The sequence below is a fragment of the Streptomyces zhaozhouensis genome, assembly GCF_900230195.1.
In the GTDB taxonomy this organism is placed as follows: Bacteria; Actinomycetota; Actinomycetes; order Streptomycetales; family Streptomycetaceae; genus Streptomyces; species Streptomyces zhaozhouensis.
In genome coordinates this window covers 57,672-168,313 of the sequence record NZ_OCNE01000013.1, presented here as the reverse complement: position 1 = coordinate 168,313, position 110,642 = coordinate 57,672, and the positions used below count along the sequence as shown (strand labels likewise).

Annotated in this window: 110 protein-coding genes and 1 pseudogene (2 of these 111 cut by a window edge); 61 read left to right on the top strand and 50 right to left on the bottom strand. The window is 75.0% G+C overall.

The window, feature by feature from the left end:
- Positions 1 to 950, bottom strand: the 5' portion of a protein-coding gene (locus CRP51_RS18845) for an Rv2578c family radical SAM protein (protein WP_097232471.1). The gene continues 94 nt to the left of window position 1, outside the view; 950 of the gene's 1,044 nt are visible here — the first part of the coding sequence; it begins with the start codon at positions 948 to 950; its stop codon lies beyond the left edge, outside the window.
- Between the two features lie 217 nt (positions 951 to 1,167).
- Between CRP51_RS18845 and CRP51_RS18840 the strand changes: the two genes are divergently transcribed.
- Entirely contained in the window at positions 1,168 to 1,911 is a 744-nt protein-coding gene (locus tag CRP51_RS18840; protein WP_097232470.1) for a class I SAM-dependent methyltransferase, read from the top strand.
- Positions 1,912 to 1,947: 36 nt separating this feature from the next.
- Here CRP51_RS18840 and CRP51_RS18835 read toward each other — a convergent pair whose 3' ends face one another.
- A complete protein-coding gene (locus tag CRP51_RS18835) occupies positions 1,948 to 2,556 on the bottom strand; it encodes a TetR/AcrR family transcriptional regulator (RefSeq protein ID WP_212615936.1) in 609 nt (202 codons plus the stop codon).
- 91 nt (positions 2,557 to 2,647) lie between these two features.
- Between CRP51_RS18835 and CRP51_RS18830 the strand changes: the two genes are divergently transcribed.
- Entirely contained in the window at positions 2,648 to 3,397 is a 750-nt protein-coding gene (locus CRP51_RS18830) for an SDR family oxidoreductase (protein ID WP_097232416.1), read from the top strand.
- Positions 3,398 to 3,549: 152 nt separating this feature from the next.
- On the top strand, positions 3,550 to 4,173 hold the full coding sequence (locus CRP51_RS18825) for an NAD(P)H-dependent oxidoreductase (RefSeq protein WP_097232415.1): 624 nt from the start codon (positions 3,550 to 3,552) through the stop codon (positions 4,171 to 4,173).
- 68 nt (positions 4,174 to 4,241) lie between these two features.
- Here the strand turns inward: CRP51_RS18825 and CRP51_RS18820 are convergent, their stop codons facing one another.
- A complete protein-coding gene (locus CRP51_RS18820; protein WP_170970603.1) occupies positions 4,242 to 5,252 on the bottom strand; it encodes an alpha/beta fold hydrolase in 1,011 nt (336 codons plus the stop codon).
- Between the two features lie 270 nt (positions 5,253 to 5,522).
- On the opposite strand from CRP51_RS18820, the gene CRP51_RS18815 reads away from it, so the two are divergent.
- On the top strand, positions 5,523 to 6,764 hold the full coding sequence (locus tag CRP51_RS18815; protein ID WP_097232414.1) for a serine hydrolase domain-containing protein: 1,242 nt from the start codon (positions 5,523 to 5,525) through the stop codon (positions 6,762 to 6,764).
- A 160-nt stretch (positions 6,765 to 6,924) separates the two neighbouring features.
- Here the strand turns inward: CRP51_RS18815 and CRP51_RS18810 are convergent, their stop codons facing one another.
- The gene (locus CRP51_RS18810) at positions 6,925 to 8,070 is read right to left on the bottom strand and encodes a glutathione-independent formaldehyde dehydrogenase (RefSeq protein WP_097232413.1); all 1,146 of its coding nucleotides are present in this window, start codon (positions 8,068 to 8,070) and stop codon (positions 6,925 to 6,927) included.
- A 165-nt stretch (positions 8,071 to 8,235) separates the two neighbouring features.
- On the opposite strand from CRP51_RS18810, the gene CRP51_RS18805 reads away from it, so the two are divergent.
- The 7 genes from CRP51_RS18805 to CRP51_RS18775 all read left to right on the top strand — a co-directional run bounded on the left by CRP51_RS18805 (position 8,236) and on the right by CRP51_RS18775 (position 14,366).
- Positions 8,236 to 8,991: a TetR family transcriptional regulator gene (locus tag CRP51_RS18805; RefSeq protein ID WP_097232412.1), complete on the top strand. Its 756-nt coding sequence runs from the start codon at positions 8,236 to 8,238 to the stop codon at positions 8,989 to 8,991.
- 102 nt (positions 8,992 to 9,093) lie between these two features.
- The gene (locus CRP51_RS18800; protein ID WP_097232411.1) at positions 9,094 to 10,062 is read left to right on the top strand and encodes an HpcH/HpaI aldolase/citrate lyase family protein; all 969 of its coding nucleotides are present in this window, start codon (positions 9,094 to 9,096) and stop codon (positions 10,060 to 10,062) included.
- A 665-nt stretch (positions 10,063 to 10,727) separates the two neighbouring features.
- On the top strand, positions 10,728 to 11,375 hold the full coding sequence (locus tag CRP51_RS18795; protein ID WP_097232410.1) for a phosphatidylserine decarboxylase: 648 nt from the start codon (positions 10,728 to 10,730) through the stop codon (positions 11,373 to 11,375).
- Positions 11,362 to 12,219, top strand: a complete 858-nt coding sequence (locus tag CRP51_RS18790) for a CDP-alcohol phosphatidyltransferase family protein (protein ID WP_439333191.1) — start codon at positions 11,362 to 11,364, stop codon at positions 12,217 to 12,219. Before CRP51_RS18795 ends, CRP51_RS18790 begins: the two co-directional genes overlap by 14 nt.
- Positions 12,220 to 12,307: 88 nt before the next feature.
- Entirely contained in the window at positions 12,308 to 12,955 is a 648-nt protein-coding gene (locus CRP51_RS18785; RefSeq protein WP_097232409.1) for an MBL fold metallo-hydrolase, read from the top strand.
- Positions 12,956 to 13,009: 54 nt separating this feature from the next.
- On the top strand, positions 13,010 to 13,798 hold the full coding sequence (locus CRP51_RS18780) for an exodeoxyribonuclease III (RefSeq protein WP_097232408.1): 789 nt from the start codon (positions 13,010 to 13,012) through the stop codon (positions 13,796 to 13,798).
- A 145-nt stretch (positions 13,799 to 13,943) separates the two neighbouring features.
- Positions 13,944 to 14,366, top strand: coding sequence for a DUF6278 family protein (locus CRP51_RS18775; protein WP_097232407.1), 423 nt, complete (start codon positions 13,944 to 13,946; stop codon positions 14,364 to 14,366).
- Positions 14,367 to 14,396: 30 nt separating this feature from the next.
- Here CRP51_RS18775 and CRP51_RS18770 read toward each other — a convergent pair whose 3' ends face one another.
- The 3 genes from CRP51_RS18770 to CRP51_RS18760 form a co-directional block, all read right to left on the bottom strand.
- Positions 14,397 to 15,161: a GntR family transcriptional regulator gene (locus tag CRP51_RS18770; protein WP_097232406.1), complete on the bottom strand. Its 765-nt coding sequence runs from the start codon at positions 15,159 to 15,161 to the stop codon at positions 14,397 to 14,399.
- Positions 15,162 to 15,222: 61 nt separating this feature from the next.
- A complete protein-coding gene (locus tag CRP51_RS18765) occupies positions 15,223 to 15,963 on the bottom strand; it encodes a hypothetical protein (protein WP_097232405.1) in 741 nt (246 codons plus the stop codon).
- Between the two features lie 150 nt (positions 15,964 to 16,113).
- The gene (locus CRP51_RS18760) at positions 16,114 to 17,112 is read right to left on the bottom strand and encodes a helix-turn-helix transcriptional regulator (RefSeq protein ID WP_500691300.1); all 999 of its coding nucleotides are present in this window, start codon (positions 17,110 to 17,112) and stop codon (positions 16,114 to 16,116) included.
- Positions 17,113 to 17,217: 105 nt separating this feature from the next.
- Here CRP51_RS18760 and CRP51_RS18755 point away from each other — a divergent pair, with 105 nt between their 5' ends.
- Together CRP51_RS18755 and CRP51_RS18750 are read left to right on the top strand one after the other, a co-directional pair.
- Positions 17,218 to 17,679, top strand: coding sequence for a DUF3224 domain-containing protein (locus CRP51_RS18755; RefSeq protein ID WP_097232403.1), 462 nt, complete (start codon positions 17,218 to 17,220; stop codon positions 17,677 to 17,679).
- 105 nt (positions 17,680 to 17,784) lie between these two features.
- Positions 17,785 to 18,291 (top strand): general stress protein, encoded by a 507-nt coding sequence (locus CRP51_RS18750; protein ID WP_245880670.1) that lies wholly within the window; start codon positions 17,785 to 17,787, stop codon positions 18,289 to 18,291.
- 19 nt (positions 18,292 to 18,310) lie between these two features.
- Here the strand turns inward: CRP51_RS18750 and CRP51_RS18745 are convergent, their stop codons facing one another.
- From CRP51_RS18745 to CRP51_RS18735, 3 genes are all read right to left on the bottom strand, one after another.
- Positions 18,311 to 19,081, bottom strand: a complete 771-nt coding sequence (locus tag CRP51_RS18745; protein ID WP_245880669.1) for a class I SAM-dependent methyltransferase — start codon at positions 19,079 to 19,081, stop codon at positions 18,311 to 18,313.
- Positions 19,082 to 19,173: 92 nt separating this feature from the next.
- A complete protein-coding gene (locus tag CRP51_RS18740; protein WP_097232400.1) occupies positions 19,174 to 19,953 on the bottom strand; it encodes an SDR family NAD(P)-dependent oxidoreductase in 780 nt (259 codons plus the stop codon).
- Complete coding sequence (locus CRP51_RS18735; protein ID WP_097232399.1) at positions 19,950 to 21,251, bottom strand: enolase C-terminal domain-like protein; 1,302 nt, start codon at positions 21,249 to 21,251, stop codon at positions 19,950 to 19,952. Before CRP51_RS18735 ends, CRP51_RS18740 begins: the two co-directional genes overlap by 4 nt.
- Positions 21,252 to 21,505: 254 nt before the next feature.
- Here CRP51_RS18735 and CRP51_RS18730 point away from each other — a divergent pair, with 254 nt between their 5' ends.
- Genes CRP51_RS18730 through CRP51_RS18720 form a run of 3 tightly spaced genes read left to right on the top strand, consistent with a single transcriptional unit; the run spans position 21,506 to position 24,134 of the window.
- A complete protein-coding gene (locus CRP51_RS18730; RefSeq protein ID WP_097232398.1) occupies positions 21,506 to 22,282 on the top strand; it encodes a FadR/GntR family transcriptional regulator in 777 nt (258 codons plus the stop codon).
- 38 nt (positions 22,283 to 22,320) lie between these two features.
- A complete protein-coding gene (locus CRP51_RS18725) occupies positions 22,321 to 23,271 on the top strand; it encodes an aldo/keto reductase (RefSeq protein ID WP_097232466.1) in 951 nt (316 codons plus the stop codon).
- Complete coding sequence (locus tag CRP51_RS18720) at positions 23,268 to 24,134, top strand: amidohydrolase family protein (RefSeq protein WP_245880668.1); 867 nt, start codon at positions 23,268 to 23,270, stop codon at positions 24,132 to 24,134. The genes CRP51_RS18725 and CRP51_RS18720 overlap by 4 nt, the downstream gene beginning before the upstream one ends.
- A gap of 317 nt (positions 24,135 to 24,451) precedes the next feature.
- On the opposite strand, the gene CRP51_RS18715 is transcribed toward CRP51_RS18720, so the two are convergent.
- Complete coding sequence (locus tag CRP51_RS18715; protein WP_097232397.1) at positions 24,452 to 25,123, bottom strand: AAA family ATPase; 672 nt, start codon at positions 25,121 to 25,123, stop codon at positions 24,452 to 24,454.
- A gap of 213 nt (positions 25,124 to 25,336) precedes the next feature.
- The gene (locus CRP51_RS18710; RefSeq protein ID WP_342749068.1) at positions 25,337 to 26,191 is read right to left on the bottom strand and encodes a hydrolase; all 855 of its coding nucleotides are present in this window, start codon (positions 26,189 to 26,191) and stop codon (positions 25,337 to 25,339) included.
- Between the two features lie 277 nt (positions 26,192 to 26,468).
- Between CRP51_RS18710 and CRP51_RS18705 the strand changes: the two genes are divergently transcribed.
- Positions 26,469 to 27,323 carry an arylamine N-acetyltransferase family protein gene (locus tag CRP51_RS18705; RefSeq protein WP_097232396.1) on the top strand — a complete coding sequence of 285 codons (855 nt, stop codon included), beginning with the start codon at positions 26,469 to 26,471 and terminating at the stop codon, positions 27,321 to 27,323.
- A gap of 45 nt (positions 27,324 to 27,368) precedes the next feature.
- On the opposite strand, the gene CRP51_RS18700 is transcribed toward CRP51_RS18705, so the two are convergent.
- Positions 27,369 to 27,890: a DinB family protein gene (locus CRP51_RS18700; RefSeq protein WP_097232395.1), complete on the bottom strand. Its 522-nt coding sequence runs from the start codon at positions 27,888 to 27,890 to the stop codon at positions 27,369 to 27,371.
- A gap of 128 nt (positions 27,891 to 28,018) precedes the next feature.
- Here CRP51_RS18700 and CRP51_RS18695 point away from each other — a divergent pair, with 128 nt between their 5' ends.
- The 5 genes from CRP51_RS18695 to CRP51_RS18675 all read left to right on the top strand — a co-directional run bounded on the left by CRP51_RS18695 (position 28,019) and on the right by CRP51_RS18675 (position 35,186).
- Positions 28,019 to 29,839, top strand: a complete 1,821-nt coding sequence (locus CRP51_RS18695) for a gamma-glutamyltransferase family protein (protein ID WP_097232394.1) — start codon at positions 28,019 to 28,021, stop codon at positions 29,837 to 29,839.
- Positions 29,840 to 29,958: 119 nt separating this feature from the next.
- Entirely contained in the window at positions 29,959 to 31,260 is a 1,302-nt protein-coding gene (locus CRP51_RS18690; RefSeq protein WP_141514624.1) for a hypothetical protein, read from the top strand.
- A 74-nt stretch (positions 31,261 to 31,334) separates the two neighbouring features.
- Positions 31,335 to 32,189 carry an inositol monophosphatase family protein gene (locus tag CRP51_RS18685; protein WP_097232463.1) on the top strand — a complete coding sequence of 285 codons (855 nt, stop codon included), beginning with the start codon at positions 31,335 to 31,337 and terminating at the stop codon, positions 32,187 to 32,189.
- Between the two features lie 300 nt (positions 32,190 to 32,489).
- Positions 32,490 to 33,914, top strand: coding sequence for a phytoene desaturase family protein (locus tag CRP51_RS18680; RefSeq protein ID WP_097232392.1), 1,425 nt, complete (start codon positions 32,490 to 32,492; stop codon positions 33,912 to 33,914).
- 132 nt (positions 33,915 to 34,046) lie between these two features.
- On the top strand, positions 34,047 to 35,186 hold the full coding sequence (locus CRP51_RS18675) for a glycerate kinase (protein WP_170970602.1): 1,140 nt from the start codon (positions 34,047 to 34,049) through the stop codon (positions 35,184 to 35,186).
- A gap of 377 nt (positions 35,187 to 35,563) precedes the next feature.
- Here CRP51_RS18675 and CRP51_RS18670 read toward each other — a convergent pair whose 3' ends face one another.
- The 3 genes from CRP51_RS18670 to CRP51_RS18660 are packed head-to-tail and all read right to left on the bottom strand — an operon-like array spanning position 35,564 to position 37,925.
- Positions 35,564 to 36,205, bottom strand: coding sequence for a GNAT family N-acetyltransferase (locus tag CRP51_RS18670; RefSeq protein ID WP_097232391.1), 642 nt, complete (start codon positions 36,203 to 36,205; stop codon positions 35,564 to 35,566).
- Positions 36,202 to 36,780 carry a hypothetical protein gene (locus CRP51_RS18665; protein ID WP_097232390.1) on the bottom strand — a complete coding sequence of 193 codons (579 nt, stop codon included), beginning with the start codon at positions 36,778 to 36,780 and terminating at the stop codon, positions 36,202 to 36,204. Before CRP51_RS18665 ends, CRP51_RS18670 begins: the two co-directional genes overlap by 4 nt.
- Positions 36,777 to 37,925, bottom strand: a complete 1,149-nt coding sequence (locus tag CRP51_RS18660; RefSeq protein ID WP_097232389.1) for an ROK family glucokinase — start codon at positions 37,923 to 37,925, stop codon at positions 36,777 to 36,779. Before CRP51_RS18660 ends, CRP51_RS18665 begins: the two co-directional genes overlap by 4 nt.
- Positions 37,926 to 38,294: 369 nt before the next feature.
- Here CRP51_RS18660 and CRP51_RS18655 point away from each other — a divergent pair, with 369 nt between their 5' ends.
- A complete protein-coding gene (locus CRP51_RS18655; protein ID WP_097232388.1) occupies positions 38,295 to 39,314 on the top strand; it encodes a LacI family DNA-binding transcriptional regulator in 1,020 nt (339 codons plus the stop codon).
- Positions 39,315 to 39,416: 102 nt separating this feature from the next.
- On the opposite strand, the gene CRP51_RS18650 is transcribed toward CRP51_RS18655, so the two are convergent.
- The 3 genes from CRP51_RS18650 to allB form a co-directional block, all read right to left on the bottom strand.
- Positions 39,417 to 39,872, bottom strand: a complete 456-nt coding sequence (locus CRP51_RS18650) for a ribonuclease domain-containing protein (protein ID WP_097232387.1) — start codon at positions 39,870 to 39,872, stop codon at positions 39,417 to 39,419.
- Between the two features lie 132 nt (positions 39,873 to 40,004).
- A complete protein-coding gene (gene alc, locus CRP51_RS18645; RefSeq protein ID WP_170970601.1) occupies positions 40,005 to 41,204 on the bottom strand; it encodes an allantoicase in 1,200 nt (399 codons plus the stop codon).
- 5 nt (positions 41,205 to 41,209) lie between these two features.
- Positions 41,210 to 42,562, bottom strand: coding sequence for an allantoinase AllB (allB, locus tag CRP51_RS18640; RefSeq protein ID WP_245880667.1), 1,353 nt, complete (start codon positions 42,560 to 42,562; stop codon positions 41,210 to 41,212).
- Between the two features lie 157 nt (positions 42,563 to 42,719).
- On the opposite strand from allB, the gene CRP51_RS18635 reads away from it, so the two are divergent.
- Complete coding sequence (locus CRP51_RS18635; RefSeq protein WP_281259680.1) at positions 42,720 to 43,511, top strand: IclR family transcriptional regulator; 792 nt, start codon at positions 42,720 to 42,722, stop codon at positions 43,509 to 43,511.
- A 34-nt stretch (positions 43,512 to 43,545) separates the two neighbouring features.
- Here CRP51_RS18635 and CRP51_RS18630 read toward each other — a convergent pair whose 3' ends face one another.
- Positions 43,546 to 43,866 (bottom strand): ArsR/SmtB family transcription factor, encoded by a 321-nt coding sequence (locus CRP51_RS18630; protein WP_097232384.1) that lies wholly within the window; start codon positions 43,864 to 43,866, stop codon positions 43,546 to 43,548.
- Between the two features lie 56 nt (positions 43,867 to 43,922).
- Between CRP51_RS18630 and CRP51_RS18625 the strand changes: the two genes are divergently transcribed.
- From CRP51_RS18625 to aceB, 3 genes are all read left to right on the top strand, one after another.
- Positions 43,923 to 44,702, top strand: coding sequence for an SDR family NAD(P)-dependent oxidoreductase (locus CRP51_RS18625; RefSeq protein WP_097232383.1), 780 nt, complete (start codon positions 43,923 to 43,925; stop codon positions 44,700 to 44,702).
- Between the two features lie 10 nt (positions 44,703 to 44,712).
- A complete protein-coding gene (locus CRP51_RS18620; RefSeq protein WP_245880666.1) occupies positions 44,713 to 45,324 on the top strand; it encodes a nucleotidyltransferase family protein in 612 nt (203 codons plus the stop codon).
- Between the two features lie 70 nt (positions 45,325 to 45,394).
- Positions 45,395 to 46,990: a malate synthase A gene (gene aceB, locus CRP51_RS18615; RefSeq protein WP_097232381.1), complete on the top strand. Its 1,596-nt coding sequence runs from the start codon at positions 45,395 to 45,397 to the stop codon at positions 46,988 to 46,990.
- 25 nt (positions 46,991 to 47,015) lie between these two features.
- On the opposite strand, the gene CRP51_RS18610 is transcribed toward aceB, so the two are convergent.
- Entirely contained in the window at positions 47,016 to 47,798 is a 783-nt protein-coding gene (locus CRP51_RS18610) for a class I SAM-dependent methyltransferase (RefSeq protein ID WP_097232380.1), read from the bottom strand.
- Between the two features lie 107 nt (positions 47,799 to 47,905).
- Between CRP51_RS18610 and CRP51_RS18605 the strand changes: the two genes are divergently transcribed.
- The gene (locus tag CRP51_RS18605; protein ID WP_097232460.1) at positions 47,906 to 48,376 is read left to right on the top strand and encodes an Lrp/AsnC family transcriptional regulator; all 471 of its coding nucleotides are present in this window, start codon (positions 47,906 to 47,908) and stop codon (positions 48,374 to 48,376) included.
- Between the two features lie 38 nt (positions 48,377 to 48,414).
- Here CRP51_RS18605 and CRP51_RS18600 read toward each other — a convergent pair whose 3' ends face one another.
- From CRP51_RS18600 to CRP51_RS18570, 7 genes are all read right to left on the bottom strand, one after another.
- Positions 48,415 to 49,683, bottom strand: coding sequence for a sulfite oxidase (locus tag CRP51_RS18600; protein ID WP_097232379.1), 1,269 nt, complete (start codon positions 49,681 to 49,683; stop codon positions 48,415 to 48,417).
- Between the two features lie 69 nt (positions 49,684 to 49,752).
- On the bottom strand, positions 49,753 to 51,168 hold the full coding sequence (locus CRP51_RS18595) for an 8-oxoguanine deaminase (RefSeq protein WP_281259679.1): 1,416 nt from the start codon (positions 51,166 to 51,168) through the stop codon (positions 49,753 to 49,755).
- A gap of 113 nt (positions 51,169 to 51,281) precedes the next feature.
- Positions 51,282 to 52,172, bottom strand: coding sequence for a factor-independent urate hydroxylase (gene pucL, locus CRP51_RS18590; protein WP_097232378.1), 891 nt, complete (start codon positions 52,170 to 52,172; stop codon positions 51,282 to 51,284).
- A 5-nt stretch (positions 52,173 to 52,177) separates the two neighbouring features.
- On the bottom strand, positions 52,178 to 53,029 hold the full coding sequence (gene uraD / locus CRP51_RS18585) for a 2-oxo-4-hydroxy-4-carboxy-5-ureidoimidazoline decarboxylase (RefSeq protein ID WP_097232377.1): 852 nt from the start codon (positions 53,027 to 53,029) through the stop codon (positions 52,178 to 52,180).
- 86 nt (positions 53,030 to 53,115) lie between these two features.
- On the bottom strand, positions 53,116 to 53,484 hold the full coding sequence (locus CRP51_RS18580; RefSeq protein WP_097232458.1) for a helix-turn-helix domain-containing protein: 369 nt from the start codon (positions 53,482 to 53,484) through the stop codon (positions 53,116 to 53,118).
- 74 nt (positions 53,485 to 53,558) lie between these two features.
- Positions 53,559 to 53,873 carry a YkoF family thiamine-binding protein gene (locus CRP51_RS18575; RefSeq protein WP_097232376.1) on the bottom strand — a complete coding sequence of 105 codons (315 nt, stop codon included), beginning with the start codon at positions 53,871 to 53,873 and terminating at the stop codon, positions 53,559 to 53,561.
- Between the two features lie 226 nt (positions 53,874 to 54,099).
- Positions 54,100 to 54,480 carry a DUF5955 family protein gene (locus CRP51_RS18570; protein WP_342749067.1) on the bottom strand — a complete coding sequence of 127 codons (381 nt, stop codon included), beginning with the start codon at positions 54,478 to 54,480 and terminating at the stop codon, positions 54,100 to 54,102.
- 278 nt (positions 54,481 to 54,758) lie between these two features.
- Between CRP51_RS18570 and CRP51_RS18565 the strand changes: the two genes are divergently transcribed.
- Positions 54,759 to 55,733, top strand: coding sequence for a hypothetical protein (locus tag CRP51_RS18565; protein ID WP_097232374.1), 975 nt, complete (start codon positions 54,759 to 54,761; stop codon positions 55,731 to 55,733).
- Here CRP51_RS18565 and CRP51_RS18560 read toward each other — a convergent pair.
- Genes CRP51_RS18560 through CRP51_RS18545 form a run of 4 tightly spaced genes read right to left on the bottom strand, consistent with a single transcriptional unit; the run spans position 55,701 to position 60,679 of the window.
- Positions 55,701 to 56,840: an XdhC family protein gene (locus tag CRP51_RS18560; RefSeq protein WP_097232373.1), complete on the bottom strand. Its 1,140-nt coding sequence runs from the start codon at positions 56,838 to 56,840 to the stop codon at positions 55,701 to 55,703. The genes CRP51_RS18565 and CRP51_RS18560 overlap by 33 nt on opposite strands.
- A 55-nt stretch (positions 56,841 to 56,895) precedes the next feature.
- On the bottom strand, positions 56,896 to 59,301 hold the full coding sequence (pucD, locus tag CRP51_RS18555) for a xanthine dehydrogenase subunit D (protein WP_097232372.1): 2,406 nt from the start codon (positions 59,299 to 59,301) through the stop codon (positions 56,896 to 56,898).
- Between the two features lie 2 nt (positions 59,302 to 59,303).
- Complete coding sequence (locus tag CRP51_RS18550) at positions 59,304 to 59,801, bottom strand: (2Fe-2S)-binding protein (RefSeq protein ID WP_097232371.1); 498 nt, start codon at positions 59,799 to 59,801, stop codon at positions 59,304 to 59,306.
- On the bottom strand, positions 59,798 to 60,679 hold the full coding sequence (locus CRP51_RS18545) for an FAD binding domain-containing protein (RefSeq protein WP_097232370.1): 882 nt from the start codon (positions 60,677 to 60,679) through the stop codon (positions 59,798 to 59,800). The genes CRP51_RS18550 and CRP51_RS18545 overlap by 4 nt, the downstream gene beginning before the upstream one ends.
- Positions 60,680 to 60,889: 210 nt before the next feature.
- Between CRP51_RS18545 and CRP51_RS18540 the strand changes: the two genes are divergently transcribed.
- Both CRP51_RS18540 and CRP51_RS18535 read left to right on the top strand, forming a co-directional pair.
- On the top strand, positions 60,890 to 62,527 hold the full coding sequence (locus CRP51_RS18540; RefSeq protein ID WP_097232369.1) for a PucR family transcriptional regulator: 1,638 nt from the start codon (positions 60,890 to 60,892) through the stop codon (positions 62,525 to 62,527).
- A gap of 219 nt (positions 62,528 to 62,746) precedes the next feature.
- Entirely contained in the window at positions 62,747 to 63,571 is an 825-nt protein-coding gene (locus tag CRP51_RS18535) for a hypothetical protein (protein ID WP_245880665.1), read from the top strand.
- 37 nt (positions 63,572 to 63,608) lie between these two features.
- Here CRP51_RS18535 and CRP51_RS18530 read toward each other — a convergent pair whose 3' ends face one another.
- Positions 63,609 to 64,346 carry a GntR family transcriptional regulator gene (locus CRP51_RS18530; RefSeq protein WP_097232368.1) on the bottom strand — a complete coding sequence of 246 codons (738 nt, stop codon included), beginning with the start codon at positions 64,344 to 64,346 and terminating at the stop codon, positions 63,609 to 63,611.
- Between the two features lie 146 nt (positions 64,347 to 64,492).
- Between CRP51_RS18530 and CRP51_RS18525 the strand changes: the two genes are divergently transcribed.
- Positions 64,493 to 65,317, top strand: coding sequence for a (2Fe-2S)-binding protein (locus CRP51_RS18525; protein WP_097232367.1), 825 nt, complete (start codon positions 64,493 to 64,495; stop codon positions 65,315 to 65,317).
- A gap of 237 nt (positions 65,318 to 65,554) precedes the next feature.
- Entirely contained in the window at positions 65,555 to 66,553 is a 999-nt protein-coding gene (locus tag CRP51_RS18520) for a DUF2637 domain-containing protein (RefSeq protein ID WP_097232366.1), read from the top strand.
- A 91-nt stretch (positions 66,554 to 66,644) separates the two neighbouring features.
- Here CRP51_RS18520 and CRP51_RS18515 read toward each other — a convergent pair whose 3' ends face one another.
- From CRP51_RS18515 to CRP51_RS18505, 3 genes are all read right to left on the bottom strand, one after another.
- On the bottom strand, positions 66,645 to 67,127 hold the full coding sequence (locus tag CRP51_RS18515) for a methylated-DNA--[protein]-cysteine S-methyltransferase (protein WP_097232365.1): 483 nt from the start codon (positions 67,125 to 67,127) through the stop codon (positions 66,645 to 66,647).
- Between the two features lie 74 nt (positions 67,128 to 67,201).
- Positions 67,202 to 68,722 carry an AlkA N-terminal domain-containing protein gene (locus tag CRP51_RS18510; RefSeq protein ID WP_097232364.1) on the bottom strand — a complete coding sequence of 507 codons (1,521 nt, stop codon included), beginning with the start codon at positions 68,720 to 68,722 and terminating at the stop codon, positions 67,202 to 67,204.
- 78 nt (positions 68,723 to 68,800) lie between these two features.
- Positions 68,801 to 69,268, bottom strand: coding sequence for a PPOX class F420-dependent oxidoreductase (locus CRP51_RS18505; protein ID WP_097232363.1), 468 nt, complete (start codon positions 69,266 to 69,268; stop codon positions 68,801 to 68,803).
- A gap of 203 nt (positions 69,269 to 69,471) precedes the next feature.
- Between CRP51_RS18505 and CRP51_RS30005 the strand changes: the two genes are divergently transcribed.
- Entirely contained in the window at positions 69,472 to 69,600 is a 129-nt protein-coding gene (locus CRP51_RS30005) for an LPFR motif small protein (RefSeq protein ID WP_281259678.1), read from the top strand.
- A 13-nt stretch (positions 69,601 to 69,613) separates the two neighbouring features.
- Here CRP51_RS30005 and CRP51_RS18500 read toward each other — a convergent pair whose 3' ends face one another.
- A complete protein-coding gene (locus CRP51_RS18500) occupies positions 69,614 to 70,528 on the bottom strand; it encodes a Sco1979 family transcriptional regulator (RefSeq protein WP_245880664.1) in 915 nt (304 codons plus the stop codon).
- Positions 70,529 to 70,647: 119 nt separating this feature from the next.
- On the opposite strand from CRP51_RS18500, the gene CRP51_RS18495 reads away from it, so the two are divergent.
- From CRP51_RS18495 to CRP51_RS18435, 14 genes are all read left to right on the top strand, one after another.
- Complete coding sequence (locus CRP51_RS18495; protein WP_097232362.1) at positions 70,648 to 72,300, top strand: acyl-CoA dehydrogenase family protein; 1,653 nt, start codon at positions 70,648 to 70,650, stop codon at positions 72,298 to 72,300.
- Between the two features lie 156 nt (positions 72,301 to 72,456).
- Positions 72,457 to 73,077, top strand: a complete 621-nt coding sequence (locus CRP51_RS18490; protein ID WP_097232361.1) for a hypothetical protein — start codon at positions 72,457 to 72,459, stop codon at positions 73,075 to 73,077.
- Positions 73,077 to 73,643, top strand: a complete 567-nt coding sequence (locus CRP51_RS18485) for a hypothetical protein (protein WP_097232360.1) — start codon at positions 73,077 to 73,079, stop codon at positions 73,641 to 73,643. The genes CRP51_RS18490 and CRP51_RS18485 overlap by 1 nt, the downstream gene beginning before the upstream one ends.
- Positions 73,644 to 73,811: 168 nt before the next feature.
- Complete coding sequence (locus CRP51_RS30200; protein WP_369333354.1) at positions 73,812 to 73,892, top strand: putative leader peptide; 81 nt, start codon at positions 73,812 to 73,814, stop codon at positions 73,890 to 73,892.
- 166 nt (positions 73,893 to 74,058) lie between these two features.
- The gene (locus CRP51_RS18480; protein WP_097232359.1) at positions 74,059 to 75,753 is read left to right on the top strand and encodes a nitrite/sulfite reductase; all 1,695 of its coding nucleotides are present in this window, start codon (positions 74,059 to 74,061) and stop codon (positions 75,751 to 75,753) included.
- A complete protein-coding gene (locus tag CRP51_RS18475; protein ID WP_097232358.1) occupies positions 75,750 to 75,938 on the top strand; it encodes a hypothetical protein in 189 nt (62 codons plus the stop codon). The genes CRP51_RS18480 and CRP51_RS18475 overlap by 4 nt, the downstream gene beginning before the upstream one ends.
- Positions 75,939 to 75,948: 10 nt before the next feature.
- Positions 75,949 to 76,680 (top strand): phosphoadenylyl-sulfate reductase, encoded by a 732-nt coding sequence (locus CRP51_RS18470; RefSeq protein ID WP_097232357.1) that lies wholly within the window; start codon positions 75,949 to 75,951, stop codon positions 76,678 to 76,680.
- A gap of 58 nt (positions 76,681 to 76,738) precedes the next feature.
- A complete protein-coding gene (gene cysC, locus CRP51_RS18465; protein WP_097232356.1) occupies positions 76,739 to 77,284 on the top strand; it encodes an adenylyl-sulfate kinase in 546 nt (181 codons plus the stop codon).
- Between the two features lie 77 nt (positions 77,285 to 77,361).
- Positions 77,362 to 78,297 (top strand): sulfate adenylyltransferase subunit CysD, encoded by a 936-nt coding sequence (gene cysD, locus CRP51_RS18460; protein WP_097232355.1) that lies wholly within the window; start codon positions 77,362 to 77,364, stop codon positions 78,295 to 78,297.
- Positions 78,297 to 79,655, top strand: a complete 1,359-nt coding sequence (locus tag CRP51_RS18455) for a sulfate adenylyltransferase subunit 1 (RefSeq protein WP_097232354.1) — start codon at positions 78,297 to 78,299, stop codon at positions 79,653 to 79,655. Before cysD ends, CRP51_RS18455 begins: the two co-directional genes overlap by 1 nt.
- Before the next feature lie 204 nt (positions 79,656 to 79,859).
- Entirely contained in the window at positions 79,860 to 80,975 is a 1,116-nt protein-coding gene (locus CRP51_RS18450; RefSeq protein WP_097232353.1) for an aliphatic sulfonate ABC transporter substrate-binding protein, read from the top strand.
- A gap of 67 nt (positions 80,976 to 81,042) precedes the next feature.
- Positions 81,043 to 81,840: an ABC transporter ATP-binding protein gene (locus CRP51_RS18445; protein WP_097232352.1), complete on the top strand. Its 798-nt coding sequence runs from the start codon at positions 81,043 to 81,045 to the stop codon at positions 81,838 to 81,840.
- Positions 81,827 to 82,780, top strand: a complete 954-nt coding sequence (locus CRP51_RS18440; RefSeq protein ID WP_097232351.1) for an ABC transporter permease — start codon at positions 81,827 to 81,829, stop codon at positions 82,778 to 82,780. Before CRP51_RS18445 ends, CRP51_RS18440 begins: the two co-directional genes overlap by 14 nt.
- Positions 82,777 to 83,559: a sirohydrochlorin chelatase gene (locus tag CRP51_RS18435; RefSeq protein ID WP_097232350.1), complete on the top strand. Its 783-nt coding sequence runs from the start codon at positions 82,777 to 82,779 to the stop codon at positions 83,557 to 83,559. Before CRP51_RS18440 ends, CRP51_RS18435 begins: the two co-directional genes overlap by 4 nt.
- A 60-nt stretch (positions 83,560 to 83,619) precedes the next feature.
- Here the strand turns inward: CRP51_RS18435 and CRP51_RS18430 are convergent, their stop codons facing one another.
- The 3 genes from CRP51_RS18430 to CRP51_RS30195 form a co-directional block, all read right to left on the bottom strand.
- Complete coding sequence (locus CRP51_RS18430; protein WP_439333187.1) at positions 83,620 to 84,270, bottom strand: winged helix-turn-helix domain-containing protein; 651 nt, start codon at positions 84,268 to 84,270, stop codon at positions 83,620 to 83,622.
- Positions 84,218 to 85,138: a TauD/TfdA dioxygenase family protein gene (locus tag CRP51_RS18425; RefSeq protein ID WP_097232348.1), complete on the bottom strand. Its 921-nt coding sequence runs from the start codon at positions 85,136 to 85,138 to the stop codon at positions 84,218 to 84,220. Before CRP51_RS18425 ends, CRP51_RS18430 begins: the two co-directional genes overlap by 53 nt.
- A gap of 299 nt (positions 85,139 to 85,437) precedes the next feature.
- On the bottom strand, positions 85,438 to 85,521 hold the full coding sequence (locus CRP51_RS30195; protein ID WP_369333353.1) for a putative leader peptide: 84 nt from the start codon (positions 85,519 to 85,521) through the stop codon (positions 85,438 to 85,440).
- Positions 85,522 to 85,980: 459 nt separating this feature from the next.
- Between CRP51_RS30195 and CRP51_RS18420 the strand changes: the two genes are divergently transcribed.
- Both CRP51_RS18420 and CRP51_RS18415 read left to right on the top strand, forming a co-directional pair.
- Entirely contained in the window at positions 85,981 to 86,487 is a 507-nt protein-coding gene (locus tag CRP51_RS18420; RefSeq protein WP_097232347.1) for a cysteine dioxygenase, read from the top strand.
- A 13-nt stretch (positions 86,488 to 86,500) separates the two neighbouring features.
- On the top strand, positions 86,501 to 86,986 hold the full coding sequence (locus CRP51_RS18415) for a rhodanese-like domain-containing protein (protein ID WP_097232346.1): 486 nt from the start codon (positions 86,501 to 86,503) through the stop codon (positions 86,984 to 86,986).
- A 53-nt stretch (positions 86,987 to 87,039) separates the two neighbouring features.
- On the opposite strand, the gene CRP51_RS18410 is transcribed toward CRP51_RS18415, so the two are convergent.
- Entirely contained in the window at positions 87,040 to 88,023 is a 984-nt protein-coding gene (locus CRP51_RS18410) for an NAD-dependent epimerase/dehydratase family protein (protein WP_097232345.1), read from the bottom strand.
- A gap of 154 nt (positions 88,024 to 88,177) precedes the next feature.
- Between CRP51_RS18410 and CRP51_RS18405 the strand changes: the two genes are divergently transcribed.
- Positions 88,178 to 88,726 carry a GNAT family N-acetyltransferase gene (locus CRP51_RS18405; protein ID WP_245880663.1) on the top strand — a complete coding sequence of 183 codons (549 nt, stop codon included), beginning with the start codon at positions 88,178 to 88,180 and terminating at the stop codon, positions 88,724 to 88,726.
- Between the two features lie 349 nt (positions 88,727 to 89,075).
- Here the strand turns inward: CRP51_RS18405 and CRP51_RS18400 are convergent, their stop codons facing one another.
- Positions 89,076 to 90,299 (bottom strand): DUF5919 domain-containing protein, encoded by a 1,224-nt coding sequence (locus CRP51_RS18400; protein WP_097232343.1) that lies wholly within the window; start codon positions 90,297 to 90,299, stop codon positions 89,076 to 89,078.
- 123 nt (positions 90,300 to 90,422) lie between these two features.
- Between CRP51_RS18400 and treY the strand changes: the two genes are divergently transcribed.
- Positions 90,423 to 92,840 (top strand): malto-oligosyltrehalose synthase, encoded by a 2,418-nt coding sequence (gene treY, locus CRP51_RS18395; protein ID WP_097232342.1) that lies wholly within the window; start codon positions 90,423 to 90,425, stop codon positions 92,838 to 92,840.
- A gap of 289 nt (positions 92,841 to 93,129) precedes the next feature.
- Positions 93,130 to 94,029, top strand: coding sequence for a lytic polysaccharide monooxygenase auxiliary activity family 9 protein (locus CRP51_RS18390; protein ID WP_097232341.1), 900 nt, complete (start codon positions 93,130 to 93,132; stop codon positions 94,027 to 94,029).
- Positions 94,030 to 94,179: 150 nt separating this feature from the next.
- On the opposite strand, the gene CRP51_RS18385 is transcribed toward CRP51_RS18390, so the two are convergent.
- Positions 94,180 to 94,746, bottom strand: coding sequence for an FHA domain-containing protein (locus tag CRP51_RS18385; protein ID WP_097232340.1), 567 nt, complete (start codon positions 94,744 to 94,746; stop codon positions 94,180 to 94,182).
- A gap of 231 nt (positions 94,747 to 94,977) precedes the next feature.
- On the opposite strand from CRP51_RS18385, the gene CRP51_RS18380 reads away from it, so the two are divergent.
- Together CRP51_RS18380 and treZ are read left to right on the top strand one after the other, a co-directional pair.
- Positions 94,978 to 95,913 (top strand): GNAT family N-acetyltransferase, encoded by a 936-nt coding sequence (locus CRP51_RS18380; RefSeq protein ID WP_097232339.1) that lies wholly within the window; start codon positions 94,978 to 94,980, stop codon positions 95,911 to 95,913.
- A gap of 62 nt (positions 95,914 to 95,975) precedes the next feature.
- Positions 95,976 to 97,724, top strand: coding sequence for a malto-oligosyltrehalose trehalohydrolase (gene treZ / locus CRP51_RS18375; protein ID WP_097232338.1), 1,749 nt, complete (start codon positions 95,976 to 95,978; stop codon positions 97,722 to 97,724).
- A 61-nt stretch (positions 97,725 to 97,785) separates the two neighbouring features.
- On the opposite strand, the gene msrB is transcribed toward treZ, so the two are convergent.
- From msrB to CRP51_RS18355, 4 genes are all read right to left on the bottom strand, one after another.
- Entirely contained in the window at positions 97,786 to 98,193 is a 408-nt protein-coding gene (gene msrB, locus CRP51_RS18370) for a peptide-methionine (R)-S-oxide reductase MsrB (RefSeq protein WP_097232337.1), read from the bottom strand.
- Between the two features lie 49 nt (positions 98,194 to 98,242).
- On the bottom strand, positions 98,243 to 99,637 hold the full coding sequence (gene murC / locus CRP51_RS18365; protein ID WP_097232336.1) for a UDP-N-acetylmuramate--L-alanine ligase: 1,395 nt from the start codon (positions 99,635 to 99,637) through the stop codon (positions 98,243 to 98,245).
- A gap of 111 nt (positions 99,638 to 99,748) precedes the next feature.
- Positions 99,749 to 100,216, bottom strand: coding sequence for an indole-3-glycerol phosphate synthase (locus tag CRP51_RS18360; protein ID WP_097232335.1), 468 nt, complete (start codon positions 100,214 to 100,216; stop codon positions 99,749 to 99,751).
- A gap of 136 nt (positions 100,217 to 100,352) precedes the next feature.
- Positions 100,353 to 101,192, bottom strand: coding sequence for a dihydrofolate reductase family protein (locus tag CRP51_RS18355; RefSeq protein WP_097232334.1), 840 nt, complete (start codon positions 101,190 to 101,192; stop codon positions 100,353 to 100,355).
- 66 nt (positions 101,193 to 101,258) lie between these two features.
- On the opposite strand from CRP51_RS18355, the gene zapE reads away from it, so the two are divergent.
- The 3 genes and pseudogenes from zapE (at position 101,259) to CRP51_RS18340 (ending at position 104,768) form a co-directional block, all read left to right on the top strand.
- Positions 101,259 to 102,338, top strand: coding sequence for a cell division protein ZapE (gene zapE, locus CRP51_RS18350; RefSeq protein WP_281259677.1), 1,080 nt, complete (start codon positions 101,259 to 101,261; stop codon positions 102,336 to 102,338).
- Positions 102,339 to 102,563: 225 nt separating this feature from the next.
- Positions 102,564 to 103,857 (top strand): annotated as a pseudogene (locus CRP51_RS18345) (MbnB/TglH/ChrH family RiPP precursor modification enzyme).
- A complete protein-coding gene (locus tag CRP51_RS18340) occupies positions 103,857 to 104,768 on the top strand; it encodes a TIGR04222 domain-containing membrane protein (RefSeq protein WP_245880675.1) in 912 nt (303 codons plus the stop codon). The pseudogene CRP51_RS18345 and the gene CRP51_RS18340 overlap by 1 nt, the downstream one beginning before the upstream one ends.
- A 20-nt stretch (positions 104,769 to 104,788) precedes the next feature.
- Here CRP51_RS18340 and hemQ read toward each other — a convergent pair whose 3' ends face one another.
- From hemQ to hemE, 3 genes are all read right to left on the bottom strand, one after another.
- Entirely contained in the window at positions 104,789 to 105,499 is a 711-nt protein-coding gene (gene hemQ / locus CRP51_RS18335; RefSeq protein WP_097232332.1) for a hydrogen peroxide-dependent heme synthase, read from the bottom strand.
- Positions 105,500 to 105,504: 5 nt separating this feature from the next.
- Positions 105,505 to 106,908, bottom strand: coding sequence for a protoporphyrinogen oxidase (gene hemG / locus CRP51_RS18330; RefSeq protein ID WP_097232331.1), 1,404 nt, complete (start codon positions 106,906 to 106,908; stop codon positions 105,505 to 105,507).
- Positions 106,909 to 106,983: 75 nt separating this feature from the next.
- A complete protein-coding gene (hemE, locus tag CRP51_RS18325) occupies positions 106,984 to 108,036 on the bottom strand; it encodes a uroporphyrinogen decarboxylase (RefSeq protein ID WP_097232330.1) in 1,053 nt (350 codons plus the stop codon).
- A 69-nt stretch (positions 108,037 to 108,105) separates the two neighbouring features.
- Between hemE and CRP51_RS18320 the strand changes: the two genes are divergently transcribed.
- The 3 genes from CRP51_RS18320 to CRP51_RS18310 form a co-directional block, all read left to right on the top strand.
- Positions 108,106 to 108,738, top strand: a complete 633-nt coding sequence (locus tag CRP51_RS18320; RefSeq protein WP_439333186.1) for a DUF3000 domain-containing protein — start codon at positions 108,106 to 108,108, stop codon at positions 108,736 to 108,738.
- A gap of 189 nt (positions 108,739 to 108,927) precedes the next feature.
- Positions 108,928 to 109,587, top strand: coding sequence for a response regulator transcription factor (locus CRP51_RS18315; RefSeq protein WP_097232328.1), 660 nt, complete (start codon positions 108,928 to 108,930; stop codon positions 109,585 to 109,587).
- Positions 109,588 to 109,674: 87 nt separating this feature from the next.
- Positions 109,675 to 110,642, top strand: the 5' portion of a protein-coding gene (locus CRP51_RS18310) for an HRDC domain-containing protein (RefSeq protein WP_097232327.1). Its footprint extends 292 nt past the window's final position; only the first 968 of its 1,260 coding nucleotides appear in the window; the start codon lies at positions 109,675 to 109,677; its stop codon lies beyond the right edge, outside the window.

The following is a 110,642-nucleotide window of genomic DNA, read 5'->3' as shown; positions in this document are numbered from 1 at the left end:
GCGCGGGCCGGACCGATGCCGTACTCGGCGGCCAGTTCGTGCACCTGGCCGGTGATCCGCCGCTGGTACCAGCGCGGGGCGTAGGCGCCGCCCGCGTAGAGCACCTCGTACCGCCGCACCAGCCCCGGGTGGCGTTCGGCCAGCCAGGCCATGAACCACTCGCGCGCGCCCGGCCGCAGATGGAGCGCCAGCGGTGTCACCGAGGTGGCGCCGGCCGCCGCGATCGCCCGTACGGTGGCGCGCAGTTGGGCGGGCGAGTCGGCGAGGTACGGCAGCACCGGGGCCATCAGCACCGAGCACGGGACGCCGTGCTCGGTGAGGGTGCGGACGACGTCCAGCCGGCGCTCCGGCGCCGGGGTGCCCGGCTCGACCGTCCGCCACAGCTCGGCGTCGACCAGGCCGACCGAGACGGAGATCCCCACATCCGTGACGGAGGCGGCCTCCCGCAGCAGTTGGAGGTCGCGCAGGATCAGCGTGCCCTTGGTGAGGATGGAGAACGGGTTGGCGTGGTCCCGCAGCGCCTCGATGATCCCCGGCATCAGCCGGTACCGGCCCTCGGCCCTCTGGTACGTGTCGACGTTGGTGCCCATCGCGACGTGTTCGCCGCGCCAGCGCGGCGCCGCCAGCTCCCGGCGCAGCAGCTCGGGAGCGTTCACCTTGACCACGATCTGGGAGTCGAAGCCGGCGCCGGTGTCCAGGTCGAGATAGCTGTGGGTCTTGCGCGCGAAGCAGTAGACGCAGGCGTGGGTGCAGCCCCGGTAGGGATTGACCGTGTAGGTGAAGGGCATCCGGGAGGCCCCGGGGACCCGGTTGATGATCGACCTCGCCCGCACCTCGTGAAAGGTCACCCCGCGGAACTCGGGGGTGTCTATCGTCCGGCTGACCACGTCCGTCCCGAAGAGCGCGGACGGCGCGGACGGCGTTCCCTCGCCCAGTTGGTTCCAGCGCATGGTGGCCTCCTCGCCGCGTTCGTACGAATAGAACACCGGTTCGAATGCGGCGTTGTCAAGCCCGCTTTTGCGGGAGATGTCCGACCCGGGGCCCAACTCCCCCGGCCGGCCGCCGCGTTGGGCTCGCGTCCTCGCGCGGACGCCCGGCGCCCCGGGTCGTCGAAATGCGTCGACGACGGCCCCGGCTTCCGGGATCCTTGGCACCATGCGCGACGACATCCCGCAGGACGAGATCTGGAACGACGACGCCGCCCGGCGCTACGACACCCCCGGCACGGGCATGTTCGCGCCCGAGGTGCTGGGGCCCACGGTCGAGCGGCTGGCCGCCCTGGCGGAGGGCGGACGGGCGTTGGAGTTCGCCGTCGGCACCGGCAGGGTGGCCGTGCCGCTCGCGGAGCGCGGCGTACCGGTCACCGGGATCGAGCTGTCCCGGCCGATGGTGCGGCGGCTGCGCGAGAAGGTCGACGAGGAGACCGTCCCGGTGGTGGTCGGCGACATGGCGACGGCCACGGCGCCCGGCACCTTCCGACTGGTCTATCTGGTCTTCAACACCATCTCCAACCTGCTGGAGCAGTCCGCGCAGGTCGAGTGCTTCCGCAACGCCGCCCGCCACCTGGCGCCCGGCGGGCGGTTCGTCATCGAGCTGGGGGTGCCCGACCTGCGGAAGCTGCCGCCGGGCCAGGACGGCGTGGTCTGGAGCACCCGCGACGACTACCTGGCCCTCGACTCCTACGACGTGCTGCGCCAGCGGCTGGTCTCCCACCACGTCCGCGTCGACGACGGGGGCGGCGCCCGGGTCTTCCGCAGCCAGCACCGCTACGCCTGGCCGGCCGAGCTGGACCTGATGGCCCAACTCGCCGGCTTCGCCCTGGAGTCACGCCACGCCGACTGGGAGGGCGCCGAGTTCACCGCCGACTCGCCCTCGCACGTCTCGGTCTACCGGCTCCCCGAGGCGGGCTGACCCCGGCCGGGGGCACGCCCCGGCGCGCGGCCGCGGTCAGTCGCGCGGCCAGCCGCCCAGGGCGGCGTCCGCCACCCGTCGCAGCTCCTCGCGGGTGGCGCCGGCGGCCGCCTGGACCGCGATGCCGTTCGCCACCGTCAGGAGGTAGTGGGCGAGCGCGTCCGGGTCGGTGCCGGCCGGCAGGTCACCCTCGTCGACGGCGCGCTGGAAGCGGTCCCGGAAGTCCGCCCGGTTGCGGTCCCCCCACGCGGCGAGCGCCTCGGCGGCGCGCGGCCCGAGGTGGTTGGCGACGAGGGACGCCCGCACGCCCAGGCAGCCGGTCGGACAGTCGTCCCGGGTGGCGGCCAGGACGGAGGCCGCGAGATAGACGGCGGCCACCTCCCGGGCGGTGGGCTCCTCCCGGGCCCGGAGGCCGTGGGAGGCCCGGCTCTCCGCGTAGCGCTCCACGGCCTGCCGGAACAGGTCCTCCTTGTTGCCGAAGGCCGCGTACAGGCTCGTCTTGGTGATGCCCATGGCGCGGGCCAGGTCGCTGAGGCTGACCCCGTCGTAGCCACGCTCCCAGAAGGTGAGCATGGCCCGCTCCAGGGCCTCCTCGGTGTCGAACCCGCGCGGCCGACCGATCGGCGCCTTCCCCGTCGCTTCCACGCCCCCACCCTACCCTTCCGTTCCGACCGGAACAGAAGTGCTAGAGTTGTGTTCCGTTCCGACCGGAACAGAATACGGGAGGGGTCACACCATGGGAACGCTCGAAGGCAGGACGGCCGTCGTCACGGGCGGCGGCACGCGGGGCATCGGCCGGGCGACGGCGGCGCGGCTGGTGGCCGAGGGGGCGCACGTGTTCATCACCGGCCGGCGGGAGGCCGAGCTCAAGGAGGCGGTGGAGACCATCGGCCCCTCGGTCACCGCGGTGCCGGGCGACATCACCGACCCGGCCGACCTGGACCGGCTCTACGAGGCGGTCAGCGCGCGCGGCCGGGGCCTGGACGTGCTGTTCGCCAACGCGGCCACCGCGTCGTTCGCGACACTGGAGCAGGTCACCGTCGAGGAGCTGGACCGCGTCTTCGCGGTGAACGTCAAGGGCACGCTGCTGACCGTGCAAAAGGCGCTGCCGCTCCTCAACGACGGCGCCTCGGTCATCCTGAACGCCTCCACGGCCGCCGACCGCGGCGCGCCGGCGTTCGGCGTGTACGCGGCGTCCAAGGCCGCCGTCCGCTCCTTCGCGCGGACCTGGGCCAACGAGCTCACCGGCCGGGGCATCCGCGTCAACGCCATCTCACCGGGGCCGATCGACACCTCCGGCGTCACCGAACTCGTCGGCGAGGAGAACGCGGCCGCCTACAAGGCGCAGATGGGGTCCGAGCTCCCGATCGGCAGGGTCGGGGACCCGGAGGAGGCCGCCGCCGCGGTGGCCTTCCTCGCCTCCCGGGACAGCGCTTTCGTCCTCGGCGCCAACCTGTACGTCGACGGCGGCGCCAACCAGATCTGAGGCGCGCGCGACCCCGCACCTCCCCCGCCCCGCGCGGCGCGCGGGGCGGGGGAGGGCGTCGCGCCACCGGAAGGGGCCGGCCGGACGCGCGCGAAGGCATCGCGGTCGCACACCCATGGGAGTGCGCGCCCTTCTCGTGTTCCGTGGTCCCCATGACGCACGCGACCGACCACGACGCGCGGACCCTGCTGGTCACCGCGCACCCGGACCCCGCCTCCCTGACCCACCACGTGGCGGAACGCCTCGCCTCCGCCCTGGCCCCCGGGCCCGTCGAGGTGGCGGACCTGTACCGGGAGGGGTTCGACCCCAGGTACACCCCCGAGGACCGCCTCGCCTACCGGGAGGGCGGCCACCCCGCCGACGTCGCCCGCGAGCACCGCCGGCTGGAGGGCGCCAGCCATCTGGTCCTGGTCTTTCCGGTGTACTGGTGGTCCATGCCGGCGCTGCTCAAGGGATGGATCGACCGGGTCTTCGTCAACGGCTGGGCCTTCGCCTACACGACCAAGGCGGGGCCGCGCCCGATGCTCCAGCGGCTCACCACACATCTGGTGCCCATCGCCGGCGCCGACTCCGGCGCCTGGGAGCGCCACGGCTACGAACGGGCGCTGCGGACGCAGATCGAGCACGGGCTCGTCGACTACGTCGGGAGCCGCCGTGGCGCCACCGCGTTCGTCCACGACTCCGAGCAGCCGTCCTCCGAGGCCACGGAGGAGAGTGTCGCGCGCGCCGTGCGGGCGGTCGGCGAAGCGGTGCGGGCCGGCGCACCACCGGCGTGACGCGTCAGGGGCGGCCCGTCCCGCGTGCGTGACGCGTCAGGGACGGTCCGTCCCCCGTGCGTGACGCGTCAGGGGCGGCCCGTCCCCCACCCCGCGGTCACGTCGGCCAGCCATCCGCGCAGCAGCTCGTTGACCTCCTCCGGCCGCTCCTGCTGCACCCAGTGGCCGCAGCCGTCCAGCAGGTGCCTGCCCGTCAGCGCGGGCAGGGTCTGCTCGAACGCGTCGACGGCCTCCGCCAGCCAGCGCAGCGAGGCGTCCTCGGCGCCCGCGACGAAGAGCGTCGGCTGGCGCAGGGGTTCGCCCTCCCAGGCGGCCAGGTCCTCCCAGTCGCGGTCCATGTTCCGGTAGCGGGCGAGCGCGCCGAAGAAGCCGGTCCTCTCGAACTCGCCGGCGTAGACGTCCAGTTCCTCCTCGGCGAGCCAGGAGGGAAGCGGCCCCCCGGTGAAGCGCGCGCGCATCTCGCCGCCGCGCGGCACGAAGTACGGGCCCGGCCCTTCCGCCGGGGCCCGGCCGCCGGAGAGCGAGGTGTAGAACCCGGCGAGCCACCCCCGCACGTCCCGCTCGATCTCCGCCTCCGCCACCCCGGGGCGCTGGAGGTAGGGCACGTAGAACTCGTCCTCCCCCGGCATCGCGGCGAAGACCCGCGAGGGCCGGGGCCCGCCCGGCGGGGTGTAGGGGACGCCGAGCAGCGCCACCGCGGGGAAGACCTCGGGCCGCAGCAGTCCCGCCTGGCCGGCGAGCGTCGCCCCCCAGTCGTGTCCCACCAGGACGGCCCGCCGTTCGCCCAACTCCCTGACCAGCCGCACGGTCTCGCCGACCAGCGCGACCGCCCGGTAGGCGTCGGCGGACGCCGGCCGCGAGGAGCGGCCGTACCCCCTCGCGTCCACGGCGACGGCCCGGTAGCCGGCGGCGGCGAGCGCCGGCAGCTGGTGGCGCCAGGAGTACCAGGACTCGGGGAAGCCGTGCAGCAGCAGGACCAGCGGCCCCTCCCCCTGCTCCACCAGATGCACCCGCCCGCCCGGCAGCTCCAGCAGGCGGCGCCGCGCGGCGGCGGGGGAGGTCACGGAACGGGGCGCCATGGCGGCCTCCTGGGTCGGTTCGCGGAGACGGTCGCCCCGAGCATCGCCCCGCGCCGCACCGCCGCCCAAGCGACGTTGCCGAAGCGGCAACCCGCCCCACCCGGACGCGCCGACGGGTCCCACCAGCACCACGGACGGGGGGTTAACACCACCTGGGAGAGGCGGGCGGACCGCATGGTTCGCCGCCCCGCGTCTTCTTAACGTGGTGTCACACGGAAGGGCGGGGCCCGGGAGGGCGCCGCACGGCACGGACAGAAGAGGAATGGACTCATGGCGCGGTTCGGCGGACGGATGACCAAGGCGTGGGCGCTCACCGCGGGGGCGGGCGTGCTGGCCACGGGCGCGGCCATGGTGGTCGCGCCGCAGGGATCGGCGTTCGGACTGCCCCGCGGCGGCGCGGAGGCCGGCGCGGAGTCCCCGCTGCAGCGGGACGCGGAGGCCGTGGTGGAGACGGGGGCGACCGGGCTGACGGTGGAGGTCGGCGCCGCCGACGGCCGGACCGAGCGGGCGCGTGCCGGGGTGGCCGAACTGGGCGGCGAGCAGCCGGTGCCGTGGTCCCCGTACTACCGGATAGGCAGCGACACCAAGACCTTCGTCTCCACGGTGCTGCTCCAACTCGTCGACGAGGGGAAGGTCTCGCTCTCCGACACCGTGGAGCGGTGGCTGCCCGGCGTCGTGACCGGCGAGGGCAACGACGGCTCGCGGATCACGGTGGAGAACCTGCTGCGCCAGACCAGCGGACTGGCCAACTACACCGACGTGGTCTTCAGCGACCCGGAGGCGCTGACGCCCGAGGGCCACCACGAGGGCCGCTTCGCGCAGATGACCGCCGAGGAGATGGTCGCCCTCGCGATGACCCAGCCGCCCGGCTGGCTGCCGGACGCGGAGGACCCGGCCGGCGAGACCCGGTGGGCGTACTCCAACACCAACTACGTGCTCGCCGGCATGATCATCGAGCAGGTCACCGGGCACTCCTGGGAGCAGGAGGCGCACGACCGGATCATCGCCCCGCTCGGCCTGGAGCGCACGCTCTCCCCCGGCAGCTCCGCCTACGTGCCGCAGCCGACCGCCCACGCGTACGTCCAGTTCCCCGGGCAGGAGGAGCTGACCGACACCACCCTGGGGACGGACGCCGGCGCCGACGGCGCGCTGATCAGCACGCCGGACGACATGAACACCTTCCTGCGGGCGCTGATGGACGGCACCCTGCTGTCGGAGGAACGGCTCGCCGACATGCGGCGCACCGTTCCGGCGCCGGAGTTCGGGGACGGCGCCGAGTACGGGCTCGGCCTGGCCTGGGCCCCGCGGTGCGGCGAGGACGAGGCGGGCCTGTGGTTCCACGGCGGGACGTCGTTCGGCACGGCGTCCGAGGGCGCGGTCACCGAGGACGGTGCGACGGCGGCCAGCTCGGCGATCTTCACGGTGCGCTTCGGCGACCCCGAGCGGAACGCCGCCCAGAGCGAGGCGGCCCGCGAGATGGTGGACAACGCCCTCTGCTCCGACGGGCGTTGACCCACCGAGCCGGAGCGCGCGAGCGCCCCGCCCCGGGGCTGACCGGCCCGGGGCGGGGCCGAGGTGCGGCACGGGCGGCGACGGCCCACGGAAGGGGTGGGGAGCCGTGGTCGCCCGCGCCGGTTCTGGGGGCGGTGGAGCCCGTTGGGCCGCCACCGGTTCAGGCCGCGGCCAGGTCCGGCTTCAGCAGCACCTTGGTCCAGCCCGGGTCCCGGTTGTCGAAGTGGCGGTAGGCGTCGGGCGCCTCGGCCAGGGGCAGCCGGTGGGAGACGACGAAGCTGGGCTGGGCCCGGCCGGCGATGATCATGTCCCGCAGCTGCCGGTTGTAGCGCTTGACGTCCGCCTGGCCGGTGCCCATGCGCAGGCCCTTCTCGAAGAACCCGCCCATCCGGAAGAGCAGTTCGCCCTTCTTCGCGCTCTCGGTCGGCCCGCCGGGGTCTGCGGGGAGATAGAGCCCCACGACGCCCAGCGCGCCGGTCGCGCGCACCGCGTCGACCAGGGTGTTGAGCACGAGCGCCGGCTGCTCCTCGCCCTCCCGCGCGGTGGCCTGGTAGCCGACCGCGTCGATGCCCTTGTCGGTGCCCTCGCCGCCGTTGAGCTCCTTGATCTGCTCGGCCGCGTCGCCCTGCGAGAAGTCGACGGGGATCGCGCCCGCCCGCTCGGCCAGCGCCAGCCGGTCGGGCTGCCGGTCGACGACGAACACCTTCGAGGCGCCGCGCAGTTGCGCCGAGTAGGCGGCCATCAGGCCGACCGGCCCCGCGCCGAAGACGCAGACCGTCTCGCCCGGACTGACGTCGGCCAGCTCCGTGGCGTGGTAGCCGGTGGGGAAGATGTCGGCCAGCAGCGCGAAGTCGTCCTCGAACTGCTCGCCGGGCGGCAGCTTCAGACAGTTGAAGTCGGCGAACGGCACCCGCAGGTACTCGGCCTGCCCGCCCCGGTAGGGGCCCATCGAGACATAGCCGTACGCGCCGCCGGCGAAGCCCTCGTTGACCGTGAGGCAGAAGCCCGTGTCACCGGCCAGGCAGTTGCGGCAGAAGCCGCACCCCACGTTGAACGGGAGGACCACCCGGTCCCCCTTCCTTATCCGCGCGACGCCGGGGCCGACCTCCTCGACCACGCCCATGTTCTCGTGACCGAACACGATGCCCGGCTCGGCGCCGGTGCGGCCCTCGTACATGTGCAGATCCGACCCGCAGATCGCGGCCGTGGTGATCCGCACGACCACGTCGTTCGGGTCCTCGATCCGCGCGTCCGGGACGTCCTCGACCGTCACGGAGTAGGGCTCCTGGTACACGACCGCCTTCACAGCAACCTCCCGAACACGCGCGGTTACGCCCTTTTTGATGCGTTATGTTCCACGGTAGTGCGCCCCGCCCCGCGCGGCGACCCGAGCGCGGGGCGACGGCCGGCCACGCCGTTCACCGGCCGGTGTCCGAGCACGGCGCACGGGGGATGGAGTACGTTCCCTTGCATGTCTCGCACGGTGAAGTCCGCTCGCAGCCAGCACTCCACGCAGCGGCGGAAGGTGCGTGGCGACCTCGCGTCGGCCGCGCTGGAGCTGTTCGCCACCAAGGGGTACGAGGCGACCACGGTCGACGAGATCGCCGCGACGGCCGGGGTCGCGCGGCGGACCTTCTTCCGGCACTTCCGCTCGAAGGAAGAGGCGATCTTCCCCGACCACGACGACACGCTGGAGCGGGTCGAGGCCGTGCTGCGCGGCGCGCCGGCGCAGGAGAACCCGATCGACACGGTCTGCCGCGGGATCAAGGAGGTGATGCGGATGTACGCCGCCTCCCCCTCCCTCTCGGTGGCCCGCTACCGCCTGACCCGCGAGGTGCCGGCGCTGCGCGAACGGGAGATCGCCTCCGTCTCCCGGTACGAACGCCTCTTCACCCGCTACCTGTTGGCCCGCTACGACGACCACTCCCACCTGGGCGACGAGCCGCTGCTCGCCGAGGTCGCCGCCTCGGCCGTGGTCACCGCGCACAACCACGTGCTGCGCCGCTGGCTGCGCAGCGACGGACAGGGGGACGTGGAGAGCGCGTTGGACCACGCCTTCACCATCGTGCGCCGCGCCTTCGGCGACCTGCCGTCGGCGGCCGGGCAGCGCCCGCCCGCCGCGCGGGCGACCACGGACGGGGAGGTGCTGGTCACGGTCGCCAGGACGGACGCGCCGCTGCCCGAGGTGATGCGCGCCATCGAACGGGCGCTGGACCAGCGGGGTTGAGGCGGCCCCGCGCCGACGGGACGCGCGCGGAGGCGTCGTAGGGTCAACGGCGCGGGCCCCGCCCGTCCTTCCCGTTCGCGCCGCTCGCCGGAGGAAGCCCCGATGACCGACACCACCGCGCCCGCCCCCCGACCGCGCCGCTCCTGCCTGGCGGTGCCTGGCAGCAACCCGCGCTTTCTGGAGAAGGCGCAGGGCCTCCCCGCCGACATGGTCTTCCTCGACCTGGAGGACGCCTGCGCCCCCGCGGCCAAGGAGGGGGCGCGCGCGTTGGTGGTGAAGGCGCTCAACGAGGGCGACTGGGGGGCGCGCACCCGCGTCGTGCGCGTCAACGACTGGACCACGCACTGGACCTACCGCGACGTGATCACCGTGGTGGAGGGCGCGGGCGACCGGCTGGACTGCCTGCTGCTGCCCAAGACGCAGAGCGCGGAGCAGGTGGTGGCGCTCGACCTGCTGCTCACCCAGATCGAGCGGACGGTGGGCCTGCCGGTCGGCCGGATCGGCATCGAGGCCCAGCTGGAGAACGCCGGGGGGCTGCTGAACGTCGAGGCGATCGCCGCCGCCTCGCCCCGACTGGAGACGCTGGTGCTCGGCCCTGCCGACATGATGGCGTCCCTGGCGATGCGCACCCTGGTCGTCGGCGAGCAGCCGCCCGGATACCCGGCCGACGCCTACCACCACATCATGATGCGCATCCTGCTCGCGGCCCGCGCCCACGGCCTCCAGGCGATCGACGGCCCCTACCTCCAGGTCCGCGACCCGGAGGGCTTCCGCGAGGCGGCCCGCCGCTCGGCGGCGCTCGGCTACGACGGGAAGTGGGTGCTGCACCCGGACCAGATCGCGCTGGCCAACGAGGTCTACGCGCCCTCGCAGGCGGACTACGACCACGCGGAGCTGATCCTGGACGCCTACGCCCACGCGACCTCCGCCGCCGGCGGGGCGCGGGGCGCGGTGATGCTGGGCGAGGAGATGATCGACGAGGCCAGCCGCAAGATGGCGCTCGTGGTCGCCGGGGCGGGCCGGGCGGCCGGGCTGCGGCGCACCTCGGTCTTCACGCCCCCTGAGGCGTAGCCCGCCGGCGGTGGCCGCGCCCCGGGACCGGGCGGTCACCGTCGCATTCCGGCCATTTCGGCGGCCTCGGGGACCGCACCACGCCGAAGCCCGGGATTTTTACCAGATGATGAGGGAAGCGCGCGGCGGGCCGGGGTCACCCTCCCCACGGGATCGCCACGTCAGACCCCTTCACACACCCGTCGCGCCCCCTCGCCGCCCCCCGGGGGCGCGACCCCGGCGGAGCCCACGCCCCCTGCCCCCGCACCGCGCGCCGCCCGCCGCCGCACCCGCCCCGCCTGCGCAAAGCCGCAGCGCACGGCGACGCAGAGCGATCCGCGCGTGACCGAAACCCATGGGTCCCGGGCGCGGCTTCCCGCGGCGCGCCCCGCCCTCTCCCCCGCGCCTCGCGCCGGAGAAGCGCGTGACCAAGCCCACACGGGATGTCACTCGCGGTGGCCCCTCGGTGAAGAAAGCACCGGAAAAGCAAAGACGATCTTGACCTGAAGCCCCGGGAAGGCCGCGCGGATTATCCCTTTCATCCGCCCGTACGACGGCGCCCCGCGGCCACCGCGCAGCCCCGATGAGCCCGCTGGCTTGCCGAGTTACCGCCGTGGGCCTATAGCATCGGAGGTAAGCCGCTTCGCTTCTGACGGGTGCGGCACTCTCCGCTACGAAGGTCTCTCATGCCTCTCCGCTCTTCCTCTCTGCCCAGCGGCCGGGTACGTCTGGCCCGAGGTGCGTCGGCCTGGCTGCTCCCCACGGTCGCCACCGCGGCCGTAAGCCTCGTCAAGGCGCGCGGCTCCGCCCGTTGGGCGACCGTCGCCGTGCCGACCACCGCGCTGGCCGCCGGAATGCTGTGGTTCTTCCGCGACCCGGAAAGGGAGATCGGCCAGGGCCGGGTGATCTGCCCCGCCGACGGGGTGGTGCAGAGCATCACCGACTGGCCGGACGGCAGGACGCGGGTGGCGATCTTCATGAGCCCGTTGAACGTGCACGTCAACCGCGCGCCGGTCGCCGGCACCGTGGCCTCCGTGCAGCACATCCCCGGCGGCTACGTCCCCGCGTTCGACAAGGAGAGCGACAACAACGAGCGCGTCGTCTGGCGTTTCGACAGCGAGCTCGGCGACCTGGAGATGGTGCAGATCGCCGGAGCCGTGGCCCGCCGGATCGTGCCGTACGTGCCCCAGGGTTGCAAGGTCGAGCAGGGCGAGCGGGTCGGGCTGATCCGTTTCGGCTCCCGCGTCGACGTCTACCTGCCCGAGGGCATCGAGCCGGCCGTCGAGGTCGGTCAACGCACGACGGCGGGAGTGACACGTCTTGACCGTGATTGACCGCAAGTTCACCCGACGCTGGGCCGGCGCCGAGGAGGACGTCGACGACGACGATGACACGATGTCGTTGTCGATGCGGCTGTCGATAGCGGACACCCTGACCCTGCTCAACGCCACCTGCGGGTTTCTCGCCGTCTACTTCACCACCACCGGCGTGCTGATCCCGCACCTGACCAACAGCGGCGACGCCGGGGTGGTGCGCAACAACGCGGCGACCGCCGTGCTGCTGATGCTGCTGGCGTCGGTCTTCGACCTCTGCGACGGGCTGGTGGCGCGGAAGCTGCGCTCCTCGCCCATGGGCGCGGAGCTCGACAACCTGTCGGACCTGATCAGTTTCGGTCTGGCCCCGGCCTACTTCGTGCTGGTCTGGGGCATGGTGGTCGGCGACGTCCACGAACCGCTCTCCGCACTGGCCGCGACGGTGGTGCTGCTGGCCGTGGTGCTGCGGCTGGCCCGATTCTCCTGTGTGACGATGCCGGACGGCGTCTTCCAGGGGATGCCGAGCCCCTTCGGCGCGCTCACGGTCGTCTCCATCGTCCTGCTCGAACTGCCCTTCACCCCGACGCTGCTGGCGATCGGCGGCGTCGCGTGGCTGATGGTGAGCCGGGTCGAGTACCCCAAGCCGCGCGGCACGCTCGCCGTCGCGATGCTCTCGTGGATCGTGTTGAGCATGGCGCTCCTCACCGCCTGGGCCTTCGACGCGCCCGGCGGGCTGCTGATGCTCCAGACCGCCTGCTCGCTCCAGCTGGTGCTGGGCGCGGTGATCCCGCTCTTCGCCATGTGCCGCCGGGTCTTCGCCTTCCGCGACAACCGTCGCGAGGCCCGCGCCGGCGCCCAGTCCTGACACCGCCCGGCGGGGCCCGCCACACTCTTCGCTGACAGCCGTCGGGGACTCCCCGGCGGCTGTCAGTGCTCCCGTGCACAATGGCGGCATGGAGCTGACCAAGAAGGGCCACGCGTGTGTGCGGCTCACCGAGGACGGGCGCACCCTGGTCATCGACCCCGGCGCGTTCAGCGAGCCGGACGCGGCGGTGGGCGCCGACGCGCTGTTGATCACCCACGAGCACCCCGACCACTTCGACGAGGGCCGGCTGCGCACCGCGCTGGAGGCCGACCCGGGGCTGCTGGTGCACGCGCCGCGCGCCGTCGCCGAGCGGCTGGACGGCGCCTTCCCCGGGCGGGTGCGCGTGGTGGGTCGGGGAGACGTCCTGGAGATCGCCGGCTTCTCGGTCGAGGTCCACGGCGAGCTGCACGCGGTGATCCACCCCGACCTCCCGCGGGTGGCCAACGTCGGCTTCCTGGTGGACGGCGCGGTCTTCCACCCCGGGGACGCGTTCACCGTCCCCGGCCGGCCCGTGGAGACGCTGCTGCTGCCGCTGGCCGCCCCTTGGAGCAAGTTCTCCGAGGTCGTCGACTACGTCCGTGAGCTGGCCCCGCGCCGCGCCTTCGCCGTGCACGACGGGCTGCTCTCCGACGTCGGCCTCACCGTCTACGGGCGGAACATGGGCCCCCAGGGCCCCGGCGTCGGCTCCACCGAGTACGCCAGGCTGGCGCCGGGCGAGTCCGTCACCCTCGCCTGACCCCGCCCCCCCTCGCGATCCCCGAGCGACCACCGAATCCCCGAGAGAGCCGTCATGCGCATCGCCACCTGGAACGTCAACTCGATCACCGTGCGGCTGGAGCGGCTGCTCGCCTGGCTGGAGCGGAGCCAGACCGACGTGCTCTGCCTCCAGGAGCTGAAGTGCGACGCCGCCGCCTTCCCGGCCGAGCCGCTGCGCGCCGCGGGCTACGAGGCCGCGGTCCACGCCGACGGCCGGTGGAACGGCGTGGCCGTCCTCTCCCGGGTCGGGCTGACCGACGTCACGCGCGGCCTCACCGGCGGCCCGGCGTTCAACGGCTCGGCCGAGCCCCGCGCGGTCGCGGCCACCTGCGGCGGGGTGCGCGTCTGGTCGGTCTACGTGCCGAACGGACGCGAGGTGGGGCACGAGCACTTCGCCTACAAGCTGGCCTGGTTCTCGGCCCTGCGCGAGACCGTCGCCCGGGACGCGGCGGGCCGCACGCCGTTCGCGGTGCTCGGCGACTTCAACGTGGCGCCGACGGACCACGACGTCTACGACATCGCGCGGTTCGAGGGCGCCACCCACGTGACCGAGGCGGAGCGCACCGCGCTGACGGAGCTGCGCGGCACGGGGCTGACGGACGTGGTGCCGCGGCCGTTGAAGTACGACCGCCCGTTCACGTACTGGGACTACCGGCAGCTGTGCTTCCCGAAGAACCGGGGGATGCGGATCGACCTGGTCTACGGCAACGCGCCGTTCACCGCCGCCGTCTCGGACGCGTATGTGGACCGGGAGGAGCGCAAGGGCAAGGGCGCCTCCGACCACGCGCCGGTGGTCGTGGACCTCGCCCTGGAGGCGGACTGAGCCTCTCCCGGGGCGCGGCCGGGTGGTCGCCGCCGCCGGCCCGCCCCGCCAAGTGGCCCCGCGTCGAGCGGAGTTTGTGAACGGAGGGTGGCGCGAACCGCGCGCCGAGGCCACCGTTCGGTGTCCGGAGTGCGACCCTTGGGACATGAACATCCCTTTCCTGGACAACTGGCGCAGGCGGACGACGACCGTGACCGACGCCTGGTCGGACACCGAAGGGGTGGCCGCGTTGCTCGCCGAGTGCGAGCTGCTGCGGGACCGGGCGCAGCGGGCGGGGCTCGTCCTGGCCGACACCCCGGTCTCCCTTGAGGCGTTGGACCAGCTGAAGCCCCGATGGCGGGACGACCCCGAGGAGTTGCCGTGGCTGGGCAACGACGCCGGCCTCTACCTCGGCACGGTGATCGTGCGCTGCGTGCCCGGCGCCCGCTGGGGCCCGGGGCCCGACGGCCGGCCCGTGGTCGTGATGGCCTCGGGCCGCCGGGTCGACGTGACGGCGGTGGGCCGGGAGTGGGCGGAGGCGGGCGCACCGGAGCTGTCGCAGGTCTTCGCCGAGGTGGCCGAGACCTGACGGGCCGGGACGGGAGTGGTCCCGGCGGCCTCAGCCGCCGAACGGGATGACGTACTCCAGCCGCCATCGGTCCCCCGGGACGACCGTGTCGGAGGTCTCGACGGCACGGTCGTCCGCGTCGTAGTGGGTGCGCTCCACCGCCGTGACGCACTGCCCCGGGGAGCAGCCGAGCGCCTCGGCCTCGGCACCCGTGGCCGGCCGGGAGCCGACCACCTCCCGCGCCCGCACCACCCGCACCCCGATGGCGGCGAACCTGCCCCGCACCCCGCGCCTGGCGTACGGGCCGCGCTCCGGGTAGGCCACGTCGGTGTTCTCGGTGAGGGCCAACGGCTCCCAGCTGGTGGCGAGTTGCAGCGGGCGGCGATCCGCCAGGTACTCGTACTGGGTACACATCACCCGCTCGCCCTGGGCGACGCCGAGCCGCTCGGCGATGCCGGGCGGGGCGACCGTGGCCGTGGAGACGGCCTCCCAGGTGATCTCCGGCTGGTCGGCCCACTCGCCGACCAGCGCGGTCACCCCGGCGGCCAGCGGCGAGTCCACGGTGTCGGTGGACCGCAGCAGCGCGCCGATGGGCGCCCGGTCGCTGACGAAGACCCCGCGCCCGAACTGACCGGTGGCGTACCCCGCCGCCTTGAGGACCCGGACCGCGCGGTCCACCGTCTGGTCGCTGGCCCCGTAGGTACGCTTCAGCTCGGCCCGGGAGGGGATGCGGGCCCCCACCCGGAGTGCCCCCTCGTCGATCTGGCGACGCAGATCGTCCGCGATGCGCTGGTACATCGGCCGGCTGTCGCCCATCCAGGAACTCCCTTTCCACGGAGGCGTCCGTCCCCGCCCGCACAGGCTACGTCACACCGCGTCAGAGTTCCTTACTGGTGGTGAGCTTCGATGGCCGACTGGTGGCCGCCTTGGTGACATCGGCGACCGTTTCCACCACATCCGCGCCGTATGCCTGGGAGTTGGCGACCTTGAGCAGCAGGCAGAAGGTGCCGGAGGTGCCGTGCTTCCGCGCCAGCCGCACATGGTGCCGGGCGAGATGGCGGGTGGCCGCCTGGTGGGTGACGGCGCGCTGGCCGCAGACGAGGAAGACCGGGCGCTCCCCCTCCCCGGCGGTGAGCCGGGCCAGCAGGACGTACTCGGTGACGCCGGGCTCCAACCGGTAGCGCTCGCTGCCGATGTGCAGCGCCCCGCGGTCGGGCCCCTCCCCCTCGGTGTCCACCAGCACGCCGGGGAGCAGGCTCGCGAGATGCGCGGCCGTGCGCCGGTTGGCGACCGGTCCGCCGAGGCAGAACTCCGTGCGTTCCCCCAGGCTCTGCTGCGCACCCTCCCCCGAGACCAGCTGGGCCGTGGCACCGGAGTCCCTGACCACGGCGGACAGTTCCATCAGGGCCAGCACGTCGCCACGGGAGACCGCGCCGTCGGCCGTGGCGTCGAGGCCGACGACCAGCAGGCACTCGGAGTTGTCGGGGAGCCCGAAGAAGTTCTGTCGCCGGCGCCGGGCGCGGGCGGCCAGCCGGCCGCGCAGCGCCGCACCCAGCGCGAGGGCGACCAACGCGGTGCCGGTCACCGCGGCCACGAACAGAAACGCTTCGTCATCCATGGCCGGGAATCTACCGGCGCACGGTGAACGACACGAGCCCCTTCGTGCGGCAACGCACGGGGGCATACGCGGGAACGCCGGGCGCTCGTCGCGCGGTTCGCGCCGGTTTGGCGCACTGTCGCACCGACGGGTTCCGGCCAGATCACGGGGTCAGCCGTCCGCCGTCTCCCGCGCGTACCGACGAGCCAGCCCGTGAACGGCCTCCGCGACGGCGGCGCGCAGCTCGGGCGGCCCGAGCACCTCGGCGTCCTCGCCCAGTCGCAGCAGGTCGCCGACCGCGATCGCCCGGGACTCCACGGGCAGTTCCACGACGCGCCAGCCCAGCCCGTCCTCGGGTCCCGCCGCCGCCACGGCCTCGACGCCGGCGGCGCCGAAGAACATGGGGAGCAACCGGGCCGCACGCGGCGAGATCCGCAGCCGCGCCACCCCGTGGAAGCGGTGGGCCGCCAGGCGTCGGGTGAACTCCTCCCAGTGCGCGGCGAGTTCGAAGCCCTCCGGGCGCTCGAAGCGCTCGTCCCCCAGCCGCACCCCGGTGAAGCGCGCCACCCGGTAGCCGCGCACCTGCCGTTCCTCCTCCCCGGGACGGCGGCGCAGGGCCATCAGGTACCAGATCCCGCCCTTGAGGACCAGGCCGAGCGGCCACAGCTCCCGTTCCCCCTCCCGGCGCCAGCCCCGGTAGTGGGCGCGGGCCGGCAACTGCTCCCAGACGGCGCGGGCGAGGGTGGCCAGTTGGGGCACGGGCTCGCTCTCCCGGAACCAGCCGGGGGCGTCGAGGTGGAAGCGTTCCGCGACCCGCTCGGCACGCTCGGCCAGCTCGGCGGGGAGCGCGGCGCGGAGCTTCAGCTGCGCGGCCGCCAGCTCGGCGCCCAGCCCCAACTCCCGCGCGGCGCCCGGCACCCCGGCCAGGAAGAGGGATTCGGCCTGCCCGTCGGTCAGTCCGGTCAGCCGGGTCCGGTACCCCTCCAGCAGCCGGAACCCGCCGGCCGGCCCCCGGTCGGCGACCACCGGCACGCCGGAGCCGGCCAGCGCCTCCACGTCGCGGTAGACGGTCCGCACCGACACCTCAAGCTCGGCCGCCAGCTCCGGGGCGGTCAGCCGTCCCCGGTTCTGGAGCAGCAGGATCAACGAGAGCAGTCGGTCGGCGCGCACATCCCCCATTGTGACGCCGTACCTGACAGAAGATGTCAGGTACGGCGAACAGAGTGGTCGGCGCACGACATGGAACGGTCATGTCGGCCAACCCAGGAGATCAACATGTCCACCACCTCGATCGACCGCGCCCTCGCCGCCCACGCCGTCCGGATCGCCGGCACGTTCCGCCACGCCGACTGGCAGGAGCACCAGCTCTCCCCGGAGGGCGCGGAGGGCCCGAAACTGGCCAACGCCACGGTGCGCAACAGCTACGCGGGAGGCATCGAGGGCGAGGGGCTGAGCGCCTACGCCATCACCTACTTCCCGGACGGCACCGGCGGCTTCTCCGGGCTGCAGCTGGTGACCGGGAGGCTGGACGGGCGCGCCGGCTCCTTCGTGCTCGCCGAGCACGGCACCTTCGCGGCGGACCAGTCGCTGACCTGCGAGTTCACCGTGATGCCCGGCAGCGGCACGGGCGAGCTCGCGGGGCTGACGGGCGCGGGGGGCTATGTCTACGAGCCCGGTACCCAGGTCGTTCCCCTCGCCTTCGGCTACTCCCTGCCCGCCCTGCCCGAGGCCGGGTAGCCGGCCGGGCGACCGGGTACCCGGAGGGCTCGGCGGCACGGGGGCCGGCGAGGCGACGCCCGGCGGAGCGCCGGGCGGGGAAGCACGGTGAAGGGAGCCCTCCGGATGTCCAGGACGTCGATGTTCCAGCAGGTCCCGGTCGAGGAAGCCGACGCGGCGGCCGGCCGGCCGGTGGTGGGGTCCTATCCCGACTACCCGGGTGCGCAGCGCGCCGTGGACTTCCTCTCCGACGAGCACTTCCCGGTGGAGCGCACCGCCATCGTGGGCACCGACCTGCGGATGGTGGAGACGGTGCTGGGCCGGCTGACCCGGGGCAGGGCGGCCGGCGCCGGCGCGGGCGCGGGGGCCTGGTTCGGACTGCTGATCGGCCTGTTGCTCTCGCTCTTCGCCGGCGGCGGGGCGAGCGTGCTGCTGCTGATCGTCAGCGGCGTGGTCTACGGCGCGCTCTTCGGTGCCGTCTTCGGCTTCGCCGGCCACGCGATGACCGGCGGCCGACGGGACTTCGCCTCCCGGAGCCGGATCGTCGCCGCGCACTACGACGTGGTCGCCGACCCGGAGGTCGCGGAGGACGCGAGGAACCGGCTGATCAAGCTGGGCTGGCGGGAGAGCTGAGAGAACGCGGGCGGGCGGGTCACCCGGTCAGGGTGGCCTTCCACAGCTCCTCGCTCGGCCAGCGCCTGGCCCACGCGGCGGTCACCTCCGGGTAGTCGCGCGCGCCCGCCTCCGGCGCGGCGACCTCGATCAGGTCGTCCACCGTGAAGCCGTTCTCCCGCAGCAGACGGACCAGTTCCCCGTGCGACAGGGTGAACTCGACGCCGCCGCCGTGCGGCAGGCGCGACGATCCGAAGTAGGGCCGCAGCAGCCGGGCGCCGGCGGGGCCCTCCTCCGGCCGGCAGGCGGCGAAGAACGGGGAGCGCCGGCTGAACGCCAGCCGCCCGCCCGGCTCCAGCAGCCGGGCCGCCTCGGCGATCCATCGGTGCGGGTCGCACCAGAGGGAGGCGCCGTAGTCGCTGATCACCAGCGAGAACCGGCCGCCGCGCAGCGGCACCCGCTCGGCGTCGGCGAGCACCAGCTGAACGGCGAGGCCGAACTCCTCGCGCAGCTCCCGCGCGGTGGCCAACTGGGCGGCGGAGACGTCGACCGCGACCGGACGCGCCCCGGCGCGGGCGAGCCAGGCCGACACATAGCCCGTTCCGCAGCCGAGTTCGACCACGTCCCGGCCCGCGATGTCCTCGGGGATCAGCCGCGCCCGGGACTCGGGCGTCGCCCACAGCCCCCAGGTCGGCTCCCGCTGTGCCCAGTGCGCGCGGGCCAACGGCGCGTGGTAGGCGGCGCGTTCCTCGTCCCAGTGGGCTCGGTTCCGCGCGACGTGGTCGGTGCGTGCATTCCCGGCTGCGGCCATGCGGGTCATCAGACAGGCGGACGGCGGTCGGCCGCAACGGAATAGCGGCGGGCGCCGCGACCGAGCGCGCGGTGCGCGGGGGGTCCCCGCGTTCAACGGGTCGGTCTGGTCCGCAGGCCGTGCATCCCGCCGTCGACGGGGAGGGCGGTGCCGGTGACCGCCGAGGACCAGGGGCCCGCGAGGTGCGCGATGGCCTCGGCCACCTCGACGGCGGCGACCAGCCGGCCGGTCGGCTGGCGCGCCTCCAGCGCGGCGCGCTCGGCCGCGGGGTCGTCGGCGGCCGACAGCAGCCGGCCCACCCAGGGGGTGTCGACGGTGCCGGGGTTGACGCAGTTGACGCGGACGCCGTCCGCCAGGAGATCGGCCGCCGTGGCCCTGGTCAGCGCTAAGAGCGCGCCCTTGGTCGCCGAGTACAGCGCGCGGTCGGGCAGCCCGGTGGTGGCCGCGACGGAACAGGTGTTGACGATCGCGGGCGCCGATGAGCGGCGCAGATGCGGCAGCGCGGCCCTGGTCACGCGCACCACGCCGAGCAGGTTGACGTCCAGGACGCGGTGCCACTCCTCGTCGGGGTTGTCCTCGACCGTGCCCGCGGCGCCGATGCCGGCGTTGTTGACGACGATGTCCAGGCCGCCGAACGCCTCGGCGGCGGTGGCGACGGAGGCGCGGACCGAGGCGTCGTCGCTGACGTCGGCGCGCAGGCCGAGCAGCGGCTCCGGCACCTCGGCGGTGAGGTCGAGGCAGGCGACCCGCGCGCCCCGTTCGGCGAGCAGGGTGGCGGTGGCGAGACCGATGCCGGAGGCTCCGCCGGTGACCAGGGCGGAGAGCCCGGCGAAGGGGAGCCCGCCGTCGGGGGCGCTCGGGTCCTGGGTCATCGGGACTCCCTCCACACGGGTCCTTCCGGGTAGCGGTGGTCCGCGACGGAGGCGGGGTGCAGCTCGGCGCCGAGGCCGGGTGTCAGTGGCGCGAGGTAGTGTCCATCACGCAGAGTTACCGGAGCGGTGAAGTGTTCGTGGAGGTGGTCGACGTACTCGATGACCCGGTTCTCGGTGGTGCCGCTCACCGCCACATAGTCGAACATGGCGAGGTGTTGGACCATCTCGCACAGGCCGACGCCACCGGCGTGCGGGCAGACGGGGACGCCGAACTTGGCGGCCAGCAGCAGGATCGCGACGTTCTCCGTCACGCCGGCGACGCGGGAGGCGTCGAGTTGCAGGATGTCGATGCCCTCGGCCTGGAGCAGCTGCTTGAAGACGACCTGGTTCTGGCAGTGTTCGCCGGTCGCGACGCGGATGGGCGCGACGGCGCGGCGGATCGCGGCGTGGCCCAGGACGTCGTCCGGCGAGGTGGGCTCCTCGATCCAGTAGGGGTCGAAGGGGGCGAGCGGGCGCAGTCGTTCGATCGCCTCGGTGACGCCCCACGCCTGGTTGGCGTCGATGGCGATGCGGATGTCCGGGCCGACGGCCTCCCTCGCCAGTCGCAGCCGCCGCGCGTCGGCCTCGGCGTCGGCGCCGACCTTGAGCTTGATCTGGCGGAAGCCGTCGGCGACCGCCTCCTTGGCGAGCCGGACCAGCTTCTCGTCCGTGTAGCCGAGCCAGCCGGGGGTGGTGGTGTACGCGGGGTAGCCGTGCGCCAGCAGGTGCTCGGTCCGCTCGGCGCGCCCGGGGGCGGCGGCGCGGAGGATGTCCAGCGCCTCCTCGGGGGTGAGGGCGTCCCTCAGATAGCGGAAGTCGACCAGGGAGACGAGCTGTTCCGGGCTCATCTCGGCGAGCAGCCGCCACACCGGCTTGCCGACGAGCCGGCCGGCGAGGTCCCAGACGGCGTTGTCGATGGCGGCCGCCGCCATGTGGATGACGCCCTTGGACGGGCCGAGCCAGCGGAGCTGACCGTCGTTGACCAGCCTCCGGTGGAACGCGCCCGGGTCGTCGAGGAGTTCGGGAACGGACTGCCCGACGACCAGCGGGGCGAGCGCGGAGACGGCGGCGGCCTGGACCTCGTTGCCGCGGCCGATGGTGAAGGCGAGGCCGTGGCCCTCGGCTCCTCCGCTGGTGCGGACCGTGACATAGGTGGCGGAGTAGTCGGGTTCGGGGTTCATGGCGTCGGAGCCGTCCAGCTCCCGCGAGGTGGGGAACCGGACGTCCGTGACGTCCAACGAGACGATCTGCTCAGTCATGGTGCCTGCCGGGCTGCTGGTGGTCTGGGTCGGGTCCTGGCCCCTCGCCGGGAGCGTCACGTCGCCGGAGAGAGCCTAGACATGGGATCTATTGATAGGGGCAGCGGCCCGTAACGTCCAGCCCTGTTGACAAAACCGCTGGTTATCGATTCAGTCGACTGCCTCTGTGGGCGACGGACATCACACCCTCTCGCCGAAGGTGGGATCTTTCTGTTAGGGTCCTCGCGTCCGAATTCCCCTGCGAGGTTGAGCAGATGTCGCTGACCGACAACGCCATCGCCCGCATCCGGGAGCTGATCCGGTCCGGCGCGCTGCCCCCGGGTGCCAAGCTGCCGCCCGAGCAGCAGCTCGCCGCCGAGCTCGGCCTGTCGCGGAACCTGATGCGTGAGGCGGTCAAGGCCCTGGTCGTCGCCCGGGTGCTGGAGATCCGCCGGGGCGACGGCACCTATGTGACCAGTCTCCAGCCGAGGCTGCTGCTGGAGGGGCTGGCCGTCGCCGTCGAGCTGCTGCACGGCGAGACCCTGCTCGAACTCACCGAGACCCGGCGCCTCTTCGAGCCGGTGGCCACCGGACTCGCGGCGCGGCGGATGACGCCGGAGGCGCTGGCCGTGGTCGCCCGCGAGCTGGAGGCGATGCGCGCCGCCAGGGACGACGTCGAGCTGCTGGTCCACCACGACGCCGCGTTCCACAGCGCGGTGCTGGCCGCCACCGGCAACGAGACGCTGGTCTCGCTGCTGGACGGGATCTCCGGGCGCACGCTGCGCGGCCGGATCTGGCGGGCGCTGGTCGACGAGCACGCCTCCGCGCGCACGCTCACCGAGCACGAGGCCATCTACGACGCGCTCGCCGCGGGCGACGCGGCGCTGGCCGAGGCCACCGCGCTGGTGCACGTGAGCAGCACTGAGCACTGGCTCCACCGCCACCTGGAGGCACAGCGCGCCGTCGAGGCGGAGGCCGAGGAGGCGGACGAGACGGCGCCGCTCCCTCTCGCCGCCCCCGCGCCGGAGCGCACGCCGGCGGTGGGACGGTGACGGGCGCCGGCGGATCGGTGACGCTGGGGCGCTCGGGCGTGACCGTGAGCCGGATCGGGCTCGGCACCGCGCCGCTCGGCGGACTCTTCACCCCGGTATCTGACGCCGACGCCGAGGCGACGCTGGAGGCCGCCTGGGACGCGGGCGTGCGTTACTTCGACACCGCGCCGCACTACGGGCTGGGCGTCGCCGAGCGGCGGCTGGGCGCCTTCCTCGCCGACCGGCCCAGGGACGAGGTGGTGGTCTCCACCAAGGTCGGACGGCTGCTGCGCCCCGGGTACTCCCCGCCGGGCACCGACGGATACCACGGCGCGCCGACCGACCTGGCCCGGCGGTGGGACTTCAGCGCCGAGGGGGTGCGCGCCTCGCTCACCGAGTCGCTGGAACGTTCCGGCCTGGACGCCTTCGACCTGGTGCTGCTCCACGACCCCGACGACCACGGCGAGCAGGCGCTGGCGGAGGCGTACCCGGCCCTCGCCGAGCTGCGCGCCGAGGGGCTGGTGCGCGCCGTCGGCGCGGGGATGAACCAGACGGGGATGCTGACCCGGCTGGTCAACGAGGCGGAGCTGGACGTGGTGCTGGTCGCGGGCCGCTACTCGTTGCTGGACCGGAGCGCGGCCGACGAGCTGCTGCCGGCGTGTGAGGCGCGCGGGGTGGGCGTGTTGGTGGGCGGGGTCTTCAACAGCGGGCTGCTGGCCGCTCCGCGCGCCGGCGCGACCTTCGACTACGCGCCGGCGCCCGACCCGCTGGTGCGCCGGGCGCGCGCGCTGGCCGCGCGCTGCGCCGCGTTCGGCGTGCCGCTGCCGGCCGCCGCCCTCCAGTTCCCGCTGCGCCATCCGGCCGTGAGCGGAGTGCTGCTCGGGGCGCGCAACGGACGTGAGATCACGGAGAACGTCGCCCACGCCGCCACCGGCATCCCCGAGGAGCTGTGGCGAAGCCTGGAGGCGGGCCCGTCCGAGGAAGCCGAGGAGAGCGGGAGCACGGAGTGACCGGTCAGGACGGCGTGATCGACGCCCACCACCATCTGTGGGACCCGGCCCACCGGCCCCAGCCCTGGCTGCTGGAGGCGGGGATGGCCGAGCTGCACCGCCCCTTCGGCACCGAGGAGTTGGCGGCGACCGCGGCGGACGCCGGGGTCGTCGGCACGGTACTGGTGCAGGTGCTGCCGGAGCTGGCGGAGACCGTCGACTTCCTGGCCGTCGCCGCGCGGACGCCGCTGGTGGCCGGGGTGGTCGGCTGGGTCGACCTGACGCGCGGCGCCGCCGCGGTCGCCGAGGACCTGGCCCGGCTGCGCTCGGGGCCGGGCGGCGAGTTCCTGGTCGGGGTGCGGCACCTGGTCCAGGGCGAGGACGATCCGCGCTGGCTGTGCCGGCCCGAGGTGCGCGAAGGGCTGACGGCGGTCGAGGAGGCCGGGCTGGTCTACGACCTGCTGGTGCTCCCCCACCAACTGCCCGCCGCCGTCGAGACGGTGCGCGCCCTGCCGGGGCTGCGCTTCGTGCTGGACCACCTCGCCAAGCCGCCCATCGCCGAAGGGACGCGGGAGCCGTGGGCGGGGCTGCTGCGCGAGCTGGCGGCCGAGCCTGGCGTGAGCTGCAAGCTCTCCGGCATGGTGACCGAGGCGGAGTGGAGCGGCTGGACGGTCGGGGCGCTGCGCCCCTACGCGGAGGTCGCGCTGGCGGCCTTCGGGCCGGAGCGGGTGCTCTTCGGCTCGGACTGGCCGGTCTGTCTCGCCGCCGCCTCGTACGCCGACGTGCTGGGCGCGGCACGGGAGTTGACGACCGCGTTGACCGCCGAGGAGCGGGCAGCCGTCTTCGGGGGCAACGCCCGTCGGCTCTACGGGCTGGGGAACTGAGCCCCCTGGCCCGGGTCGCGCGGCTCCCCGCCTGCCGCGCCGGGGCGCGCACGCCCCGGAGTCCCCGTCGCCCGCACACCGGAGTCCTCGTGCGCACGCGCGCCGTGCGACCACCGCGCGCCGTGCGACCGCCGCGCCGGACCGCAGCGCGCCCCGACCGCGGCCCGCGGCCGTTCGACCGCGCCGTATGCCGGGTGCCCCGGCCCTCGGGCCGCGCACTCCCCGGAGAGCCGCCCCGACGTTCGGTGACCGGCGTGGGCCGGTTTCGGACGGGCTTTGCCGATCGTTTGCCGACCGCGCGGCCCCCCGGCGGACGGTCAGAAGCGGTCCACCCGGGGAAAGGCTCCGACCGGCGTCGCCTCGTCCGGGTCGACGAAGCACAGGCGCGCGCGGGCGGCGGTGGGCGCGTCGATCAGCACGGCCGAACCGCAGCCGGCCGGCAGCCGCTCCCCCTCCACCCGCGCCAACAACCGCGCCAGCGCCCGGCGATGACGACGGAACGCGTATCCGGAGACCGCACGTCCGCGCCGCCGCTGACCGGCCAGCGCCGACTCGGCGGGGACGTCGAAGAGCAGCAGGTGGTAGGGCTGCCCGCGGCGCCACGCGTGCCAGGCCAGCCACGCGCGCACCCAGCGCAGCCGCCCGCAGTCGTGCACCAGCACGGCCGCGCCCTGACGCAGCGCCAGCCACAGCCTCAGGTAGTGCGCCAGGCGCACCAGCGGGCGGTAGACGGCGTACGGCAGCCGATGCCCCAGACGGAGGTCCCAACGCTCCCTGACGTCCTGGGAGTCGATCGTCCGCACACCCGCCCCGGCACCGCCCGGACCGTGGGCGCGCCGCATCAGCGTGGACTTGCCGCATCCCGGCAGGCCGCTCACCACCACCCGGTGGCCGGCCGGCCAACACAGGGAGAGAGGCCCGTCGCCGGGCTCACCGCGCAGGTCACGGACGTGGGGATGGGCCGGGTCGGCCACGGTCTGGTCCATCATGTCCCTTCACCCGGCCGCGGATCGGCCTATGTGGCTGATTCTGCCCGCTTCCAGGGGTGACCGGACGTCCGCATGGCCCAACTGTCCATCTAGCGACGGGCGATGGGCCAGAAACCATCGATCCGTTGTCCGGGAGCCGTCGCCCGCCGGGGAACGGCCGTCCGGGACCGTGTGCCGTCACGGACCCCGGACGGCCGTGCGCCTGACGCCCGTTCAGCAGCCCGTGCGGGTGGTGCCCACGGCCACGTCGTCGTACCAGAGGGTGTCGGCGCCCTCGCCGTAGCTCTCCCAGCCGAGGCGCAGGTCGACCACGTCCGGCGCCCAGTCACCGCGGTTGAGCCACTGCTGGTCGACGTCCTGCGTCGGCTCGCCGTCCACCACCAGCCCCTCGACCCGTTCGCCGTCGAGCCAGGTCTCCAACAGTCCTGCTGTCCCGTCGAGTTGGAACTCCAGGCAGGACCACTGGTCCACCGGCAGCGGCGCGCTGAGCGCCACGCCGGCCGGGCTCTGCGCGGGCAGGGTCGCGTCGTCGGACTCCCGGTTCCACTGGAGCGCCGCGTTCTGCCCGCCCATCCGCAGGTCGCGGGAGCCGTCGCCCACGTCCTCCATCGCGAGGAAGGTCACGTGCTGCTGCGGGAGCGCGGTGGTGTGCCGGACCCAGAAGCGGACGTAGAGGCCGCTCGCGGTGTCCACGTCCGCCAGCTCGGTGGCGACGAAGACGTGGTTGCAGTACCCGTCGGCCCCGTCGATCCGGAGCGCGCCGCCCCCGTCGCGCCCCGCCTCGGTGTCGACGGTCGCGGAGCCGAGGCCGGAGCAGTCGCGCGTCTCCACGGCCCAGCGGCCCGTCGGGGCGCCGCCGTCCATGGCCTCGAAGTCCTCGCAGAATCCGTCCGTCGCGCACGCCGCCGGGTCCGCGGCGGGTTGGCCGCCCAGCGCGGCGCTCGTTCCGGTGGCGGCGAACGCCAGGGCGCAGGCCGCGGCGACGGCGCCGCGCCGCCCGCGGCGCGTGGTCCGCGGGGAGGCGGTGGCGGCGCGGCGCGCCGGGGTCCGGGTGGGGGGAGGCGTCATGTCCAACTCCTGCTCGTTGGGGGACGATGCGGCCGGCGACCACGGCGCGTGCGGGTGTCCCGTTGCCCGCACACTCCATGGGAGCGCTCCCAACACTGAAGGTAGCCCTCCCCCACCCCCGGGTCCAGAACCCGGACGGGGTTCCCGCCCGGTCGCCCCGCCGCGCCGCCGGGGCCGCGCGACGGCAGGACCGGGACCCCCGGCGTAGGACCAGCAGCCGGGCATGTTCGGTCCCCGGGTCAACGCCGCGCGGGGGCCGCCTCGTTACGTTCGTGGCATGAGCACAGCCGAGCAGTCCGCCCAGGCGGCCGGTGACGACACCGGCCTCGACATCGACGCCTATCTCTCCCGGATCGGCTGGCGCGGGGCGACGCGCCCCGACGTCGCCACCCTGCGCGGGGTGCACGCCGCGCACCTGCGGGCGTTCCCCTTCGAGAACCTGGACGCCGTGGCCGGCGTCGTCCCCTCGCTCGAACCCGACGACATCGTCGACAAGCTGCTGCGCCGGCGCCGGGGCGGCTACTGCTACGAGCAGAACACGCTTCTGGCCATGGCCCTCGAACGGCTCGGCTTCTCCGTGACCCTGCTGGCCGCGCGGGTGGTCGTGGGGGCCGAGCGGGTCGAACGACGCCCGCGCACCCACGCGGTGCTGCTGGTCCGCGTCCCGGGCGAGCCGCTGCCCCACCTCGCCGACGTCGGGTACGGCGAGGTGGCCGGGCTGCTGGAGGCGGTGCCGCTGCGGGACGACGTCGAACTGCGCGCCGGGGCGCGCCGCCACCGGCTCGTCAGGTCGGAGGGCGACGGGCCGCTGGAGCTGTGGACGCTGCGGGCCCTGGTGAACGGCGACTGGGTCGACCAGTACACGTTCACCGTGGAGCCCTTCACCCCGGCGGACCTGACCGTCATGAACTGGCACGTGGCGACCCACCCGCGCTCCCCGTTCAGCTCACGCCCGACCGCCCGGCGCACCACGGCGTGGGGTCATCTCGCCCTGGACGCGCTCCGTCTCACCGTGACGGACGACGAAGGAGGGGTGTCCGTACGGGAGTTGACGGACGAGACGGAGCTGCGTCGGGTGCTGGAAGCGGAGTTCGGCATCGAGGTGCCGGAGTCGACCCGGCTGGTCGGATAGCGTCTCCTGGCGTCCGACACCGCCCGACGGCTCCCGCGGCGCCCGTCAGCGGGCCGCGCGGAGGAGGCGGAGCTGGCCGATCTCGGCGGCGTTCTTGGTCAGTTCGACGGCGGCGAACGAGTAGAGGTGGGCGCGGGTGAGGCCGGCGTCGGCCGGCCAGGGGTAGGCGGCGGGGAGGGCGAGGTCCTCCTCGTCGGCGCGTGCCAGCACGTCGTGCCAGGTGTCGTGGAGGGAACGGAGCCAGGCCACCGTGGGCTCGCCCGGCCCTGGCCAGAGGATCTCCTCGCGCGCCCGGGGCGTGCGCCCCCGCGCGTGGTCGCAGGCCACGCTCCACCACCAGCCGAGGTGCCAGCTGACCCAGCCGATGGTGGGCACCGGGATCGGGTCGGGCTCGACCTCGGCGAAGTCGGGGCGCCAGCCGCCGTCCTCGGTGGGATGCATCGTCCAGACCAGCGGGCCGGGCTCCCAGAGGAAGTCCTCGGGGGCGAGCCGCTGGAGGTGGTAGTCGAAGAAGGACCAGGCGAAGTCGAACTGCCAACGCGCCTGGTCGGCCGCGGTGGTCGTCATGGCCGACGACCCTGGCACGGGAGAGCGGACGCACGCCACGGGTTATCGGTGCGGGCGTGGCGGACCGCCCGCTCCGGCCGGGCGCGAGGCCCTACTGCGGGGCGCCGACCCGCACGTATGCTCCGCGCATGTTCACCACACGGCCCACGCTCCAGGGCACTTTCGGCATGGTTTCCAGCACCCACTGGCTGGCGTCCCAGTCCGCGATGGCCGTTCTGGAGGACGGCGGCAACGCCTTCGACGCGGCGGTGACCGCCGGGTTCGTCCTCCAGGTGGTGGAGCCGCACCTCAACGGGCCCGGCGGCGACGTGCCGATCCTGCTGGCCCCGGCCGGCGGGGAGGTGCGGGTGCTGAGCGGGCAGGGGCCGGCGCCGGCCGGGGCGAGTATCGACCACTACGCCGGGCTGGGACTCGCGCTCGTGCCGGGGACCGGCCCGTTGGCCGCGGTGGTGCCGGGCGCGTTCGACGCCTGGCTGACCCTGCTGCGCGACCACGGCACCCGGAGCCTGGGGCAGGTGCTGGGGTACGCGATCGGCTACGCGGAGGGCGGCCACCCGGCGGTGGAACGGGTCGGGGCCACGGTCGCGTCGGTGCGGGAGCTCTTCGAGCGGGAGTGGACCAGCTCGGCCGCCCTCTATCTGCCCGGCGGGCGCGCCCCGGCGCCCGGCGCCCTGCTTCGCAACCCCGCGCTGGCGGCGACCTGGCGGCGGCTGCTGCGGGAGAGCGCCGGCGAGGGCAGGACCCGGGAGGCGGAGATCGACGCGGCCCGGCGGATCTGGCGGGAGGGCTTCGTCGCCGAGGCGATCGTCGCCCACGCCGGGCGGCCGGCGATGGACTCCTCCGGCGAGCGGCACGCCGGCGTGCTGGACGGGGAGGACCTGGCGGGCTGGCAGGCCGGCTACGAGGAGCCGGTGCGGTACCGCTGGGGCGACTGGACGCTCTGCAAGGTCGGCCCCTGGTGTCAGGGCCCGGTGCTGCTCCAGCAACTGGCGCTGCTGGACGGCGGGATGACCGCCTCCGACTACGGAACGCCGGACTATGTGCACGCCCTGATCGAGGGGAGCAAGCTGGCGATGGCCGACCGTGAGGCCTGGTACGGGGACGCGGCGCCGGTGCCCCTGGAGGCGCTGCTCTCCCCCGACTACAACGCGCGACGGCGGCGGCTGGTCGGACAGGAGGCGTCGCTTGAGCTGCGCCCCGGCGCGCCTGAGGGGCGTGCGCCCCGGCTTCCGCGTCTGGTCGAGCGCCTGTTGGCGCCGGGCGCGCACGCCGCGCGGGCCGCCGGGGCCGGGGAGCCGACGGTGGCGCGCGACGGCGAGCCGCCCGTCGGCGCCGACGGGGAGACCCGGGGCGACACCTGCCACGTGGACGTGGTCGACCGCTGGGGGAACATGGTCTCGGCGACGCCGAGCGGCGGCTGGCTCCAGTCCAGCCCCGTCATACCCGAGCTGGGGTTCCCGCTGGGTTCCCGGCTCCAGATGACCTGGTTGGAGGAGGGGCTGCCCGCGTCGTTGACGCCGGGCCGCCGGCCGCGCTCCACGCTCAGCCCGACGCTGGCGCTGCGCGGCGACCGGCCGGTGCTCGCCTTCGGCACCCCGGGCGGCGACCAACAGGACCAGTGGCAGGCGCACTTCTTCCTGGCGCTGGCGCTGCGCGCGCCGGTGCGCGGCGGCTGGGACCTCCAGGGCGCCATCGACGCGCCCAACTGGCACCAGGACGCGTTCCCCAGCTCGTTCTTCCCGCGCGCGGGCCAACCGGGCAGCGTGACCGTGGAGTCCCGGATCGGGGAGCGGGTCGTCGCCGAACTGCGGCGCAGGGGGCACCGGGTCACGGTGGGAGAGCCCTGGTCGGAGGGGCGGCTGAGCGCGGTGGGGCGTGATCCGGAGACGGGGGTCCTCTCGGGCGCGGCCAACCCCCGGGGGATGCAGGGATATGCCGTCGGCCGGTGAGGGCCGGCGTGCGCGCCGGAGCGCGTGCGCCCCGGGCGGCCTTCCGTGCGCCGACGCCGAAAACGTTCTGTAGCGCCGAGGTAACAAGCCCCGTAACACGGCTTGGGTTCAGTACGCCCATGCCTGATGTGCGCACGACGGAACGCGAGTGGGCCGACTCCCTGGCGGCCTTCACCTCCGAGCTGCGGGCGCTGGTCGGGGTGCTCGATCCCGCGACCGGCTGGCTCGCGGTCTTCCGGCGCAGAAACGCCGCCGAGCTGGCGGCCTGGCTGGCCGGCGGGGCGCTGCCGCCCTGGGACGCGGTGGCCGACCTGCTGCGCGACCTGACCGTGCGCGGCGCGGCGGCGGAGCCGTCGGCGGCGCGCTTACGGGCGCGCTACGGCGCGGCGGTGCGGGCGCGGGACGCACTGCCCGGCGGCCGGGAGGCGTTGACCGTGCTGCTGGCCCAGCTCGACCGGTCGGCGCGCGAACTGGACGCCAGGCTGGGCGCGTTGACCAGCGCCGAGGAGGCGGCGCGGGCCACCGGCCGGGAGCGCGAGGCGGAACGGCTGGCCGCGCTGGCCGCGTGGGCGCGGGACGACAGCGAACGCGTGCGGGGCCGCCGCTCCGAGGCGCACGCCCGGCTCACGGCCCTGCCCGCCGCGCGCCCGCCGGCGGACGAGGGGGCGCGCGAAGCCTTGGCACGCCGGCGTGGAAGGCCGGCGCGGCGGCCGCGAGGGGGCGCCCGGTTCGCCGGCATCGACCCCTCGGGGGAGGCGCCCCCGGAACGGGCCCCCGACGCCGCTCCCGCCCCGACGCCGGTCGCCGTGCCCCCGCCGCCCCCGCCGCCCAGCGGCTCCCGGTTCGCCGGCGCCCTGCGCGACCACCGGCCGACCCTCGCGGAGCGGGTGACCGAGGACGACCTGGCGGCCGCGGCCGACGCCGCCGCGCGGCTGGGCGCGCTGCGGGCGGAGGGCCGGAGCGGTGCGGCCCACGGCCTGCTCTCCGAGGTCGTCGGCGGGCCCGCCGTCCGACTGCCGCTGCTGCTGGCGGCGTTGGAGCGCGCGGGGCTTGAGGCGGAGAACGCCACGCTGCTGTGGGAGGCGGGCGCGCTGCCCCCGGGGCCGTTGGCGGCGGTGGCCGAGGCGCTGGACCTCGCCGGCCGGGAGGAGGAGTGCGGACAACTGCTGCGGCAGGGCGCCGCGCGGCCGGCCGCCGAGGTGGGCGCGGTCGCCGCCGCGCTGGGGGCGCGGGGGCTGGACGGGGAGGCGGTGGCGCTGCTGCGGGCGATCGTGCGCTCCCGCACGGCGGAGGAGGCGGCGCAGGCGGCCCGCCCCGCGCCGGAGGCGCTGGTGCCGATCCTGCTGACGGCGGCCGGCGAGGTCTCCCCGCGCCACCACCGCGCGGTCGTCAGCGAGCTGCGCCGGGCCGGGATCGCGTGAGCGGCGGCGGGGTCGCGGCCGGACGGTCCCGGCCCGGGGCCGGGCGGGCGGCCGGGGCGTGGTTCGATGGGCGGGTGGATGGAGAAGAGCTGGTGAAGCGGGTGGCCGAGGCCGTCAGGCGGGTCGCGGCCCAGGAGATCCTGCCGCGCTGGCGGCAGTTGGCGGCGCACGAGGTGACGCAGAAGTCGGGACCCCACGACCTGGTGACCGTGGCCGACCGGGAGGCCGAGCGGGTACTCACGGCGGAGCTGACCGAGCTGCTGCCCGGCTCGGTGGTGGTGGGCGAGGAGGCGGTGCACGACGATCCGACCGTCTACGCCGCGCTGGAGGGCGAGGCGCCGGTGTGGATCGTCGACCCGGTCGACGGCACCCGGCCGTTCGTGCGCGGGGAGGCCGGCTTCTGCACGCTGGTGGCGCTGGCCGAACGCGGCGAGCTGCTGGGGTCCTGGACGCACGCGCCGGCCACCGGCCGGTTCGCGCACGCCTGGCGCGGGGCCGGCGCCTACTGCGACGGCGAACGCCTCGACGCCGGCTCCCCCGCCCCGGGGCGGCCGCTGCGGGTCGCCCACTCCCACCCCGACTACACCTCGCCACGGCAGAAGCGCGCCCTGAGCGTGCTGAACGCGGAGGGCATCGCCCCGCGGCCCTGCGGCGCGGCCGGACTGGAGTACCTGGCCGTCGCGCGGGGGGAGTCGGACGCGATCGTCTTCGACTGGGAGAACGCCTGGGACCACGCGGCCGGACTGCTGCTGGTCGAGGAGGCCGGGGGCGCGCAGGCGACGCGCTCCGGCGCGAGGTTCCGCCTGGCCGGTGCCAACGCGGTCCCGTTCACCGCCGCCAGGGACCGGGCGACCGCCGACCGCCTGGTGGCCCTGCTCCGCACCCACGAGGAGCCGCCGGGCGCTCCCGACGGCCCCGTCGCCGGCTGAGGACGCGCGCGCCCCGCGCACACGGGCGGCGCCCGCCGGTGTGCGCGCGGCCCGGTGCGCGGTGTGCGCGGGCCGCTCGGTCGGCGGGGCCGCCCCCCGGCAGCGCGGTGGGGAGGGTCCGCCGGCCGGCGGACGCTCCCGCGCGGCGCGGCGCGGCGTGCCGGCCCGTGGCGACCGCTTCCGGAGAACAACTGGTGGTCGGCCTGAGCGTGTTGACCGTGCGACGGTTCCGAGGCGGTGGCGGCGTATCCTCGGGGTGCTGGTCCGCCTGTCGCTCACCGTTGAGGGGAGAGCCGTACGTTGCCTGCGTTGCGTGACGTGGTCGTGGTGGGGGCCGGGCCGAACGGGCTGACGGCCGCCGTTGAGCTGGCGCGGCGCGGGATGTCGGTCGCGCTCTTCGAGGCCATGGAGACGGTCGGCGGCGGGGCGCGGACCGAGGAGCTGACGCTGCCGGGCTTCCGGCACGACCCCTGTTCTGCCGTGCATCCGATGGGCGTCGGTTCGCCGGCGTTCCGGGCCATGCCCCTGGCCCGCTACGGACTTCAGTGGGTGCAGCCCGATCTGCCGCTGGCGCACCCCTTCCCCGACGGGAGCGCCGCCGTGCTCGCCCGGGGCGTGGGCGAGACGGCGGCGAGCTTCGGGCCGCGCGACGCCGCCGCCTACCGCCGGCTGCTCGCGCCGTTCCTCGGGCGCTGGGAGACACTGGCGGGCGACTTCCTGAAGGTGCCCTGGGACGGGCTGCCGCGCGACCCGCTGCTGCTGGCCCGCTTCGGGCTGGTGGGGACGCCGCCCGTGTCGTGGCTGACCCGGCGGTTCTCCGACGAGCGTGCCAGGGCGCTGATGACGGGGCTCGCCGGGCATGTCGTCGCGCCGTCCTCGACCCCGGCGACCGGGGCGGTGGCGCTGGTCTTCGCGTTGGCGGCGCACGAGGTGGGGTGGCCGATCGCCCGGGGCGGATCGCAGGCCATCGCCGACGCGCTCGCCGCCTATCTGCGCGACCTCGGCGGCGAGATCCACACCGGGGTCGAGGTGCGGCGGCTCGACGAGCTGCCGCCGGCGCGTGCCTACGTCTTCGACACCTCGCCGACCGCGCTGGCCAGGATCGCCGGGCTGGGCCGCGCCTACCGCCACTTCCGCTACGGCGCCGCCGCGTTCAAGGTGGACTACGCGCTGGACGGGCCGGTGCCGTGGACCTCGCCCGAGGCGCGGCGGGCCGGCACGGTCCATCTGGGGGCCACCAGCGGTGAGATCGAGCGGGCGCTGGTCGACGCGGCGCGCCGGGGGCAGGCCCCGGAGGTGCCGTTCCTCGTCACCTCGCAGCCGACGCTCTTCGACCCGAGCCGCGCCCCCGAGGGCAAGCACGTCTACTGGGCGTACGGGCACGTGCCGAACGGCTGGGACGGCGACCTCACGGAGGCGGTGGAGCGGCAGATCGAGCGGTTCGCGCCGGGCTTCCGCGACCTGGTGCTGGCCAGGTCGGTGGCCGGGCCCCCGGAGCTGGCCCGGAGGAACGCCAACTACGTGGGCGGCGACATCGCCTGCGGCGCCTTCTCCGGCACCCAGACGCTCTTCCGTCCGCAGATCGGCCCCCGCCCCTACGCCACCCCGCATCCCCGGGTCTTCCTCTGCTCCTCCGCGACCTGGCCGGCGCCGGGGGTGCACGGCATGTCCGGGCACAACGCGGCCAAGGCCGTCTGGCGGCGACTGCGCGCCGGCGGTTCCTGACCCGCTCCCTCCGCCGGGGCGGTCGGGAGCGGTGAGGCGGGTGCCCGCGGCGCCGTGCCCAGCGACCATGGTGGTCGGGGACGACGGCGGATAGGGTCCGTGTTCGACCGCAACGACCACAGGGACCTCAGAATGACGCAGAGCTGGAGTGTGCTGATCGCCGCCGACAAGTTCAAGGGCTCGCTGTCGGCCGCGGAGGTGGCGGAGCATGTCGCCGCCGGCATCCGCCGCGCGCGCCCGGAGGCCGAGGTGACCGCCCTGCCGGTCGCCGACGGCGGCGACGGCACGGTGGACGCGGCGGTCGCCGGTGGGTTCGAACCGGTGGAGGTGGAGGTCACCGGCCCGTTGGGCCTGTCCGTCGCGGCGCGCTTCGCGCTGCGCGGCCGGACCGCCGTGGTCGAGATGGCGCAGGCCGCGGGTCTCTCGCTCCTCCCGCCGAGCACCTTCGCGCCCATGACGGCGACCACCTACGGCACCGGGGAGCTGATCGCCGCCGCGCTGGACGCGGGGGCCACCCGGATCATCCTCGGCGTCGGCGGCTCGGCGACCACCGACGGTGGCGCCGGGATGCTGACCGCCCTGGGCGCCAGACTGCTGGACGAGGACGGCGACCCGATCCCCTGGGGCGGCGCGCCGCTGCGGGAGCTGACGAGCGCCGATCTGTCGGGGCTCGATCCCCGGCTGAAGGACACCGAGTTCGTCCTGGCCAGCGACGTGGACAACCCGCTCACCGGCCCCCAGGGCGCCGCCAGCGTCTACGGCCCGCAGAAGGGCGCCGACCCGCTGGAGATCGAGATCCTGGACGGCGCGCTGACGCACTTCACGGAGGTGCTGGCGCGCGCCGAGGGGTCCCGCGTCGAGGAGCTGGCCAAGGCCCCGGGCGCCGGCGCCGCCGGCGGCATCGGCTTCGGCGCGCTGCTCGGCCTGAACGCCGCCTTCCGCCCCGGCATCGAGGTGCTGCTCGAGGTGCTGGGCTTCCAGGAGGCGCTGGCCGCGGCCGATGTCGTGGTCACGGGCGAGGGGTCGCTGGACGAGCAGACGCTCAGGGGAAAGGCACCGGCCGGCGTGGCCGCCGAGGCCCGTGCCGCCGGCAAGCGGGTCCTGGCCGTCTGCGGCCGGCTCACCCTGGAGAAGAGGGCGCTGGCCGACGCCGGCATCGAGGCCGCCTACGCGCTGAGCGCGCTGGAGCCCGACCCGACCCGCAGCATGAACGAGGCGGGCCCGCTGCTGGAGCGCGTCTCCGCCCAACTCGCCGAGGAACGGCTGAAGTAGTCGCCCCGCCGGAGGGCGTCGCGTGGCCCGGCTCAGCCGGCTGTGTGACGCCTCCGGTGACGACGCGCCCCGTGGACGGCCGTGCCCGGGACGGCCGGCGCGAGGACGCGGAACGCGCCGGTGTCCAGGTACGCCGGCGGGGCGTCCAGCCGTTCCGCGACGGCCGGACGGCGGCCGGCCCCGCCTCCGGGGCGGGCGGTGCCTCCCCGCGCCGCGGGCGCCGCCGCGCCGCGCCCCTCCCTCCTTCTGCCCCGCCCTCACCGCTGCCCCCTCCGTCCGCCGTGGCGCGGCACCTCGCCGCGACGCCCGCGAGCGCCATGGACACACAACGTAACCGAGCCCACTGACAGTCCGTCCCGACCGCGGGGCGGGGCCGCTCACTCGGCCAGCAGCAGGGCCTCCCCGCCCACCGGGCGGAAGCCGGCCGCCTGGAAGGCGCGGACGCTGCGCGCGTTCCCCGGCGGCTGTTGGGACCACAGCAGCTCGCCCGCCGGCAGCAGTTGCCGGCCGGCCAGCGCCAACGCCCGTCCGAGCCCGCGCCCGCCGGCCGCCCCCTCGACCTCGACGGCGATCTCCCAGCGGCCGGCCACCCCGCGGCCGAGGACCAGCAGGCCGCCGTCGGTCGTCCAGACCCGCACCGCGTCGCGGAACGCCCGAGCCCTGACCACCCGCGGATGGTCGCTCTCGGTGACCTCGGTGAGCGGCAGCACGGGCGGCCCCGACAGCGCCGGCGCGACGGTCAACATGTCGACGATGTTGACGCGGCGCCCGGTGTGGGCGCCCAGCGCGACGAGGAACGCCGGGCCCAACGGGGCCGCCAGCGGGTCGGGCGAGGCGGACGCCAGCGCCTCGCGCACCCAGTCCGGATCGACGTCCGCGTAGACCACCGCGTGCGCGCTCATCCCGAGCACCCCCGCGTCCCTGGCGCTGGGCTGCGGCACGACGGTGACCCCGCCGTCCGGGGCCGGGAACTCCCCGCGCCCCACGGCGCGGAGTATCCCGGCGAGCGCGCCGCTCACGGCTCCGTGACGGAGTAAGCGAAGACCCGCGGTCGCTCCTCCTTGGTGAGGTCGACCGTGATCGCCACCTCGGGTTCGTGCTCCGACTGGCGCACGATCGTGCCCGCGTAGATCCGGCCCGGGTCGTCGAAGGCCCAGCCGACGGTCCCCGCCTCCTGGGACGGGATGGTCACGGTGCCCTCGACGAGGCCGGCCCTGCTGGTGCCCAACTCCTCGAGGAACCCGCTGAGCTGGCTCGGCGAGCAGCGGAACTCCACGTACATGGCGCTGCGGTCCCAGGCGTTGGTCTCGAAGTGGCCGACATAGGCGGAGCCGCCGGGGATCGGGACGTCGTAGATGCGCCGCTGGACCTTGCTCGGCCACTCGTAGACCAGGGTGCGCGCCGACGCGGAACGGGCCTTGTCCTCGCCGCTCTCCCGGCTCACATAGGCGGATTGCACCATGTAGCCGGCGGGGATGGCGATGAGCAGCAGCACGATCAGGGCCACCAGCCAGCGGTGGCGGGGCCGGTGCGGCGGCCGGAGGGGGACCTCGGGGGTGCCGCCGCCGGGTGGGGTGGTGCTCGGCGTCGTCACTGCTCACCCACCCGACCGCGCGGCGTGAGCCGCAGCTCGAAGGGCGGGCTCTGCGCCCGCTCGGCACGGCGGCGGTTGGCCCGCCGGAAGCGGCGGGCGACCAGCCTGGCCAGGTCGGCGGCGCCGACCATGCCGGCGTCCGCCCCCAGCGCCGCACGGACGATGGTGGCCTCGGGTCGGTACCCGCGCCCGGTCAGCTGGCGCCGGAACGCCTCCCTGGCCGGGCCGATCAGCAGCTCGTCGGCGTCGCTGACCCCGCCGCCGACCACGAAGCGCGCCGGGTCGAGCGCCGCCGCCAGATTGGCGATGCCCACACCGAGCCAACGTCCGATGTCCTGGAGCAGTTCCACGCACATGGGATCGCCCTCGCGGGCCAGCTCTGTGATCAGGGGGCCCGTGATGTCCCCGATCTGCCCCTGGACCCGGTCCAGGATGTGGTGGGCCACCGGGGAGTCGGCGGCCGCCAGCTCGCGCGCCTCGCGGACCAGCGCGTTCCCCGAGCTGTACTGCTCCCAGCAGCCGCGGTTGCCGCAGGGGCAGCGATGGCCGGCGGGCACCACCTGCATGTGGCCGAACTCGCCGGCGACGCCGTACGCGCCCCGTTTGACCTTGCCGGTCTCCAGTATCCCGCCGCCGATGCCGGTGCCGAGAGTGATCATCACCAGGTGGTCGGCGCCCCGGCCCGCGCCGAAGCGCCACTCGCCCCAGGCGGCGGTGTTGGCGTCGTTGTCCACCATGATCGGCACCGCGAGACGGGCCGCGAGGGCGTCCCGCAACGGCTCGTTGCGCCACGCGAGATGGGGCGCGAACAGAACCGTCGAACGCTGCGCGTCGACCCAGCCGGCGGCGCCGATGCCCACCGCGTGCACGTCGTGCCGGTCGGAGAGGTCGAGCACCAGCTCGGCGATGGTGTCCTCGACCACCTTGGGGCTCTTGGACTTCTCCGGCGTCTCGGTGCGGACCCGCTCCAGGATCGCGCCGTCGGCGTCGACGACACCGGCCATCACCTTGGTGCCGCCGATGTCGATCCCCACGGTGGGCACCTTGGGCGCCGAGAGGTGTGAGGAGCGCTCCCGGCTGGCGATGGCGCGCAGGACGGACGCCCGCGCCGTCTGGCGGTGCGCACGCTCACGGTAGGTACTCATCGGCTTGATTGTGCCCTACCCCGCCGACGGGTGGCGGGCTGCCCACCTGCTGGCGGCGCACCGGGGAAGGTCGGGAGAAGCGCCGGTGACGGGGCGGCGGACGCCGGGGAAAGCGACGGGTAACGGCGGGCGTCACGGCCTGGTGAACGCCCCCGCGCATCGACACGCTTCCACGCGCCGGGGCGTGCGCGCCGGCACTCGCCTGTGGGGGGCCAGGGGGCCCGTTCCCGCCGAGCGCCCGCTCCCCCGCGGGCGGGCGCCCGCCCGTTCGGCGGGGCGGCCGACCGGCCGGACGCGGAACGGGGGATCATGGCGGAGGCCGCGCCGCGCCCACCCCACCGGCCCGGCGCGCGGCCGCGAGGAGGTCCGTTGAAACGCCCGACCATGCAGGACATCGCCCTTCGGGCCGGGGTCACCAAGGCCGCCGTCTCGTTCGCGTTGAACGGGCGCCCCGGGGTCTCCGAGGCCACCAGGGGGCGCGTTCTGGCCATCGCCGAGGAGTTGGGCTGGCAGCCGAGCAGCGCGGCGAGGGCGCTGTCCGACGGTCGGGCGGGGGCGTTCGGTCTGGTCATCGACCGCCCGGCGCACACGCTGGGGCGCGAGCCCTACTTCATGCAGCTGATCTCCGGCATCCAGACCGAACTGGCCACGGACACCACGCCGTTGCTGCTGACGATGGCGGAGGACCAGGCCGCCGAGATCGCGCTCTACCGGGCCTGGTGGGCGCGGCGGGCGGTGGACGGGGTGTTCCTGGTCGATCTCCAGGTGGACGACGCGCGGGTGCCGGTGCTGGAGGCGCTGGGGATGCCGACGGTCGTGATCGGCGCGCCGGTGGGCACGGGGACGCTGCCCGCCGTGTGGAGCGACGACACGGCGGCGGTCGCCCTGGTCGTGGCCCACCTGGCGGAGCTGGGCCACCGGCGTCTGGCGCGGGTCTCGGGCCCCGACCGGCTGCGGCACACCTCGCTGCGGACGGAGGCGTTCACCCGGGCGGTCGCCGAGCGCGGCCTGGTGGGCCGCACCGTGACGGCGGACTACAGCGGCGAGGGCGGCGCGGCGGCGACGCGTGAGCTGCTGGCCGGGGAGGGGCGGCCGACGGCGCTCGTCTACGACAACGACGTGATGGCGCTCTCCGGGCTGGCGGCGGCGCAGGCTCTGGGGCTGCGGGTGCCGGCCGACGTGTCGGTGGTGGCCTGGGACGACTCGGCGCTGTGCGCGCTGGTCAACCCCCCGCTGACGGCGCTGAGTCGGGACATCGGAGCCTACGGCGCGCGGGCGGCGCGCTCGCTGCGGGCCGCGGCGGAGGGGCGGCGCCCCGGCGACCTCCGCGGCATCGGCTTCGCGCTGACGCCCCGCGGTTCGACGGCCCCGCCGCCCGGCGCCGCCTGAGCGGCGGGCGCCCGCGCCTCCGGAGGGGAGGGTCGCGGCGCCGGGACCGGTGGGGGACGGTCCCGGCGCCGCCGTGGGGGGACGTGGTCTGCGGTGGTCGGCTCAGCAGCCGTAGTCGATCAGGTCGAACGACTCGTAGTGGTCGGAGGTGTAGTAGTCCTCCTGGGAGGAGTCACCGGTGACGACCCGTCGCGCGCCACGGTGGTCGATGCCGGGGGTCTCCACGGTGTACTCGTGGTAGTAGCCGGTCGGCTGACTCGGCAGCAGGCCCTCGCGGTTCTGGAAGACGCCGCCGTCCTGCGGGTACGGGTACGGGCCGCCCTGTTCGATCAGGTCGAGCGTGTCGTGCGCCTGCGACGGCAGGGCGCCGTAGCAGATGTCGCCGACGGCCCACGGCTGAAGGGACGTCGCGACGGTCGTGGGGGTGGGGGCAGGGGAGGTCGGGTGGGGGGTGGCGGTCGCCGCGCTCTGGCCGCCGACCAGGAGTGCTGCGAGGAGGGCGCTGAGGGAGCCGACTCGGGCCGCCCTGGCCGTCCTTGACGCGTGATTCATGCCCATGCCAATAGTGTGACGCGCGTAGCATGACGCGCGTCAACCGTGCGGGCGAGGATTTTCCCAGGAGTTCACAGGACCCCGACGCCGTGACCACCTCACGCCGGGGCGGCGCCGGGGCGCGCGGGAGCGAAACCGTCAATGGTCGTGCGCGCCCCGGCGCGCGCGGAGTTGACGCCAGCCGTCCTCGGTGGGGGTGCCGTACAGCCGCAGCCGCGCGACGCCGCCGTCGGGGAAGACGTCCAGGCGGGCGTGGGTGGCCGGCGGGGTGTCGTTCGGCAGCACGAAGCGGTGCACGGTGTCGGGCAGCAGCCGGGTGCGCGGCAGCACCCGCCGCCAGCGCGCCGGGTCGCTCGGCGCCGGCTCGCCCGGCCGCCCGTCCCACACCGCGAGCTCCGCCCAACCGGGCGCGTTGCCCCGGTAGTTGCCCGTGTCGATCGCCACGGCGGCGAGCACGCCGCGCGCCGCGAGCCGGTAGCGCAGCCAGTCGTGGCCGGTGTCGCGGCGGCGGCGGGTCTCCCAGCCCTCCTCCATCGAACGGGAGCGGCCCGGCAGGACGGTGTGGACCGGCGGTGAGTAGAAGCGGTCGGACGCGTCCTCGACCAGCCCGCCGTTCTCCAGCGCGACCAGGTCGAAGGTGCCGAGGGCGGCCAACCACCCCGGGTCGGGGCGCGGTTCGCCGTGCGCCCGCAGCCGCGCGATCCCGCCGTCCGGGTACTGGCTCAGCCGCAGGTGGGTGAGGCGGCGCCGGGTGGCCGCCGGCAGCGGGAAGGCGTGCGCGGCGTGGCCCCCCACCTCGGTGACCGGCACCAGTTCCGTCCACTCGGCGGCGGGGGTGCGCGTGGTGGCGGCGTCGGCGTCGGCGTCGACGGGGAGTTCGGCGTCGGCGGGAAGTTCGGCGCCCTCGACCCGCACCGCGCGCGGGTGGTTGCCCCGGAAGTGCGCGGTGTCCACCACGAGACCGTGCAGCAGTCCCGGCACGCCGAGGCGTATCAACGCCCAGTCGTGCGCTTCGGGTTCCGGGTGCGGGCGGGCGGCTGACCGGCCGCGACGGCGCCGGGTCTCCCAGCCGTCCATGATCTTGCCCTTGTGGCCGAAGGCGTCGGGGTCGAAGCGTGCCGGGCCCGGCACGAGGAGGTTCTCCCGTTCGGCGAAGAACTCGTCGCTGGCCGCCGTCACCGAGCCGCCGACGCGCCGGTCGGCGAGGTCGGGCAGCCGGGCGAAGGGCAGCGCGGCCGGGTCCGGGGCGCGGTAGTCGGCGTAGGGGTCTCCGCCGCCGTAGGGCGCGGCGGCTCCGGGGAAGACGGTGGGGGTGGTCCGTTCCGGCGACTCGGGCACGTCGTTCAACTCCTCTCGATCAGCCGCCCCACGGGCCGTCCCGACCCCGCGGTGACGGTGACGCCGCGCGACCGGGTCTCGGTGACGACGCCGCGCAGGGTGCGGCCGGCGTAGGCGGTGACGGGGTTGCGGTGGTGGAGGGCGGCGGGGTCGACGGTGAGAGTGGCCTCCGGGTCGAGGACCGCGAGGTCGGCGTCGCGGCCGGGGGCGATGGCGCCCTTGTGACCGAGCCCGGCGATCCGGGCGGGGGCGGTGGCCATCCAACGGGCCACGTCCGCCAGGTCGTGACCGCGCGCCGCGGCGGCCGTCCAGACCAGCGGGAGACCGAGTTGCAACGAGGAGATGCCGCCCCAGGCGCGGCCGAAGTCGGGCACCTTGAGGTCGGCGGTGCACGGCGAGTGGTCGGAGACCACGCAGTCCAGGGTGCCGTCGGCGAGCGCGGCCCAGAGCGCCTCCCGGTTGGCGGCCTCCCTGATGGGCGGGCAGCACTTGAACGCGGTGGCCCCGTCGGGGATCTCCTCGGCCGTGAGGGTCAGGAAGTGCGGGCAGGTCTCGGCGGTGACGGCGACACCCGCCGCCTTGGCCTCGGCGATCGGCGGCAGCGCGGACGCGGCCGAGAGGTGCAGGACATGGACGCGGGCGCCGGTGCGGGCGGCGAGCCCGCACAGCCGCGCGACGGCGGCGTGCTCGGCCGCGGCCGGCCGGGAGGCCAGGAAGTCGGCGTAGCGCGGGCCGGAGGGCGCGGGCGCGGCGGCGAGGTGTGCGGCGTCCTCGGCATGGGCGATGAGCAGCCCGTCGAAGGCGGCGATCGCGGTCATCGCGGCTTCCAGCCGCCCGGGGTCCAGCGGCGGGAACTCCTCGACGCCCGAGGGCGACAGGAAGCACTTGAAGCCGAAGACGCCCGCGTCGTGGAGCGGGCGCAGCTCGGCGAGGTTGTCCGGGACCGCGCCGCCCCAGAAGCCGACGTCGACGTGGACGCGGCCGTGCGCCGCCTCCCGTTTGGCGGCGAGCCAGGCGGGGCGGGTGGTGGGCGGCAGGCTGTTGAGCGGCATGTCGAGCAGGGTGGTGACGCCGCCGGCCGCCGCCGCCCGGGTGGCGGTGGGAAAGCCCTCCCAGTCGGCGCGGCCGGGATCGTTGACGTGCACGTGGGTGTCGACGAGTCCGGGCAGCAGGGCCGCCGTGCCGTGGTCCACGACGGCGGCGCCTGGCGGGGGCGGGGCGTCGTGCGGCAGCACGGCGGCGATCCGCCCGTCAGCCACGGCGACGGCGGCGGGGCGCACGCCCTCCGGCGTGACCACCCGGCGGGAGCGCAGCAGCAGGTCGACCGGCGCGTTCCCGGGGGCGACATCGCTGGTCAACCGGCCACCCCCGAAAGGACGCTGACGGCGGAACGCTTCAACGTTCTGTTGGAGCCGCCGGTCTCGATGGTCGGCCGACCGGGGGAGAACCGTCAAGGGCCGGTAGGCTTCCGGATGACCGCAGCCCGTGTCGTCAGTCCGCTGGAGGAGAAGCGCCGTGTCGCCGTCCGAGGTGCGCAGGTCCTCCGCCGGGAGCGGTGGGGTGCAGTCCCTGGAGCGGGCGTTCGCGCTGCTGGAGCTGATGGCCGACGCGGGGGGCGAGACCGGGCTGAGCGAGCTGGCCGCCAGCAGCGGGCTGCCGCTGCCCACCATCCACCGGCTGATGCGCACGCTGGTGGCCTGCGGCTATGTCCGTCAACAGGCCAACCGCCGCTACGCGTTGGGCCCTCGGCTGATCCGGCTCGGCGAGGCCGCGGCGCGTCCGCTGACCACCTGGGCGCGCCCGTATCTGGCGCGGCTGGTGGCGGAGACCGGCGAGACGGCGAACATGGCGCTGCTCGACGGCGACGAGGCGGTCTACGTGGCGCAGGTGCCCTCCCGGCACTCGATGCGGATGTTCACCGAGGTCGGCCGGCGGGTGCTGCCGCACTGCACGGGCGTCGGCAAGGCGCTGCTGTCCGGGCTGGACGACGACGAGGTGCGGGCGCTGCTGCGGCGGACCGGGATGCCGGCGGCGACCGAGCGCACCCTGACGACGCCGGAGGCGTTCCTCCGGGCGCTGGGGGCGGTGCGCGCGCGGGGCTTCGCCGTCGACGACGGCGAGCAGGAGACGGGCGTGCGGTGCATCGCCGTGGCGCTGCCGCACGCGCCGACCGCCGCCGCGATATCGGTCTCGGGGCCGGCCGGGCGGCTGACGGACGAGGCGGTGGAGAAGCTGGCGCCGCTGCTGCGCGAGGTCGCGGCCGAGCTGGGCGCCGCGCTCGCCACCTCGCCGGAGGGCGAGGAGTAGCGCGCTCCGGCGCGGCCCCCTGGGCCCGCCCGGGTCACTCCTCCCCGGCCTCGGCCACCACGGCGGGCAGCACCCCCGCCATGAGTCCGGGGAAGCGTTGCTCCAGGTCGTCCAGGCGCAGCCGGACATAGCAGCGGGTGCCCTCCTCCCGGGTCCTGGTGACACCGGCGGCGCGCAGCACCTTGAGGTGGTGGCTGAGCGTCGACTTGCCGACGGGCACGGTCAGTTCTCCCCAGCCCAGCTCACGCCCGTCGGCGAGCGAGCGGACGATGCGCAGCCGCACGGGGTCCCCGAGGGCGGAGAGCACGGTCGGCAGTGACAACTGTGCGACGGCGGGGTGGTGCGTGGTCTTCATACGTTCTCGTTGCCTCCTGGTCGTGGGCGGCCCGAACTCGATGATACGTTCGTTCTATGATCGACGAACATCGAACAATGTCGTGGCACGACCGGGCGGCCGTGGTGACCGGCGGCGGGACGGGCATCGGCCGGGCCGTCGCGGTGGCGCTGGCGGAACGGGGCGCGCGGGTGCTGATCACCGGCCGGCGGCCGGAGCGGCTGGCCGAGACGGCGGCGGCCGCGCCCGGGATCACCACCCTCGTCGCCGACGCCCGGGAACCGGACGCCGCGGAAGCGACGGTGCGGGTCGCGGTGGAGCGCTTCGGCCGGCTCGACGCGCTGGTGAACAACGCGGGCGTGTTCGCCGCGATGTCGCTCGCCGAGGCCGCCCCGGAACGGATCGACGCCCTGCTGGCCACCAACGTGCTGGGCCCCACGCTGCTGACCCGGGCCGCGCTCGGCGAGCTGACCAGGAACGGGGGCGCGGTGGTCAACGTCTCCAGCGTGCACGGCCAACGCCCCTCGGCGGGCGCCGCGCACTACGGCGCCTCCAAGGCGGCGCTCGACCATCTCACCCGCACCTGGGCACTGGAGCTGGCCCCGGCGGGCATACGTGTCAACGGGGTCGCCCCGGGCCCGACCGAGTCGGAGGCGCTGACGGCCTCCGGCCTGCCGGACGAGGAGGTGGCCGCGATCAAACGCGCGGAGGCGGCGGCGATTCCGCTGGGCCGACGCGGGACGGCGGAGGAGGTGGCGGAGTGGGTCGTCGCGTTGGCGGACCCCTCGGCGAGCTGGGTGACCGGACAGATCGTCGCCGTCGACGGCGGGCTGACCCTGGCGGGACCCACGCCCTGAGCGGCGACACGTGAGCGGGACGGTGGCCGGGGTGCTGCTGGCGGCCGGCGGGGGGCGGCGGCTCGGGGGGCGCCCGAAGGCGTTGCTGCGCCATCGGGGGCGCACGCTGGTCGAGTGGGCCGCCGAGGCGTTGCGGGCGGCCGGCTGCGCGCCGGTGGTCGTGGTGGTGGGCGCCGGGGCGGACGAAGTGCTGGCGGAAGCGCTTCTCGACGGGTGCCGGGTGGTACGCAACCCGGCGTGGGAGTCGGGCATGGGCTCCTCGCTGCGCGCCGGCCTCGCGGCGCTCGCCACGCCCCGGCCGCCCACCGCGGCCCTGGTGGCCCTGGTCGACCAGCCCTTCGTGGGCGCGGCGGCGATGGCCCGCGTGGCGGCGGCGTGCGACTCCCCCGACGTCCTGGCCGCGGCGACCTACGGGGGCGCGCGCGGCCATCCCGTACTGGTGGGCGCCGGGCACTTCGCCGGCGTGACGGCCGGCGCGCGGGGCGATCGGGGAGCGCGCGACTATCTGCGGGCGCGCGCCGGCCGGCTGACGCGGGTCGAGTGTGGTGACGTGGGCAGCCCACAGGACATCGACCACCCCGCCGACCTGGAACGACTGAGCGGGCCGCCACCCCATCGTTGATCTTCCACGATGTAGAAACTACTATCCATTTTTGCTGCCCCAGAGGTGGAACCGTCACTAAGGAGTTCCCATGTCAGCCGTCACCGTGGAAGCCCGGCACCGGGTGCCGCGCCAGGACGAGGTGCTCACCCCCGAGGCGCTGGACTTCCTCGCACAGCTGCACCAGCGGTTCACCCCCCGCCGGGACGAGTTGCTGGCCCTCCGCGCCGAGCGCCGCGCGGAGATCGCCCGCACCGGCCGGCTGGACTTCCTGCCGGGGACGGCGGAGGTCAGGGAGGGCGAGTGGTCCGTCGCCCCGGCGCCGCCCGCGCTCCAGGACCGGCGGGTGGAGATCACCGGCCCCGCCGAGCGCAAGATGACCGTGAACGCCCTCAACTCGGGCGCCCGGGTCTGGCTTGCGGACTTCGAGGACGCCCTCTCCCCCACCTGGGAAAACGTGATCGGCGGCCAGCTCTCCCTCGCCGACGCGTACCGCCGCCGCATCGACTTCACCGACGAGCGCGGCAAGCGGTACGCGCTGCTCCCCGACGCCGAGTTGGCGACCGTGGTCGCCCGCCCCCGGGGCTGGCACCTGGACGAGCGCCATCTGACGGTCGGGGGTCGGGAGATCCCCGGCGCGCTCGTCGACTTCGGGCTCTACTTCTTCCACAACGCCCGCTGGCTGATGGACATGGGCAAGGGCCCGTACTTCTATCTGGCCAAGCTGGAGTCGCACCTGGAGGCGCGACTGTGGAACGACGTCTTCGTGTTCGCCCAGGAGACCCTGGGCGTGCCGCACGGCTCCGTGCGGGCGACGGTCCTGATCGAGACGGTCACCGCCGCGTTCGAGATGGAGGAGATCCTCTACGAACTGCGCGACCACGCCTCCGGGTTGAACGCCGGCCGCTGGGACTACCTGTTCTCGATCGTGAAGAACTTTCGGGACGGCGGGGAGGGTTACGTCCTGCCGGACCGCAACGCGGTGACCATGACCGCCCCCTTCATGCGCGCCTACACCGAACTGCTGGTGCGGACCTGCCACAAGCGGGGCGCGCACGCGATCGGCGGGATGGCCGCGTTCATCCCGTCCAGGGACGCCGAGGTCAACAAGGTGGCCTTCGAGAAGGTGCGCACGGACAAGGAGCGCGAGGCGGCCGACGGCTTCGACGGCTCCTGGGTGGCGCACCCGGGCCTGGTGCCGGTCGCCGAGGGCGCCTTCGACGCGGTGCTGGGAGCGCGCCCCCACCAGAAGGACCGGCTGCGCGAGGAGGTGCGGGTCACCGCCGAGCAACTGCTGGACATCGGCTCCGTCCCGGCCCGCCCGACCGTCGAGGGGCTGCGCAACGCCGTCCAGGTCGGCACCCGCTATCTCCAGTCCTGGCTGGCCGGTCGGGGCGCGGTCGCCGTCTTCCACCTCATGGAGGACGTGGCGACCGCCGAGATCTCGCGCTCGCAGATCTGGCAGTGGATCAACGCCGGGGTGCTGCTGGACAACGGCGAGCGGGTCACCCACTCCTACGTCCGCCAGATCGCGGCCGACCAACTGGTGCAGATCCGCGACGAGGTGGGCGAGGACGCCTATGTCTCCGGGGGCTGGGAGCGCGCCTTCGACCTGCTGATGGAGATCGCGCTCGACGAGTCCTACGTCGACTTCCTGACCCTGCCCGCCTACCGGCTGCTGGACTGAGGGGCGCCGCCGGCTCGCCGGCCGCTCAGCCGGCGAGCCGCAGCACCACCGTCCGCGACACCCCGCCGTGCCCCGCGCGCTCGTCGACCACCCGCAGTCCGGCGGTCGCGCACTGACGCAGCACCCACTCGTGGGAGACCCGCAGCTTGCGGTAACTCCCGGTCTTCAGTGTCCAGTCCTCCCCCACCCGCTCACGGACGTGCACCAGGTCGTGGACGACCACCGTGTAGTCGTCGAAGTCGTCCGGGTACTCCAGAAAACACGTCATGATCCGATCCTCCGTGGCCCGTACCGGAAGGAAACGGTCGGTCCCGGTGAGCGGAACGGTCAGATCGCGGTAGGAGAGCACCACCGTGCCGTCGGGAGTGAGGGCGGCGGCGATGTCGTTGAGCAGCGCCGCCACGTCGCCCCTGGTCGGCAGGTGGGTCAGCGTGTCGCCGAGGCAGACCACCGCGTCCGCCGTGCCCCGGCCGACGTGCTCGCGCAGCGCGGTGCGCAGGTCGGCGTGGACCGGCCGCACGGCCGGCACCTCGGCCGCGTGCCGGCCCAACTCCTCCAGCAGCGGCCGGCTCAGGTCGACGGCGAGCACCGTCGCGAAGCCGAGCGCGGCCAGCGCCAGGCTGGTGTGCCCCGGCCCGCAGCCCAGGTCCACCGCCCGCCGTCCCGCGCCGTCCGGCAGCACGCCCCACTCGGCGAGCAGCGCCCGCTGCCCCGCGACGAGATCCGGAAGGTCGCCGCCCAACATCCAGGTGTAGTGCTCCGCGAGCAGCCGGTCGTAGTGGTCGACGGCGAGGGTGGTGGGCGGCATGGTGTCCCCTTCCACGGTTGGGGCGGCGGGCCACGAACCTAGCCCGAAGTACGCCCGCGTGGAGGACTGACCGAATTCTGTTCGGAGTTGGCCGCAGAATGGCGACCATGGACGACACTGATTCGGCGCTCCTCGGCCATCTCCAGCGTGACGCACGGCTCACCAACCGTGAGCTCGCGCGGCTGACCGGCATCGCGCCCTCGACCTGTCTGGAGCGGGTGCGCAACCTGCGGGCCCGGGGGATCATCACCGGCTACCACGCGGCCGTCGACCCGAGGGCGCTCGGCCGTTCGCTGCAGGCCCTGATCTTCGCGCGGCTGCGACCGCTCAGCCGGGAGGTGATCACCAGCTTCCGCGGCTATCTCTCCGGGCTGCCCGAGGTGCTGTCGGTGCTGGTGGTCTCCGGCGACGAGGACTTCGTGATCCATGTCGCCGTGCCCACCATCGAGGACCTGCACGCCTTCCTGATGGACCGGGTCAGCGCCCGGCGCGAGGTGGTGGACTTCCGGTCTTCCGTGATCTACCAGCGGACCGTCACCCAGGTGCTGACCCCGCTGGGCGGGGCGGACGACGGCTGAACGCCCCCGTGGCGCGGGGGCGTCGACCGGGCGCGCGGTCAGGCGGCGGTCACCCGCACCGGATGGTGGACGACGGCGTCGAAGAGATAGCCCTGCTCGTTGAAGGCGGTCCGCTCCGGCTGGCGGGCGCCGGTCGCGTCGGTGGCCCTGGCCAGCAGCGTCGCGGGCCCCGGGGCGGTGGGCGTCCACGGCACCGACCAGCGCACCCAGCGGTCGGCGCGCGGCGCGTCCCGCAGGCGTGCGGGCCGCCAGCGCGCTCCCCCGTCCACGCTGACCTCGACCGACCGGATCGGCGCCGCGCCCGACCAGGAGCGCCCGGTGAGCTTCTGGGGCACGCCGGCCGTCAGCGACGCGTCCCAGTCGAGCTCGAAGGCGCTCTTGAGGGTCTGCCGGGTCAACGGCGCCGAGCCGCCCTCGGGATGGCCGGGCCCGAAGAGCCGGTAGAGGTCGGTGTTCCACGGCGAGTAGAGCGGAACGGTGGAGACCTCGATGTCCCCGACCCACTTGATCGACGCGATCCCGACCCAGGACGGCACCACCACCCGGACGGGACTGCCGTGGTCGGGCGGCAGCGGCTCGCCGTTCATCTCGTAGGCCAGCAGCACGTCGTCCAGCGCCTTGGCCAGCGGCAGCGGGCGGCGCACCCGGCCCAGCTGATTGCCCGAGGAGTCCTCGTAGGGGGCGTCGAGGCCGCGCGGTTGGACGTCGACGGCCTCCGGACGCAGCCCGGACCGGCGCAGCACCTCGGCCAGCCGCACCCCGCGCCAGCGGGCCACACCGATGGCGCCCAGCCGCCAGGCGGTGCCCGAGACCGTCTCGCCCTGCTGGGAGGCGAAGAAACCGCGCCCGTTGCCGGCGCACTCCACGGCGGCGGTGTGCTCGGTCGCGGGCAGCGACCGCAGCTCGTCCAGGCCGAACTCCACGGAACCCGCGCGCACCCCGTCACCCCAGACGGTCAGCCGCCAGTCGTCGGCGGACAGGACGGGGGTGGCGGTGTGGTTCCGCACGAAGAACAGGGCGTTGGGCGTGTGGAAGCCGGTGTTCCGCAGCGCGGACCAGCGGGTCTCCGCGTTGGTTCCGTGCACGGTGAAGGCGTCCTCGGGCAGCGGCTTGAGGATGCCGGGCGCCGGGTCGTCGGCGGTGCGCGCCGGGCGCGCGGCGCCGAGGGTGGCGCCGGCGGCGCCCAGCGCCCCGCCGGCCGCCAACAGCCGCAGCAGCACCCGGCGTTCGACGCCCTCGGCGCGTGCCCTTCCGTCGAGGAACTGCCGCAGCCGGCGGCGGTCGTGGTGCCTCTCGTCGATGGTCATGGCCCGGCATCCTGCGGCAACGGCGCGCGGGACGCCATTGCGGCGCCTTAAGGCCGTGTGAACTTTCCGTCAGCCGGCCGCGCGTGCGGCCAGGCGGCGCGCCTGGGCCCGCGCCTCCGCCGCGACCGCTGCCTCGTCGGCGGTGAGCAGCGTGTCGTCCTCCACCACCGGCACGCCGTTGACCAGCGAGAGCGCCACGGGCGCCGGCGGGCCGAGCACCAGGGCCGCCACCGGGTCCTCGATGGTGGAGTGGCCCAAACCGTCCAGGCGCCACAGCACCACGTCGGCCAGTTTCCCCGCCTCCAGCGAGCCGAGCTCCTCCCGGCGCCCCAGCACCTCGGCGCCCCCGAGCGTGCCGAGACGCAGCGCCTGCCGGGCGCTCAACGCCCGCTCGCGCGAGGGCCCCAGACGCTGCACCAGCAGCGCGTTGCGCAGCTCGGTGCGCAGTTCGCCCGCCTCGTTGGACGCGGTGCCGTCCACGCCGAGGCCCACGGGCACGCCGGCGGCCAGCAGCTCAGGGACCCGGGCGATGCCGGCGGCCAGCCGGGCGTTGGACGAGGGGCAGTGCGCGACGCCGGTGCCGGTGCGGGCGAAGGCGGCGATGTCCGCGTCCGTCATGTGCACGCAGTGCGCCATCCACACGTCCTCGCCGAGCCAGCCGGTCTCCTCGAAGTACTCGGTCGGGCCCATCCCGAAGCGCTCCCGGCAGAACGCGCTCTCCTCGGCGGTCTCGGAGCCGTGGGTGTGCAGCCGCACCCCCAGCCGGCGGGCCAACGCGGCCGACTCACGCATCAGTTCGGTGGTGACGGAGAACGGGGAGCAGGGCGCGACCGCGATGCGCAGCATCGCGTCGGGCGCCGGGTCGTGGTGGGCGGCGACGGCCTCCTCGGTGGCGCGCAGCGCCGCCTCGGTGCTCTCCACCGCGAAGTCCGGGGGCAGCCCGCCGTCCGAGGCGCCCAGGTCCATCGAGCCCCTGGCCGCGGTGAGGCGCACGCCCAGCTCGCGGGCCGCCTCGATCTCGGCGCCGAGCAGGTCGCCGGCGCCGGCGGGGAAGACGTAGTGGTGGTCGAAGGCGGTGGTGACGCCGCCGCGCGCCATCATCGCCAGCGAGGCGCGGGCGGCGGCGCCCAGCATCGGCGCGTCGATCCTGGCCCAGGTCGGGTACAGCTCCACCAGCCAGTCGAAGAGGTGGGAGTCCTGCGCCAGGCCCCTGGTCAGCCACTGGTAGAAGTGGTGGTGGGTGTTGACGAGTCCCGGGGTGGCCAGCTGCCCGGTCGCGTCCAGCACGCGGGCCGCGGCGGAGCGGTACCGCTCGGGGGCCGGCCCGGGGCCGACGGCGAGCAGCCGGTTGCCGCCGACCACCAGATGACCACTGGTGTACTCCACATCGTCGTCCATGGTCGCGATGGCGCAGTTCTCGATCACCCACGAGGGGTGCTCGGACGGCGGGACACGCGGCGACCGGTCGGTCTGGCTGTCCGTCACGGGGCGCTCCTGGAGTCGGGGAACGGGGTGGGGGGGCGCGAGGGCGGGTGCGCGGGGTCGGGTACGTGGGGCGGGTGCGAGGGCGGGTGCGCGGAGGCGGGCGTTCGAGGCGGTCAGGGGCCGGCCGGTCCGGTCGGGATGCGCTCCTCGGCACCCTCGCGCAGCACGGTGGCCTCGATCAGGCCGAAGGGGCGGTCGGCGGCCAGATAGACGGCGCCGTCGCCGGTCCCGTTCTCCACTCCGAACGGACTCAGGTCGACCAGGAAGTGATGCTTGTTGGGCAGCGACAGCCGTATCTCCAGCACTCCGGGAAGATCTTCGATCACCGCGGAACCCATGGCGTAGAGCGTCTGTTGGAGCGAGTAGGAGTAGGTCCCCGCGAAGGCCGCGAGGAGTCGCCGCCTGGCGTCGGCGTAGGCGGCGTTCCAGTCCGTCTCGGCGATCTCCTCCGGCCGCTCGGCGCGGTGTCGCCAGCGGGCGGTCACCTCGGTGGCGAGCACCCGGTCGGTGGTCTCGGCGAGCGTGGTGTACGGGTCCGTGGCGAAGCCGTGGAACTCGGAGTCCGTGGTGTTGAGCAGCGTCAGCCCGGTCAGCCCGCTCAGCACCTCGGAACGCCCGCCCTCGCGGCAGACCCGCGCGGTCCTGGTCTCCCGTCCGGACCGCGCGAAGGAGTGGTCGCCCAGCCGCTCCCACAGGTGCTCCTCGACGTCCACCACGGCGCGGCGCACGGGGCGCTGGGACGCGACGAAGTGCGTCGCCAGCTCGGCGGCGAAGGACTCGGGCGAGGCGACGCCGCGTTCCCTGGCGAGGACGTAGACGGTGTTCTTGATCGAGTCCGTCGGCAGCACCGACGCGTTGGAGCCCACGAGATGGGCGTCGTCCAGCGTGCCGGAGAGGGCGACGGAGACGGTCAGATCGGTCAGCCGATGGGTCCTGGTCGCCCTGGCGACGCGCACCAGCCGGACCTGCGCCTTGCCGTACTGGTTCTGCCCGAGCACCGGCATCGTGGTCAACTCCCTCGGTAGACGGAATAGCCGAACGGGTTGAGCAGCAGCGGGATGTGGTAGCGCTCGCCGACGGTGACCGCGAAGACCACGGTGGCCTCGGGGAAGAACGCGGCGCCGGTGCCGCCCCTGGTCAGATAGGGCTCCACGGCGAAGGTCAGCCGCGCGGCCACCGCGCCGCCGGGGAGCGCCGGCAGCGTCGCCAGGCGCCCGTCGGCGTCCGTGCGCCCCTCGCCGTGGGGCCGCCAGCCCTCCGCGTCCCCGCGCCGGGCGTCGCGGACGGCGAGCCGCACGGCGATCCCGGCGGCCGGGCGGCCCAGGCTGGTGTCCAGCACATGGGTGGAGACGGTGACCTCGCTCTCCGCGAGGCGGGTGAGCCGCAGCCGGTTGATCCGACCCAACTCGCCGCGGGCCACAGCGGCTTCACGGGCGGGCTCGTGTGCGAGCCGGGCACGCAGCGCGTCCCGCATCCGTTCCCCCGAGAGACCGGTGGCGCAGAGCAGAAAGGTGCGGCCGAACCGCTCCCGATAGGTGAGGTTGAGGTCGAGCAGCTCGGCTCTGAGCTGGTCGTCGGCGTCGGCGAGCCCGCCCTGCTCCCGTGTCGAGGCCGGGTCGCCCGGCCGGGGCCGGCCGATCGGCGGGTGGGCGGCGACCGCCGCCTCGAACTCCTCGGCCGTCAGGTCGGCCACGGCCGCGTCCTGCTCGCTGAGCAGCGCGTCCAGATGGGCGAACGGGCGGGCGTGCAGCAGTCGTTCGGTCCAGGCGCGGGAGGCGCAGACGGCGTGCAGGGAGTCCCGGACGGCGCCGGCGCCCGCGTGATTGAGCCAGGTCAGCCCCGGATGGGCAGGCGAGGTCATCGATCCAGTAAGCCGCACCCGCCCCCGGGTGTCAACAGTTTGTTGAAGTCGGGGAGCGCGTGTCCGCGTCGAGGCGCCCTCCGGGCTCAGCCGCCGGTGGTCCGGTTGAGGTAGTTGTAGACGGTGAACCGGCTGACGCCGAGCGCCGCCGCGACCGTCTCCACCCCGTGCCGCAGGGCGAACGCGCCGCGCCGCTCCAGGCTGCTGACGATCCGCTGCTTGGTCCTGCGGTCCAGCTCGGCCAGCGGGCGGCCGTGGCGGCGGCGCAGGTCGTCCAGCAGGTGGTCGAGCGAGTCCGACAGAAGCGGCAGCCGCACGGCGGCCACCGCCGCCCCGTCCCAGCACAGCGGCACGTCGTCCTCGCCGGCCTCCAGCGGATCGACCAACTCCCCGCCGATGGCGGTCAACAACGGTCCGAGCGCGGCCAGAAAGCGTTCCTCCTCGGACGGCGGCAGCTCGTCCGCCGCCTCCGCCCCCTCGGGAGCCCCGGGCGGCCCCCACGGCCGGCGACGCCCGCCCTCCCCCGCGTTCACCGGGACCCCTCCCCGTCGGCGGGCGGCGGCGAGCCGGCCTCGACTCCCTCGCCACCGTCGACGGCATCCCCCGCGTCAACGGCGTCGACCTGGACGGATATCCGGGTGGCGCCTGCGGCGAACGCGCGGCGCAGCAGGACGTGGACGGCGTCTATCACCGCGTCCCGATCGCCCTCGGCGCTGTTGCCGAACGGGCCGACCTCCACCGCCTCCAGGCCGGCCTCGCCGACCACCTCGCGGGCGACCAGCGCGTGGGGCGGCGCCTCGCGGAGGTCGAAGGGCTCCGTGGAGAACTCAAGTCTCAGTCGCACGCGCCCACACTAGGCGTGATCGCCACGCCGTGGGGGCGCTCCCCGTCACGTCGCCCCACTTGGCCGCAAGTCGCCCCCGCGGCGGGGACGCACGGCCGGCGGAGAGGGGCGCGGCGGCGGGCGGCCCCACCGCGGAGCGTCGGGGCCGCCGTTCGCGGCCGTTCCCCCGAACTCGCGGCGCGTCGTCCCCCGTTGACGGTTGCCGGCGGACCCGAGGACGCCGGGCTCAGCGGCTGGCCTTCGGCCACACGCCCGGCGGGGTGCCCCAGCGCGGTTCCTCCGGCGGAAAGCGCGGGACCCCGAAGAGCTCAAGCGCGCGGCGGAACTCGGCGACCGCCGGCGCCAGCGCGCTCACCGAGCCCAGCGCGGCGGCGATCTCCAACAGCGCCTGCCGCAGCGTCTCGACGTCGGGAACGCCCGCCAGCGACAGCTCGTCCAGCCGGCTCAGGCGCTCCATCGCGACCTCGCGGTCGGCCAACGCGACGCGGTACCCGCCCAACTCGCGGCGCAGCCGGTGAACGGCGGCGCGCAGCGTGGTCACCCGGGGGTCGAGCCCGGCCACCGGTGCGGTGCGCATCCGTCCGGCCGTCTCAGCTTCTCCTGCCACCCAACCCTCCCCTAGCCCGTTTACCCGTCATTCAGAAAGCCACCCGAAACGTGCGGGATTCCTGCTCACACGCGTCAGAAGGTGAAGAACCCCGCAGGGAAAGTAAATATCACTGTCCGCGCATCACGCCATACGGAGGGCTAGATCGCGTGTCACATTCCGATGAACAATGAGGCCCTGTCACGGGCTGAGAAGCGGTGTCCGAAGTGGCCAGGACTCGACCAGCCGCCGGGGGGCGTGTGAGAGTCCGTTCATCAGGTTCGGTTGGGGGAGCGCCCATGGCCAGAAGCGTGTTGCTGCGATGCCCGGTGTGCCGGCGCGAGCACCGCTATGTCCCGCCCGAGTACCCGTGCGCCTGCGGCGCGCCCGTGACCCTCCCGGTGGCGGGCGACGGCGCGCCGGTGCGGGTGGCGCACCGGTCCTGGGCGGACGCCTGGACGGAGTTGGAGTGCCCTGCCTGCGGGCGTTCCGGGCACTGGCCCCGCCCCGGCTTCGACTGCGCCTGCGGGGCGATGGTGCGGCTGACGCCGGCCGCTCCCCGGGTGGCGGGGCCGGCCTGGGACGGGCCGCCCGAGGACGGGGGGCAGCGGCCGGCGGCCGTGCGGGCGTCGGGGGAGAACGCCGCGCCGGAGGGGGCGAGTTCGGCCAAAACGGAGCAGGCGCGCGCGGAGGACGCGGAGGGCGCTCCCCCGGACGCCGAGCAGCCGCCGGCGCACGAGGCGCCCGAGGACGGCGTGCGCCCCGGGTCGCGCACGCCGGGGCCGCCCGGCAGCAGCGCGGCCCGTGACTTCGCGCAGGGGCGCAGAGCGGCGCGCGGCGCCCCGGGGCCGGCCGAGGACCCGGCGGGGCCCGGCGCGCGGCGGGGCCCGTTCCGCCCGTTGACCATCCGCACCGGCTACGACGCGGTGGCCTGCGCGGCTCACTTTCTGCGCTGGCTCGGCTTCTCCGGGGTGCGCACGGCCGTGCCCAGGACCGCGTCGGGGCTCGATCTGCGCGGCCCCTCGGTGGTCGGCCTGGTCAACGCCTCCACCGCGCCGACCGAGGGCGGGGAGCTGGAGGTGCTGTGGCTGCACGGCCAGTTGGGCTCGGCGCTGCCGGTGGCGTTCTCGCTGGCCGGGTACGGCGGGCCGGCCAGGACGCTGGCCGACCGGCTGCGGCTGCCGCTCTTCGTGCTCGACCTGAGCGGCACGCCCCAGCCCGTGAACCAGCCGGGCGAGGCGCTACTGCGCCACGGCGTCGAGGTCGAGCCGTAGCGGCGGCGCGAGGGACGTACGGGTGCCGTCGCCGTGCAGCGGCCGGCCGCTGCCGGTGAGCGGCACGCCGCTGCCGCCGCGCCGCACCGCGACGATCTCGGCGGCGATGGCCAGGGCCGTCTCGGCCGGGGTGCGGGCCGCGAGGTCGAGGCCGATCGGCGAGCGCAGCCGGGCCAGTTCGCCCTCGCCGAGCCCGGCGGCGCGCAGCCGGCGCAGCCGGTCCTCGTGGGTGCGCCAGGACCCCATCGCGCCCACGTAGCCGGCCGGGCCGCGCAACGCCCGCACCAGCGCCGGGACATCCCACCTCGGGTCGTGGGTGAGCACGCACACCGCGTCCCGCCCGGTCAGCCGCCGCCCGTCGAGGCAGCGGTCCGGCCGGTCGTTGACCACCTCGGCGGCCTCGGGAAAACGTTCGGCGGTGGCGAAGACGGGCCGCGCGTCGCAGACCGTCACCCGGTAGCCGAGCGGCGTGGCGGCGTGGGCCAGCGCGGCGGCGAAGTCCACCGCGCCGACGATCAGCAGCCGGGGCGGCGCCGCACGGTGCTCCGCCCAGGCCCGCCGGCCCCCCGGCAGCCGCACGGTCCCGCGCCCGCCGGGCAGCGCACGCGCCCGCGCGAGCGCCAGCCGGTCGATGCCCGCGCCCCAGCCGAGCGTGCCGCGCCCCGCATCCGGCGCCCCCGGCCGCCACAGCAGCGCGCCGCCGCCCGCTCCCCCGCCCGGCAGCGCCCGCAGGAGCGTCACCGCGCCGCCCCCGGCGACCGCCGCCAACGCCTCGGCCAGCGTGGCGCGTCGGGGCCCGACGACCGGGGTGATCAGCAGTTCGACCGTGCCGCCGCAGGTGAGCGCGGGCGCGAACGGGTCATCCGGGTCGGCCGCGTAACGCGCCGTCCTGGGCGTGCCCGCGCGCAGCGCCTCGCGGCACTCCTCCCACAGCGCGCCCTCCACGCAGCCGCCGGAGACCCCGCCCAGCACCGCGCCCTCCGCGTCGACCGCGAGCGCGGCGCCCGGCCCCCGTGGCGCGCTGCCCTCGACGGCGACGACGGTGGCCACGGCGAACGCCCGCCCCTGGCGGCACCAGGCGTCGAGCTCGGTGGCGATGTCCAGCACGGCGGCCTCCGTTCCTCGTGCGTGCCCCGGTGCGCGGTGCCCGGGGCCCCTCGTCTCAGGTTCCGGTCAGGTGCTCGGGGCGGACGGGGACGCGGGTGAGGGGCAGGCGCGTCGCCTGGCGGATCGCGGCGACGATCGCCGGCGTCGCGGAGAGCGTGGGCGCCTCGCCCACCCCGCGCAGCCCGTACGGGGCGTGCTCGTCGGCGAGTTCGAGGATGTCGACGGGCATCGGCGGGGTGTCCAGGATGGTGGGGATCAGGTAGTCGGTGAACGACGGGTTGCGGACGGTGCCGTCGGGGCCGACGAGGACCTCCTCCAGCACGGCGAGGCCGAGCCCCTGGGCGCTGCCGCCGTGGATCTGGCCGCGCACCGCGCGCGGGTTGAGCGCGCGGCCCACGTCCTGGGCGGCGGCCAGTTCGACGACCCGGACCAGGCCCAGCTCGACGTCGACGTCGACCACGGCGCGGTGCGCGCAGAACGAGTACTGGACGTGACCGGGACCCTGCCCGGTCGCGCGGTCGAACGGCCGGGTGGGGCGGTGGCGGAACTCCAGCTCCCGTTCGATCGCCTCGTCACCGAGCACGTCGGCCAGCGCGGCCAGCACCTCGCCGCGCGGGGTGACGACCTCGCCGCCGACCAGCCGCAGCCCGGGATCGTTCCAGGCGGCCTCGTCGCCCCGCCAGTCAACCCGCTCCCCCCGGCGCAGGCGGTCCCTGGCCAGCCGCAGCACCTCGGCGCGGACGGCGAGGCAGGCGTGGCGGACGGCCCCGCCGGTCATGTACGTCTGCCGGGAGGCGGAGGTGGAGCCGGCGGAACCCACGGAGGTGTCGGCCGGCAGGATGCCGACCCGGCTGACGCCCAGCTCGGTGCGGGCGATCTGGGCGTGCACCGTGATCCCGCCCTGGCCGACCTCCGCCATCGCGGTGTGCACGGTGGCGCTTGGCTCCCCGCCGACGACCGCCAGCCGCACCCGGGCGGTCGAGTAGTCGTCGAAGCCCTCGGAGAAGCCGACGTTCTTGATGCCGACTCCGTAGCCGACGCCGCGCACGATCCCCTCCCCCAGGCTGGAGCGGGCGAGCCCGCCGGGCAGCGCCCTGGGGTCCACGCCGCCGTCGACCTCCCAGGGGCGCGGCGGCGGCAGCGGCCGGTCGCGGACCAGACGCAGCAGCTCGGCGACGGGCGCGGGCGCGTCGACGGGCTGGCCGGTGGGCATGGTGTCGCCCTGGGTGAGGGCGTTGCGCCGGCGCAGCTCGACGGGGTCCATGTTGAGGGCGACGGCCAGCCGGTCCATCTGCGCCTCGTAGGCGAAGCACGCCTGCACCGCGCCGAAGCCGCGCATCGCGCCGCAGGGCGGGTTGTTGGTGTAGAGGGCGAGGGCCTCCATCGCGACGTGCGGCACGCGGTAGGGGCCCACGCCCAGGGAGGCGGCGTTGCCGACGACGGCGGGCGAGGAGGAGGCGTAGGCACCGCCGTCGAGGACGATCCGGCCCTTCACGTAGACCAGCCGGCCGTCGAGGGTGGCGCCGTGCTCGTAGCTGAGGGTGGCCGGGTGGCGGTGCACATGGCCGAAGAACGACTCGTGGCGGTTGTAGACCATCTTCACGGGCCGGCCGGTGCGCAGCGCCAGCAGGCAGGCGTGGGCCTGCATCGACAGGTCCTCGCGGGCGCCGAAGGCACCGCCGACGCCGCCGAGGGTCAGCCGCACGCGTTCCGGCTCCAGGCCGAGGACGGGGGCGAGTTGGCGCTGGTCGACGTGGAGCCACTGGGTGGCGACATGGAGGTCGACCCCGCCGTCCTCCGCTGGCACGGCCAGCCCGGACTCCGGGCCGAGGAACGCCTGGTCCTGCATCCCGACGGTGTAGTCGCCGCGCACCACGACGTCGGCCACCGCGTGGGTCGGGTCGCCGGCCAGCACGGGCTGGCGGTGGACCACGTTGGGGTGCGGCACGTGGGCGGCGTGGTGGTCGTCGCGGTCGGGGTGGAGGACGGGCGCGTCGGGGGCGGTCGCGGTGGCCTCGTCGTGGACCACCGGCAGCGGCGCGTACTCGACCCGGACGCGGGCGGCGGCGCGGCGCGCGGTCTCCGGGTGGTCGGCGGCGACGAGCGCGACGGGCTCGCCCTGGTAGCGGACCCGGTCGCCGGCGAGCACCGGCTGGTCGGTGAACTCCAGCCCGTAGTGGGTGGCGGCGGGGAGGTCCGCGTGGGTGAGCACGGCGTGGACGCCGGGCAGCGCCAGGGCCTCGGCGGTGTCGACGGAGCGGATCTCGGCGTGCGCGTGCGGGCTGCGCAGGGTGTGCCCCCAGAGCATGTCCTCGTGCCACAGGTCGGAGGCGTAGGCGAAGTCGCCGGTGACCTTCAGTACCCCGTCGGGGCGGTGCGGCGACTCGCCGATGCCGCCCGAGGCGTCGGGCGCGGTGTCGCCGCGCTGGGTGAGTCCGGCGGGCGGCGGGACGACTCCCATGGTCAGGGCCTCCGTTCGGGGTCGGCGGCCGGTGCGGGGGCGCGGGCGGCGGCGAGGCGGACGGCGTCGAGGACGCTCTCGTAGCCGGTGCAGCGGCAGAGGTTGCCGGCGAGCGCCTCGCGGATGTCGGCGTCGGCGGGGCGGGGCACGCGGGCCAGCAACTCCTCGGCGGCGAGCAGGAGTCCGGGGGTGCAGAAGCCGCACTGCACCGCGCCGGCCTCGACGAACGCGGCCTGGAGGGGGGCGAGCCGGCCGTCCGCGTCGGCCAGGCCCTCGACGGTGCGCACCTCGCGTCCCTCGGCCTGACCGGCGGCGACCAGGCAGGAGCAGACCAGGTCGCCGTCGAGACGGACGGTGCAGGAGCCGCACTCGCCCTGCTCGCAGGCGTTCTTGGAGCCGGGCAGCCCGAGCCGTTCGCGCAGCACGTAGAGCAGGCTCTCGCCCTCCCAGACGTGGTCGGCGCTCCGCTCGCGCCCGTTGACCGTGAGGGTGAGCCTCATGCCGGTGCTCCTTCGGTGCTCGTCCGGGCGCGCCAGGCGCGGTCCAGGGTGCGGCGCGCCAGGACGCGCACCGCGTGGCGGCGGTAGTCGGCGCTGCCTCTGACGTCGTCGACGGGCGCGCAGGCGGCGGCCACCAGGGCGGCGAACCGGGTGGCGGCGGCCGGGGGCGGCGGGCGGCCGGTGGCCCAGTGGTCGCCCTCGGCCAGTACCCCGTTCAGGAACTTCTCGGCCTCCCGGGCCCGCAGCGGGGTCGGCGCGGCGGAGCCGATCGCCGCGCGCACGGTGCGGGTGTCGGGGTGCAGGGCGAGGGCGACGGCGCAGACGGCGATGACCATGGCGTTGCGGGTGCCGACCTTCGCGAACTGCTGGGGTCCTGTCGCGGTGCGGACGGCGACGGAACGGATCAGCTCGTCGGGGGCGAGCGCGTTCCGCTTGGGTCCCAGGAAGAACTCCTCGACCGGGACGGTCCTGGTGCCGCGTGCGCTGGCCACCTCGACGTCGGCGCCGGCGACCAGCAGGGCGGGGTGGGCGTCGCCGGCGGGCGAGGCGGTGCCGAGGTTGCCGGCGAGGGTGGCGCGGTTGCGGATCTGCGGGGAGCCGACGGTGCGGGCGGCCATGGCCAGGGCGGGCAGTTCGGCGGCCAGCCGGTCGATCACCGTGTGGAAGGGCACGCCGGCGCCGATCCGGACCGTGTCCGACTCCCGGTGCCAGTCGCGGAGTTCGGTGAGGCGGGAGAGGTCGAGCAGCCGCTCGGGGCGGCGCCGGTCGAAGTTGATCTCCACCATCAGGTCGGTGCCGCCGGCGAGCGGCACCGCCTCGGGGTGCGCCGCCTTGACGGCCAACGCCTCCCGCCAGGTGGCCGGGCGAAGGAACTCCACCGGTTCGGCTCCTTCCGCTGCGGGCCGGGCACGGCGTCGCCGACGGACCCTCGGCCCTCCAGTACAGCCCGGCGGGGGTGGCGGGCGGCAGTCACGGAAGGGCCGAAGCGCACGACTGGCGGCACTACCGTTCTTGTAGATTCCTACGAAGAGCCGTTCCGGGTGCCGTCCGACGCGGTGTCGTCGGCCGCGCCCGCGCGAGGAGGCGAGATGCGACTGCGCGCCCTGCTGGAGTCCGACCGGCTCGGGCTGCGGCTGCTGTGGGGGCGGGAGGAGCTGGACCGGCCGGTGCGGGGGGTGATGACGACCGACCTGCGCGACCCGAGCCGCTATCTGCACGGCGACGAGCTGGTGCTGACGGGGCTGGCCTGGTGGCGCGGCGGGGACGACGCCGAACCCTTCGTGCGGGTGCTGGCGGCGGCGGGGGTCGCCGGACTGGCCGCCGGGGAGGCCGAGTTCGGCTCCGTGCCGGACGAGTTGACGGCGGCCTGCGCCCGCCACCGGCTGCCGCTCTTCGCGGTCGCCGAGGAGGTCGGCTTCGCCGACCTGACGGAGCACGTGGTGCGGCGGGTGTCGACCGTGCGCGCCGGGGACCTGGCCGCGGTGGTGGAACGGCACCGCCGGCTGATGTCCGCCGGGCCCGCCGGCGGGGGGCCGCGCGCGGTGCTGGGTCTGCTGGGCTCCGATCTGGACCTGCCGGCCTGGCTGTTGACGGCGACCGGCCGCGAGGTCGCCGACTCCGGGGCGGGGCCGCTGCCGCCCGGGGTGGCGGCCGAGCTGGCCGCGGGGCGGCTGGCCGAGGCGCCGGGCGCCGGGCCCGAGCCGCGCCGGGTGGCGCGCCGGGACGCGGTCTACTCGCTCTTCCCGGTGCGCGGCGAACCGCCGGCGGCCGGCGAGGACCCGCGCCGGACGCTGCTGACCGACTGGCTGCTGGCCGTCCGCGCCGACGCGGCGGAGTGGCCGGCCGAGCGGCGCGCGTTGTTGGAGGGGGTCGCGGAGTTGGTCGCGGCGGCGCGCGACCGGGGGGAGGCCGCCAGGGGCGTGCGCCGGCGGTTGGCCCAGCAGGTGGTGGAGCTGCTGGGCTCTGAGGCGCCGGCCGCCGAGGTGGCGGCCCGGCTGCGGATCGCCGCGCCGGTGCTGCTGCCGGGGCGTTCCGGGCTGGACTGGCAGCTGGTCGTGGCCCGGCTGCACTGGCCGGACGCCGACTTCGACACCGGCCCGGTGGCGAGGGCGGTGCTGGAGGAGGCGCTCTGCGACCCGACCGCGTCGGAGCCGGAGGCGGCGGTGGCCCACGCCGGGGGCGAGGCGGTCGCGCTGGTGCCGGTCTGCCCGCTTCAGGAGGCGGAGGTGGCCGGCCCGCTGCGCGCGGAGGCGTTCGAGGCCACGCTCCGCCATCCGCTGGCCGCCGGGCTCGGCGGCGGGCGGCTCACCGTGGGGGTCAGCTCCTCGGTGCCCGACGCCGAGGGGTTGCGCGGGGCGTTGCGCGAGGCACGGCACGCGCGCCGGTTGGCCGAGGCCAGGCCGGAGGCGGTGGCGGTGGCCGGCCACGAGCGGCTGGCCTCGCACATGGTGCTGCTGCCGTTCGTCCCGGAGGACGTGCGGGAGGCGTTCAGCGACCGGCTGCTGGCCCCGCTGCGCGAGTACGACACCCGGCACCGCTCCCAACTGCTGCCGACGCTGGAGGCGTTCCTCGCCGAGGACGGCTCGTGGACCCGCTGCGCCGCACGGCTGCATCTCCATGTGAACACGCTGCGCTACCGGATCGGCAGGATCGAGCAGCTCACCGGCAGGGACCTGGGGCGGCTCGAGGACGCGGTGGACTTTCTGCTGGCGCTGCGGCTGGGTTGAACCCGACGTCGGGAACGCGCCACGCCGATCGGCCCTGGAATGGCCGATTCCGCACCCAACCGAACCGCATACCACCTCCGTCTTCGCCTCAATCCTCCGGCGCGCGCCAGAACTTGTGAACTGTTTCACGCTCCCCCCTTGGCCGGGCACCGTCCCGCGTGCTGAGATGCACTCACATCAGATGTGGCCAACAGCACAACGACGCGCTGGGAGGGCGATGTGGCGGATACCGCACATCCGGTTCTGGAGACGGCGAGCGGAACGGCGCTCGACAGTGCGGTATGGCGGCTGCGGTCCCGAGGCTGTTGGGACGACGCGGCCGAGCTGCTGACCCCGACGGTGGCGGACGACCCCCGCGCGGCGCTGCTGCGCGCCCGGCTGCTGGTGGAGCGGTGCATGTTCACCGGCCAGGGCTGGGAGCGCGCCGAGGAGGCGGTGCGGGCCGCCGAGAAGATGCCGCTGAACGACGAGGAACGCGGGACCGCCGCCTGCGAGCGCGGCTATCTCGCCTACGCCGCCACGCTGCTGCGAGTGCGGGACCGGGCCGACGAGGCGCGGGCCGCGCTGGGCCGGGCGGCCGCGCTGCTGGCCCCCGACTCCCCCGGCCGGCCGCTGCTCGACTTCCGGCGCGGGCTGATGGCCGAGCACGTGGGCGGCAACCCGCAGGCCGCCGAGACCGGTTACCGCAGGGCGCACAACGAGGCGCTCAACCGCGGCGACGCGCTGCTCTGTTCCTACACCTGGCGCCATCTGGCGGCGCTCGCGCTGAAGGGCGGCGACCTGGAGGCCGCCCGCCACGGCTTCGCGGAATCCCTGCGTCTGCGCGAGGAGCTGGGCTTTCTGGTGGGCATCGCGCCGGCGTTGGTCGCGCTCGCCGAGGTCCAGCCGCCGGAGGAGGCGGCCCGGCTGCGCGCCGAGGCGGCCAGGCTCCACCGGCTGCTGGGGAACGTCCCGCACTGGCTGGCCGCGCAACTGCCGACCGAGGTACCGGTCGAGTCGCCGCGGGAGGCGACCGCGCCGCCGACGCCGACGCCGGAGAAGTGACTGGCTCGCGGCGGGAACACGGGAGCCCGGCTCGGCCCTAGGCGAGCGGTCCCGTGGGCGAGGCCGTCACATGGGCGTGGGCCAGGCGTTCGACGGTGGGCAGGTCACCGCGGACGAGGGCGTCCAGCAGCGCGCCGTGCTGGCGGGCGTCGGCGATCAGCTCGCGCGCGCCCGGCGGGCGGCCCGGAACGGTGGGGCACTGCGTCTTGCGCTGCAACTCCTGCGCCACAGCGATCAGTTGGCGGTTACCCGTGGGCCGCAGCAACTCGCGGTGGAAGCGCCGGTCGGCCTCCGCGTAGCCGACCAGGTCACCGTGGGCGGCGACCCTCACCGTCGCCTCGGCCAGCGGCCGCAGCTCCTCCCAGCGCTGCGGGGGCAGCTTTCCGGCCAGCCGCAGCACCGCGGGGACCTCCAGGGCGGCGCGCACCTCGGCCAGCTCGGCCATGTCGCGCGCGCTGTGCCCGGCGATCCGGAAGCCGCGGTTGGGCACCGTCTCGACCAGCCCCTCGCTGCACAGCTGCTGCATGGCCTCGCGCACCGGGGTGGCCGAGACGCCGTACCGCTCGGCGAGCAGCGGGGCCGAGTAGGTCTCGCCGGCGCGCAGCTCACCGGTGGCCAGCGCGTCCCGGAGCGCGGCGAGCACCTGGGCGCGCACGGAGCGGCGCACCGGCAGCGGCGGACTGCGGAGCGGCGGCGCCTGCCGAGGTCCGGGCCGCTTCCTCGGCACCATGGCCGCGACCCCCGAAATGGCCGATTCCACCGGGGTGGGTTCCATCTGCCCGCTCCATCCCTCTCGCCCCCGAATCAAGTGGGTTCCAGCACCCTAGGCGCAGTTTCCGCCGCCGCAAACCCCTCGACCTGATCGGCCGCTTGATCGGCTAAGGTAAGGCTTACCTGTACCAACAAGGGATCGATGGCCCGATGACCGTTCCCGCCGTGACCGTGACGACCCCGCTCACGCCCGCCTACGCCCGGATGGGCGAGGTGTTGCCCAGCCTCCTGGTGACCGAGGGCGAGCCGCGTTCCGACGCGGGCTGGACCAGGGGCGACGCGCTCGCCGAGGGCGGCGCGGCGCTGGACGCCTTCCTCGCCGACGAGGCCCGCGCCTCGCAGGCGGCCTACGGCGCCGAGGCGCGGCCGGACGTGGTGGCGACCTTCGGGCTGCACCGCTACGCGTGGCCGGTCGCCGCGCTCTTCACCGTTCCCTACTTCCTGCTCCGCCGGGTCCCCCACCTGGCGCCCGAGGACGTCTCGCTGCGCCGGGACCCGACGCGGCTGACCGTGCGGGTGACCGCGTTCTCCTGCCTGCCTGGCGATCCGCTCGCCGGGCACCCGGGAGCACTGGTGGCCTCCGACGAGGCGGCCCTGCGCACCGAGGTGCGGCGGGCGGCGGCCGACCATCTGGGGCCGCTGCTGGACGCGTTCGGGCCCCGGATGCGGCGCCGCGCCCGCGCGCTGTGGGGCGCGGCCACGGACGAACTCGTCGAATCACTGTGGTATTTCGGCCATCTGCTGGGCGAGGAGCCGCGTGCCGTTCGGGAGTTGGCGCGGATGCTGCCGGGCGCCACGGCGCCGTTCGCCGCCGGCGCCGGGTTCCGCGAGCTGGCGGGCCCGGACGGGGAGGCGCTGCGCACCAGGGACCGCGCGAGCTGCTGCATGTTCTACACTCTGCGTCCCGCCGACACCTGCGCCACCTGCCCCCGGCTCTGCGACGAGCAGCGGGTCAGGCGGCTGACCGGCTCCTGACGTCCGCCGGGGGGCGCCGCCCGGCGTGCGGCTGATAACAGATCATTCACCAACGGGCGGCAAGTTCCGCTGGAATACCACTCGTTGGTGCCATTCCGCCCGAATCGGAACTGACGGTGACTCGGGTAGCATCACGCTTTCTTCCAGGGGCGGTTCGCCAACCGCGCCCTGTGAACTGAGATCGGGCGGCGCCCGCAGAGGTGCGCCCGCACACCCCGTCGAGGGACACACATCGCGGTGAAGGTGACGGACATGGAGTTCAGTTGGGTGTTGGCCGCTGCCGTGGCCCTGGGAGGATTCCTGGTGGCGACGGCCTTGCTCACACGCGGCCGCAAGCCCGACAAGGAGGACCGCGAGCCGGACTCCTCCTGGGAGAAGATGGAGGCGCGCAGGCGGCGCAAGGAGCGGATCTACGCCTCCGCCTCCTACACGCTGCTCTTCTGCTGCGCCGGGGTCGCCGCCGCGCTGTCCTTCCAGGGGCTGGTCGGCTTCGGCCGGGAGAACCTCCAGCTCTCCGGCGGCTGGGAGTACCTGGTGCCGTTCGGACTGGACGGCGCGGCGATGTTCTGCGCGGTGATCGCCGTGCGGGAGGCCAGTCACGGCGACTCCTCGATGGGGTCGCGGATGCTGGTGTGGCTCTTCGCGGGCGCCGCCGCCTGGTTCAACTGGGTGCACGCGCCCCGGGGCACCGGCCACGCCGGCGCGCCGCACTTCTTCGCCGGGATGTCGCTCTCGGCGGCCGTCCTCTTCGACCGGGCGCTGAAGCAGACCCGCCGCGCCGCGCTGCGTGAGCAGGGCCTGGTGCCCAGGCCGATGCCGCAGATCCGTTTCGTCCGCTGGCTGCGGGCGCCGCGCGAGACGTTCGGCGCGTGGTCGCTGATGCTGCTGGAGGGTGTGCGCACGCTGGACGAGGCGGTCGACGAGGTCCGCGAGGAGCGGCGCAAGAAGGAGGAGGCCAAGCGCAGGGAGCGGGAGCAGCGGCAGTTGGAGCGCGCCCGGCTGCGCGCCATCGGCGGTTCCCGGTTCGGGCGGGGGCGGCGGGAGCTGCCCGCCACGGTGACGGCCGAGCAGGCCCCGCCGGAGCCGGCCCCGCACGAGCCCGCGGCGCTGGAGGCCGCCGCCCAGCGGCCGGCGTTGGCGGGCCGCGACGGGGAGGCGGGCTCGCTCTCCACGGCCGCGCCCCGGCTGGACACCCTGGAGGAGAAGCTGGCCAGGATCGAGCGCCAGTTCCCCTGACGCGCCCACTCCCCTCCGACGCGCCGACGGCCGCCGCCCCGAAACCGTGGAAACGGTTCCGGGGCGGCGGCCGTTCGCCCGGCGTCGCGGGTCAGTCGAGGAGGACACCCTCGTGGACCAGCAGCCGCCGCTTGCGGTCCAGGCCGCCGGCGTAGCCGGTGAGCGAGCCGCCGGCGCCGATCACCCGGTGGCAGGGCCGGATCACCAGCAGCGGATTGGCACCGACCGCGCCGCCCACGGCCCGCACCGAGCGCGCGGGCATCCCGGCCGCCGCCGTCAGCGCGCCGTAGGTGAGCGTCGCCCCGAGGGGGATCTCGTCCAGCGCGGCCCAGACCCGCTGCCGGAACGGGGTGCCGGGAGGTTCGAGGGCCAGGTCGAACTCCTTCAGCTCGCCCGCGAAGTAGGCGTCGAACTGCTCGGTCGCCGCGCCGAAGGCCGCGTCGTCGCGGACCCACTCCGGCTGGACGGTCGCGCCCTTGCGCTGTCCCGGCACGGTGACCGAGGCCAGCACGCCGGGGCGCGGGCCGGCGATCAGCAGCTCGCCGAGCGGGCTGGGGTGGATGGTGTAGCGCATGGGCTTCTCCGTCGCTGGGGTCGATGGGTTCGCTGGGGTCGCTGGGTTCGCTGGAGCCGATGGAGTCGCTGGGCTCACCGGGTTCGCTCGCCGGTCGCCGGGGCCGCGTGGCCGGTGGGGCGGGTGGGGCCTCGCGTCGGCCCCGCGACGGCACGCCAGAGGTGGTGCAGCGCGTAGGAGCGCCAGGGCCGCCATCGCTCGGCGGCGTCGGGACCGCCGCCGACCAGGGCGAGGCCGTGGCGGACGCCCGCGTCGCCCGGCAGGAAGACGTCCGGGTCGCCCAGCGCCCGCATCCGGACGTAGCCGGCCGTCCAGGGGCCGATGCCGCGCAGCGCCAGCAGCCGCGCCTCCGCCTCGTCGCGGTCGGCGCCCGGACCGAGGGCGAGGCGCCCGTCGGCCAGCGCGGCGCCCAGCGCCCGCAGCGTCCCCCGGCGGGCGGCGGGCATCCCCAGCTCGGTCAGCGGCGCCTCGGCCAGCGCCTCCGGCTCGGGGAAGAGATGGGTCAGTCCGCCGTCGGGCCGGCCGAGCGGCTTGCCCAGCGCCTCGACCAGTCGGCCGGCGAGGGCGCGGGCGGCGCCCACCGTGACCTGCTGGCCGAGCACCGCGCGGACCGCCAGCTCCTCCGGGCTGACGGCGCCGGGCGCGCGCTGGCCGGGCTCGGCCGCGACCAACGGCGCCAACAGCGGGTGCGCGCCGAGGTGTTCGGCCACGGCGTAGGGGTCGGCGTCCAGGTCGAAGAGCCGCCGCAGCCGTTCCACCGCGCAGCTCAGGTCCCGCAGGTCGGTCAGCTGGAGCCGGCAGGGCAGCCAGCGCCCGCCGCCCGCGCCCGGCGCCTCGTCGACCTCGGCGATCCCGCCGCCGTGCGGCAACGAGAGGGTGCGCCGGTAGGTGCGGACGCCGCGCGCGCCGACGACCTCCTCGACGCCGGCGACGGCGCGCCGCTGGAGGAAGTCGAAGACCGCGCCCGCCGCGTACGCCCCCCGGTGGGCCAGCCGCAGCGGGGTGCCGCCGCCCTCCGCCGCGCCGGCCCTGCCGCCGGCCGGGGCCGCGGCGCGCAGCGCGCTCGGGGTGCGGTCGTAGACGGTACGGACCGTGTCGTTGAACTGGCGGACGCTGGCGAAGCCGGCTGCGAACGCGATCTCGGTCACCGGCAGCCGGGTCGTCTGGAGCAGCACGCGCGCGGTGTGCGCGCGCCGGGCGCGGGCGAGGGCGACGGGGCCCGCGCCCAGTTCGGCGACGAGCTGCCGCTGGACCTGGCGGGCGCTGTAGCCGAGGCGGTCGGCGAGGCCGGCGACGCCCTCGCGGTCCACCACGCCGTCGCCGATCAGCCGCATCGCGCGGCCCACCGCGTCGGCCCGCGCGTTCCACTCGGCCGAGCCGGGCACGGCGTCCGGTCGGCAACGCCGGCAGGCCCGGAAGCCGGCGCCCTGCGCGGCGGCGGCCGAGGGCAGGAAGCGGACGTTGGCGCGGCGGGGGGTGGTCGCCGGGCAGCTGGGGCGGCAGTAGATGCCGGTGGTCACGACGGCGGTGAAGAACACCCCGTCGAACCGTTCGTCACGGCTGCGCACCGCCTGGTACCTGCTGTCGTCGTCCATCACGCTCCCCAGTGTGCGGGGCGCGCGGCCCCGCACACTGGCGGGATTCGGACATGGCGGTGGCGAGGACCCTCCGGCTCAGTCCCTGGCCAGGCGGGCCGGGAAACCGCCGGTGGCGACCGGGCCCCAGCGGACCGGGGTGACCCTGATGAGGGACTTGCCCTGGCGCGTCATGGCCTGGCGGTACTCGTTCCAGTCCGGGTGCTCCCCGGCGATGTTGCGGTAGTACTCGACCAGCGGCTCCACCGCCTCCGGCACGTCGAGCACCTCCGCGGTGCCGTCGACCTGGACCCAGGGGCCGTCCCACTCGTCCGACAGCACCAGCACGCTGACCTCGGGGTCCCGCCGGGCGTTGCGGGACTTGGCGCGCTCCGGGTAGGTGGACATCACGATGCGGCCGGAGTCGTCGACGCCGCAGGTCAGGGGCGACGCCTGGGGGGAACCGTCGGCCCGCCGGGTCAGCAGGATGGCACGGTGCCTGGCGCGGACGAAGTCCAGCAGGCCGTCGAGATCAACGCGCGTGTTCGTCGCGATCGAAGGACTCATAACGGCAGACCATACGCCCACCTCGACGGGCACCGTACGGGGGCGTCCGGTCGGGGACGCCGGCCGGCCCAGGCCCCCCGGGGTGCGGCGCGGCCCGCTGACGCCGGAACGACCGGCGGGAGGGGGCGACCCGTTTCCGGCCCGGGGCGTCCGGGCACCCGAGAAGGCCCGAAGCGTTACCAGGACGATCGAGGGAGGCCCTCATGTTCCGCGCCATCGCCGACGTGTTCCGCATGGTCGGCGGCGCACTCGCCACACTCGTCTCGCTGCCGTTCCGCGCCGTCGCCCGCCTCTTCGGCGGGGCGTCGCGCGGCGCCGGGGGGCGCCGTTGAGCGCCCCCGCGGGTCACAGCTCGCGCAGCGCCTCCCACAGGAACCGCTCGGTCTCCTCCGGGGGCAGGGCCTCGACGGCCAGCCGGTTCATCACGTGCCGGTACTGCTCGGTCTCGCTCGGCTTGTCCGGGTAGGCGCCGCCGGTCAGCTGCTCCAGGTAGACCACGTCCGGCAACTCCCCGCCCGGGGGGCGCAGCACGGTCACCGGGCCGGCGATCGCGGAGTGCGCGCCGGCGGCGAACGGCACCACCTGGACCGTGACGTGCGGCATCCGCGTCGCCTCGATGAGATGGGTCAACTGGCCGCGCATCAGCGCCCGCCCGCCCATGGAGCGGCGCAGCGCCGCCTCGTCGACGATGACCCACAACGTCGGCGGCCGGTCGCGGTGGAGCACCTGCTGGCGCGCCATCCGCAACTGGACCTTCCGCTCCCGCCGCTCCGGCGTGTCCGGGTCGAGTCCGATCACCGCGCGGGCGTACTCCTCGGTCTGCAGCAGACCGGGGACGAACTGGAGCTCGTAGCCGCGGATCACGGTCGCCGCCTGCTCCAGGCCCAGATACATGTGCAGCCAGCTCGGCACCACGTCGTGGAAGTAGTGCCACCAGCCCTGGCTGTTGGACTCGCGGACCAGCGCCTGGAGGGTGGCGCGTTCCGCCGTGTCGTACACGCCGTACAGGGTGAGCAGGTCGTCCACGTCGCGGGGCTTGAAGCCGATGCGGCCCATCTCCAGGCGGCTGATCTTGGAGTGCGAGCCCCTGATCTCCCGGCCGGCGTCCGCTCCGGTGATGCCCTGGGCCTCGCGGAGCGCACGCAGCCGGTTGCCCAGAATCAACCGGGGCACAGTTGGTCCGGTCTGGCGAAAATCCAGCGCCATCGGAGGCGGGCTCAGCTCGCTGAGGGTGCCTGCGGAATCCAGCTCCAACTCCATGTGTCGCTCCCTGCCTTCGCCGCGAACGCCCCACTGTACTAGGGGAGTCGGCGATCGGTACTCCCTGGTGAGCGGGTTGTCGAGGTGACGTGGCGACCCGCTCCCCCTAACGTGGGTCCATGACGCCCAGCACCCATGCGGTCACCAACCAGGTTCCGCCGCTCGTCGGCCATGACGTCTTCTCCTCGGACGCCGCGCTCGTCGAGGGCTTCGCTCGCCAGGTGGCGCCCGAGGTGGCCGAGGAGGCCACCGCGGAACTGCGCGCGCTCGGGCGCTCCGCCGGCTCGGCCGAGGCCGCGGAATGGGGGAGGCTGGCCCACGAGAACCCTCCTGTCCTGCGGGTTTTCGACGCGGTCGGCCATCGGATCGACGAGGTGGAGTTTCATCCGGCGTGGCACGCGCTGCTGGAGCGCGCCGTGGGCGCCGGGCTGACGGACGCGTGGTCGCGCCCTTCCGGCCAGTTGCGGAGAACGGCCGGATTGTTGGTGTGGAGTCAGGTCGAAGCGGGGCATGGCTGCCCCGTCTCGATGACCCACGCGGCCGTTCCGACGCTGCGCGCCTCCCCCGAGCTCGCCGCCGTCTGGGAGCCGTTGCTCACCTCCAGGAGCTACCGCCCGGGGCTGGGCGCGACGGCGGTGGAGAAGGGCGGCGCGCTCGCCGGGATGGGCATGACGGAGAAGCAGGGCGGCTCCGACACGCGGGCCAACACGACCCGCGCAGAGCCTGCGGGCGAGCCGGGGCTCTACCGCCTGACCGGCCACAAGTGGTTCTGCTCGGCACCGATGTCCGACGCGTTCCTGGTGCTGGCGCGGGCGCCGGCCGGGCTGAGCTGCTTCCTGCTGCCCCGGGTGCTGCCGGACGGCACGCGCAACGCCTTCCGGCTCCAGCGGCTCAAGGACAAGCTGGGCAACCGTTCCAACGCCTCGGCCGAGGTGGAGTTCGACGGTGAGACCCTCGCGTGGCTGGTCGGCGAGGAGGGGCGGGGGGTCCGCACCATCATCGAGATGGTCGCGGCCACCCGGATCGACTGCGTCGGCGGTTCGGCCGCGCTGATGCGGCAGGCGCTGACCCGCGCGATCCACCACGCGACGCACCGTTCGGCGTTCGGCGGCCCGCTGATCGACAAGCCGCTGATGCGCAACGTGCTGGCCGACCTGGCGCTGGAGTCGGAGGCGGCCACCGCGCTCGCGCTGCGGCTGGCCTCGGCCGCCGACGCGGCGGCGGCCGGGAGCGCGCACGACCGCCATCTGCTGCGGCTGGCGGTGCCGGCCGCCAAGTACTGGGTCACCAAGCGCTGCACCCCGATGGTCGCCGAGGCGCTGGAGTGCCTGGGAGGCAACGGCTACGTGGAGGAATCGGGGCTGCCCCGGCTGCTGCGCGAGTCGCCGCTCAACTCGCTCTGGGAGGGTTCGGGCAACGTGCAGGCGCTCGACGTGCTGCGCGCGCTCTCCCGCGAGCCGGGCGCGCTGAACGCCTATCTCATCGAGGTGGGCCAGGCCGCCGGCGCGGACCAGCGGCTGGACGCCGCGCTCAAGGACCTGCTGACGGAGCTGTCGGACCTGGAGGGCGTGGAGGTCAGGGCGCGACGGATCACGGAACGGCTCGCGCTCGTGCTCCAGGGCGCGTTGCTGGTGCGGTTCGCGCCCCCCGAGGTGGCGGACGCGTTCTGCGCCTCCCGGCTCGGCACCGAACGGGCGGGGGCGTTCGGCACGCTGGCGGGCGGCGACCTGGGCGCCGTGGTGGCCAGGGCGGCGGTGGCGGAGGCCGGCTGAGCGCCCGCCGCGCCGGCGGCCGATGCCCGGACGAGGAGCGGCCCGGGGCCCGCCGCCATGCCAACTCCGTTGCGCGCCAGGAGGTTTGGCAGGTCTCGAATCGGTAACGCGCTGGGATGTCAACCTCGCCGAGAGGATCTCTGCGAAAGGGACGTCATGACAGTCTTGATCATCATCATTCTGAGCGTGGCGGTCCTCGCCGCCGTCGCGCTGGCGCTGGTCCGGCCCACGTTGGCACCGGGCGGCACCGGGCTGCGGCGGCGCTTCGGCCCCGAGTACGAGAGGGCCGTGGCGCGGCACCAGGGGGACACCAAGGCCGCCCACAGGGAGCTGGGCAACCGGCTGCGACGGCACCGGCGCTTCCGCCCCGCCGCGCTGCCGCCCGGCGCGCACGAGCGGTACCGGTCCCGGTGGGCCAGGGCGCAGGAGCAGTTCGTCGACTCGCCCGCCGGCGCGATCGCCGAGGCCGACCAGCTGATCAACCAGCTGATCAGGGAGCGCGGCTACCCGTCCGACGGCTACGGCGAGCAGTTGGCCGCGGTCTCGGTCCACCACCCGCGCGACGTGGACGGCTACCGGCAGGTGCATCTGCTGGCCGGCCGGGAGGAGCCGGGCCGGGACGCCGAGCGCACCGAGGACCTGCGGGCGGCGCTGCTGGCCGCGCGCCACCTGTTCGACGCGCTGCTGGACGAGCGGCCCGAGGCCGCGGCGACCGCCGCTCCGGGCGCGGGGGCACCGATCGCGGCGAGCGGCACCGGCGCGGGGAGCGAGTCCTGATGCGACTGACCTGGAAGGGCGACGACCGCCCCGAGAAGCCGGCGCCCGGGTCCGCCTCCGAGCCCGCTCCCCCGCCCGAGGGCGATCCCGCCACCCCCGCGGCACGCGCCACCCCCGAGGGAGCGGAGCGACCCGCGCCCCCCGACGGGGTGCCAGAGAAGCCCGACGCCGGCGAACGGACCTCCGACCGCGGGGAGACCCCCACGGCCGGCCTGGTGAAGGCCCCGGAACCGCCCGCCGCGCGCCCGGCGTTCGACCCGCTGGCCCCCGAGCCGGAACGCCTGGCCACCGCGCCGCTGTTCACGGCCGAGGCCGCCGACGCGCTGCGCGCGGAGCTGGGCGAGGCGGTGGCCGGGTTCGTCGACGACCCGGCGAGGTCGGTCACCCGCGCCGACGCGGCGCTGGAGGAGGCGGTGGCGCGGCTCACCGAGGAGTTGGCGCACCGCCGCAGGGCGCTGCGCGACGGCTGGCAGTCCGAGGAGGCCCCGACGGGACCGACGACCGAGGACCGACGTACCGCGCTGCGCGACTACCGCGACCTGGTGGATCGCCTGCTGCGCTGTTGAGCCGCCGCCACACCCCCACCCGTGGCCCCGGGCGTCCCCCACCCCGGGGCCGCGGTCTGTCCCGGCACCGCGGCCCGCGCCCTCCCCTGCTGTCCGACTGTCGAGACGGTCTCGTCCGCATGTTGGATAGTGGTGGACGGGCGCGTGACCGCGTGCAACGCTGCCGTCATGTTGCGAGCGGGAATTGCCTTGGTGAGCCGTCGCCATGTTGATCTCGGTCGGATGTCCAGCGCCATCTGTCTCCCGTAACGAGCGCCCGCGCGCCGCGCCGTCGGCGCCGACCCGGCACCGCCTCGCCCCGGCACCGTTCCGTGCCGACGACCGTCCCCGCCGCCCCCGACTCTGCCCTGCCCGCCGCGCCGTCGCGGCGGCCCCCGGGCGGAGCCGCTCGGCTGCCCACAGAAAGACCGTGACCATGTCGGACTCCGTCCAGAAGCCCGTCGGGACCTCCCGCCGCAAGGCCGGCCGCCACCGTGGTGAGGGGCAGTGGGCCGCGGGGCACATGACCCCGCTCAACGCCAACGAGCAGACCAAGAAGGACGACGACGGTCTCAATGTGCGGACACGCATTGAGACGATCTACTCCCAGCGCGGCTTCGACTCCATCGACGGCGCCGACCTGCGCGGCCGGATGCGCTGGTGGGGCCTGTACACCCAGCGGCGCCCCGGGATCGACGGCGGCAAGACCGCGATCCTGGAGCCCGAGGAGCTGGACGACGAGTTCTTCATGCTGCGGGTCCGCATCGACGGCGGGCTGCTCACCACCGGGCAACTGCGGGTGATCGGCGAGATATCGCAGGAGTTCGCGCGCGGCACGGCCGACATCACCGACCGGCAGAACGTGCAGTACCACTGGATCCGCATCGAGGACATGCCGGAGATCTGGCGGCGCCTGGAGGGCGTCGGGCTCTCCACCACCGAGGCGTGCGGCGACACCCCCCGGGTGGTCGTCGGCTCCCCCGTCGCCGGCATCGCGGCCGACGAGATCATCGACGGCACCCCCGCCATCGAGGCGATCCAGCGCCGGGTGATCGGCAACAAGGCGTACTCCAACCTCCCCCGCAAGTTCAAGACGGCGATCTCCGGCTCCCCGCTGCTGGACGTGGCCCACGAGATCCAGGACGTCTCCTTCGTCGGCGTGGTCCACCCCGAGCGCGGCCCCGGCTTCGACCTGTGGGTCGGCGGCGGGCTCTCCACCAACCCCAGGATCGGCGAACGGCTCGGCGCCTGGGTCCCGTTGGAGGAGGTCGCCGACGTGCACGAGGGCGTCGTCGGCGTCTTCCGCGACTACGGCTACCGGCGCCTGCGCAACCGCGCGCGGCTGAAGTACCTGCTGGCCGACTGGGGCGCCGAGAAGTTCCGCCGGGTACTGGAGGACGAGTACCTGCTGCGCCGGCTCGTCGACGGCCCGGCGCCCGAGCAGCCGCCCGGCGAGTGGCGCGACCACATGGGGGCGCACCCGCAGAAGGACGGCCGGTTCTATCTGGGCTTCGCGCCGCGCGTCGGCCGGGTGGACGGCGCCACGCTCACCAAGATCGCCGACCTCGCCGAGGCGCACGGCTCCGGCCGGGTGCGCACCACCGTCCAGCAGAAGATGCTGATCCTGGACGTGCCCCGGGACCAGGTCGAGCCGCTGGCGGACGAGTTGGAGACGTTGGGCCTGACCAGCAGGCCCTCCACCTTCCGGCGCGGCACCATGGCGTGCACCGGGATCGAGTTCTGCAAGCTGGCGATCGTCGAGACCAAGGCCCGCGGCTCCTGGCTGATCGAGGAGCTGGAGCGCAGGCTGCCCGGGTTCGACGAGCCGCTCACCATCAACATCAACGGCTGCCCCAACTCCTGCGCCCGCATCCAGGTGGCGGACATCGGTCTCAAGGGGCAGCTGGTGCGGGACGACGACGGCCGGCAGGTCGAGGGCTTCCAGGTGCACCTGGGCGGCTCGCTCGGCCTCGACCCGTCGTTCGGCCGCAAGGTCAGGGGGTTGAAGGTCACCGCCGCCGGGCTCGCCGACTACGTCGAGCGGGTGGTGCGGGCCTTCTCCGCGCAGCGGGAGCCCGGCGAGCGCTTCGCCCAGTGGGTGGCCCGCGCGGACGAGGGGGACCTGAAGTGAGCGAACGCGCCGCCCCGTTCTACTGCCCCTACTGCGCCGAGGAGGACCTGCGCCCCAGCGAGGCGGGCCCCGGGTCCTGGGAGTGCGCGGCCTGCAACCGGGCGTTCCGGCTGTCGTTCCTCGGCCTGCTGGCCGGCGGGATGGCCGCGACGTCCCCCGACAACGGCGCGACCGACGGTGGTTGAGGAGACCGCGATGGACACCGGCACCACAGGTCAGGCGCGCGCGGAGCAGCGGGCGCGCGCGGAGCAGTTGCGCGCGCTGGCGGAGCACGCCGGGCGCGAGTTGGAGGAGGCCGACGCGCTCACGGTGCTGCGCTGGGCCACGGACACCTTCGGCGACCGGTTCTGCGTGACCTCGTCGATGGAGGACGCGGTGGTCGCCCACCTCGCCTCCCGCGCCAGGCCGGGCGTGGACGTGGTCTTCCTGGACACCGGCTACCACTTCGCCGAGACCCTCGGCACCCGCGACGCGGTGGCCGCCGCGATGAACGTCAACGTGCTGACGCTCACGCCCGAGCGCACCGTCGCCGAGCAGGACGCCGAGTTCGGTCCGCGGCTGCACGAGCGCGACCCCGACCGCTGCTGCGCGCTGCGGAAGGTCGCGGTCCTGGAGCGCGGCCTCGCCGGCTACGAGGCGTGGGCCACCGGGCTGCGCCGCGACGAGTCGCCGACGCGGGCCCGCACGCCGGTCGTCGGCTGGGACGAGCGCCGGGGCAAGGTCAAGGTCGCGCCGATCGCCCGCTGGACGCAGGAGGACGTGGAACGTTACGTCGCCGAGCACGGCGTGCTCACCAACCCGCTGCTCCAGGACGGCTACGCCTCGGTCGGCTGCGCGCCCTGCACCCGCCGCGTCGTCGAGGGCGAGGACGCGCGGGCCGGCCGCTGGTCGGGGCTCGGCAAGACCGAGTGCGGGCTGCACGGCTGATGGCCCGCGACGACACCCAGCGCGACGGAAGACGAGACGGAAGACGAGGAGTACGGAGATGAGCGGGACAGACCTGGGCGCCACCGTCTGGCTCACCGGCCTGCCCAGCGCCGGCAAGACCACCCTCGCGCGGGCGCTGGCCGAGCGGCTCACCGCCGAGGGCCACCGCGTCGAGGTGCTCGACGGCGACGAGATCCGCGCGTTCCTCTCCGCCGGCCTCGGCTTCTCCCGCGAGGACCGGCACACCAACGTGCGGCGGATCGGCTTCGTCGCCGAACTCCTCGCCTCGCACGGCGTGAAGGCGCTGGTCCCCGCGATCGCGCCGTACGCCGACAGCCGGGAGGCGGTCCGCAAGCACCACGAGGCTGCCGGCACCCGCTATCTGGAGGTGCATGTCGCCACCCCGGTCGAGGTCTGCTCCGCGCGGGACGTCAAGGGCCTGTACGCCAAGCAGGCAAGCGGCGAGCTGACCGGGCTGACCGGCGTCGACGACCCGTACGAGGCGCCCGCCGACCCCGAGCTGCGGATCGAGGCCCACGAGCGGTCCGTCGCCGACTCCGCCGACGCGCTCCACGCGCTGCTGTCCGCCCGGGGGCTGGCGTGAGCGCCCGGACGCGGAGCACGGAGCACGCGGGGCCGCGTGGCGCGCGAGACCGAACCGTCGAACGAGAGGAACCCCCCATGACGGCCGCAGTCCCGGTCACCGACGAGACCGGCGGGCCCTTCGCCCTCTCCCACCTGGACGTGCTGGAGTCCGAGGCGGTCCACATCTTCCGCGAGGTCGCCGGCGAGTTCGAGCGCCCGGTGATCCTCTTCTCCGGCGGCAAGGACTCGATCGTCATGCTGCACCTGGCGCTCAAGGCGTTCGCGCCGGCGCCGCCGCCGTTCTCCCTGCTGCACGTGGACACCGGGCACAACTTCCCCGAGGTCCTCGCCTACCGCGACCGGGTCGTGGCGCGGCACGGGCTGCGGCTGACCGTGGCGCTGGTGCAGGACCTCATCGACAGCGGCGAGTTGCGCGAACGGCCCGACGGCACCCGCAACCCGCTCCAGACCGTCCCGCTGCTGCGCGCCATCGAGGGCAACCGCTTCGACGCGGTCTTCGGCGGCGGCCGGCGGGACGAGGAGAAGGCCAGGGCCAAGGAGCGGGTGTTCTCGCTGCGCGACGAGTTCGGCGGCTGGGACCCGCGCCGGCAGCGGCCCGAGCTGTGGCAGCTGTACAACGGGCGGCACGCGCCCGGCGAGCACGTGCGGGTCTTCCCCCTCTCCAACTGGACCGAGCTGGACGTCTGGCAGTACATCGCCAGGGAGAAGATCGAGATCCCGGAGATCTACTTCGCCCACCGGCGCGAGGTCTTCCGCCGGGACGGGATGTGGCTGGCCCCCGGCGACTGGGGCGGGCCCGGGGAGCACGAGCCGGTGGTGGCCCGCAGGGTGCGGTACCGCACGGTCGGCGACATGTCCTGCACCGGCGCCGTGGAGTCGGAGGCGGAGACCGTCGAGCAGATCATCGTCGAGATCGCGGCCTCCCGGCTCACCGAGCGCGGCGCCACCCGGGCCGACGACAAGCTGTCGGAGGCCGCCATGGAGGACCGCAAGCGCGAGGGGTACTTCTGATGACCGCGGCCGAGACCGCCGACACGGCGGCGATATCCGCCACCTCCCTGCTGCGCTTCGCCACCGCGGGCTCCGTCGACGACGGCAAGTCGACGCTGGTGGGGCGGCTGCTGCACGACTCCAAGTCGGTGCTCAGCGACCAACTGGCCGCCGTGGAGCTGGCCTCCCGCAACCGGGGCCAGGCCGCGCCCGACCTGGCGCTGCTCACCGACGGGCTGCGCGCCGAGCGCGAGCAGGGCATCACCATCGACGTGGCCTACCGCTACTTCGCCACCCCGCGCCGCCGGTTCATCCTGGCCGACACCCCGGGGCACGTGCAGTACACGCGGAACATGGTGACCGGCGCCTCCACGGCCGAGCTGGCGATCATCCTGGTCGACGCGCGCAACGGCGTGGTGGAGCAGACCCGCCGGCACGCCGCGGTCGCCGCGCTGCTGCGGGTGCCGCAGGTGGTACTGGCGGTCAACAAGATGGACCTGGTCGGCTACGAGGAGCCGGTGTTCGCGCGGATCGCCGCGGAGTTCGGCCGCTACGCGACCTCGCTGGGCGTCCGCGACGTGACCGCGATCCCGATCTCGGCGCTGGCCGGCGACAACGTGGTGACGCCCTCGGCCACGATGGACTGGTACGGCGGACCGACCGTGCTGGAGCACCTGGAGACGGTGCCGGTCGCCCACGACCCGTCGGCGGAGCCGGCCCGGTTCCCCGTGCAGTACGTGATCCGGCCGCAGTCCCCGGAGCACCCCGACTTCCGCGGCTACGCCGGCCAGTTGGCCTCCGGTGTGCTGCGCGTCGGCGACCGGGTCACCGTGCAGCCCTCGGGGCTGACCAGCACGGTCACCGCGATCGACGCGCTGGGGCAGTCGGTCGACCTGGCGTGGGCGCCGCAGTCCGTGACGGTCAGCCTCGCCGACGACCTGGACATCTCCCGGGGCGACCTGCTGGCTCCGGCCGACGCCACCGCGCCGACCAGCCAGGACGTGACGGCCACCGTCTGCCATCTGCACGACCGCCCGCTGCTGCCGGGGGCCCGGGTGCTGGTGAAGCACACCACCCGCACCGTCAAGGCGATCGTGCGGGAGATCCCGTCCCGGCTGACCCTGGACGACCTCTCCCCGCACCCGGAGCCGGGTCGGCTGGCCGCCAACGACATCGGCCGGGTGGTGCTGCGCACCGCCGAGCCGCTGGCGTTGGACGACTACGCGGTCTCCCGCACCACCGGCTCGTTCCTGCTGCTGGACCCGGCCGACGGCGCGACGCTGACCGCCGGCATGGCGGGCGAGGCGTTCGCCGACGCCGCGGCGGGGCCCGGGACGGACGCCGGTCCGGGCGCCGCGGACGACGGGTGGGACTTCTGACCATGCTCAGGGACGTCTTCTCGACCTTCGCCAAGGAGGGCGGACGGGTCGGCAGCGGCGCACTCGGCGCCGGCCACGGCGGGATCGCGCGATGTGCCGGCTGAGTCGACGCGCCCGCGCGTCCGCTTCGCCGCACCACGTTCCCGTCCCGCACGCCGCCCGAAGCGTGGGCCAGAGCCCACGTCCCCGAGAGGAACCCGCGCCATGCCCACCACGCCACGCCGCTCCCGCCGGAGAGCGCCGCTGCTCGCCCTCGCCCTGCTGCTCGTCCCGTTGGGGGCCTGCGGCTACGGCTCCGAGGCCGACGACGAGGAGCCGGCCTCCGACGGCGCGGCGAGCGGTCCCGCGCTCTCCGCCGACGAGGTGCGCATCGGCTACTTCGCCAACATCACCCACGCCACCGGCGTCATCGGTCTGGGGAACGACGGCGCCATCCGCGAGGAGCTGGGCGGCACCGAGATCGCCACCCAGGTCTTCAACGCCGGCCCCTCCGCCATCGAGGCGCTGAACGCCGGCGACCTGGACCTCACCTTCATCGGACCCAACCCGGCGATCAACGGCTACGCGGGCTCCGGCGGCCAGAGCCTGCGGGTGGTGGCCGGCGCGGCCTCCGGCGGCGCCTCGCTGGTGGTCAACCCGGAGACGGTCGACGGGCTCGACGACCTGGCCGGCAAGCGGATCGCCACCCCGCAGCTCGGCAACACCCAGGACGTGGCGCTGCTCAGCTATCTCAACGACGAGGGCTACGAGGTGGACCCGCAGAGCGGCAGGGGCGACGTGTCGGTGCTGCGGATCGCCAACTCCGAGATCCCGGCGGCCTTCGACGGCGGCGACATCGACGGCGCCTGGGTGCCGGAGCCCACCGCGGCCAACCTGGTCAGCCGCGGCGCCGAGACCGTGCTCGACGAGGGCGAGCTGTGGGACGACGGCCGTTACGTGGTCACGCACGTCATCGCCTCCCAGGACTTCCTGGCCGAACACCCCGACGTCGTCGAGGCGGTGGTGCGCGGCGTGGTGCGGACCAACGCCTGGATCAACGACCACAGGGACGAGGCCAAGACGCTCTTCAACGAGGCCCTGGGCCGGATGCCGGGCGGCAACGAACTGCCGGCCGAGGTGCTGGACCCGGCGTTCGACCATGTCGAGTTCCTGAACGACCCGCTGGCCGAGACGCTGCGGACGGGCGCGGAGAACGCCACGGAGGTCGGCCTGTTGGAGGAGACCGACCTGAGCGGCATCTACGACCTGTCCCTCCTCAACGGGGTGCTGGCCGACGAGGGCCTGCCGGAGGTCGGCGACGCCGGCCTGGGCGTCGGCTGAGTCGCCCACCGCTCCTCGCGGCCCGTCCGCCACGTTCATCCGTTTCCCACCCAGGAGGTGACTCCCGATGACCCTCGCCCTCGACAGCACGGTCGACGAGGACGCCACGTCGGAGGCCGGCTACGCGGTGCGCTTCGCGCACGTGTCGAAGTCCTTCGGCCGGCCGGGCAAGCAGCAGTTGGTACTGGACGACATCAGCCTCGACGTCGCGCCGGGAGAGTTCGTCACGCTGATCGGCGCCTCGGGCTGCGGCAAGTCCACGCTGCTGAACCTGACCGCCGGGCTCGACGCGGCCTCCACCGGGCGGATCTCCGTGCCGGGCGGCCGGCCGGCGCTGATGTTTCAGGAGCACGCGCTCTTCCCGTGGCTGACCGCCGGCCGCAACATCGAGCTGGCGCTGCGGCTGCGCGGCGTGCCGAAGGCGGAGCGCCGCGAGGAGGCGGAGCGGCTGCTGTCGCTGGTGCGGCTGGACGGCTCCCACGGCAAGCGGGTGCACGAGCTGTCCGGCGGGATGCGGCAGCGCGTCGCGCTGGCCAGGGCGCTCGCGCAGGACAGCCAACTGCTGTTGATGGACGAGCCGTTCGCCGCGCTGGACGCGATCACCAGGGACGTGCTGCACGAGGAGCTGACCCGGATCTGGTCGGAGACCGGGGTCTCGGTGCTATTCGTCACGCACAACGTGCGGGAGGCGGTCCGGCTGGCGCAGCGCGTCGTCCTGCTCTCCTCCCGCCCCGGGCGGGTGGTCACCGAGTGGCACGTGGACATCCCGCACCCGCGCCGCATCGAGGACGCCGAGGTGTCCGCGCTCTCGGTGGAGATCACCGAGCGCCTCAGGGAGGAGATCCGCCGCCATGGCCAGCAGTGAGACGGCCGCCACCGGGGCGAAGGGGACGGACGAGGGCGCCGCCGGCGTCGGCACGGGGAGGGGGCCCGCCACCGCCTCGGGCGACCTGGCGGGGCTGGAGGCCGGCCTGGACGCGCTGGAGAGCGGGGGCGGCGGCGACCGGGTGCCGGTCGGGCGGGTCCTGCTCACCCGGGTGCTGCCGCCGATCGTCGCGATCGCGCTGGTGCTGACGGCGTGGCAGCTCACCTACTGGGCGGACGTGCAGCCGGACTACCTGCTGCCCAGCCCCGGTGACGTGGGCGCGGTCTTCGCCGAGATGTGGCGGCAGGGCACGCTGCTGGAGTACATCTGGACCAGCGTCTCGCGCGGCCTCCTCGGCTTTCTGATCGCGATCGCGGTGGGCACCCCGCTGGGGCTGCTGGTGGCGCGGGTGAAGCTGGTGCGCGCGGCGATCGGTCCGGTGCTCACCGGGCTCCAGTCGCTGCCGTCGATCGCCTGGGTGCCGGCGGCGATCATCTGGTTCGGGCTGACCAACGGCACCATCTACGCGGTGGTGCTGCTGGGCGCCGTGCCCTCCATCGCCAACGGCATCGTCGCGGGCGTCGACCAGATCCCGCCGCTCTATCTGCGGGCCGGCCGGATGCTGGGGGCGCGGGGGCTGAGCAGCGTGCGGTTCGTGCTGCTGCCGGCGGCGCTGCCGGGGTATCTGGCGGGGCTGAAGCAGGGCTGGGCGTTCTCCTGGCGTTCCCTGATGGCGGCCGAGCTGATCGTGCACTCGCCCGATCTGGGCACGGGGCTCGGGCAGTTGATGGAGAACTACCGCACCATGCAGAACATGTCGGGCGTGCTGGCCACCATCATCCTGATCCTGGTGGTGGGCGTGGCGATCGACCTGCTGTTCTTCTCGCCGCTCGAACGCCGGGTGCTGCGCTCCCGTGGGCTGCTGGCCAGGGTGTCGTGACACGGCCCGGCCGGAGCGCTCCTCCCCCGGCGCTGCTGCTGGTCGCCCACGGCAGCCGGGACCCGCGCCACGCGGCGACCGTGCTGGCGCTGACCGAGCGGGTGCGGGCGGCGGCCGGGGGCACCGAGGTGGCCTGCGGCTTCCTGGACTTCGCGCTGCCCGAGGTGGGAGGCGCCCTGGGCGGGCTGCGGGCCGCCGGCCACCGCGCGGTGGTGGCGGTGCCGCTGCTGCTCAACCACGCCTTCCACGCCGGGTCCGACCTTCCGGAGCTGCTGGCGCGGGAGAGGGCGCGGCTGCCAGGTCTCGCGGTGTGGCAGTCGGAGGTGCTGGGGCCGGACCCCCTGCTGAACGGGCTGCTGGAACGGCGGTTGGCCGAGGCGAACGGCGGCCCGCTGACCGCGCGCGCCGAGACGGGGGTGGTGCTGGCCTCGGCAGGCACCTCCGACCCCGGGGGCCGCGCCGCGCTGGAGCGGTTGGCCGCGCGGTGGCGCGCCGAGGCGGGCTGGGGCGCGGTCGTCTCGGCGTACGCCTCGGCGGGCGCGCCCGATCCGGGGCGTGCCGTGCGGGAGTTGCGTGCCCAGGGCGTGCGCCGGGTCGCGGTCGCGCCCTATGTGATCGCCCCGGGCCGGCTGCCGGACCGCGTTCTGACGGGCGCGCGGGAGGCGGGCGCCGACCTGGTGGCCCCGGTCCTGGGTGCCGCCCCCGAGCTGGCCCGGGTCGTTCTGGACCGCTACCTGGCCACCGTGCGGCGGCGCGGCGCGCTGTCCCTGGCGGGCTGAGCGGCGGGCGACGCCCCCTCGGCCGGTGCCGGTGGGGCGTCGCGCGCGAAGCCGCCGGGGTCAGCCGGCCGGGGGCACGTACTTGTAGCCCACCCGCCGCACCGTGACGATGCGTTCGCGGTAGGCCGGCCCCAACTTCCGTCGCAGCCTGGCCACATGCACGTCCACGGTCCGCTGGTCACCCACCGGCCCGTAGCCCCAGATCGTGGCGACCAGCGACTCCCGGGTGTAGACCCGGTGCGGATGGCGCACCAGGTGCGCCAGCAGTTCGAACTCCAGATACGTCAGCTCCAGGGGCGCGCCGTCCACGGAGGCCGTGCGCTCCTCGGTGTCCACCACGATGCCGCGGGGCGCGGCCGGCTCCTCGGTGGTCACGGCGGCCGGCCGGTTCGCGGCGGCCGCCGACGAGACCTGCGCGGCGAACAGCTCGCTCAGCTGCGCGGGTTGGGTCCCCGCCGGGGCCAGCACCAGATAGCCGACCAGCGGCACGGAGCCGTCCGCCGTCTGGCTCTCCGGTGCCAGGGTCACCGTCACGTCGGAGAGTTCGGACAGGTCGGGGAGCGCGGTAAGGTGCCGCATCTTCGGCTCCTTCCTTCCTTGGGTCGTCGCCCCGGCGCGGCCCTTGGCTGTCGCCGGGGCCGCGCCGGGCGCGGGGAGGTCAGGCCGCCGAGGCGGGGGTGTAGTGCTCCGCGGCGTCGCCCTCGACGACACGGCTGCGTCGGCCGTCCACGCCGACGGGTACGTCCCCCGCGACCGTCACCCGGTGGAGCAGGCGGGGCAGGGCGCCGTAGTCGTCCGGCGCGTAGTGCTGGGTGCTGCGGTTGTCGAAGGCCACCAGGTCGCCGGGGGCCCAGCTCCACCGGACGACGTTCTCCGGGCGGGTCACGTATCCCTGGAGCAGGCGCAGCAGATCGCGGGAGTCGTCGGCGTCGAAGCCGACCAGGCGCTGGGCGAACCCGCCGATGAACAGGCCGCGTTCGCCGCTCTCCGGGTGGACCCGCACCACGGGGTGGGCGGTGCGGTACCGGCGGGAGACGAACTGCCTGCGGTGCTCGGCGGCGCGCTCGGTCCTCGGCTCCGCGTAGTCGTGGTCGTTGGTGTGCACGGCCCAGAGGCGGTCGGCCAGCTCGCGCAGCGGCTGGGGCAGGTCGCGGTAGGCGGTGGCGCTGTTGGCGATGAGGGTGTTGCCGCCGTGCGGCGGGACCACGAGGGCGCGCAGCGTGGTCACCCGCGGCGGGGTGCGCAGGAAGGTGACGTCGGTGTGCCACCGGTTGGAGCGCACCCCGTCGCCGTCGACGGCCAGCACGTGGGGCTGGCCCTCCGCGGAGGGGACGGTGGGGTGGGCGGTGGTCAACTCGCCGAAGAGCGAGGCGAACCGCAGCTGCGCCGCGTCGTCGAGCGACTGGTCGCGGAAGAAGAGCGCCTTGTGCGCGACGAGCGCGGCGTTGATCTCGTTGACGACGGCGGGGTCGAGGGGCGCGGAGAGGTCGACTCCCAGGATTTCGGCGCCGATACGGCCGCCTACCTGACGAATGTCGAATTCCCCGCGGGAACTTTGGGGGCGTGAACTCTGGGACATGGAACGGCACTGCCTTTCCCGTGGGAAACGCCTTCTGTGACGGGTGGGACCTGAGCGGTCCCCGGCAGCCTTCGAAACTCCCCGGCCCACCGGGAACCACGCACGGCGGCGTGTCCGTCGTGCCTTCGCCGGTCATCACCCGGCGCCTCGCGGGAGAACCGTCCGCGAGGCGGGGAATGGCGGGCGAGCGGGGTCCGGTGGGCCGGCGTCACCCGTCGCGCACGCGGGGAGGCGGTGCGGGGTGAACGGCGTCGGGAGGAGCGTCGGCTGGGCGCTGTTCGAAGGGTCAGTTCGAAGGGTCAGCGTGCGTCGGCACAGATCGCGCTGGCCTGCCGCCGAAGGTCGACGTGCAGCCGCGTCACGAGAAATTCAGCCTGGCTCACGATAAGTGAGAATGCCAGTACCCGCAGGGCACGTCAAGATTGCGGCCCCACGTCTCACATCACGGGACGACGGGCGTCCACTTTCCGATATCCCGGACGCCGCCGTTCGCTTCGGGAACACACCCCGCGTCCTTCGCCGCGCGGCCTTCCGGGGGAATCGCCCCAGCGCCCCTCGCACGGGCCCCACTTGACCGCCGCCGTCCTCTCGCGGTACTCCTTTCGCCATGCCGACCAGCAAGCGCCTTTTCTCGCGGTGCCACGTGGATCTCGTCCGCGTGGCCAGCGCGCTGTGTCGCCCCGGCCGTCGCTGAGCGCGGCCCCGCCGGCAGCCGCCGGCCACCCGTCCGAGGATCGCCCCGGAGCCTGGGCACCCGCCGGTGCCCCGCACGGCGGCCCCCGCCGCGCGCTCGACGACCGCACGCGTCCCCGCTCGCTCCTCGTCCTACCGTGAGGTCACCCATGTCCACCGTCGCGCCCGTCCCGCCGGCCGTCGTCGAGAACCCACGCACCCCCCACGAACTGGCCGCCACCGTGCGCGCCTTCGCCGCCCGAAGGGAGCTGTGGGAGCCGCTGGTCCGCTTCACCAGGCCCGAACGCTGGTACCGACGGCTGGCCGTCGGCACCGACCACGAGGTCTGGCTGCTGACCTGGCTGCCGGGGCAGGGCACCGAGATCCACGACCACGGCGGCGCCTCCGGCGCGTTCGGCGTGGTCAGGGGCGAACTCACCGAGCGCGCCTTCGCCCTGCCCGGCGCGGAAGCGCCCCGCCCGCCCCGGCTGCGCGGTCTGACGCCCCCGGCGGTGCGCGCCTTCGGGCCGCGCCACGTGCACCAGGTGACCAACCCCGGACCGGAACCGGCGGTGAGCATCCACGCCTACGCCCCGGCCCTGGCCACCATGTCGTACTACGCCGACACTGGGGACGGCGCCCTGCGGCTGGTGCGCACCGACGGCGTCGACGACTGAGGGGGCCGCGCGGATGGGCGGGACACACGAGGCGGAACGCGCCGGAAGGGCCGGAAGGTCCGGCCCGCACGGGGGCGGGACACCCGGCCGGCGCACCACCATCGAGGCCCGACTCGCCTCGGCACGGGCCGCGTTGGACCGCGTGACGGCGGAGGAGGCCTACCGGGAGTGGGGGGCCGGGGCGGTGCTGGTGGACACCAGGATCCACGCCCAGCGCGCCGAGGACGGCACGGTGCCCGGGGCGCTGGTGATCGAACGCAACCACCTGGAGTGGCGCTGCGACCCGGCGAGCGGGGCCAGCGTCCCGCAGGCCGTCGACACGGAGGTGCGCTGGATCGTGCTCTGCGACGAGGGCTACGCCTCCTCGCTCGCCGCCGCCTCGCTGCGCTCGCTGGGGCTGCGCCGCGCCACCGACCTGATCGGGGGCTTCCAGTCCTGGCGGGCCGCCGGCCTGCCGGTGACCCCGCCGGACCAGGCGGCGCGGCGCCGCGCCGCCTGACGCCCGCCCTCCCCCGCGGGGCGGGCGCCCGACGGCCGATGCCCGCCCTCCGCTCAGCCGAGCGCCTCGGCCTCCTTCTCTTCCGGCAGTCCGACCGGGGAGCGGCGCCCGCCCAGCGCGGTGCCGGGAGGCAGCGTGCCGAGCCAGGCCCAGGTGTCCCGGACGGTCTCCGCGACGGGGCGCACGACCAGCCCCGTCGCCAGCGCCCGGGATACGTCCGAGCCGTGCAGCGCGGCGTGCAGGGGCCCGGGCGGCAGCCACACCGGCAGCTCCGTCCAGGGCTCGATGCCGGCGGCCGCCACCCGCTCGGGGGTCACCCACCGCAGGGTCGCGTCCGAGCCGGTGACCGCGCGGCAGCTCTCCAGCAGCTCGCCCATGGTGGCCGCCCCCGGCGGGCTGACCAGGTCGAACGGGCCGTGCCGCCCGTCCCGCGCCGCGTCCCACGTCCAGGCGGCCAGGTCCCTGATGTCCAGGTACTGGAGGGGGAGTTCGGCCGGCCCCGGCGCCAGCACCTCGCCGCCACGCGCGATCCGCCGCAGCCACCAGGGCAGCCGACCCACGTCCTCCCCGGGGCCGAGCAGCAGCCCGCAGCGGACCAGCAGCGTCCGCCCGGCGCCCGTCTCCCGCTCCACGGCCAGCTCCGCGCCGCGCTTGTCCGCCGCGTAGGAGCTGCCGTCCGCGTCGGGCGAACCCTCCACCAGCGGGGCGGTCTCGTCCGCGCCGGCGGGCGCGGGGAAGCGGTAGACCGAGCGCGAGGAGACATAGGTGTAGTGGCCCACCCGGTCGGCCAGCAGCCGCGCCGCGTCCCGCGCGGCCCGGGGCGCCCCGCTCCAGGTGTCGACGACCAGGTCCCACTCCCCGCGCTCCAACGCGCCGAGGCCGTCGGGCGCCAGCCGGTCGCCGCGCAGCGCGCGCACTCCCGCCCGGTCGGGCGAGCGGCCCCGGTGGAAGGTCGTGACCTCCCAGCCCCGCGCCAACGCGTCGTCCACCAGGGCGGGACCGGCGAACGCCGTGCCGCCCAGCACCAGTACCTTCATGGCCACCACCCTGCCCGGCGCGGGCGCGGTGGCCCACCCCGCTCGGCCCGGAGCGAATTCGCCGACAGCAGAGCCGCGCCAGCGTCCCGCACCAGGCCCGCAGAACGGCGACCGGGCTCCGCGCGCCCGGCGGCCTCGCTCTACCCTGGGCTCCGTGAAGGATCTTCTCTCCGCCACCGGCGGTCTGACGCTGCGCCCCTGGCGGGAGCGCGACCTGGCAGCCGTTCGTGACGCGTTCAACGAGCCGGGGATGTACGCGCAGTTCGGCTCGGTGCTGGACGAGGGACGGGTCGACGACGCGGCGGCCGGACGCTGGATCGCCCGCCACGCCGAGCGTTGGGAGGACGGCAGCGCCTTCTCCTGGGCCGTCGTGGCGGGGCCGGGCGACGAGACGCCGCTGCTCGGCAACGTGGCGGTCTCCCATGTCAACCACGTGCACGACGGCGGCTGGATCTCCTACTGGACCGTCGGGGCCGCCAGGCGCCGCGGCGTCGCGGGCGCCGCCCTGCGGACGCTCAGCACCTGGTGCTTCGAGGAACTGGGGCTCTTCCGCCTGGAGTTGGGCCATCGGGTGGAGAACGAGGCTTCCTGCAGGACCGCGCTGTCCGCCGGCTACGCCGTCGAGGGACGGCAGCGCGCGAAGCTGCGCTACGGCACCACCCGCCACGACGTGGAGACCCACGCCCGGCTGGCGACCGACTGACCCGGCCCGCCGACTCCCCCTCGCCGGCCCGCTGACGGCCTCGGCCTCCGTCTCGGCCAGGAGGATCAGCGGCGCCAGGACCGCGCGCCGGTGCCACCCCGCGGCACCGGGAGAGACCGGCCCCCCGGTGAGCCGCGCCGTCAGCCGGCCGCGCCCCGGCCCGTCCGGTGGCTGGGCGACCAGCTCCCGCCCGCCCGGCCGCGGCTCCGGCCCCGGCCTTCGCCGACGACCACCGACGTCGACCCCGCGCGGCGGCGCCGCCCCGGGCGCCGCCTCCACTCGCTCACTCATGGTGACGAAGATAGGGGGCACCACTGACAATCCGTGGCGGGGAGCGCGAACGCCCAGGTCAGGAGACGGACCTGGAGTGCTCCCAGGCCCACTCGAACTCCTCGCGATAGGTCTCGAAGAGACTCAGCTCGTCGTCCGAGGTCTCCTGGCCGACGAGCTCCCGCCCCGCCCTCCGCAGCACCAGCGCCGGCGTCTCCACGCCCCGGCTCCGCCGCAGATACGACTGGACCACCGCCACCCCGTCCGCGCCGTCCCCGTCCACGAAGTAGGCGCTGAACCGGGGCGTGTCGTCGAACACGTGGATCTCGAACGCCTCCTGGTCCCGCAGCCGGGCGCGCACCCGGCGGACCTGAAGGATGTTGGTCTCCACGGCGCGCCCCAACTCGCCCCGCTTCAAGCCCAGTTCGCGTTCACGGCGACGCATGGCCCCGCTCGCCGGGTTCAGGAAGAGCAGCCTGGTGCGGCACCCGGACTCGGCCAGACGCACGAGCCGGCGCCCGGGAAAGTTCTGCACCAGCAGGCCCAGCCCTATGCCCATCGCGTCCAGTCGCCGCGCCCCGCCGAACAGGTCCTCGGCCGGCAGCTGCCGCTGGAGGCGCACCCGGTCCGGGTGGACCCCGGCCACGTCGGTGAACCGGTCGCCGACCAGCTGCTCCACCACGTCCGCCGGCAACCGTCCCTCACCCGGCGGCGCGCCGGAGTCCAGCAGCCGCAGCAGCCGGGCACAGCCGCGTTCCGCCTGCTCCAGCACGGCGCGGTTGATGCCTCGGTTGCGGCTGACGGCGCTGCGCGCCACCTCCAGCTCGTCGAGCGTCAGCTCCACCTCGCGCCGGTTGTCGAAATACGGCGCGAAGCACGGCCAGTGCTGCACCATGAGCTCACGCAACTGAGGCAGGGTCAGAAAGGCGAGCACCGTGTCATCGGCAGGATCGAGCAAGTGTCCCTTGCGGCGGCTCACCTCGCGCAGCGCCGCCGCCCGCTGCACCCACTCCTGGCCGGTCGGGCCGGCCGCCGCCATCTCCCACTCGGCGCCGTGCACCGGCTCGTACACCGGACGCAGCACCGCGCCCACCACCGAACGCAGGCGCTGCTCCACCAGGTTGAGCCAGACGTACGCGCGGCCGGCGCGCTCCACGCGCAGCCTGACCTCCGACCAGTCCTCGGCGCTCCACTCCAGGTCGGCCCCTATCTCCATGGGGCGCGGCACCGGTACGGCCCCCGCCGGCGCCTCGGCGGTCTCGCCGCCGTTGCCCGATGGCAGCTCCAGGCCCGAAGAGCCCACCTCGCGTACCGCCTTCCACGCCACTGATGGATCAAGGAAGCCTACTGTGGCACGCCCCGGCCACGCAGCAAGATCCCACATCCCCCGCGCTTGCCCGCGCCCGGCCCGGGGCAGGCGACTTCCATGACGTCCACGCCAGTGCCCACGTCAACGTACCGGCTCCAGTTGGGCCCTGACTTCCCGTTCGCCGCGGCCGAGCGGCTGGTGCCGCACGTGGCCTCGTTGGGCGCCTCCCATCTGCACCTCTCCCCCGTGCTGGACGCCGTCCCCGGCTCCGGCCACGGCTACGACGTCATCGACCACGGCCGCGTGCGGCCCGAACTGGGCGGCGAGGAAGGACTGCGGCGCCTCGCGGCGACGGCGCGGGCCCACGGGCTCGGGCTGGTGGCGGACGTGGTGCCGAACCACATGGCGCTGCCCGCCGACACCCGGCTGAACGGGCCGCTGTGGCAGGTGCTCAGGGACGGTCCGACGTCGCCCGCGGCGCGGTGGTTCGACATCGACTGGGACGCCGGCGGCGGCCGGCTGCTGCTGCCCGTGCTCGGGGGGCCGCTCGGCGAGGAGTGGGAACGGCTGTCAGTGGTCGACGCTACGCTGCGTTACGCCGATCACGTGCTCCCCCTCCGACCCGGCACCGAGGAGCTGCCCCTGGCCGATCTGTTGGACGCCCAGCACTACCGCCTCGCCTGGTGGCGGCTGGGCCGCAGCGAGGTGAACCACCGGCGGTTCTTCACCATCAGCGACCTGATCGCGATCCGCGTCGAGGACCCCGACGTCTTCCGGGCCAGCCACGCGCTGCTGCTGCGCCTGCTCACCGAAGGGGTGATCGACGGGCTGCGGGTGGACCACCCGGACGGGTTGGCCGACCCCGGCGCCTACCTCACCCGGCTGCGTGAGGAGACGGGCGCCTGGATCGTCGCGGAGAAGATCCTCGGCTCCGGCGAGCAGCTCCCCGGCCGGTGGCCGATCGCCGGCACCACCGGCTACGACGCGCTGCGGCACCTCGACGCCCTCTTTGTCGACCCGGACGGCTGGGCCGAACTCACCGAGCACTACCGGGCGTTCACCGGCGCCCCGCCCGACCAGGGCGGCGCCTGGGAGGCCACGGTGCGCCGCGCGGCGTACCGCATGATCAACCACGAGCTGGTCGCCGAACGGGAGCGGCTGGTGCGGGTCGCCCTGCGGATCTGCCGCTCGGTGGACGGGCTGCGCCATCGCGACCACGCGCCGTGGGCGCTGCGCACCGCGATCACCGAGCTGCTGGTGAGGCTCCCGGTCTACCGCCCCTATGTCACCCCCGACGCGCCGCCGTCGCCCGTCGACGAGGCACTGCTGGCCACGGCGGCCGACGGCGCCAGAAAGGTGTTCCGGGTGCCGGCCGAGGCGTCGGCCGTGGCCACGGTGCGCGATCTGGTGCTCGGCCGCTTCGGAGAGGACGCCGACCGCGCGGACTTCCGGGTGCGCTTCGCGCAGGTCTCCTCCGCGCTGCGCGCCAAGGCCGTGGAGGACACCGCCTGTTACCGCTACGCGCCGCTGCTCTCGGCGACCGAGGTCGGCGGCGACCCCGGCGCGCCCGCGCTGCCGCCCGCCGCCTTTCACGCCTTCTGTGCCCGGACGCAGCGCGACTGGCCGCTGACGGGCACGGTGTTGTCCACGCACGACACCAAACGCAGCGGTGATGTACGTGCCGCCCAGGCGACGCTCAGCGAGCGGCCCAGGGACTGGGCGGCGTTGGTCAGTCAGCTCACCGAGGCCACCGCCGGCACCGGGGTGCGCGCGCCCGACCCGCATCTCGCGTGGACCACCTGGCAGCAGGCGTTCGCGCTGGGCGCCCCGGAGCGCGAACGGCTGCTGGCCGCCCAGCTGAAGACCGTGCGCGAGGCGGCGCTCCACACCAGTTGGACCGAACGCAACGAGGAGTACGAGGCGGCCGTCGAGCGCTTCGTGCTGGCCGGGCCCTGCGGCCAGCCGGCCGCGCGACTCAACGCCTTCGCTGAGGAGTTGGCGCCGGCGATCCGGGCCAATGTGCTCGGGGCCGCGTTGCTGCACCTCACCATGCCCGGTGTGCCCGACGTCTACCGGGGCAGCGAGGGCCACTATCTGGCCCTCGTCGACCCCGACAACCGGGTGACGCCCCCGCTGCCCACGGACCGTCTCGCCGCCTGGGACGGCGCGCCGCCCGCGCTGAGCGACGACCTGTCCACCGCGAAGCTGCGGCTGACCGCGACGGCGCTGCGGCTGCGGCGCGCGCACCCGGAGTGGTTCGGCGCCCGGGGCGACTACCGGCCGCTGCCGGCCGAGGGCGGTGCCGCCGACCACTGCGTGGCGTTCGCCCGGGCCGGCCGGGTCGTCACCGCCGTCACCCGGCTCTCCCACCGCCTGGCCGCCGAGGGCGGCTGGGGCGACGCGACGCTCGCCCTCCCCACCGGCGTCTGGCACGACGCGCTCGACGGGCGACGGCACGAGGGGCGGGTGCGGTTGGAGGCGCTGTTCGCCGCCGCGCCGGTGGCGCTGCTGGTGGCCGCCGAGGACGGAGAGTGAGCCGCCTGTCCCTCCGCCGCCTTGGGAGCGCTCCCTAGAATACGTGACCGGGCGGCGGCCGGCGTGGGCCGAGGACCGCCGCGCCACCCCGCGCCGCCACCCGGGACGCCTTCGCGCACGCGCGTCAACGCCGCACCCCAGCACGGGCGTCGGCCGCGAACGGATGGCGCACGCGTCTTTACACGCGGCCGAGGCGCACGTTACCTTCCAGAACTGGGAGCGCTCCCACCCACGCGGCGCTCCCCTTCACGGTCACCCCCACCTCATCACGGCGAAGGGACGCAACGCGATGAGCGACCAGAGGAAGCGCGGACTCCGCGGGATCGGGCTGCTCACGGCGGCCGCCACACTGCCCGCCCTGACCGCGGTGGTGTTCACCGGCGGCGGCGCCGCGGCCCACGGCGCCCCGATGGACCCCGGCAGCCGCACCTATCTGTGCTGGAAGTACAGCGTCGGCGAGACCGGCGCGGTCGAGCCGACCAACCCGGCCTGCGCGGCCGCACTGGAGGCGAGCGGCGCGAACGGGTTCTACAACTGGTTCGCCGTGCTGCGCTCCGACGGCGCCGGCCGCACCGAGGGCTTCATCCCCGACGGGCAGTTGTGCAGCGGCGGCGCCACCGTCTACGACTTCTCCGGCTTCGACATCCCGAGCGAGGAGTGGCCCACCACCCATCTGACCTCGGGCGCCGACTGGGAGTTCACCTACAACCCGTGGGCCCACCACCCCGGGACGTTCCACCAGTACGTGACCGTCGACGGCTGGGACCCGAACGCGCCGCTGGGCTGGGACGACCTGGAGGACGAGCCGTTCCACTCGGAGACCGACCCGCCCTACCGGGGCGGGGTGGGTGACGCCGAGTCGGAGTACTACTGGAACGCCCAGTTGCCCGAGGGCAAGGAGGGGCGCCACATCATCTACACGGTCTGGGAGCGCTCCGACAGCGAGGAGACCTTCTACGGCTGCTCGGACGTCGTCTTCGACGGCGGGAACGGCGAGGTCACCGTCCCCGGCGGCGACACGGCGGCCACGCCCGAGGCGATGACGGAGTTCACCGCGCCCGTCGGCGCGCGAGAGCCGGGCGCGCACGACGCCCACGCGGGGCACGACGCCCACGCCTCCGCCTCGCGGGCGACCGGCGGCTCCGCGTTGGCCGTGCTCCAGAAGGTCCTGCCGGACACGGCCGGCTGACCGCCGGCCCCGGTACTCCGGCCTGCCGCCGCACCTCTCAGCCCCCGCTAAGGCGGCAGGCCGGCTCACCTCTCCCGCCCGGGACGGCGGAGCCCGTCGGGGCTTCGCCGTCCCGGGCTCCCCGGCGTCGTGGCGCCGGCGGCACGGCCGTCAGCGCGCGGATTCCCGGTCCGCCAGCCGGTAGGAGACCGCGCCGAAGCGCACCTGGTCGCCCGGCCGCACCGGCACGGTGTCGGCGACCCGACGCCCGTTCACCCAGGTGCCGTTGGCCGAGCCGAGGTCGCGCAGCGTCCAGCCGGTCGGGGTGCCGCGCAACTGGGCGTGGTAGCGGGAGACGCTGGAGTCGTTGAGGCGCAGTCCGGAACCGGCCGCGCGGCCTATCGCCAGCGGCCTGGGTCCGGGTGCCGGAAGCACCAGCTGGGGCAACTGCTCGGCGCGCCAGGCCAGTCGGACCCGGTGGTGGAAGGCGGAGAGCCGGGTCACGGAGTCCAGCAGCCACCCCTTGTGCGGGGGCGCCGGCTCGCGGTGCGGCAGGTCGCCGACCACCTCGGCGAGCTCCTCCGGATGCCGGGCCGCCATGATCAACTCGATGCGGCGCAACAGGGTGTCCGGCGAGATCCGCCCCTCGGCCACCCCCTCCTTGAGCACGTCCATGGCCCGCTCCCGCTCCGCGTCGGAGACGCGCGGGCGTTGGGCCTCGGAGTCGGGCGTGGTCATGCCTCGGATTCTCGGTGACGCGCCGCCCGGCTGTCCAGAATCGTCCGCGTCGGCTACGGTGTCGGCGACGCCCAGCGAGTCGGCCGCCACGCGGCCGCCAGGACGAGGAAGGAGGCGTTGACGATGCACCACGACACCACTGTCTGTCGCGTCCCGCGCCTCCGCCCGTCCAGCACCGGGCGTCCCAGCGACTGAGGCGAGCGCGGGGCGTTCCTTCCCGAAGGGAAACCCGTGACCGCACTGGTCATCCGTCCGCTCGCCGAAGGCGAGACCGCGGACGTCTTCCGCTCCCTCACCCGCGCCCTGCCCGACGACGGCCTGGTCGGCCGCTCCCTGCTGTCGCATCCGAAGAACCACTTCGAACTCGCCTCCGCCGGCGGCGAGTACCGTCCCGGATGGAGCTGGGTCGCCCTGCGCGACGGCGTGGTGGTGGCCCGCGCGGCCTACTGGGGCGCGCCGACCGACGAACTCCCGAAGGTGCTGGAGCACTTCGACTTCCTGGACCACGCCGACGGGGTCGCGCTGCTGCGTGCCACCCCGTTCGACGCCGAGTACGAGCTGCTGCTCCCGCCCGGCTGGCGGGGCGACCCGGCGGCGCGCCGGGCCGCCGAGCGCCGGATGGCGGCGGCGGAGGAGGCCGGGTACCGCCGGCTGACCGAGCGCTTCCGCTACTCCTGGACGACGGGGTGCGGGCTGCCCGAGCGGCCCGGGCGGCTGGTCTTCCGGCCCGAGCCCGACGACGACGTGGTCCTCGACGTGCTCGCCCGGGTGCACAGCGACACCCGGGACCACCACGCCCTGCGCGCCATCGAGACGGGTGGAGGCCCGGAGGCGGCGGCGCGCGAGGAGTTGGCGTTCATCCGATGGTGTCCCTCGCCGCGCGAGTGGCTGCGGCTGGCCTACACCGAGGGGGGTGAGCTGGTCGGCGTCCAGGTGCCGGCGCACAACCCGAGCGGCCCCTGCGTCGGCTTCATCGGCGTGGTGCCCGAGCAGCGGGGCCACTCCTACGGCTACGACCTGCTGGCCGAGTGCACGCACACGCTGGTGGCCGAGGGCGCCGAACGGATCGCCGCGGCCACCGACGTGGGCAACGTGGGGATGGCCGCCTCGTTCGCGCGGGCCGGTTATCCGATCACCCTGCATCGTTACTGCCTGGTGCGGGACTGACGGCACCCGACTCCCCGGCGGGGGGTCTGGCCTGCGGGGTGGGTGGCGCCCAGCATGGACCCATGCTGTTCGAGGTCTGGGCGCCACGAGCCCGTGAGGTCACGCTCCGGTTGGACGGCCGGCCGCATCCGATGCGGCCGGCCCAGGGCGGCGAGGGGTGGTGGGAGGCCGAGGCGCCGGCCGGGCCGGGCGCGCGCTACGGCTTCGCGCTGGACGGGGGCGAGACGCTTCCCGACCCGCGCGGGCGCGCGCTCCCGGACGGCCCCGAGGGGCTGAGCGCCGTCGTGGACCCGGCGCGCTTCGACTGGCTCCACGCCTGGTCGGGGCGCGCGCTGGCGGGCGCCGTGCTGTACGAGCTGCACGTGGGCACCTTCACGCCGGCCGGCACCTTCGACGCGGCGACCGAACACCTGGCACACCTTGCCGAGTTGGGCGTCACCCACGTGCAGCTGATGCCGGTCTGCCCGTTCCCCGGGGTGCACGGCTGGGGGTACGACGGGGTGGCGCCCTGGGCCGTGCACCAGCCGTACGGGGGGCCTGAGGGACTGGCGCGCTTCGTGGACGCGGCACACGGGCACGGCCTCGGCGTGGTGCTGGACGTGGTCCACAACCACCTGGGCCCCTCGGGCAACCGGCTGCCGGAGTTCGGGCCCTACTTCACCGAGCGCCACCACACGCCCTGGGGCGCCGCGGTCAACCTGGACGGTCCCGACTCCGACCAGGTGCGTTCCTACTTCGTCGGCAGCGCGCTGGCGTTCCTGCGCGACTTCCGGCTGGACGGGCTGCGGCTGGACGCGGTGCACGCGCTGGTCGACGACCGCGCCGAGCACGTGCTGGCCGAACTGTCGGCGGCCGTCGACGCGTTGGCCGAGGCGGAGCGGCGGCCGATGTTCCTGGTCGCGGAGTCGGACCGGAACGACCCGCGCACCCTCGCGCCCCGCCGCGCCAACGGCCTCGGGGTGCACGCCCAGTGGAACGACGACTTCCACCACGCGCTGCACTGCGCGGCGACCGGCGAGGCCCAGGGCTACTACGCGGACTTCGCGCGCGCCCCGCTGACCGCGTTGGCCAAGACACTGACCGGCGGCTTCTTCCACGACGGCGGGTACTCGTCGTTCCGCGGGCGGCGGCACGGCCGGCCGTTGGAACGGGCGACGGTGCGCGGCCACCAGCTGCTCGGGTACGCGCAGACGCACGACCAGGTGGGGAACCGGGCGCTGGGCGACCGACTCGCCGCGCTGCTGGGGCCCGAGGCGATGGCGCCGCTGGCGGCGCTGGTGCTGTGCGGGCCTTTCACGCCGATGCTCTTCATGGGCGAGGAGTGGGGCGCCACCACGCCCTGGCAGTACTTCACCGACCATCCGGACCCGGCGCTGGCGGCGGCGGTGCGGGACGGGCGGCGGCGGGAGTTCGCCGCCCACGGCTGGGCGGCGGACCAGGTGCCCGACCCGCAGGACCGGGCGACCCGCGACCGTTCCGTGCTGGACTGGGACGAACCGGTCCTGGACCCGGCCAAGGCGGCGCTGCTGGAGTGGCACCGGCGGCTGATCCATGTGCGCCACCGCCATCTCCCTCCCGACCTGCCGCTGGCGGCGGTGCGCTGCGAGGCGGACGAGGCGGCGCGCTGGCTGGTGCTGCACAACGGCCCGCTGACCGTCGCGGTCAACCTGGCGGCGGAGGCGGCCTCCCTGCCGCTGGGCCCGGGGACGTTCACCACGCTGGCCGCCAGCCACGGCGAGGAGCGGTCGGAGCCGTCGGACGGCGCGCTGGCGCTGCCGGCCGGCGGCGCCCAGGTGCTGCTGCGGACGTAGGCCGCGCGGCGACGCGCCCCCGGCCCGGGGCCGGCGGCTGACGCGCCGCCGGCGGCCGGGCCTAGCTGGTCGGCTCCAGGCGGACGGCGATGGAGTTGATGCAGTACCGCAGGTCGGTGGGGGTGTCGTAGCCCTCGCCCGCGAAGACGTGGCCGAGGTGGGAGCCGCAGGTGCGGCACAGCACCTCAGTGCGGGGCCGGCCGGGCAGCGAGTCGTCGGCCCTGGTCTCGACCGCGTCGCTGTCCGCCGGGTCGAAGAACGAGGGCCAGCCGCAGTGCGACTCGAACTTGGTGTCCGAGCGGAACAGTTCGGCGCCGCAGGCCCGGCAGTGGTAGACGCCCTCGGTCTTGGTGTCGGTGTACTCGCCGGTGAACGCCCGCTCCGTGCCGGCCTGGCGCAGCACCCGGTACTCCTCGTCGGACAGCTGGGCGCGCCACTCTTCGTCGGACTTCTCGACCTCGTAGGCCATGGTTCTCCTCCGTGTTCTTTCCGTGGGGGCCGGGTGACGCCGGACGCGCTCAGACCGCGAGGCGCCCGAGGACGAGCGGACCCAGCTCGGTGACGTCGCCCGCGCCCATGGTGAGAACGAGGTCGCCGGGTCCCGCGATTCCCGCGACGGCGTCCGGGACCGCCGTCGCGGCCGCGACGGCGGTGACGTCGGCGCCGTGGCGGCGGGCGGCCTCGATGATCAGGTCGCTGGTCACACCGGGGATCGGGTCCTCCCTGGCGGGATAGATGTCCATCACCAGGCTGGCGTCGGCCAGGGCCAGCGCCCGGCCCATCTCGGTGCCCAGCTCCTGGGTGCGGCTGAAGAGGTGCGGCTGGAAGACGACCAGCACCCGCCCCTCCCCCGCGCCCGCCCTGATGGCCTCCAGGTCGGCCACCATCTCGGTGGGGTGGTGCGCGTAGGAGTCGATGACCCGCACGCCGCCCGCCTCGCCCTTGAACTGGAGCCGGCGGCGCACCCCCGTGTAGCTGGCCAGCGCGCGGGCCAGCGCGTCGGCCGGCACCCCGGCGGCGACGCCGGCGGCCAGGGCGGCGACCGCGTTGTGCGCGTAGTGGCGGCCGGGCACCGAGACGCCGAAGGTCAGCGTGCGGCCGCCGAGTTCCACGGTGACCTCGCTGGTCAGCCCGTCGGGCCGCAGGCCGGTCACGCACACGTCGGCGCCCTCGGCCTCGCCGTAGGTGACCAGCTCGAGCCCCGGGCGGCCGGCGAGCCGGGCGGTGAGCTTGCGGGCGCCCTCCTGGTCGGCGTTGATCACCAGCGTGCCGCCGGGGCGCACCCGGTCGACGAAGGTCTCGAAGGAGTCGTAGATCTCGTCCATCGAGGCGTAGTTGGCGTGGTGGTCGAGCTCCACGTTGAGGATGATCGCCACGTCGGGGCGGTAGTGGTGGAAGCTTCGGTCGCTCTCGTCGGCCTCGGCGACGAAGAGGTCCCCGGTGCCCTGTTCGGCGTTGGAGCCGGGCGCGTCCAGATCCCCGCCGATCGCGTAGGACGGCGAGAGGCCCAGCGCGGTGAGGCCGACGGCCAGCATCGAGGTGGTGGTCGTCTTGCCGTGGGTGCCGGCGACGGCGATGGCGCGGGTGTCGGCCATCAACGCGGCCAGCGCCTCGGCCCGGTGGACCACGGGCAGCCCGCGCCGGGCGGCCTCGGCCAGCTCCGGGTTGTCCTCGCGGATGGCGCTGGAGACCACCACGCAGCTGGCGTCGGACGCCAGGTGCTCGGCGCGGTGGCCGAGGTGCACGGTGACGCCGAGGGCGGTGAGCGCGGCCACCGTCTCCGAGGTGCGGGAGTCGCTGCCGGCGACGGCGGCGCCGCGCCCGGCCAGCAGCTTGGCGATGCCCGACATGCCGGCGCCGCCGACGCCGATGAGGTGCGGTCGTTCCATGCCGGGCGGGATCGCCGTGGTCATTCGTCAGTCTCCCTGCTAGACGCGTTGGCTGCCCGATTCTCGCACCCGCTCCCCGGGAAGCCGCGCAAGCCCGGCGACCGGCTGCCCGGTGACCGGCTACTCGGCGTCCGGCTACTCGGTGTGCGCGAAGAGCCGCAGCACCGGCACGCCGACCCGGTGGCGCGCGCGGGAGGCCCAGTCGCGGTGGAACAGCTCCTCGACGTAGTGCGGCGCGGTCAGCACCACCACCTCGTCCGCGCCGGTCTCCCGGACCACGGAGGCCAGCACCTCCAGGGGGCGTTCCTCCACCAGCTGGCCGACGGCGTCGGCGCCGCTGTCGCGCAGCGCGTCCAGCGACAGTTCGAGCCCCCGCATCGCCGGGGGCACCGCCGCCCCGCCCACCGGCTCCCTCGGTTCCCTGACGGCGTCGCCCAACTCGCCGAGCGCCACGTCGTCCAGGGCCCGCAGCAGCTGGTCCTGGTCGCCTCGCGGCTGCATCAGCACCACGAAGGACTGCTCCTCGTCGCCGTGCAGGGTGGTGACCAGCTCGGTGTCGGTGGGCACCAGGGGTTTCTCGATCATGAGGACAGTCGTGATCACGCTCTGCGCCCTTCGTCGGCCGGTCCGCGCTCCCCGTCGGCGGAACACCGTGCTGACACGGCGCCGCGCCCTTTCAGTCTGCCCACACCAGAATAAGCGGAACGTCGCATTCCGCAGATTGTCAGACCCTCCGGTGTCAGCCGTCGGTCGCCGGGGGCCGTGGCGGCTCGGCCGAGCGGTAGCGGTGGAAGAGGAAACCGTCCTCTTCCAGCAGGTCGGTGAGGTGGAAGTCCAGCGGCGACGGCAGCTCGGGGCCGGTGGTGATCCGGGGCGCCGCGCCGAGCGCGATCCGGGGCGCGACCGTCAGACAGAGCTCGTCCAGCGCCCGCGCGCCGGCGAACGCGCCCAGCACCCGGGGCCCGCCCTCGGCCAGCAGCCGGGTGAGCCCGCGGGCGGCCAGCTCCGCCCTGACCCGGTGCGGCTCCGCCGTCGCGCCCTCACCGGCGACGACCACCTCCACCCCCGCCTCCCCCGCCGCGGCGAGCCGCCCGGCCGGCGCCCCGGCTCCGGTGAGCACCAGGGTCGGCACCGCGGGGGCGGCGAAGAGCGGCGCGCCGAAGTCCAGGTCGAGGGCGGCGGAGACCACCGCGACGGCGGCGGCCGGCGCCTGCCCCGCGGCGGCGCGGCGCTCCGCGAACTCCGCGCGTACCCGGGCCGGCCGGTAGCCCTCGGCGCGCACGGTCTCGGCACCCACGACCACGGCGTCGGCCAACGCCCGCAGCACCCCGAAGACCCGCATGTCGGCCGGCCCCGAGAGCGGCTGGGAACGGTGGCCGTGGTGGGCGGCGCCGTCCGCCGAGGCGACCATGTTGGCCCGCACCCAGCAGCCGTCGGCGGCGACCGGCTCCGGGTAGGCGTACGCCTCGGCGAGCTCGGCGAGACCGGGCGTGGGCAGCTCGCCGGGGGGCGCGGGGGCGTGCGAAGCGGCGGACGTGGCGCCCGAGGGGGCGGAGGGCGGAGGAAACAGCCGGCGCATGGGCCGCAGTCTGGCACAGCGGTCCCGCACGGCCGGGACCACCCGTCTGGCGTAGAATCGAAGACCGTGTCCACCCCCAGCGCACCCCAGCCGACCAGCCACGAGGGCGAGCCGCCGGCGCTCAGCGCCCGTTCGCCCCAGGTGCCGGCCGAACGGCTGGTGGCCGAGATGGTGCCGCCGCCGCGCTTCGACGCGGTCCGTTTCGACACCTATGTGCCCGACCCCGCGCAGCCCAGCCAGCGCGCCGCGATCAAGGCGCTGGAGGACTTCGCCGGCACCCTCGGCGGGAGCGCGGCCAGGGGCGGACGGCGCGGACTCTTCCGCGCGCGCTCCCGCAGGAGCGAGCCGGCCGGGCCGCGCGGGATCTATCTGGACGGCGGCTTCGGCGTCGGCAAGACCCATCTGCTGGCCTCCCTGTGGCACGCGGCGCCCGCGCCTCCCGAGCGCAAGGCGTTCGGCACCTTCGTCGAGCTGACCAACCTGGTCGGCGCGCTCGGCTTCCAGCAGACCGTGCGCACCCTCGGCGGCCACCAGCTGCTGTGCGTCGACGAGTTCGAGCTCGACGACCCGGGCGACACCGTGCTCATCTCCTCGCTGCTGTCGCGCCTGGTCGAGGAGGGCGTGGCGCTGGCCGCCACCTCGAACACGCTGCCAGGCAAGCTCGGCGAGGGACGTTTCGCCGCCGCCGACTTCCTGCGCGAGATCCAGGGGCTCTCCGCCCACTTCAGGGCGCTGCGGGTGGACGGCGAGGACTACCGGCACCGCGGCCTGCCCGAGGCGCCGGCGCCCCGGCCGACGGACGAGGTGGTCGCCGCGGCGCGGGCCACCGAGGGCGCGACGCTGGACGACTTCGGCACCCTGCTGGACCATCTGGCGCGCGTGCACCCCAGCCGTTACGGCGCGCTCTGCGACGGGGTGGGCATGGTCTGCCTCACCGACGTGCGACCGGTGCCCGACCAGGCCACGGCGCTGCGGCTGGTGGTGCTCGCCGACCGGCTCTACGACCGGGAGGTGCCGGTGCTGGCGTCGGGCCAGCCGTTCGACCGGCTCTTCAGCGAGGAGATGCGGCGGGGCGGCTACCGCAAGAAGTACTTCCGCGCCATCTCCCGGCTGACCGCCCTCGCCAGGGACGCGGACAGCGACTGACCCTCCCCGGTCCCTTCCCGACACCTTCCGGTCCCCGACCGGGCGTCGCCCGGCGGCCGTTCGGACACGCGCCGGACGGCGTTCGGGCGGGAAAGCTCAACTCCGCCTCAGCTCCAGCTCAGAAGTACCTCAAATCGTGCGCACCGCCCGATTGCCCCGCGCAGTCTGGGGGATGAGCGTGTGCACGGACGGCCGGCGGGGGCCGGAGCACTGGGGAGGTGGTCCATGGGGGCGGACACGAGGCTGGGCCTGGGGATCGGCTGGCGACCGGAGTTGGCGGAGTCCATCGCGGCGTTACCCGGGATCGACTGGGTCGAGGTCGTCGCGGAGAACGTCCACGTCGACCGGCTGCCCGCCGCCCTGGAGCTGCTGCGGGCCCGGGGCACCACCATGGTGCCGCACGGTGTGAGCCTCGGCCTCGGCGGGGCCGAACGCCCCTCGCCCGCGCGGCTGGTGGCGCTCGCCTCCGTCGCGGAGCGGCTGAGGGCACCGCTGGTCACCGAGCACATCGCGTTCGTCAGGTCGGGCGGCCGGCTCACCGGAACCCCCTCCGTCGAGGCGGGCCACCTGCTGCCGGTGCCCCGCACCTTCGACGCCCTGGACGTGCTCTGCGCCAACGTGCGCATCGCGCAGGACGCGCTGCCCGTGCCGCTGGCGCTGGAGAACATCGCGGCCCTCGTCTCCTGGCCCGACGAGGAGCTGACGGAGGCGCAGTTCCTCGGCGAACTGGTCGAACGCACCGGCGTGCGGCTGCTGATCGACGTCGCCAACCTGCACACCAACCACGTCAACCGCGGCGAGGACCCCGCCGAGGCGCTGGCGGCCCTGCCGCTGGAGGCGTTGGCCTATGTCCATGTCGCCGGCGGGGTGGAACGGGACGGCGTGTGGCACGACAGCCACGCGCACCCCGTTCCGCCCCGGGTGCTTGAGGTGTTGCGCGAACTGTGCGCGCGGGTCGCGCCGCCGGGCGTGATGCTGGAGCGGGACGCGGACTTCCCCTCGACGGGCGAGCTGGCCGGGGAGCTGGCGGCGATCCGCGCGGTGGTCGACGGCGAGGCGGCGCGCCATGGCTGAGCCGTCGGAACCGCTCGCGGCGCGGCGGCGGTTGGCCGCGGCGCAGGACGCGCTGCTGGCCTCGCTGGTGGCCGGCGCGCCGCCGCCCGCCGGCTTCCACCCGGCCCGGCTGGACGTGCAGCGGCGCGCGTTGGTCGCCAAGCGTGCCGGGGTGCTGGCGAAGGTCGCGCCCGAGCTGCCGGAGATCCTCGGCGCCGCCTACCGCCCGGCCGTCGTCGCCCACGCGGCCCGGCGGCCGCTGACGGACGGCTACCGGCACGACGCGCTCGCCCTCGTCCGGGGACTGCTGGGCCCGGAGCCCGGCCTCGCGCTGGAACAGGAGACGCGCCGGCGGCTGACCCGCTGGCTGGCGCGGCAGGAGCCGCCCACCCGCCGAGCCGGCGCGCTGCGCCGGGCGGTCGGCGGCATGAGGCCGCGTGCGCGGCGGAAGGAGAGGTGGACGTGATGGTCTGGCTCGCGTTGACGATCGTCCCCGGGGTGGTGGCGCTGCTGTCCCTGGTGCAGGCGGGAATGCGGCGCTCCGGTTGCCGGCCGAGCGTGCCGGTGACGGCGAAGCCAGGGGTCGGCACGCTCGCCGAGGTGGCGTTCCTCGCCGGCGGCCCGAGCAGGGTCGTCGACACGGTGCTGGTCGCCCTCTGGGAGGACGGGCGGGTGACCTTGGAGAACGAGGAGCTGCGGGTGGTCAGGCCGGTGGCCAGGGACCCGCTGGAGCGGGCCGCCCTGGGCAGCGTCGGCGAGAGCTGGGGCGTGCCGCTGAAGCGGGTGCGGGCCGAGATCCTCACCTCCCGCGCCCTGCGGGATGTCGCCGAGGGGCTGGTGGCCAGGGGGCTGGTGGCCAGGGGGCTGGTCTATCCGCCGGAGGAGCGTGCCGCCTGGGGGCACGCGATCACCAGCGCGCGCCTGATGGGTGGCCTCGCGCTGCTCGCCTCGCCTTTCGCGCTCGCCAACGTCGACACCGGCTCTGCCGTCGGGCTGGCGAGCACGCTGCTGGGCTTCGCGCTGGGCGCGACGGCCCTGATCGGCTCCGTCGTGCTGGCGCCCCCGTCGCGCGCGCTGCCCCCGGCCGGCTACGAGGCGCTGCGTCGACTGCGCGAGGAACGGCCCCCGTTGGTCGAGAGCAAGGCCGGTATGGTCGCGCTGGGCGGTATCGCCGTGCTGGACATGGGGATGCGCCGCGTGCTGACGCACGTGGGGGTCGAGAGCGGCCAGGCGTACTCCGCCTCGTCCGCCAGCTGGTCCGCCGGCTGCGGCACGGCCGACGCCGGCTCCGGCGGCGACTCCGGCGGGGGTTCCGGCTGCGGCTCCAGCTGCGGCGGGGGCGGCGGCTGCGGGGGCGGGGGCGGGGGCGGCGGCTGAACCGACCGCCGCCCGGCCCGTCAGGCCAGCCCGGCGACCAGCTCGGCGACCGACCTGCGGCGGCCGGTGTAGAAGGGGATCTCCTCCCGCACGTGCTGCCGCGCCTTCGAGGCCCGCAGATGACGCATCAGGTCGACGATGCGGTGCAGCTCGTCGGCCTCGAAGGCCAGGATCCACTCGTAGTCGCCCAGCGAGAACGAGGCGACGGTGTTGGCCCGCACGTCGGGGAAGCCCCTGGCCATCTTGCCGTGCTCGGCGAGCATCCCGCGACGCTCCTCGTCCGGCAGCAGATACCAGTCGTAGGAACGGACGAACGGGTAGACGCACACGTAGTCGCGCGGGGTCTCGTCGGCGAGGAAGGCCGGGATGTGCGACTTGTTGAACTCCGCCGGCCGGTGCAACGCCATGTTGGACCACACCGGCTCCAGCCGCCGGCCGAGCCCGGTGCGGCGCAGCAGGTTGTACGCCCGCTGGAGCGCGTCCGACGTCGGCGCGTGCCACCAGACCAGCACGTCGGCGTCGGCCCGCAGCCCCGAGACGTCGTAGGTGCCGCGCACCACCACGTCCTCGGCGGCCAGCCGCTCGAAGAGCGCCTCCACCTCGTCGGCCAGCCCCGACCTGTCCTCGGGCAGCGCGTCCCGCAGCCGGAAGACCGACCACAGGGTGTAGCGGATGGTGTCGTTGAGCTCCTTGGCGCGCTTGCCGGTCGGCTTCTCGGGTGCGTTCGTCATGGCGCCTATTCTCCCGACTCCCCGCGCGGCCCCGTCGGCAGGGTGCGCAGCAGCTCGGCCGCCGCCTGCTCGGCGCCGCCGACGCACGCCGGCACGCCCACCCCGTCGTAGGCCGCGCCGCACAGGCCGAGCCCCGGCAGCGCCGCGAGATAGCCGCGCACCCGCGCGATCCGGGTGTCATGGCCGACGGTGTACTGCGGCAGCCCCTGCCGCCACCGGGTGACCACGCTGTCCACGGGTGCCGCGCGCAGCCCGGCCGCCTCGCCCAGGTCGTCCATCGCCACCCGCACCAGGTCGGCGTCGTCCCACGCCAGGGGCCCCTCCTCGCCGAAGCGGCCGACCGAGGTCCGCAGCACGAACAGGCCGGGGTCGGCGGCGGCGGCCCAGTCCCACTTGGCGCTGGTGAACGTCGCCGCCTTGATCGTCCGCCCCTCCACCGCCGGCACCAGGAAGCCGCTGCCGCGCGGCAGCGTGGCCAGCTCGGAGCGCCGGAAGGCCAGCGTGACGATCGCCATCGAGGCGTACTCCACCGCCCCCAACTCCCCCGCCGCCGCCGGTGCCTCGGCCGCCAGCAGCCGCGCGGCGGCCGGCGCCGGCACCGCGAGCAGCACCCCGTCGGCGACCAGCGAGCGGCCGTCCTCCAGCGCGGCGGCCCAGCCGCGCGCCGTGCGGCGCAGCCCGGTGACGCCGACCCCGGTCTCGATCACGGCCCCGCGCCCCGCGACGTTCTCCGCGACGGCGGCGGCGAGGGTCCCGACACCGCCCTCGATCCCGACGAACACCGGCGAGCGCGCGGCCTCCGGCGTGGGTGCCGGGCGCAGCGACCGGACAGCGGCCAGCAGGGAGTCGTGCGCGCGCACCGCCTCCCAGAGCCGGGGAACGGAGGCCCGCAGCGAGATGCGGTAGGCGTCCCCGGCGTAGACCCCGCCCAGCAGCGGGTCCACCAGCCGGTCCACCACCTCGGCGCCCATCCGCTCGGCGACCAGCGCGCCGATGCCGACGTCCTCGTTGACCCGCAGCGGCGGCAGCTCCGCGTCCCTGGCGATCCTGGCGAGCCCCGCGTCGGAGAGCACCCCGGCCAGCGCCGCGGCACTGTCGGGAACCCCCATCACCTGGCCGCGCGGCATCGGCCGCAGATCGCCCCTGGTCCAGATCGCCGCGCTGGTCACCGAGGGCGGGCGCAGCGCGTCCCCGAGCCCGACGGCCGTGGCCAGCGCCGTCGCCTCCGGGCGTCTGGCGAGCAGCGACTCGGCGCCCAGGTCGACCTGGACGCCGGCGATCTGTCCGGTGTGGAGTTTGCCGCCCAGACGGCGGTCCGACTCGACGACGGTCACCCGCACGCCGGCGGCCAACAGCCGATGAGCGGCGGCGAGCCCCGAGATCCCGCCGCCGACGACGATCACATGCATGGCACTACTTTCCCAGACCGCCGCGGCCGCCCGGCCCGCGAGGGTCCTTCACCCCGTCAGGGACGGGGTCGCGACCTAACGAGCCGTCCGCTCGTGCACGTAGGCCGTCAGCCGGGTCAGCGCGTCCGGGTCGGTGTCGGGAAGCACCCCGTGGCCGAGGTTGAAGACGTGGCCGGGAAGGTCCTTCGCCGCCGCCAGCACCCGGTCCGTCTGCTCCTCGACGGCGGCGGTCGGCGCGAAGAGCACCGCCGGGTCCAGGTTCCCCTGCAACGCGTACCCGGGACCGACCCGGCGGGCCGCCTCGTCCAGCGGCACCCGCCAGTCCACGCCGATCATGTCGGCGCCGGCCTCGGCCAGCAGCGGCAGCAACTCGCCCGTCCCGACGCCGAAGTGCACGCGGGGCACCCCGTGGTGCGCCACCGCGTCGAAGACCCGCTTCGAGGCCGGCAGCACCGAGCGCCGGTAGTCGGCCGGCGCCAGCGCCCCGACCCAGGAGTCGAAGAGCTGCACCGCGGAGGCGCCCGCCTCGATCTGCACGGACAGGAACGTCGAGGTGATCCCCGCCAGCCGCGTCAGCAGCGCGTCCCACAGCTCGGGGTCCCCGTACATCAGGGCCTTGGTGTGCTCGTGGTTCTTCGAGGGGCCGCCCTCGACGAGATAGCTGGCGAGCGTGAACGGCGCGCCGGCGAAGCCGATCAGCGGGGTGTCCCCCAGCTCCGCCGTGGTCAGCCGCACCGCCTCCGTCACGTAGGAGACGTCCTCCGGCGTCAGCGGGCGCAGCCGCTCCAGGTCGGCGCGGGTGCGGAACGGCTCGGCGACCACCGGGCCGACGCCCGGCCTGATGTCCAGGTCGACGCCGATCGCCTTGAGCGGCACCACGATGTCGCTGAAGTACACCGCCGCGTCGACGCCGTGCCTGCGTACCGGCTGGAGGGTGATCTCGGTGACCAACTCCGGCCGCATACAGGAGTCCAGCATCGGGATGCCCTGACGCACCTTGCGATACTCGGGCAGCGAACGGCCGGCCTGGCGCATGAACCAGACGGGGGTGTGCGGCACCGGCTCACGGCGGCACGCCTTCAGAAACACGGAGTCGGTCACAGTCACGGAAGAAGTCTCGCACGGCACACGGTTGGGCCCGCTCCCCCGGGTGTGGCTACCGGCGGCGGACCGCTCGGGCGCCTAGGGTTACCGGCCATGGCAGCGTCACGCACTCACACGGCGGAGGAGTCGGCGGAGATGAGCGACCCCGGGGCTGGGGCACCGTCCACGTTCCGACAGGCGGTGGCGGCGCTCGACGCGGTGCGCCCCAGGCCGGAGGTCACCCTCTCCCCGCTGCCCCCGCCCCGCCGCCTCGCCCCGTACGCGCACGCGATGGGCGCCTCGGTGAGCGAGGGCGGCGAGGAGCTGGCGGACGGCCGTTTCGTCCTCCTCCACGACCCGGCCGGCGACGACAGCTGGGGCGGCGAGTTCCGGGTGGTGACGCTCGCGAGGGCCGACCTGGAGCCGGACGTGGCGGGCGACCCGCTGCTGCCCGAGGTGGCCTGGTCCTGGCTGACCGAGGCGCTCTCCGCCAGGGCGTTGCCGCTTGACCTGCCCAGCGGCACGGTGACCAGGGCGGACTCGGCATTCTTCGGCGGTCTCGCGGAGCGCGAGGGCAAGGCGGAGCTGGAGCTGCGCGCCTCCTGGACCCCGGCCGACCCCGGGGACGCGGCGGGCCATCTCCTCGCCTGGTGCGGGCTGTTGGCGCAGTGCGCAGGCCTGCCGCCGGAGTCCAGCGGAGCCCCGGTGACGGCGCTGCCCCGCCGGCGCGGACCGCGGTCGAGCTGACCCGCCCCGGGGCGCCCGGGGACACGCCGGCTGTCAGGGCGGTGAAGCGGAATCACCGGTTCGTGATCATTCCCTAAAGGCGCCGGAGCTTCGTGCCGAAGAGGTCTGTGACCCTTCCATCCGGATCGCCCCGACTCCTCACCTTACGACGGGTCGGGTTCCTTCCCACACCACTTCCCGGGAGGCCCGGTGTCTGTTCTCCTTGAGCACCCCGCAAGCCTGGTCGCCTACCGCCCCAACAAGCCGACCGCCATGGTCGTCGTGGCCGACCCCCGCGTCCGTTCCACCGTGACCCGCCACCTGTGGGCTCTCGGGGTCAGGGACGTGATCGAGGCGTCGTCCGTCGCGGAGGCCCGTCCCAGAGTCGCCAACCCCCGCGACATCTGCGTCGCCGACGTCCACCTGCCCGACGGTTCGGGCCTGACCCTCCTCTCCGAGACCAGGGCCGCCGGCTGGCCCAACGGTCTGGCTCTCTCCGCCGCGGACGACATCGGCGCGGTGCGCAACGCACTCGCCGGTGGAGTCAAGGGCTACGTGGTCACCGGCACCCGTAACAACCTCGGCCCGCCCACCCGCCACGGCGCGGCGCACATCGGCGCCGCCGCCCGGATGCACCGCCGGGGGCCCGGAGCCCCCGCCCACCAGGGCGGGTTCCGCGAGCTCTCGGGCCGCGAGGTCGAGGTGCTGCGGCTGGTGGCGGAGGGCCAGTCGAACAAGGCCATCGGCGTCTCGATGGGCCTCTCGGCGCTCACCGTCAAGAGCCACCTGGCCCGGATCGCCCGCAAGCTGGGCACCGGGGACCGCGCCGGCATGGTGGCGGTCGCCCTGCGCACCGGCATCATCCACTGACCCCCGCTCTCGGCGCGCGCCCCCAGGCGTGCGCCGGGGGCGCGGGCGACACGTTGTACTCCATGAGCGCACAGTTACCCTTGACAGGTGAGCGACGCCCAACAGATCACCGAGTCAACGTCTGAAGTGCCCTCCCCCGAGGCCGCCGGCCCCGCGCCGGTCCCGCTGCTCACGCCCCGGGAGGGCGTCCCCCCGGTGATCGCCGACGAGTCCGCACTCGACGCGGTCGTCTCCGCGCTGGCCCAGGGCTCGGGCCCGCTCGCCGTGGACGCGGAGCGCGCCTCCGGCTACCGCTACGGGCAGCGCGCCTATCTGGTGCAGCTGCGGCGGGAGGGCGCCGGCACCTCGCTGATCGACCCCGTCGCCTGCCCCGACCTGACCGCGTTGGGCGAGGCCGTCTCGGACGCCGAGTGGGTTCTCCACGCGGCCACCCAGGACCTGCCCTGCCTGCGCGACATAGGTATGCGCCCCACCCGCCTCTTCGACACCGAACTGGCCGGCCGGCTCGCCGGGTTCGCCCGGGTCGGGCTCGGCGTCATGGTGGAGACCGTCCTCGGCTACAGCCTGGAGAAGGGCCACTCGGCCGTCGACTGGTCCAGCCGCCCGCTGCCCGACCCCTGGCTGCGCTACGCCGCGCTCGACGTCGAGCTGCTGGTCGACCTGCGGGACGCGCTGGAGGAGGAGCTGCGCCACCAGGGGAAGCTGGAGTGGGCGCTGGAGGAGTTCGCCGCCATCGCCGCCGCCCCGCCACCGCCGCCGCGCAAGGACCCCTGGCGCCGCACCTCGGGTGTGCACAAGGTGCGCAGGCGGCGGCAGTTGGGCGTGGTGCGCGAGCTGTGGGAGGCGCGGGACGAGACGGCCAGGCGCCGCGACCTCTCCCCGGGCAAGGTGCTCGCCGACGCGGCGATCGTCGCCGCCGCGCAGGCCATGCCGAAGGACACCAGGGCCTTGGCGGCGCTGCCCGGCTTCGGCCACCGCACCAACAGGCGCCAGCTCCAGCAGTGGCAGGCGGCGATCGACCGGGCCAGGGAGCTGCCCGAGGAGGAGCTGCCGCA

Coding starts and splice junctions, on each gene's coding strand:
- CRP51_RS18830 (WP_097232416.1), top strand. CDS start 2,648: ATGGGAACGCTCGAAGGCAGGACGGCCGTCGTCACGGGCGGCGGCACG.
- CRP51_RS18825 (WP_097232415.1), top strand. CDS start 3,550: ATGACGCACGCGACCGACCACGACGCGCGGACCCTGCTGGTCACCGCG.
- CRP51_RS18820 (WP_170970603.1), bottom strand. CDS start 5,252: ATGGCGCCCCGTTCCGTGACCTCCCCCGCCGCCGCGCGGCGCCGCCTG.
- CRP51_RS18815 (WP_097232414.1), top strand. CDS start 5,523: ATGGCGCGGTTCGGCGGACGGATGACCAAGGCGTGGGCGCTCACCGCG.
- CRP51_RS18805 (WP_097232412.1), top strand. CDS start 8,236: ATGTCTCGCACGGTGAAGTCCGCTCGCAGCCAGCACTCCACGCAGCGG.
- CRP51_RS18800 (WP_097232411.1), top strand. CDS start 9,094: ATGACCGACACCACCGCGCCCGCCCCCCGACCGCGCCGCTCCTGCCTG.
- CRP51_RS18795 (WP_097232410.1), top strand. CDS start 10,728: ATGCCTCTCCGCTCTTCCTCTCTGCCCAGCGGCCGGGTACGTCTGGCC.
- CRP51_RS18785 (WP_097232409.1), top strand. CDS start 12,308: ATGGAGCTGACCAAGAAGGGCCACGCGTGTGTGCGGCTCACCGAGGAC.
- CRP51_RS18780 (WP_097232408.1), top strand. CDS start 13,010: ATGCGCATCGCCACCTGGAACGTCAACTCGATCACCGTGCGGCTGGAG.
- CRP51_RS18775 (WP_097232407.1), top strand. CDS start 13,944: ATGAACATCCCTTTCCTGGACAACTGGCGCAGGCGGACGACGACCGTG.
- CRP51_RS18770 (WP_097232406.1), bottom strand. CDS start 15,161: ATGGGCGACAGCCGGCCGATGTACCAGCGCATCGCGGACGATCTGCGT.
- CRP51_RS18765 (WP_097232405.1), bottom strand. CDS start 15,963: ATGGATGACGAAGCGTTTCTGTTCGTGGCCGCGGTGACCGGCACCGCG.
- CRP51_RS18755 (WP_097232403.1), top strand. CDS start 17,218: ATGTCCACCACCTCGATCGACCGCGCCCTCGCCGCCCACGCCGTCCGG.
- CRP51_RS18750 (WP_245880670.1), top strand. CDS start 17,785: ATGTCCAGGACGTCGATGTTCCAGCAGGTCCCGGTCGAGGAAGCCGAC.
- CRP51_RS18745 (WP_245880669.1), bottom strand. CDS start 19,081: ATGGCCGCAGCCGGGAATGCACGCACCGACCACGTCGCGCGGAACCGA.
- CRP51_RS18740 (WP_097232400.1), bottom strand. CDS start 19,953: ATGACCCAGGACCCGAGCGCCCCCGACGGCGGGCTCCCCTTCGCCGGG.
- CRP51_RS18735 (WP_097232399.1), bottom strand. CDS start 21,251: ATGACTGAGCAGATCGTCTCGTTGGACGTCACGGACGTCCGGTTCCCC.
- CRP51_RS18730 (WP_097232398.1), top strand. CDS start 21,506: ATGTCGCTGACCGACAACGCCATCGCCCGCATCCGGGAGCTGATCCGG.
- CRP51_RS18715 (WP_097232397.1), bottom strand. CDS start 25,123: ATGATGGACCAGACCGTGGCCGACCCGGCCCATCCCCACGTCCGTGAC.
- CRP51_RS18710 (WP_342749068.1), bottom strand. CDS start 26,191: ATGACGCCTCCCCCCACCCGGACCCCGGCGCGCCGCGCCGCCACCGCC.
- CRP51_RS18705 (WP_097232396.1), top strand. CDS start 26,469: ATGAGCACAGCCGAGCAGTCCGCCCAGGCGGCCGGTGACGACACCGGC.
- CRP51_RS18700 (WP_097232395.1), bottom strand. CDS start 27,890: ATGACGACCACCGCGGCCGACCAGGCGCGTTGGCAGTTCGACTTCGCC.
- CRP51_RS18695 (WP_097232394.1), top strand. CDS start 28,019: ATGTTCACCACACGGCCCACGCTCCAGGGCACTTTCGGCATGGTTTCC.
- CRP51_RS18690 (WP_141514624.1), top strand. CDS start 29,959: ATGCCTGATGTGCGCACGACGGAACGCGAGTGGGCCGACTCCCTGGCG.
- CRP51_RS18675 (WP_170970602.1), top strand. CDS start 34,047: ATGACGCAGAGCTGGAGTGTGCTGATCGCCGCCGACAAGTTCAAGGGC.
- CRP51_RS18660 (WP_097232389.1), bottom strand. CDS start 37,925: ATGAGTACCTACCGTGAGCGTGCGCACCGCCAGACGGCGCGGGCGTCC.
- CRP51_RS18650 (WP_097232387.1), bottom strand. CDS start 39,872: ATGGGCATGAATCACGCGTCAAGGACGGCCAGGGCGGCCCGAGTCGGC.
- CRP51_RS18630 (WP_097232384.1), bottom strand. CDS start 43,866: ATGAAGACCACGCACCACCCCGCCGTCGCACAGTTGTCACTGCCGACC.
- CRP51_RS18625 (WP_097232383.1), top strand. CDS start 43,923: ATGATCGACGAACATCGAACAATGTCGTGGCACGACCGGGCGGCCGTG.
- aceB (WP_097232381.1), top strand. CDS start 45,395: ATGTCAGCCGTCACCGTGGAAGCCCGGCACCGGGTGCCGCGCCAGGAC.
- CRP51_RS18610 (WP_097232380.1), bottom strand. CDS start 47,798: ATGCCGCCCACCACCCTCGCCGTCGACCACTACGACCGGCTGCTCGCG.
- CRP51_RS18605 (WP_097232460.1), top strand. CDS start 47,906: ATGGACGACACTGATTCGGCGCTCCTCGGCCATCTCCAGCGTGACGCA.
- CRP51_RS18600 (WP_097232379.1), bottom strand. CDS start 49,683: ATGACCATCGACGAGAGGCACCACGACCGCCGCCGGCTGCGGCAGTTC.
- pucL (WP_097232378.1), bottom strand. CDS start 52,172: ATGCCGGTGCTCGGGCAGAACCAGTACGGCAAGGCGCAGGTCCGGCTG.
- uraD (WP_097232377.1), bottom strand. CDS start 53,029: ATGACCTCGCCTGCCCATCCGGGGCTGACCTGGCTCAATCACGCGGGC.
- CRP51_RS18565 (WP_097232374.1), top strand. CDS start 54,759: ATGGCCAGAAGCGTGTTGCTGCGATGCCCGGTGTGCCGGCGCGAGCAC.
- pucD (WP_097232372.1), bottom strand. CDS start 59,301: ATGGGAGTCGTCCCGCCGCCCGCCGGACTCACCCAGCGCGGCGACACC.
- CRP51_RS18550 (WP_097232371.1), bottom strand. CDS start 59,801: ATGAGGCTCACCCTCACGGTCAACGGGCGCGAGCGGAGCGCCGACCAC.
- CRP51_RS18540 (WP_097232369.1), top strand. CDS start 60,890: ATGCGACTGCGCGCCCTGCTGGAGTCCGACCGGCTCGGGCTGCGGCTG.
- CRP51_RS18530 (WP_097232368.1), bottom strand. CDS start 64,346: ATGGAACCCACCCCGGTGGAATCGGCCATTTCGGGGGTCGCGGCCATG.
- CRP51_RS18525 (WP_097232367.1), top strand. CDS start 64,493: ATGACCGTTCCCGCCGTGACCGTGACGACCCCGCTCACGCCCGCCTAC.
- CRP51_RS18515 (WP_097232365.1), bottom strand. CDS start 67,127: ATGCGCTACACCATCCACCCCAGCCCGCTCGGCGAGCTGCTGATCGCC.
- CRP51_RS18510 (WP_097232364.1), bottom strand. CDS start 68,722: ATGGACGACGACAGCAGGTACCAGGCGGTGCGCAGCCGTGACGAACGG.
- CRP51_RS18505 (WP_097232363.1), bottom strand. CDS start 69,268: ATGAGTCCTTCGATCGCGACGAACACGCGCGTTGATCTCGACGGCCTG.
- CRP51_RS30005 (WP_281259678.1), top strand. CDS start 69,472: ATGTTCCGCGCCATCGCCGACGTGTTCCGCATGGTCGGCGGCGCACTC.
- CRP51_RS18500 (WP_245880664.1), bottom strand. CDS start 70,528: ATGGAGTTGGAGCTGGATTCCGCAGGCACCCTCAGCGAGCTGAGCCCG.
- CRP51_RS18495 (WP_097232362.1), top strand. CDS start 70,648: ATGACGCCCAGCACCCATGCGGTCACCAACCAGGTTCCGCCGCTCGTC.
- CRP51_RS18490 (WP_097232361.1), top strand. CDS start 72,457: ATGACAGTCTTGATCATCATCATTCTGAGCGTGGCGGTCCTCGCCGCC.
- CRP51_RS18485 (WP_097232360.1), top strand. CDS start 73,077: ATGCGACTGACCTGGAAGGGCGACGACCGCCCCGAGAAGCCGGCGCCC.
- CRP51_RS30200 (WP_369333354.1), top strand. CDS start 73,812: ATGTTGCGAGCGGGAATTGCCTTGGTGAGCCGTCGCCATGTTGATCTC.
- CRP51_RS18480 (WP_097232359.1), top strand. CDS start 74,059: ATGTCGGACTCCGTCCAGAAGCCCGTCGGGACCTCCCGCCGCAAGGCC.
- CRP51_RS18470 (WP_097232357.1), top strand. CDS start 75,949: ATGGACACCGGCACCACAGGTCAGGCGCGCGCGGAGCAGCGGGCGCGC.
- cysC (WP_097232356.1), top strand. CDS start 76,739: ATGAGCGGGACAGACCTGGGCGCCACCGTCTGGCTCACCGGCCTGCCC.
- cysD (WP_097232355.1), top strand. CDS start 77,362: ATGACGGCCGCAGTCCCGGTCACCGACGAGACCGGCGGGCCCTTCGCC.
- CRP51_RS18455 (WP_097232354.1), top strand. CDS start 78,297: ATGACCGCGGCCGAGACCGCCGACACGGCGGCGATATCCGCCACCTCC.
- CRP51_RS18450 (WP_097232353.1), top strand. CDS start 79,860: ATGCCCACCACGCCACGCCGCTCCCGCCGGAGAGCGCCGCTGCTCGCC.
- CRP51_RS18445 (WP_097232352.1), top strand. CDS start 81,043: ATGACCCTCGCCCTCGACAGCACGGTCGACGAGGACGCCACGTCGGAG.
- CRP51_RS18440 (WP_097232351.1), top strand. CDS start 81,827: ATGGCCAGCAGTGAGACGGCCGCCACCGGGGCGAAGGGGACGGACGAG.
- CRP51_RS18425 (WP_097232348.1), bottom strand. CDS start 85,138: ATGTCCCAGAGTTCACGCCCCCAAAGTTCCCGCGGGGAATTCGACATT.
- CRP51_RS18420 (WP_097232347.1), top strand. CDS start 85,981: ATGTCCACCGTCGCGCCCGTCCCGCCGGCCGTCGTCGAGAACCCACGC.
- CRP51_RS18415 (WP_097232346.1), top strand. CDS start 86,501: ATGGGCGGGACACACGAGGCGGAACGCGCCGGAAGGGCCGGAAGGTCC.
- CRP51_RS18410 (WP_097232345.1), bottom strand. CDS start 88,023: ATGAAGGTACTGGTGCTGGGCGGCACGGCGTTCGCCGGTCCCGCCCTG.
- treY (WP_097232342.1), top strand. CDS start 90,423: ATGACGTCCACGCCAGTGCCCACGTCAACGTACCGGCTCCAGTTGGGC.
- CRP51_RS18390 (WP_097232341.1), top strand. CDS start 93,130: ATGAGCGACCAGAGGAAGCGCGGACTCCGCGGGATCGGGCTGCTCACG.
- CRP51_RS18385 (WP_097232340.1), bottom strand. CDS start 94,746: ATGACCACGCCCGACTCCGAGGCCCAACGCCCGCGCGTCTCCGACGCG.
- treZ (WP_097232338.1), top strand. CDS start 95,976: ATGCTGTTCGAGGTCTGGGCGCCACGAGCCCGTGAGGTCACGCTCCGG.
- msrB (WP_097232337.1), bottom strand. CDS start 98,193: ATGGCCTACGAGGTCGAGAAGTCCGACGAAGAGTGGCGCGCCCAGCTG.
- murC (WP_097232336.1), bottom strand. CDS start 99,637: ATGACCACGGCGATCCCGCCCGGCATGGAACGACCGCACCTCATCGGC.
- CRP51_RS18355 (WP_097232334.1), bottom strand. CDS start 101,192: ATGCGCCGGCTGTTTCCTCCGCCCTCCGCCCCCTCGGGCGCCACGTCC.
- CRP51_RS18340 (WP_245880675.1), top strand. CDS start 103,857: ATGGTCTGGCTCGCGTTGACGATCGTCCCCGGGGTGGTGGCGCTGCTG.
- hemQ (WP_097232332.1), bottom strand. CDS start 105,499: ATGACGAACGCACCCGAGAAGCCGACCGGCAAGCGCGCCAAGGAGCTC.
- hemG (WP_097232331.1), bottom strand. CDS start 106,908: ATGCATGTGATCGTCGTCGGCGGCGGGATCTCGGGGCTCGCCGCCGCT.
- CRP51_RS18320 (WP_439333186.1), top strand. CDS start 108,106: ATGGCAGCGTCACGCACTCACACGGCGGAGGAGTCGGCGGAGATGAGC.